This is a genomic window from Acinetobacter sp. C13 (assembly GCF_016809775.1).
Taxonomy (GTDB): Bacteria; Pseudomonadota; Gammaproteobacteria; order Pseudomonadales; family Moraxellaceae; genus Acinetobacter; species Acinetobacter pittii.
Window position 1 is genome coordinate 346,028 of sequence record NZ_JAFBJL010000001.1, and the last position, 115,343, is coordinate 461,370.

Genomic DNA, 115,343 nt, shown 5'->3' on the forward strand with positions numbered 1-115,343 from the left:
ATCGACCACAATTGAAGAAACTTTTTTGTCATTTGGTGCGTGATAACCACCATGTCCAGCGTGTGCTACACCGACTTCAATATGCACATTACTTGGAGCAAAGAAGTGACAACGTTGCCAACGGTCAACAGGTACATCATCTGCTAAATGATTACCGCGAAGGGCCATTTGCCAAAATGGAGGTGCGATCACATTTTCCATATAGCGTTCGGTAATGACATGGTCGCCGTCAACTTTAGTGACAGGCAATGACTCATCAATCTCTTTTTGCCCAATACTGCTTGAGTGAACATAGGTCTCGTGGGTTAAATCCATCAGGTTGTCGACCATCAGGCGATAGTCACACTGAATGTGAAACAGGCCTCCGCCATAGCTCCATTCAGGATGATCTGCCCATTCTAAAGTTGGCAGTTTTGCTTCTTCTGCTAAAGCTTTCTCGCCTGGCCATACCCAAATAAAGCCGAACTTTTCGACAACTGCATATGCTTTGTTGCAAGGGAAACCATTTACACGTTGAGCTGGCATTGAAACGGTCTTTCCGTCACAACCCATGACTAAACCATGATAACCACACACAAGGTTGCCATCTTCTACATAGCCAAGTGAAAGTGGGGCGCCGCGATGGGGACAAAAATCTTCAACGGCTGCAACTTGGTTTTCTTTACCGCGATAAAAAACAATTTTTTCACCACAAATAGTGCGACCTAATGGTTTGTCTTGGATTTCTTCTGGGCGGCAGGCAACATACCAAGCATTTTTAATAAACATTGTGACGACTCCTTATCACTTATTGGATCCAATTTATAATAAATAAAAATATTGGTCAATTGATAGGCAGTATATTTTTTAAAAATATTGATCTTTAGGTTTGGTTGTTTTTGTATATTTTTAATTGCTATTAAAGACTTTTGTATTTACTTTGAATTTTAGAGGCTAAATTTTTATTCATCTTAATTTGGATCCATAATGGCTATAGTTAAGCCATTATTGGAGTGTAAAGATTTAGAAATTAACCGTGTAGTGAAGCATCATGCGCTGTTCATCCAGACTTTTGCCATGTTTGGTGTCGTAGTTAATATTTAAGAAAAGAAGCTTAAGATTTTTAATCCAAGCATTTAGGTCGTACTGAATCAACACATCACTTTCTTGTTCAAAATCATTTTGGTTCATGGTTTGAAATGAATCGCCATAAATATATTTATAGGTGATTTTTAGACCCTTGATATAGTCTTTAAAGTCATACGAGGCAACGAAATGATAAGACTTTTCATCTGCTTTGGTAAACGCGCCTAAGGTCCAGTTCACCATATGCGGGATAGGCATATTGTCGAGTTTTGGAATTCCATCTTTGCCAAAGTTTTCTTGGTAGCCAATTCCAGTTGTAAAGTTGCCATGTTTGATAAAATGCATAGCGCCTAAGGATGTATTGTCATATTCTCCAAGTTTTGATTTACCGACGTCGTCGTGGCGAAACACACGTAATTTTGTGGTGTGCTGCTTTGTCCACTGATAATCAAAAGCAAAGTAACTTTGATTGATGAGATCTGTTAAGTAACCATTATAAAATTTCCAGTGGTACCGAGGTGTATTGCCGTCCCATTGAAAGAAATAGAGGCCGTCAGATTCATGTTTTGAAATGGCGAGTTTGTGGTAGTCCTCCTCATTTTTTGGTGAATAACGGTTAATCAAACCCAGCTCGAAATTTTGTTGCGGTGTCTTATATTTTAATTCCAAGCCTTTATAGTTAACTCGTAATTGATGTGTATCCACTTGTGGCGTAAGTGGTGAATCGGGAGTGATTTCACCTACATTCATGCGAAAGTTTTGATATTCAACTCCAGCACCTAAGCCATATTTAACTTGGTCTTGTGCTTGTTTCTGGGCGTTAGGGTCAAAGGGTATGATCATATCATTGGTGTGTTGGTCGCTACTTAGGCGATAAGCATATTGGATGCTTGGATTGAGGTGGAGCTGAACCTCATTAAGCTTGGTTGTCCAGTCACCACGATAAACGAAGCCTTGACTCAAGCTATGAGTATCGGGACTAGTACCATTTTCATATTGTCTGTCAAAGTTGAATGTTTTTAGTGTGAGTGTATTTTGAAAATTAACATCTACTTCACTATGAGCTAAACAACAGGCAAGGGTTGTCCCTGAGAAGAAAATCCCATAAATAAAAATATGCTTCATTTTTAAATCCGTTTAAAAGCGTTTTACTGTTCTAAATCCGACATGGCTGGTGGCAAGGTCGAGTTCCTGTGGATGCCTCGCGGCAGCACGATAACGCGCGCAATAGTTGGTTGCACATAAATAAGATCCACCTTTAATCGTGTATTGCAAAATCTGTTCGTGACTTTGCCGATATTTCGATGGATCCCCCATATGGTGATCTCGTGGACCTGTATAGGGTGTTTGCGTCCATTCCCATACATTGCCAATCAAGTCATATAGCCCAAATGGGTTTTTACTAAAACAGCCAACAGGGGCAACATCCTTAAAACCATCTTCCTGAACATTTTTGTATGGAAATTCACCTTGCCAGAAGTTGGCTACAATATGGCCTTCATGAGTAGGGCCAATATCGGAGTTTTGCTGAAAACCTTTGGCTGCATATTCCCACTCAAGCTCAGTCGGTAAGTCATGACCTAGCCAGTTTGCATAAGCGTAAGCATCATTCCATGTCACCATACGAACAGGCTCGTGAGGTGCTGGTTGTTTAGGGTTGTTTGGGCCCCATGGGTGTTTCCAATTGGCCCCTTTTTCAAATTTCCACCACTGTAATTCTTCAACTGGATGATCTGGCTGTACAAACATAGCTGCGCCGCCTTGCTTCTCTGCATCGGTGACATAACCCGTTTGTTTAACAAACTCTTGAAATTGGGCATTGGTGACTTCAGTTGCATCAATTAAAAAAGCGGGAACGGAAGTTGTCTGTAAATTTAATGGGCGTTCATCTTCATAACCTTGTGTGGTGCCTAGAACAATTTTTCCTTGCGGAAGCTTGGCCATGCCTGCTTCTTTATTGTTAGGCCATCCCGAAGGAAGGCCTGAATAAGAATTACATTTAGCTTTGCTGCCTAAGTTGGGCAAGGTGGTCTGTTCTAGTTGAGGTGTAGTTTTTTGGCATGCACAAAGTAACAGGAAAGATGAAAGCATTATGATCTGTTTCATCTGGTTTTCTCTACTTTTTGTTGTATTGCTCAAAATCCACAACACCATTTTCATCGGCATATCTTAAATATTTGTCATTTAAGACTTTGACGATCTCAGGATGTTCTGCATAAACATTATGTTGCTCATTAAAATCTGTTTTTAAATTGTAGAGCTCCCAGCCATAGCTCTTAAATTTAGAAGGTGAGTTTTCAATAAGTTTCCATTCGTCAGTTTTTGCGTAGCGGCTGCCATGCAATTCTTTAAAGTCATAATAATTAACAGGACGAATACGGTCAGTATTATCTTTAAACGCAGGAATTAGGCTAAAGCCCGACGGTTTAATTTTGGTGCTTGAAGTTGGATAAACCTGATTATTTTGAATACCCGCTAGTTCCATTACAGTTGGGAATATATCTCTGACTGTCGCAAAGTTATTGTTAATTCCACGTTGTTTGGAAATCTGCACAGGCGATTTAACAATAAATGGAACTCGTACTCCGCCTTCTGAAGCAGCTGACTTCCAGTGCGTAAATGGGGTGCTGCTCACTTCGGCCCAGCGTGGTCCCATGTAAACATATGAGCTGGCGTTACCTATATTTTCATAGCGATTGTCGGCATCACCCATTGGGAAATTATGATCGCCGCCTTCAGCGCCGTTATCTGACATAAACACAATTAAAGTGTTGTCATATAAATGATGCTTTTTAAGATATTGAATGACATCACCCACGCGGTCGTCTAACTGGGTAACCATGCCCGCATAAACTTCCATTTTACGTGCTTCGTATTTGCGCTCTTGGGGGGTGAGTTCATTCCAGCTTTTGGTGCCTAAAGCTTGGTTGCCACGCTCGACTGGGTATTCTGCGTTTGCTGGAATTAATCCTAATTGCTTTTGTCTAAGAAAGCGTTGTTTACGAATTGCATCGTAGCCTTGATCATATTTACCTTTATATAGGTCTCTATAATGAGCAGGTGCTTGTAGTGGCCAGTGTGGAGCGGTATAGGCTAGGTAGGCAAAAAATGGTTTTTGCGCTTTATTTTTGTCTAAGTACTCAAACGCTTTTTGTGTAAAAAAGTCGGTCGAGTAGTAGTTGTCAGGCAAAGTGGTCTTTTGACCATTTTCAGTGTATTGGGTGTTACGCGGATAGTTTTTAGGTTGGTCTTTAAAATGTAAATCGAAGCCATCGAGCAGAGCAAAAGATTGATCAAAACCACGGGCTTTAGGGTTTTGTTCGGGCGCATAGCCTAAGTGCCATTTACCAACCATGAAGGTGTAATAATCTTTTGTCTTTAAAATCTCTGCGAGTGTATAAGCATTTTGCGTTAAATGACCTGAATAGCCATCAATTTTGAGGAGTGCACGCGGGCTATCGGCTCCAACCAATTTTTCTTGTCGTTTTGAAGTTTCATACATCGCACCTAAACCTACCAAGTGGTTATCGGCACCTGTCATAAGCTGTGCACGAGTAGGTGAGCACATTGATGAAGCATGAAAATTAAAAAGCATTTTTCCTTGCTTTAACAGACTATCAATATGAGGAGTTTTAATTTCGCCACCATAAGCACCAATATCTGAAAATCCAAGATCATCGGCTAAAATAATCATGATATTAGGTGGTTGTTGATTTTTTGGAGGTGCTGCTTGCGTTGTGTAAAATAATTGGCTGGCAAAAAAAAGTCCCAATGTAAGCTGGCTTACTCTTTTGAGTTTCATAACAACAATCCTTTGATGTTTTAAAAATGCATCTTGCATTTCCTGGAAATAAACTGAGCTTTTTTTGGCTAAAAAATGCTCTGGAATCGATCATAATAGATTTTTTAATATGGATCCATAAAAATATTCAAGCATTCTAATTTTATGTTTTTAATAATTTTATACTTATATAATTTATGTGTTTATATACTTTTTAATAATCTGTTTATAATTTTAGTTGATTTTTTGGATCCAAATATTCAGTATAGAAAAAGAGCAGGATGCTCAAAAAAATATTCCTCTAGGTCATTATGGATACGGATGTGCATAACCACCCAATCGCTCATATCAGCAATGTCGTGTGTATGTCTTATCCAAGGGAGATACACAAATGGAAAGAGACGTTCTAAGTGAGATCAATCAAAACAATATGAGCCGCTATCAATGGTTCGTCATTTTGATCTGTATTTGTCTCAATATTATTGATGGCTTTGACGTGATGGTAATGGCATTTACTGCTCCATCCGTGTCAGCAGAATGGTCACTTTCAGGCGCACAAATTGGCTTGTTGTTAAGTGCTGGCCTTTTTGGAATGGCTGCTGGTTCAATTTTTCTCGCGCCTTTAGCCGATAAAATCGGTCGTCGTTTACTCATCTTAGTTTGTCTTGTAATTGCAGGTCTTAGCATGCTGGGCTGTGCTTTTGTACAAAGCCACGGCATGTTAGCTGCACTTCGGTTTATTACCGGAATTGGGGTGGGGGGCATCCTTGCGAGTAGTAATGTATTGGCAAGTGAATATGCCAATGCTCGCTGGCGCAGTCTTGCAGTGAGTTTAATGTCTACCGGTTATGGAATTGGCGCGACGCTTGGTGGAGTATTATCACTGGCATTGATTGAGCATTTAGGTTGGCGCTCAATCTTTTTAGCAGGAGGGGTTACTACCATTGCAATGCTGCTGATCAGCGCATGGTTATTACCTGAATCTTTAGATTACTTACTCGCGAAACGACCAAAACAGGCACTAGAACGAATTAATGCAACTGTAAATCGTATGGGGCTAAACGAATTACCAGTTATGCCGCGTTATGAAAAAATCAGCACGCAAAATGGCAGTGAGCTGGGCAAATTATTTGCTGGACAACTTGGATTTCAAACGCTTTGTTTGTGGTTTGCATTCTTTTTAGTAATGTTTGGATTTTACTTTGTCATGAGCTGGACACCAAAAATTCTAATTTCAATGGGAATGTCACCAGAGCAAGGCGTAAGTACTGGTATTTTAATTAGTATTGGTGGGATTTTCGGGGCAGCCATTATTGGTTTATTGGCATCACGTATGAAAATCTTCTATGCCTTAAGCCTGTTTTTAGGACTAACCTCGGCATGTGTTTTCCTATTTGTCGCTGTCTCATCTCAAGTGAGCATTGCACTCATGGTGGGGTTATTACTTGGCACACTCATTAATGGCTGTGTGGCAGGTTTATATTCTATTTCTCCAACAATTTATGATGCTGAAATCCGTAGTCGCGGCGTGGGCTATGCAATTGGTTTTGGACGAATTGGGGCAATTTTATCGCCAACGGTTGCAGGCATCTTCCTGGATAAAGGTATAGCACCCGCAACGCTGTATGCCTATTACGGTGTGGTGTTTATTTTGGCTATTTTCCTGATTTTAAGTTTGGGTAGTGCTTTTTACCGAAGTAAGAAAGAGCAGAACTACTCGCTTAAAACAGCACCTTAATCCATTAAAAATTAAATAGTTGAGATAAAAAATGAAAAAGACACCAGTATGGGTGGGGGTATGCTTGTGCCCATTATTTAGTCAAGTTGTGCATGCCGAATTTCTTGCAGATAGTAAAGCTGAGCTAACACTACGTAATTTTTACTTTGACCGAGACTATAAAAAAGACCCATATCCTTATACAGCAGGTAGAGATTGGGCGCAGGGTTTAATTTTTAAAGGACAGTCTGGTTATACTGAAGGTGCGGTTGGGTTTGGTGTTGATGTACTGGCAATGGCAGGTTTTAACCTGATGGGAAGCCGTGCTGATGACTATGCGCGTAGTGGCTTATTACCAGTGAATACCGATAACTCGCGTGATGATTATTATGGAAAAATCGGCATTACAGGAAAGGCTAAATTTAGGAAAAATGAGCTTTTTGTGGGGGACTTAGTTCCACAATTACCGACCATTTTTTCATCGCCAGCGCGTTTGTTCCCTCAGACTTACCGTGGTATCCGTTTTGTTTCAAATGAAATTCCAAATCTTCAACTCGAAGGCTTTTATGTCGACGAAGTACGTCAGCGCGACTCAATTCGTTATACCGATGTTGGAACAGACAATATCAACCATCGTTTTGACAAAGCGGCAACTACTGATTCTTTTTATACATTAGGTGGAAGCTATCAGTTAAAGGATTATCGTCTACGGGCTTACCATGCTGAACTCAAAGACATTTACCAGCAACAATTTTTAGGTTTTAACGGCAAACAACCTTTAAATGATCAACTTAATTTTTTAAGCGACGTGCGTTTTTTTAATAGTGAAGAAACTGGAAGTAAAAAAATAGGAGAGGTCGATAACCGACATATTAGTGGCTTATTTGGTTTGAACTATCAAAACCATACGGTTTCTTTGGGCTACATGCAGTCATTTGGCTCGACTGGTTTACCATTTTTGTCAGGAACTGAAAGTCCGGTTGTGCTTGATTTTATGAGTTCTGACTATTCAAATAAAGATGAAAAAGTCTATTCGATTCGTTATGAATATGACTTTAAAAATGCACGACTAGGTGATGTTTCGTTAAACGGTCTGCGCTTTATGACCCGCTATGCAAAAGGTGAAGACATTGATTTGTTGCAATATGGCGATCAGCGTTTTAAAGAAGAGTCGATGGAATTTGATTTAGGCTATAAAATTCCTGAAGGTAAGTTAAAAGGTTTGGGAGTGCGAGCTCGTTTTTCTCACTATCGCAACGATATGCCTACCAATATGACCTTTCATTCGACAAATGAAACGCGGTTAAATGTCGATTACACTTTTAAGTTTTAACACTCAATATTTATTAAATTAAAGACAAGTTAAAACATTGTGAGCAGCAATGTTTTAACTTTAGTTATCAACTTCACAAAATCCCTCTATAATACCGCCAATCTTATTAAAGCCAATTGAGTCGTTCATTAAACACATGGCTTTAATCTCTCATTTTTTTAAGTCAATTTCTTCGCTGTGATTCGGCTTATTTTTCAATATTTAGAATTTTATGTGTCTGTGCTGACACATAAAAATATTTAGGTGCCAGCATGGAAATCAAGGTTAATTATCTCGACAATCTTCGACAGGAAGCTAAGTTCGATGACTTTACGGTAATTGCCGATCAACCAATTCGCTACAAGGGTGACGGTTCGGCACCGGGCCCATTTGACTACTTTTTAGCATCGTCAGCATTGTGCGCAGCGTACTTTGTGAAAGTGTATTGTGCCGCTCGAGATATCCCAACCGATAATATTCGTTTATCGCAAAATAATATTGTTGATCCTGAAAACCGCTATAAGCAAACATTTAAAATTCAAATTGAATTACCAGCCGATATTTCAGAGAAAGATCGCCAAGGGATTTTACGTTCGATTGATCGTTGTACTGTTAAAAAAGTGATTCAAACGGGTCCCGAATTTATTATTGAAGAAGTTGAAAGCATCGATGCAGATGCACAAGCATTGTTATTGCCAAGCTTAACTTCAGAAAGCCATACCTATATTCAAGGTAAAGACCTGCCATTAGAAGAAACCATTGCCAATATGTCATCTATTTTGGCAAATTTGGGTATGAAGATTGAAATCGCGTCTTGGCGTAATATCGTGCCAAATGTGTGGTCATTACACATTCGTGATGCACAGTCTCCGATGTGTTTTACCAATGGTAAAGGCGCGACTAAAGAAAGTGCTTTAGCGTCTGCATTAGGCGAGTTTATTGAGCGTTTAAACTGTAACTTCTTCTATAACGACCAGTTCTGGGGTGAAGAAATTGCCAATGCCGAATTTGTGCATTATCCAGATGAAAAATGGTTTAAACCGGGTCCAAATGGTGAATTACCTAAAGAAATCTTAGATGAATATTGTCTTGAGATTTATAACCCAGATGATGAGTTACTGGGTACGCATTTATATGACACCAACTCAGGCAACGTAGAGCGTGGCATTTGCTCTCTACCTTTTGTGCGCCAGTCTGACGGTGAAGTTGTCTATTTCCCATCAAATTTAATTGAAAACTTGTACTTAAGTAATGGTATGAGTGCGGGTAATACTTTGGCAGAAGCTCAAGTTCAATGTTTGTCTGAAATTTTTGAACGTGCTGTAAAACGTGAAATTTTAGAAGGTGAAATCGCACTTCCAGATGTTCCTGAAGACGTATTAGCAAAATACCCAAGTATTGTTGCTGGTATTAAAGGTCTAGAAGAGCAAGGTTTCCCTGTATTAGTTAAAGATGCATCGTTAGGCGGCCAGTTCCCTGTAATGTGTGTGACTTTAATGAACCCGCGTACGGGTGGGGTGTTTGCATCTTTCGGTGCGCATCCAAGTTTTGAAGTTGCGTTAGAACGTAGTCTGACTGAATTACTTCAAGGCCGTAGTTTCGAAGGCTTAAATGATTTGCCTCAACCAACTTTCCAAAGTAATGCGGTCACTGAGCCGAACAACTTTGTTGAGCACTTTATTGACTCAAGCGGTTTGGTATCTTGGCGCTTCTTTAGCTCTAAATCTGACTATGACTTTGTTGAATGGGATTTTTCTGGCGAAGGCGAAGAGTCGAACGCAGAAGAAGCTGCAACATTGTTCGGCATTCTCGAAGAGATGGGCAAAGAAGTGTATATGGCAGTCTATGAGCATTTAGGTGCGACTGCTTGCCGTATTTTAGTACCAGATTATTCAGAAATTTATCTTGTTGAAGATTTGATTTGGGACAATACCAATAAAGCACTTTCATTCCGTGAAGATATTCTAAATCTGCATCGTTTGGATGATGAACAGCTTGAGGTATTGGTTGAGCGTTTAGAAGAATGTGAGTTGGACGATTACACTGAAATCACCACACTTATTGGTATTGAGTTTGATGACAATACAGTTTGGGGGCAGCTCACAATTTTAGAACTGAAATTGCTGATTTATGTTGCTTTACAACAGTTTGAAGAAGCAAAAGAGCTTGTCGAAACTTACTTGCAATATAACACCAACACCGTTGAACGTGGCTTGTTCTACCAGTGCATGAACGTAGTGCTTGAAGTGATGTTAGATGAAGAACTAGAGCTTGAAGACTACTTGACTAATTTCCGCCGTATGTTTGGTGATACACGAATGGACGCGGTATTAGGTTCTGTCGATGGTAGTGTTCGTTTCTATGGTTTAACACCAACAAGTATGAAACTAGAAGGACTTGATCGCCATTTACGTCTGATCGAGAGCTATAAAAAGTTGCATGCAGCTCGTGCTAAAGCCGTAGCGATGTAATTAAAAAAGCGAAAGAAAAAGCCTATTTAAAATAGGCTTTTTTTATAAAACAAATTTCTATTTTAAGCAGATGCTTTTGTGATCTCTATGGTTTCTGCATCTACTCTATGATCTTGCTGCTCATCCAAAGTATGTTTAGCCGGAATATAAGACATTGCGCGTTCTGCAAGAGCTGTAATGGTGAGACTTGGGTTAACGCCCAAATTTGCACCTAACATTGAGCCATCTACAACGTATAAGTTTTTATAGTTAAAGACACGGTTTTGTCCATCTACCACACCGCGCTCTGGGCTTGAAGCAATTGCACAGCCACCCATACAGTGCGCTGTAAAAGGTACATTAAACAAAATTTCGGTAATAGTCGTCATTGGATGACCATTAAACATTTTGGCAACTTTTTCGGTAAATGCATTGGCCTGTGGAATATACACAGGTAGCTTTTTACCTTCGCTCGATAATACTTTGCCAAAAGGCCAGAACCAATTACGTTTCAAGCGCATATTAATGGAGGCATCAGCTGTTTGCATCACCAAGAAAATTAAAGTTTGACGCGCGAAACTGACAGGATTACTCATGCGAAGGAAAATAAATGGATGGCAGATTAAGGCCCATAACCAAAAGAATATACGTGTCCAACCTGGTTTGCCTTTAGCCATGTAAGTACACATAAGACCCATGGCATCTGAACCAGTTTGGTAACGCGTCGCTTCAATGTGAGTGTCATGGTCGATGTAAATACTTGAACCAATGGCAACACCTTTACTCATGTCAACATCTTTACCAAAAAAGCGAACGCCTAAAATCGACTCGGCATTGGTACGAACTCGATTGCCTAAATCATCAGAAATATTTGGTAGTGAACCAGACTGTTTTAAACGGAATAACATCTCTTGCGTACCCAAAGAAGATGCTGAGAAAATCACATTACGAACACGCCATGTACGGCGTTGTTTGTTAAACCATGAGCTTGAACATTCAGTCGTAACTTCATAGCCATCGCTGCCATCGGCTTTACCATTAAGTGGTTTAACATCAACAACTTTGGTTTCTTCGTAAACCTTGGCACCATTTTTTTCGGCAAAATACAAATAGTTTTTATCTAATGTATTTTTTGCGTTGTGTTTGCAACCTGTCATACAGCCGCCACATGCCGTACAAGTTCCGCGGTCTGGACCTTCGCCGTTAAAGTACGGGTCAGGGTAGGTCTTGCCACCTTGTTCACCTTCGGGGGGAAAGAAAGTTGCAACACGAGTCGGTTTAAACGTATGTCCAACACCAACTGCGTCGCCCATTTTTTTTAGCATGTGGTCGGCAGGACCGAAAATTTTATTATCAGTCACCCCAAGCATACGTTCTGCTTCAGCATAGTGCTGTGGCATTTCATTTTTCCAGTCCGCTGCATCTGCCCACGTGCCTTCATCCCAAATATGTTCAGGTGGAACAAGTAGGGTATTGGCATAGGTGATTGAACCGCCACCTACAGCATTACCGCAAATAATGGTGACATGGCGAAAAAAACGCATATTGAAATAACCAAAAAGTTTCATGCCCGGGCGCCAAATCCAGCGACGGGTATTCCAGTTATTTTTAGCAAAATCTTTAGCTTCCCAGCGTCGCCCCATTTCCATTACAGCAACAGAGTAGCCTTTTTCGGTTAGACGGCAAGCAGAAACACTACCACCAAAGCCTGAACCAATAATGAGGTAATCATAGTCATAATTGTTTGTTGTCATGCCGAGGACTCCTCTCTGGCGATATTTTTATATTGACTGTGTATGTTTATCAATGAATTGCCCAATGCGCTCAATCGAGTCATTAGATTCGTTTAGTATACCCGCGTGGAACTGAAAAACATGTCCGACTCGGTCATAAACCCTTAAGTTCGTCGGAATACCATACTTTTCGGTTTGTTCAGCGAGACGTTTTGCATCGTCTAATAAAACTTCTTCGGTACCGACATGAATTAAAACAGGTGGTAATCCCGTTAAGTCGGCATAGAGTGGGGAACAGGTTGGATCGGTTGCCGATTTTTGGCCGCAATAGGTTTTTGCACACCAAGCTAACCAGTCTTCTGACAGCATCGCATCTTGAGCAGCATGAGTTTTAATCGTGCTTCCAGAGAGGCTTAAGTCAACCCAAGGTGAAAGTAAAACTAATGCTGTTGGTAACGGTAACCCTGCATTTCGTATCGCAATTGCAGCACTTAAACTCAGTCCACCGCCAGCAGAATCGCCAGCGATCACGAGTTTTTTCGGGTCTTGTCCTTGAGCAAGTAAAGCTTTATAAACTGCAATTACATCTTCAATAGCAGCAGGGCTTGTGTGCTCTGGGGCTAGGCGATATTCAGGTAACCAGACTTGTGCTTGAGCTGCATGTCCGATTTGAGCAGCAAGCTTAGTGTGACTTTTTGAGCTACCCACCACATAGCCTCCGCCATGTAAATACAAAATGCCGCGTCCTGATTGAGTCGTTTTGGGCTGAATATGGACTGTCGGTACTTGAGCGATGGTTTGCTTTTTTGTTTTATAGCCACGTGGCCCAAGCACAATTGCACTGGCTGCATCGCTACAAAAACGTTGTAGCTTTAGTGGTGTTTTAGGGGATAAAGCTGGACGTAGCGTGGTACGGATAGTCCATGCAAGAAGCTGCTTCATAATAAGGACTCATACTAAGCATTTAATGTCAGTCAGCATCTCTTAAAATGAAGAGTATGCTGACCAATGTTTTTATTTTGCTGATTTGTTGAGTAGGCGAGTTTGCAAGGCAGTCGCAGTTGCAAAAATCTTTTGGTAACCCTGTGGAAGAATACGTTGAATCACATCAACGGCTTTCGCATCGGCTCCAATGAGTAAGCGGCGACGGTCTTTACGCACAGCTTCTAAAATTTGTTGAGCGGCATCGTCAGCAGGGGTGCGAAGTAATTTATCGAAAGCATCCTGACTTTTTAAAGGATCCATTCCTAAAGACTGGACGCTATTATTCATGCGGGCAGCTTTGGCAATATTGGTGCGAATACCACCCGGATGGACACAGGTCGCACTCACTCCAGCATTTTGTAAATCGAGTTCTTGGCGTAGGGATTCAGTAAAGCCACGAACGGCAAATTTACTAGCGTTATAAGCACTCTGAGTTGGTTGAGCTGTTAAGCCAAACATACTGGAAATATTAATAATATGCCCGTCACCACTTTGCTTTAAGTAAGGTAAAAACTCTTTGGTCCCATAAACTACACCCCAAAAATTAATCCCAATCAGCCATTCAAGGTCTTCGTAGCTCACACCTTCAGCCGTACTGCCAATTGCGACACCAGCGTTATTAAAAATCAGGTTAACTTGACCATGCTTATCTACAACAGCTTTTGCCCAAGTTGCAACTTCATCACGCTTCGCCACATCGACTTTTTGAGTGGTGACTTTGACAGAATAAGGTGCCAAAAGCTCGACTGTTTTAGCTAATCCAGCTTCACTGATATCAGAGAGTGCCAGATGGCAACCTTGTTTGGCTAATGCAATGGCAAGTGCTTGTCCAATACCAGAGCCCGCACCTGTCACAGCTGCGACTTTATTTTTAAAAGACTTCATAAAATTCTCCGTTTATTTTTCTCATTTCCTATGGTGAAGCTTGTTTAAGAAATAGCTGAAACCTGAGTGTAGTTTTCAACATCGAAGCGACGAGTACGTTGACGATATTCAAGAGTAAAACCTGGCCAGTTATTGGTATTTTTACCCTCAGCAGTTTGATACCAACTGGTACAACCTTGCGCCCAGACAGTTTTTTTCATTTTTTCTTGAATGCTTTGATTAAACTCATGTTGAACTTCTGCACGAACATTGGTAAACAGAAGTTTGTTTTTTAGAGTTGTCTGGAGTGCATCTAAAATATAATTCACTTGGCTTTCAATCATATATACAATTGAGTTGTGTCCAAGATTGGTATTTGGACCATAGAGCATAAAGAAGTTTGGAAAGCCGCTTACAGTTAAACCGAGATAAGCTTCTGCACCATCTTTCCATGTGTCTTTTAAGGTGCGACTATCAAGACCTGTAATCTGCATTGGCGCCATAAATTCTGTTGCGGCAAAGCCTGTACCATAAATAATGGTATCGACTTCACGCAGATTTCCGTCTGTATCTAAAATACCGTTTTCAGTAATTTCTTGAATGCTCGTATTAATCACATCGACATGAGGCTGGGTCAGTGTTTCATACCAATGGTTAGAGATTAAAATACGTTTACAGCCAATTGGGTAATCCGGCATTAGGCGGTGGCGCAACTTCCCATCTTTAACAACTTTTCGAATGTGGCGCTGGAATAAATATTCCACCAAAGGCATTTCATTTAAAGAAGTTGTAAAGGCCAGCAAACGAATTTCATGGTGTCCATATTGCAAGGCGCGGTCTAGACTTTGCAAAATTGGTAGTTTGCGGAAAGCTTTTTTCTCTAAAGGTTGATAAACCCGATCCGGTTTGGGAATAACATACGGTGCCGAGCGTTGATAAACGTCTAGGTGAGCCACTTGTTTAGCAATTTCAGGTACAAACTGAATTGCGCTTGCACCTGTGCCAATGACTGCAACACGTTTGCCAGTTAAGTCATAGTCATGGTCCCAACGTGCTGAGTGAAATGCCTTACCTTTAAAGTTTTCAATACCTTTAAGTTTTGGATAGGCTGGGCGGTTAAGTTGGCCTACCGCGCCCACTAAAAATTCAGCTTCAAATTGTTCGCCAGTCGTGCTTTGAATGTGCCATACACCTTGCAAAGCATCAAATTTAGCACTGGCTATTTCAGTATTAAATTGAACATGTGGACGAATATCATATTTATCCGCACAGTGGCGTAAATATTGATAAATCTCTTGAGATGTTCCGTAGCGATTTTTCCAGCCTAGCTCTTGTTCAAAAGAAAAAGAATACAGATGAGAAGGCACATCACAGGCAGCACCCGGATAAGTGTTGTCACGCCAGACACCACCTACATCAGCAGCTTTTTCAAAGAGAGTAAATTGTTCAAAACCTGCTTGTTTGAGACGAATGGCAAGTCCTAGACCACCAAAACCAGTGCCAATAATGGCGATGCGTACATTTTTATTTGAATTAGACGACGAATTAAACATGGGCTGCTCTAAATCCTTAAAAACAGTGAGCGAAAAAATCGCAATTTCCTGTATGCAGAATAGACGTTTATTTGCTTGATTTAGAGGATGGATGAGGACAAAATATTGTGATTCGAGGACATTCTGAGCAATACAGTGAAGTATGCATGGGCTTTTGAACGCAGTGTACATAGTGTTCGGTTAATGGCTGATTTTGCGGTGGAATCGGGCATTTCTTATCAGACGATTTTGCAAGGGACAGGGCTTAGCCAACAACAATTACTCGACCCTAATATGGTGGTGACAGGCCATCAGGAATTACAGCTGATTCATAACTTGGTTGAGCAACTAGGAGGCAGACCGACATTAGGCTTAGAAGTGGGCACACGCTATCATTTCACCACATTTGGGCCATTAGGCATGGCTTTGATGAGTAGTGCGAGCATTCGTGAAGCACTAGATTTGGCTTTAACCTATTTCACTTTAACTTTTGCTTTTACTCGCTTTGATGTGTCGGATACACCGCAAGGAATCCGTATCGAAATTGATGAGCAAGATATCCCATCTTCAGTGCGTCAATTCATTATTGAACGAGATGCTGCTGCACTCATTACAGTACAGCGAGATTTGGTGCAGGACAATTTTTGCCAATATTTGGCTTTTTCTTTCCAACTCAAAGGCGATGCCGAGCCTTATCAGGACTTATTTGGCGTGATGCCTGAATTTGGTGCTGCGAAAAGCTTTGTAATTCTTGATCCGCAAAAAGTAGACCAAAAATTGCTTATGGCAAATGAATTGGTTTTACATACAGCCGAAGAACAGTGCCGTCAAATATTAGAAAAACGCCAATCACAAAATAAATTTACAACCTTAGTGCAACAGCAGCTTATGAATGTGCGAGGGGAAATGCCTTCTATGCAAATCGTGGCTGACCGACTGCATTTAAATGCACGAACTTTACGCCGTCACTTGGCATCAGAAAGGATGACTTTTATTCAGATACGTGAAGAGGTCAGACAAGTTCTAGCTGAGCAATATTTGGCATTACCAAAAGTTTCGGTTGAGCAGATTGCCGAGTGGTTAGGTTATGCAGAACCTGCCAGCTTTATTCATGCTTATAAAAGATGGCATGGGAAAACACCTCATGCCATGCGTTTAGTACAAAAATAAAAAATGAAGGGCGCTTTTGCTTTCCCTTCATTAAAGAGCGATTTATTTAATAAAGCTCAGTTGCTTGCTGATTTTTTCTAAAATTGGTGCTTTCTTAGCTTGAAATTCAACTTTGTTTTGTTGAATCAGGTTGTTGCCTTTAGTGTCGATAGAAATAATGAGCGGGCCAAATTCTCTCACACGGTTAATCCAAAGAGTTTCTGGCATACCTAGATCTTGCCATTCAGCACCTTCGATCTCTTCAACTAAAGTTGCTGCGAGTACCGCGCATCCACCTGGAAAAATGGCATGAACCGCAACATTTTCCTGACAGCCGGCAGCTGTTTCTGGCCCCATGCCGCCTTTACCCACAATAAGCTTAACTCCAGTTTGTTTGATAAATTCTCGTTCAAATTTTTCCATTCGCATACTGGTTGTTGGACCAATCGAAACCATTTCGAAGTCGTTTTCACCTTTTTTGCGCACAATAGGGCCGGCATGAAAAATCGCTCCGCCTTCAAGGTTAACTGGCAGTTCTCGACCTTGTTCGATCAGTCTGCGATGGGCAACATCGCGACAAGTCACTAAACGGCCTGTCAAATAAACGACATCACCGACTTTAAGGTCTAAAAGATCTTCATCTTTAATAGGAGTTGTCAGAATTTTTTTCATAGTACAACTCCTTCATGAGACAAGATTTCATACGACATATCTGGGTTAATCTTAATTTTGCCACGGCGATGTGCCCAGCAACCTGTATTTACGGCAACCCCAATGGTTGATGGGTGGCGCGCAGAAGATTCAATATTGACTCCCATCACACTGTTATTGCCTGTTAGTCCCTGAGGACCAATACCAATTTCATTAAGACCTTGTTCTAACAGTTGCTCCATCAAGGCAGCGCGTGGGTTATCACTTGTTGAGTCAACCGGACGCATAATCGCGAGCTTAGAAAGGCGAGCCGCTGTTTCAACTGAAGTCGATACGCCAACACCAACCAGTAAAGGTGGGCAGGCATTAACACCGCGTTCGGTAATAACATCCATCACAAATTCAGCAACGCCTTCGTAGCCTTGACCTGGCATTAAAACTTTTGCCGCACCCGGTAAGGTACAACCGCCACCAGCCATATAGACATCAATGGTACAAGTGTCGAGTTCAGGTACAATACGCCAATCTAACCATGGAATTTGAGTACCTGTATTTGTGCCCGTATTTTTTTCATCGAAGGTTTCCACAGCGTTGTGACGTAAAGGACCTATGCGAGTTGCCTCAGCAGTTGCTTCGCTCAAAATATCTTGAAGTTCACCAAGCAAAGGGAAGTTGGCACCTGCTTCAACAAAATATTGAATGACACCCGTGTCTTGGCAGCTTGGGCGGTTGAGTTTATCGGCAGCTTGCTGATTTTCTTCCATCGAGTCATAAACTGATTTAGCCAATGGATTGGTTTCTAAAGTACGCAGTTCAATTAACTTGCTTTTCACATCTTTCGGTAGGCGTTTTCCAATATAAGCCGTAAATTTGGCCATGGTGTCCGTAAGGGACTGGACTGCAATATCTTTGTCCATGTTGTGCTCCTTGAAGAAACTTGTTCAGATCTAATTGATATAAATAGGGTTATTGGGTGGTTTTGGCAGTATTTACTTTCACTTTTTGGGAGAAGCTCAGCACTAGTGTTAGTAAGGTCGAGATAATCAGTAAGCCCGCAACAAAATAGAGCCCACCTGTGAAATCTCCAGTTTGATCTTTAATCCAGCCGATCATGGCAGGGCCTGCAAACCCACCTAAATTTCCGATTGAGTTAATAGTGGCAATGCCTGCCGCTGCGGCTGATCCTGACAAGAACATGGTTGGCATGCTCCATAGCGGTGGCTTGGCACAGCTAATACCGACATTCACAATGGTAAGTGCTGCAATTAATCCAATGACGTTGTGTGTGCCTGCTGCAATTGCGAGACCAACTGCTGCGGTTAAACATGCAAGAGCAACATGCCATGTACGTTCATTGGTGCGGTCAGAGTGTCGAGACCATAAAACCATGGCAATGACAGAAACAATTGGTGGAATGGCATTTAAAAGCCCCACAGTCATAGACGTTACGCCAAGCTGTTTAATAATTTGTGGTGCCCAGATACCGAGGGTATAAAGCCCAGCCGATGTTCCGAAATAAATCAACGCAAGGGCAAGTACCCGTGGGTTAGCAAGACCGCGAAGAATGCTGTGATGCTGAGGTGCATTTTTCCCGACATCTTCTTCTTTCATCGTTTTTACAAGCCATTCGCGTTCATCCTGTTTTAACCAAGTGGCTTGTTCAGGACGGTCAGTCATATATTTAAAAACCACAACGCCTAAGATGAGTGCTGGTATAGCTTCAATAATGAACATCCACTGCCAGCCAGCGAGACCCCAAATTCCATGCATTTCAAGTAACGCGGCAGAGATTGGTGAACCAACTGCTGTGGCAATTGGGGCGGCTGCCATAAATAAAGCAATCACACCAGCGCGATGTCGTGCAGGAAACCAGTAAGTTAAGTACAGAATAATGCCGGGAAAGAAGCCAGCCTCGGCAACACCGAGTAAAAATCGCATAACGTAAAAGCTGGTTGAGCTTTCTACAAATGCCATGCCAGCTGCAATCAGACCCCAAGTCACCATGACTCGAGCAATCCAGATGCGGGCGCCGACTTTATGCAAAATAATGTTGGACGGGACTTCAAATAAGAAATAGCCCAAAAAGAAAATTCCGGCACCAAACCCGAGAACCGAGGCTGTAAAGCCTAAGTCTTCTTTCATGGTGAGTGCGGCAAAACCAATATTGACGCGGTCGATATAGGCTATAAGGTATAACAACATAATAAACGGTACGATTCTCCAAGTAATTCGACGTAACGTTCGCTTTTCAATATCCATTTCCATGTCATGACTCCATATTCATGACTACCAATCCTGATTGGTAGTTTTCGCTTTCTTTACCGCTATTGATTCGGCTAGATGGCTTTTCCCGTTCATCCACAGCATTCCTTCTGCGGACATTGTTATGCTCTTAAACAAGAGATGGCTTATGTCGGGAAACATTGAAATGGATGTTAAATCCTTTAAAAAACTGATGAATCGATATAAAGTTAAATCACTATTGCAAAAAACTTAATAATCATGAACGCAGATACGGAATTAGCTTTCTTTTGTTTACTGGTTAAACAAGGAAGTCTTGTCGCGACGGCACGAGAGTTAAACTTGACCCCACCTGCGGTTTCTAGACGTTTAACTCAACTTGAAGAGCGTTTAGGTGTAAGGCTTTTAAATAGAACAACACGCCGAATTAGTTTAACCAGTGAAGGTGAGGTCTACTTTGAAAATGCGGTTCGTATTTTAAAAGAGATTGATGAAATGGAGCGTTTGGTTTCAAGTAGTCGGGCAGCACCCAAAGGGGTATTGCGTGTGAATGCTCCTTTAGGCTTTGGTCGTTCTTATATTGCGCCAGCGATTTCTACATTTGCCAAAATCTATCCTGATGTCGATGTCCAACTACATTTAACAGACCGCCCGATTAATCTGCCAGATGAAGCCATTGATGTCTCAATCCGCTTTGGCGAAATACCTGATTCACGTCTAATTGCAAAAAAATTGGCAGCCAACCGCCGTTTATTATGTGCATCACCTGGCTATTTAAAAACAGCAGGGCAACCACTCACTCCTCATGATTTAACGCAGCATCAGTGTATTGTGATTCGGCAAAATGATTCTGCTTATGGCAATTGGCGGTTAAGTCATGGCAAACAAGTTGAAACCGTTAAAGTTCATGGGCAACTGAGTACGAATGATGGTGCAGTTGCATTAAATTGGGCCTTAGAAGGCTATGGTATTTTGATGCGGGCAGAGTGGGACGTAGCAAAATATTTAAGAAGTGGTAGATTAGTTCAAGTGCTAGCGGACTATGAAACACCACCAGCAGATGTCTATGCGGTGTATTTAGAGAGACTGAATCTGTCGCCTAAAGTCGCGCACTTTTTAGATCATTTACGCCAATTTTTAAATCAGCATGTCGATGGGCCAGAGCCTCATTCAAGTTGGTAACGATGGTATTAACCTCAATTAAAAAAGCCAACTTAAGGTCTAAGTTGGCTTTCAACATCATTTTCTATTTAAACGCAAATGCAATAACCTTGTTGCTGAGGTGTGGCGAATTTCATCGGTCCGTGCATTAAAATATCGTTCAGTAATGGCTTCACCTGAAAGATCTTCGATCACTTCAAATCCCATCTGCTCCACGGCCTGATGTAAATCTATTGGTTTAAATTGACCTAGTAAAGGCTCTTTCAGCAAATGGGTAAATTGTGCAACGCCCATACTTCCAAGTCGCTCAATACCGTTTAATTCCTGAAAATCGGTCGAATAGTCGAGTACCACTTCGCTACCGTTTGCAGCAAATTCAGCAATACTTTTTAAAGTTTGCAAGGTCGTTTGCGGGTTTAAATAGTGCGTTGTGCCTAACCACGAAAAAAATGCAGGAGCAGATGAATCATAGATACTTCTGATCAGAGCTTCCGAAATAGACTCTTTTTCAAAATTAATCGCGACAAACTCAACGGTAGTAGGAATATTTCCTAACTTTTTTAGCTTGGCTTGTTTGGCCGATTGAGTATCAGGATGATCAACTTCAAAAATTTTCAAAGTAGGATAATGGTGTGATTCACGTAGTGCAAAAGAGTCTAGGCCGGCACCCACTAATACATATTGTTGAGTATTTTGTTGAACTGCCTGAGCAAGTAAATCTTCGGCATAGCGAGAGCGTCCGACCACTTGTCCAGTAAGTAAACCTAAAGTGCGGTTTAAAACCGCAGAATTCATTACTTTAACAATCAGTGAATTAGAGAGAAGTTTTTTCCAGCCTTTACTGGTCAGCTCAAAAGCATAAGGATCTGAAAATACAGGGTTCTGTGTATTTTGAAAATGATTGGCTCGTAAGGCAGCAGCAGCTTCAGCAGTACGACTTGATTGTCCTTCTTTCATCTTTATCCTGTTTTTTTATTTCTTGAAGATATTCAACGAAGAAGGCAGTGTATTTCATGAGAACCTAAAATACACTGCCTATTTCTTACAACGGATTTGATCGAAATTATAAATTAGTGAGTTTTTGTCGTTTGATACGTCACTTCATAATCTTTCAAATCTACTTTTTTCAAACGTTGTTTAAGTTTTTTCAATGACCAAGGCCATGCAGCAAAGTTACGACCGTTGGCATCAAGGTAATAACTCTTACACCCGCCGCTATTAAATACCGTTGTTTGTAAGTGCTTTTGTACTAAATCATTATGCTTTTTAATCACATCAGATTTAACATTTAACTTGCTAATTCCTTTGTTTTTAATTTTCAATAAGCCATCTACGATATAGTCGAGCTGTGCCTCTGCTAAACCAATGAAAGAATCATAAACCAGTACGTTAGGTCCTAAAATTAAAAATGCATTTGGTACATTTTCAATGTTGGTTCCTAAATAAGCCTCTGGTGAACTATCTTTCCATATATCTTGTAAACATTGACCGTTTTCATTGTGGACACGTTTACCAATTGGTGGATGAGATACTTCAAAGCCTGTACCCCAAATAATCACATCAACTTCGTGGCGTTCACCATTGGCAGCAACCACTGTGTTGCCTTCAACTTTCACTAAACCATGAGGAATGAGTGTGGTGTTCGGTGCTTGTAGTGCAGGGTAGTAGTTGTTAGCGAATAAAATACGTTTACAACCAATGTCAAAGTTCGGCGTTACGTTTTTACGTAGCACTGGGTCATTAATTTGCAATTTAAGTAATTGCTTACCCAATACATTTACTGGTTTTAGGGCAAGTGGATTACGTAAACCAAAGTTAATTGCATTCAGTGTTAACGCTACACTTTTACGCCAGCTCGCCTGAATAGCTGGATATTTGGCAATCACTGATTTACTAAATTCGCCCAAGTCTGTATCTGGTTTTGGTAATACCCAAGGTGCTGTACGTTGGAACACAAACAGTTCTTTTGCTTTTGGTTGAATTTGTGGCACAAATTGAATAGCAGATGCACCAGTACCAATCACGGCAATGCGTTTACCAGTTAAATCATAATCATGGTTCCATTTTGCTGAATGGAACATTTCGCCTTTAAATGTTTCTAAGCCTTCAAGACGTGGAATTTGAGCTTCGGTAATTGGACCTGTGGCAAAAATAACGGTTTTAGACAAATATTGACCAGTAGTGGTATCAAGCACCCACACATGACGTGAGTCATCCCACGCTGCGTTAATCAACTCGTTGTTAAACTCGATTTTAGATGTAACATTAAACTCGTTACTTACATCTTCCAGATAACTTAAGATTTCTGGTTGGCGTGCAAATAAATGGCTCCATTTTGCACTTGGTGCAAATGAGTAAGAATAAAGAGCAGAAGGTACATCACACCCACAACCTGGGTAGGTGTTCTCACGCCATGTTCCACCCACGCGGCCAGCTTTTTCAATAATCTTATAGTTGGTATAACCAACTTGATCTAGGCGAATGGCAGCAGCAATCCCTGAAATGCCCGCACCCACAATAAAAGTATCGAAAATATGGCTTGGTGATTTGACAGCTTTTTTTGCTGATGCATTTGTTTTCATTTGCGCAGTCATATGTGTACTACCTATAAATTTTTTATTTAAATAATTTGTACGATGTACCAAGGAACTTGGTATACAAGCTTGGGGATGCACGTTTCATAAGCCAAAATAACTTCGCATCAATTTGAGGAATGGTATACATCTCATCCTGATCAAGGCGATTAAGGGTTAATCTTGCAACATCATCACTTGTGGTGAGCGCATAGTTCATCAGTGCATGGTCCGCCAGCTTTGAATAGCGTCCGGGAATTCGACCATTTTTAATGATATTGGTAGGTACCAGCGTCGGGCAGAGCACGTTCACCTTAATGTTAAACTTACGCAGTTCGGCAGAAAGCGTTTCTGAAAGCGCACGCACACCCGCTTTAGTCACGTTATAAGCAGTCATTTCTGGTGCAGCCGTGTAAGATGCCGCAGATGCCACATTAATAATCGCGCCGTAACCTAACTTTTTAAACTTGGGAACAAATGCATGACAGCCATGAATAACTCCCCATAGGTTAATATTCATGACCCAGTTCCAGTCTTCTAGGCTGAGTTCGTCAAACTTGCCACCTAAACCTACTCCAGCATTATTAATGACAAGAGTCACAGGGTGCCCAAGTAAGATTTCAGCAGTTTCAGCGAGATGGTTAACTTGTTCAGCATTACCCACATCACAGCGCATAGCAAAAGCTTTTGCACCTTCTTGTTCAAGAAGTTTTACTGTTTCTTCAGCAGCTTCGAGATTAATATCTGCACACACTACGCTGCCACCACGTTTCGCAAGTTCAATTGCAAAACTTCGACCAATCCCACTGCCTGCACCCGTCACTACGGCATAAGCTTTTTGGCTTGGTTTAACTTTCTTTTTGCCAAATAAAATCATGATTCATCCATAAATAGCTTGAAGAGATACCAGCTAGCTCTTTGATAGCTGGAAATGCAGGACGATTAAGACATGCGTACTGGTGGGGTAAATTCTTTAACAAAGTAAGGAGCAATTGCGCCGCCTTCGGTCAGCAATTTCTTTTTGTAATACTCAAGATATTCAGTTGTATCATGATCATTTGGATGAAAATCTGGGCGTAAGTAGTCAAGAATTTGACCAATCGTACTGCCGAAAACTCCGTCTTTTGGACCAAAGATTAATCCTACACCACGACGAGCATCTTTCCAGAATTTCAAAGTCAGCATCTCTTGTGGCTTTCTTAACACAGGCACAAATAATGTAGTCGCAGGGATTAAACCTAAAATGGTAAATAGCGCGAGGAAGAAACCAGACGCGCGTAGTGCATAGCTACCATTTAAAAGTTGATATACATCGTAGGCAATATCTTTATGCTCAGATTCTTCAAGCATATGCCACATCCACAATGCACGGCTTTTTTCGTCATCTGAATAATAGAAATTCTTTTCATGCTTCATCATGTATTCGGCAAGTACCGCAGTAAAATGCTCAATACCCGCCATCATTGATAATTTGAGTGGCTGTGGAAACTTTAAGAAAACATACTTAAAGAAGTTTGAGCCAAGAAAACGATACAGCGCGACAGGATATTCAGCATCTTGAAGGGCATCGTTATATTCATTGTGCAATTTAGAATGAATTGCTTCTTGGCCAATCAACGACGTTACTCGCTGCTTTAATATTGGATCTTTGATAAATTCACGGTGATGGCGAGCGGTTTCAATAACTAGATCTTCACCGTAAGTTAAAAAAACCGAAAGTGTGGCAAAAAACAAAGTAGCAAATTGATTGTCCATATAGAATCTGACATCAATTTCTTTACCATCAAAACCAATATTTAAATGTCTGATTGGAATTGAACTTTTGCTAGCAAAATCTGGTAGCTCAATTTCACGCTGAAATTTAAGCTTGTTGAATGATTTTTTAACTGCGGTCGAGATCATGGCGACACCCTGAGGCAAAGTAGTGGTGCATTTTGATGAAAATCAATAAACTCAATGATCAACAAAGCACTGTAAAATTCCATTTTCAAAAACAGATGATTCTCTGCATTGACTACGGTGTTGTTGCTCCGTTATTTGTTTGATTATTTGGCTGAATAACGGAAGAAGAACCGAGGCAGACAAGAGCTGCTGAATGACTCTTCTTTAATTTTTTCATATTAATCTGACATTATGTTCGGATTCAATTCGGGTAAATTCTTAAATATATAAAAGTATTTTATAGACATTTCTTGTAATAATTTTTCTAAATAAATTGATTTTATCTTTTTGAAAAATAATAAATTAAATTTATTTCTAATCTCTTGAAATAATGAATTAAAACATCAATTGATTGATAAATTGAGATCTATTTTTCTCAGTTTTTTCACTTAAGTTTGACAACTATTCGGATTTTGTTTTTTTATTTCTACCGAGTTAGATTACATGCTAATCTGACTTTATGTTCGGATTATTAATTAGATCGTATGACTACGCGTAAACCACGTCAAACTCGAGCTAAAGTCACTGTCGACACGATTATTGAAGCAGGTTTTATAGCCGTGGCACTTCATGGACCGAGTGGAACCACGACACGTCATATTGCAGAAATTGCAGGAGTGAGTGTCGGGTCTTTATACGAATATTTTAAAAATAAAGAAGAAATTTATGATGCGATGAATCACTTTTTTGTTCGGGAAATTCTGGACATGATTACAGAGCTTACACCGACAATTTTACAGTTGGAGTTAGAGCCTGTCATTGAAATGATTTTTTATACTTTTAGTGATTTATTAAAGAAAAATAATGACCGCTATTTGACTGTTTTGCGCTATGCAGGGGAATTGCAGTACGACAAATACATTCCCAAAATTGAACAGGCTTTAATGGAAGTCATCATGAAATATATGATGCATAATCCCAAATACCTAAAAATTAATAATTTACCCGTAATTACCTATATCTGTATCAATAGTGGAATTTTTAATGTCGCACGGCATCTTATTTTGCCAAACCCTTATATTAGTTTTGATGAAATGGTGCAGGGGCTAACTACTATGATCATGAGCTATATCAATACAGAGATGGCTCGTTCAGAAGAGCACTGAGCAGAGTTAGAATTTTTATAAGTCCAAGTAACGATAAAAAGCCCTCACATAAAGTTTATGCGAGGGCTTAATTGATCTTATGGCATGGTTGGAACTTCTTCAGGACGCATATCGAAAATCAAAATTTCGGCGTTATCACCCTTGGTAAACGATAAGCTTCCACCTTCACGAATACGTGCAGCATCGCCGGTGTTAAAGGTTTTACCATTTACATCAACACGACCTTTAGCAACGTGTAGGTACACATATCGACCATCAGGAATCACAAAGTCAGCAGTTTCTTCACCATCAAAAAGACCTGAGTAAATATTAATGTCTTGTTTGATCGATAAAGTTTTCTCGCCACCTTTTGGTGAGATGATCAAATGCAATTTACCGCGTTTGTCTGCTTCATCAATATGAACTTGTTGATAGCCTGGCTCTGTATTCACTTCATTTGGAACAACCCAAATTTGCAAGAAATGAACGCCTTCTTGAGCTGAATGGTTAAATTCACTATGAGCAACGCCACGACCTGCACTCATCAGCTGAATGTCACCCGGTACAATCACAGAGCCTGTACCCATCGAGTCTTTATGCTCTAATGCACCTTCAAGTACATAGGAAATAATTTCCATATTACGGTGAGGGTGAGTACCAAAGCCTTTAGATGGAGCAACGTTATCATCGTTAATTACAAGCAGATCCGAAAAACCAACTTGTTTAGGATCCCAATAGTTAGCAAATGAAAAGCTATGTTTTGATTGTAACCAACCATGATGTGCTGCACCACGCTCGTGAGATAAACGCATATCAAACATGATGTATTCTCCTGATTTAATTTTTTATCTGAGTACAGTTTATCGTAGCGTTTATTGGAATGAAGCTATGAAAATGGAAAGCTTGGTGTGATTTATGGAACGATGAAACTTGAACGTAATTTTGCTAGTCCACCAATAGGGTCAAAGGAGAAAAAATATTTTTTAAATAAGATGAAGATTTCTTTGAGATGAATTTTTACTTTCCATGCTAAACATGCAATATAGAAATTAGTCGCTAAAGAAACAATTTTAAAGAAAAGTACATTAACGAAAATAGCTCCTTTTTATCTCATTTAAAGCTTAGCAAATAAAAACAAATTTCAAGCCATATACACATTTGTCTATGCTCTATCTTTAAAATAACTTAAGAGTTAAAACCGATAAAAAGATAATATTAAAAATAACTAAAATAAGCTCTTATTAAATAAAGTTACTTTTCAATGGAAAAGTTTAGTATTTATTAGGTTTTTTCAGGATATTTTTAAAATAACTTTTATTTTCAATAATTTGAATAAGAGTGGGTTATTGTAAATAAATGTGAAAATATTCACAAAGCTATAATTTTTTGTTAAGATCATTAACATTAAAAACATAGAGATAATAATAATGATCAATAAAGTATTAATAGTGTTGTGTGTGGGTATCGTCTTTGTATTAGGGTATTGGGCTTATTTAGATACTCAAAATAAAAGACATCAAGAGCTAATGCAGATCATACAAGAAGCTGAAAAAAACCTGCAAAGTATCGAACGAAATCCGAATCATGCTCATCACAGCAATTTAGCTTCTTTTCATATGCAACAATATATAGGCGAGAAAAAAATTATTTTCTAGCAATAACGAGCTATAAATTTCTAACTTTTTACAGTGTCATTGGTCATATCTTTTCATAAATTTTGATCATGTTTCTGTTGAATCTGTTAAACTTATTGAACGTATAGTAAAAAAGCTGCATAGGGGTTATGCAGCTTTTTTGTGTTTCAAGAGGGGCTGTGGTTATTTGCTATGTATAAAGCTAGAAATCAAATGAGTGGCATATTTGTTGCTTCTTAAATTTGAGATTCTTGTTTATAGGACTGAACAGAAAAACAATATTGTTCAGCGACCTACATAGACGTAAATATTCCACAGTTCAGATTTTGCATAGAGGCTACTTATGGCGGCGCCCAATTCTTCGGCAGGCTGGTTAGAGCGTTTATTTAAGCTAAGCGACAATAAAACCACTTTCCGAACTGAAGTTCTTGCTGGTGTAACTACATTCTTAACGATGTGTTACATCATTATTGTCAATCCACTCATTTTATCTGAAACCGGCATGGATCATGGTGCCGTATTCGTTGCAACCTGTTTGGCAGCAGCAATCGGATGTTTAGTAATGGGGATCATTGCTAATTATCCGATCGCACTGGCCCCTGGTATGGGTTTAAACGCTTACTTTACCTACTCGGTTTGTATGGGGATGGGCGTGCCATGGCAAACAGCTTTAGCCGCTGTTTTTGTTTCAGGCCTTGTCTTTCTTGCAATTAGCTTCTTTAAAATTCGTGAAGCGATTGTTAATGCGATTCCAATGTCACTTAAGTTTGCAATCGGTGGTGGTATTGGTTTGTTCCTAGCACTGATTGCACTAAAAAATGCTGGAATCATTGTTGATAACCAAGCGACCTTAGTCGGTTTGGGTGATATCAAACAGCCTACAGTATTATTAGCGCTATTCGGATTTTTAATGATTGTGGTTTTACACCAATTAAAAGTTCGTGGCGCAATCATTATTAGTATTTTAGTGGTTACGGCCATCGCTACTGCTTTAGGTTTAAATGAATTTAAGGGTGTAGTGGGTCAAATTCCTTCAATTGCACCAACATTCATGCAAATGGACTTTGAAGGTCTATTTACAGCAAGTATGGTCGGCGTCATTTTCGTATTCTTTATTGTCGACTTGTTTGACAGTACAGGTACTTTGGTTGGTGTTTCACACCGTGCAGGTCTTTTACAAGACGGTAAATTACCTCGTTTGAAGAAAGCATTATTTGCAGACTCTACTGCAATCGTTGCAGGTGCCGCATTAGGTACATCTTCAACTACACCATATATCGAATCAGCTTCAGGTGTAGCAGCAGGCGGACGTACTGGTTTAACTGCTGTTGTGGTTGCAGTCTTATTTATCTGCTGTTTATTTTTAGCACCTCTTGCTCAATCTGTACCAGGTTTTGCAACGGCGCCAGCTTTATTGTTCATTGGTGTGTTGATGATCCAAGGAATCACTCACATTGATTGGGATGATATTACTGAAGCTGTTCCAGCATTTTTAACCATTGTATTTATGCCATTCACCTATTCAATTGCTGATGGTATTGCAATGGGCTTTATTAGCTATGCATTAGTTAAATTATTCACGGGTAAGGCAAAAACTGTACCGTACATGGTATGGATTATTGCTGCGCTTTGGGTATTTAAATTTATCGCGTTTGGCGGTTAATATGATTTTTTATAATTTTCTTCTGAGCTATCTTAGACATAGTTTTCAATAAGAAGAAAATTATAAAAGGGTGTGATTTTGACCACACCCTTTTTCTTTAGACGTGGAGTTAATATGAATCAAGTCGAGCTGATTCGCGCCTTACCAAAAGCCGAATTGCATGTACATATTGAAGGGACTTTCGAACCTGAATTAATGTTTGCAATTGCCCAGCGCAATCAGATTCAGATTCCTTACAAATCTGTTGAAGAAGTAAAGCAAGCTTATAACTTTCATAATCTTCAATCATTCTTAGATATTTACTATGCTGGCGCGAATGTTCTTGTACATGAACAAGACTTCTATGATTTAGCATGGGCTTATTTTGAGAAATGTGCCGAAGATCATGTTGTTCACACAGAAATGTTCTTTGACCCGCAAACCCACACAGACCGTGGTGTTGCGTTCTCAACTGTGATTAATGGTTTAAAGCGTGCGTGTGCAGATGCCAAAGCTAAGTTTGGTATCAGCTCTCAACTGATTATGTGTTTCTTACGTCATTTAAGTGAAGAAGCTGCATTTGAAACACTTGAACAAGCGCTGCCGTTTAAGCAAGATATTATTGCAGTCGGCCTTGATTCAAGTGAAGTAGGGCATCCGCCAGCTAAATTTGAACGTGTTTTTGCTAAGGCACGTGAAGAAGGTTTCTTAATCGTGGCTCATGCTGGCGAAGAAGGTCCGCCTGAATATGTATGGGAAGCTTTAGATCTACTTAAAGTGAATCGTATTGATCATGGTGTGCGTTCTGAAGAAGACGAACAATTAATGGCACGTTTAATTAATGAAAAAATGCCATTAACAGTTTGTCCTTTAAGTAACTTAAAGCTATGTGTTGTTAAGGATATGAAAGATCATAATATCCGCCGTCTTTTACAAAAAGGCGTACATGTGACGGTTAACTCAGATGATCCTTCATATTTTGGTGGATATATGAATGATAATTTCTTTGCCATCCAGCAAGCATTAGACTTAAACAATGATGAGTTGAAACAACTCGCAATTAATTCTTTTGAGGCTTCTTTCATTTCAGATGAAGAGAAACAAAAGTGGATTGCAGAAATCCAAAAAATCTAAATAAAAAACCGCCTGTGATAGGCGGTTTTTTTATACATCAGGTTTATTTAGGCTGTTTAGTCATACTATTTAAAATATTGTCTTTATCAATAAAGTGATGTTTCAAAGCTGCAAGTACATGCCCAACAATGAGGAAACCGGCAAACCAAGAAATATAAATATGTAATGGTTTAACAACAGCTAAAAGCTCTGGGTTATCTTGCACTAAACGCGGAATTTCAAATAAATATAAAACAGGGGCAGGGTGACCAGCACTCCAACTAAACAAGCAACCAGTGACAGGTAAAGCCACTAAAATTACATAAAGGAACAGATGACCCACGTGTGCCAGAGTTTTCATCATCGGTGACATGGTGTCAGGTAGTTTTGGAGCTGGATGTGTATAGCGCCATAAAATCCGGATAATGACTAAAAAGATAATGGTGGTTGCAATATTCTTGTGCAACGTAATCACATCACCTTTAAAGCTGCCATCAACGTCATAGCTTAAAAAATTTCCACTATAAAAGCCAATAATCCATGCGACGATGAAAATAATTGCCATCACCCAATGCAGAATTTGTGCGGTACGGGTGTAATACTGAGAGGAAGCAGCAGGCATAAAAGACCCTTTTTTTGTCGTTTTGATTTGTGATTTTAGGGGAAAGCGCAGATTTTGAGAAATGTTTTAAATGTGACAGAGCGTGCTAAAAACAGAACGTTTTACCCCAAAAAAAGTATTTGATGGGCTGAATTTCACTCGGCAAAATAGTTTGCATAAATGCATCAAATTATTTGTTTCTTCTAAAGTTGAGTTTAGGCACAATACGCGCTGCCAACGTTCAATCAAAGGAAAAAATGATGAAAAAATTGATGCTCGCTCTAGCACCAGTTGTTTTAGCTTTAACAGCATGCGCAACAACTACAGGCACTGGTACAGGTGCTTCTTCTGCACAAACCACAACTCAACAATTAGGCGTTGCTGCGTTAAAGGTTGCTGTAAATGCGAAATGTATTACAGAGATTAATAATGTTGCAGCTTGGAAAACAGCAACAAAATATATGACTGCTGAGCAACGTGATAGCATCCAAACGAATGTGTGTGGTTGTGTGAGCGAAAAGGCTCCAAACAGTGTGACAGCAGTAGAATTAGCTGCAGCTGCACTTGATGTAAATACACGTGCTACAATCGTAAACCAAGTGGTTTCTAAAACTGTAAACGCTTGTGTGGCAGAAGCTTTACAAAAGTAATTAATAAATTATGTGTTAAAGCAGGCTGATTACTATTGATCAGCCTCTTTTATTTAAAGGTAGTGAGTCGATGTTTATTGCTGGTGTAGATGAGGCAGGACGGGGGCCTTTAGTAGGTTCGGTTGTGGCAGCAGCTGTGATTTTAGATCCGAATAATCCAATTTTAGGATTAAATGATTCTAAAAAATTAACTGAAAAGAAACGTGAAAAGTTGTTTATTGAAATACAAGAAAAAGCCTTAGCTTGGTCAATTGCTGAAGCAACTCATGCTGAAATTGATGAGCTAAATATTTTACAGGCGACTTTTTTGGCTATGCAACGCGCTGTTGATGGCTTGAAAACTCAACCTCAAAAAGTGATTGTCGATGGTAATCAAATTCCGAAAGGAATTATTATTCCTTGTGAAGCCATTGTGGGTGGAGATGCGAGTCATCCTGAGATCAGTGCAGCGAGTATTCTGGCAAAGGTTACCCGTGACCGACAAATGGCAGAATTAGATCAGCAATATCCATTATTTGGTTTTGCCAAACATAAAGGATATCCAACTAAAGCGCATTTTGAAGCGATTGCAACACATGGGGTAATTGATCAGCACCGCCGCAGCTATGCTCCTGTTAAACGTGCTCTAGGCTTATAAATACAAAGTCCTAAAAAATTTAAAGCGACTAGAAAGTCGCTTTAATTAGGGAGAGAATAACTTCATATTAACGATTGAAGTTTTTCTGTGCATAATTATCATCTTCAAAAGAAACTTGATAATCTTGGTCAAGATGTTGAAGGTGTTCATGCATTGCACGTTCATGTTGAATACGTTGATAAATTTCTTCGCGATGAACAGAAACCTCTTTTGGTGCATTCACACCAATACGAACCTGGTTTCCTTTGACGCCAAGCACAGTAACACTGACTTGATCCCCAATCATTAATGTTTCCCCGACACGGCGGGTCAGAATCAGCATGTTTATCTCCTTGCTAAACGCTTAAAACTGCAATATTGGTACCCAAATAAAAGCTCAACCTCAGTTTTCAGTCAGATTCTAACAGAAATATGAGAACAAAGTCATATTTTGATAATCACTGCCAAAAAACTTTCCGTTTAATATAACAGAGCCGCTATAAAAAAAACTATAGCGGCTCTGTGTTTTCTTTGATTATTGTCGGACAAGTAAACATTTTTTAATGAATTCTTGACCGGTTGGTAAAATTAAGCGCGAGCGCTGCTTTCACCATGTTCACGATCCAAACCAAAAGCGGTATGTAAGCAGCGAACAGCAAGTTCAAGGTATTTCTCGTCGATAATCACAGAAACTTTAATTTCAGAAGTTGAAATCATAAGAATGTTGATACCTTCATCAGCAAGGGCAGTGAACATTTTGCTCGCTACACCTGCGTGTGAACGCATACCTACACCAACGATAGACACTTTAACGATGTCATCACGTGTTGAAACTTCACGTGCGCCAATATTTTTAGCAGTTTCGTTTAAGATTTTTTCAGCTTTCGCTAAATCAACACGGTTTACAGTGAAAGTGAAATCTGTTGTGCCATCTTCTTCAACATTTTGCACTATCATATCGACTTCGATATTGGCATCACTTACTGGTGATAAGATTTTAGAAGCAATGCCTGGTTCATCAGGTACACCTAAAATCGTTAATTTTGCTTCGTCACGGTTAAAAGCAATACCTGCAATAATTGGCTGTTCCATAGTATCTTCTGCCTCAGTAGTAATGAGTGTACCAACATTTTCTTTAAATTCGTCGTCAAAAACGCCGTCGTCGTCATTATCAAAGCTTGATAATACACGTAAAGGAACTTGATATTTCCCGGCAAACTCTACTGAGCGAATTTGTAAAACTTTAGAACCTAATGATGCCATTTCTAGCATTTCTTCAAAAGAAATACGGTCGATTTTTTTGGCTTTAGGAGCAACGCGAGGGTCAGTAGTGTAAACACCATCTACATCAGTGTAAATCTGGCATTCGTCAGCTTTTAAAGCAGCAGCAAGAGCAACACCAGAAGTATCTGAGCCACCTCGACCTAGTGTTGTGGTATTTCCATTAGCATCAAAGCCTTGGAAACCAGCAACCACAATAACACGGCCTGCATCTAGGTCATTGGTCATGACATCTGTATCAATAGACTCGATACGCGCCTTGGTAAATGCACTGTCAGTTTTAATACCGACTTGACGTCCGGTATAGGATTTAGCTTCCACACCAATCGAATTAAGTGCCATAGCTAACATGGAAATCGTCACCTGTTCACCGGTTGAAACCATTTGGTCTAACTCACGTGGGTCAGGTGTTTCGGTAATGGCTTTAGCGAGAGCAAGTAAGCGGTTTGTTTCACCACTCATTGCAGATACGACCACAACAACCTTGTGACCGTGATCATGCCAACGCTTCACACGACGAGCAACATTTAAAATGCGCTCGGGGGTACCCATAGAAGTACCGCCATATTTTTGAACGATTAATGCCATAGTTGTTCCATATAAGCCATGACCCTGAGAGGCTTTTCAGGGTCAGTTACACAAAAAGTGAAGTCTTATTTTTGTTCAAGCCATGCAGGCAATGCTGCGATAACTTGTCCAAACTTCTCGTTAAGTGGCGCGCCACCTTGTGCTAAGTCAGGTTTACCACCACCTTTACCACCTAACTCGGTTGCTAGATGTTTGATGATGTCACCTGCTTTTAGAGTTGCAGTGTATTGTGATGCAACTGAAGCAAGTAGGCTAACTTTGTCACCCTCTACACCAGCTAAAACAATAACTGCATTCTCTAATTTCGATTTAACACTGTCATGTAAGTTGCGAAGTGATTTTGCATCTACACCTTGAACAGTGGTAATAAGCGTTTGACGACCAGCAATGGTTTGTACCTGATCAATCAATTCTGACGCTTGGAAGTTTGCCAATTTCTGATTGAGCTGTTCAATCTGCTTTTGTAATGCAGAAACCAATTCAACATTGGCTTGCACACGCTCAACAGTTTGGTCTTTCTGTGCTTTTAATAAGCCATTAATGTGCTGGATATCAGCATCAGTTTTTTGTACTACATCTAACGCTTTAGTACCTGTAACAGCTTCAATACGACGTACACCAGCAGCTACACCACCTTCAGAAGTGATTTTGAATAAACCAATATCACCTGTACGTTTAACGTGGATACCACCACAAAGTTCAATTGAGAAGTTTTTCTCATCAATAATTGAACCCATAGAAAGTACACGTACTTCATCACCATATTTTTCACCGAACAACATCATGGCACCTTTAGCTTTTGCAGCCTCGATATCAAGAAGTTCGGTTGTTACAGCACTATTTGCAATAATTTCTGCATTCACTAAACGCTCAACTTGTTGTAACTGTTCAAAAGTTACAGGTTGGTCATTAGCAAAGTCGAAACGTAAGATATCGCTTGCAACTAAAGAACCTTTTTGTTGTACATGTGAGCCTAAGATTTGACGAAGGGCAGCATGTAATAAGTGAGTTGCAGAGTGGTTACGTGCAGTTGCTTCACGAATGTCCGCTTTAACAATCGCTTCAACATTTTGATCTGCTTTAAGGCTACCAACGGTCACAATACCTTGATGAACAAAGGCACCGCCTGACTTTTTAGTATCTTGAACTTCAAAAATACCAGTTTCATTTTTGAAGATACCAGTATCACCAATCTGACCACCACTTTCAGCATAGAAAGGAGTTTGGTTTAAAACGATAAGCGCTTCATCACCTTCTGAAACTTCTTCAACTTGTACGCCATCTTTATAGATCGCTACAATTTGACCTTGACCAGTGGTGTTGATGTAACCATCAAACTGAGTTTCGCCTTCAACTTTTACAATGTTGTTGTAATCAACTGCAAACTTACCGGCATCACGAGCACGTTGACGCTGTGCTGCCATTTCTACTTCAAAACCAGCTTCATCAATAATAAAGTCACGTTCACGTGCAATATCAGCAGTTAAGTCTGTCGGGAAGCCGTAAGTGTCGTAAAGTTTAAATACAGTCGCACCAGGAATAGTTTTATCTTTTAATTGAGCAAGTTCGCCTTCAAGTAGTTTCAAACCTTGCTCAAGTGTTTTAGCAAACTGTTCTTCTTCACGAATTAAAGTTGCTTCAATCACGTCTTTACGCGCTGCAAGCTCTGGATATGCATCACCCATAACTTCAATTAAAGGTTGCAACATTTTGTAGAAGAACGTACCAGTTGCACCAAGTTTATTTCCGTGACGAACAGCACGGCGGATAATACGGCGAAGTACATAACCACGACCTTCATTGCTTGGGTTTACACCATCAGCAATGAGGAAACAGCATGAACGCGCATGGTCTGCAACAACACGTAAAGAAGGCTGACCTTGGTCTTCAATACCGATAATGTTGGCAGCAGCTTTTAATAGGTGTTGGAACAGGTCAATGTCGTAGTTTGAATTAACATGTTGCAATACAGCAGAGATACGCTCTAAGCCCATACCTGTATCAACAGATGGAGCAGGAAGAGGATGAAGCACGCCATCAGCAGTACGGTTAAACTGCATGAAAACGTTGTTCCAGATTTCAATGAAACGGTCACCGTCTTCTTCAGGTGAGCCCGGTAAACCACCCCAAATGTGATCACCATGATCAAAGAAAATTTCAGAACATGGACCACATGGGCCAGTATCACCCATTGCCCAGAAGTTGTCAGATGCGTATTTTTCGCCCTTATTATCACCAATACGGATAATACGTTCTGGCGCTAAACCGATTTCTTTGTTCCAGATGTCGTAAGCTTCGTCATCGGTGTGGTAAACCGTGGCATAAAGTTTATCTTTTGGTAAAGCAAGCCATTGTTCGCTGGTTAAAAATTCCCATGCGAATTTAAGCGCATCACGTTTGAAATAATCACCGAATGAGAAATTACCTAACATTTCAAAGAATGTATGGTGACGTGCAGTGTAGCCAACGTTGTCTAAGTCATTGTGTTTACCGCCAGCGCGTACACATTTTTGAGATGTAGTTGCACGCACATAGTCACGTTTCTCAAGACCTAAAAAGCAGTCTTTAAACTGGTTCATCCCAGCATTTGTAAATAATAAAGTTGGGTCGTTGGCAGGAACAAGAGAACTCGACGCGACACGTGTATGCCCTTGCGTTTCAAAGTAGCGCAAAAATGCTTCACGAATTTCAGCAGATGTCATTAAACGAGTACTCACAACCAAGTCACTCCATATTTTCGAATTTGGCTAAATGTATCAATGCCTGTTTGTTTTATGCCAAACCTTGCATGTGATACGGGGCTTATTTTTTAAAAACGCTAAATTGTAGCGGAAAAACCCCACCGAACCAACGATTTTAAAAGGAATATCTTACAAAACTGTGATTTGGCTAAAAATCTATATTCAATTGGCCTTGACGTGCTTTACTATATGCCTTCTTTAGTTTGTAGTTTTGTTGATAAGGATAGGTCATGCAACGTATCGCCATTAATGGGTTTGGTCGGATTGGACGTAATGTTTTACGCGCCTGGTTCGAAAGCCCAAAACAATTTCATTTTGAAATCGTGGCGATTAACGATATAGCAGATGTCCAGACATTAGTGCATTTATTTAAATATGATTCTACGCACGGCCGCTTCAATGGAAATGTAGATATATTGATTGAAAATGAAAAAGTTTTTTTGAATATTCAGTCAAATCAACGAACGCTAAAAGTTGAGGTTTTAAAGCAGAAACAACCTGAACTTTTACCATGGTCTAGTTTAGATATTGATGTGGTACTTGAGTGTACAGGACTGTTCCGTTCTCATGCGGATGCAACACGTCATCTACAAGCAGGGGCGAAGCGGGTTATTATTGGGGCAGCACCTTTTGATCATGTTGACGCAGCCATTGTTTATGGTGTGAACCATAATGAAGTCAAAGTGACTGATCAGATCATATCAAGTGTTTCATGTACTACGCAGGCTTTGGTTCCATTAGTAAAAATTATTGATGATGCTTTCGGTATTGAAACTGCGCTTATGACAGAAATTCATGCAGTGACAGCAGATCAATCTGTTCTTGACCACGCACATCGTGATTTACGTCGTGCTAGAGCTTCAGGGCAAAATATTATCCCGACCACATCTAGTGCACTCGGTGCATTAAAACGTGTTATGCCTAAAATGGAAGACCGTATTGATGGTTATTCAATTCGGGTACCAACTATTAATGTGGCGGCAATTGACTTAACTTTTATCGCGCAATCTCCAATTACTGTGCATCGCATTAATGAATTGCTGATTAAAGCTTCTCAAACAGATTATGCGGAAATTATGGCGGTAACAGATGAGCCATTAGTTTCGAGTGATTTCAATCATTCACCTTATTCACTCATTGTTGATTTAACTCAAACTATGGTTGTAGGGCATCAAGCTAAAGTATTCGCTTGGTACGATAATGAATGGGGCTATGCAAATCGTTTATTGGATCTGTGTGATTCTTTCTAAATTTAAAATACCTTAAGAAAGCTATTCAAAGATTAAATCTGGTTAACTGGCAACAAGGAGATAGCTCAGATATTGGCCCATTCTTTGGTCGAAGAACTTTTGTCTATGATATGAGTGAATGAGAATAAGATATTGAATATTATTATTAATTCATTAAATCTTCTTTTTGACTTTAGAGTTTATTAAGAAAGATTTATGCAAATTGTCAGGTGCATGGCACAAAGTATCATGCTACACTAAGAGAAATCGGGTGTGTTCCCGATTTTTTTATGTGGGGTCGTTCCACGTTGATCAGATTTTAGGCTTGAAATATGACCATTTCAGAGACATGGTTGCTGCCTGACGGGGTAGCAGATGTATTGCCGGAACAGGCGCAAGTCATTGAAAAACTTCGCCGTGAAGCTTTAGATTTCCTCGCGGTACGAGGTTATCAATTGGTATATACACCATTTATCGAATACATCGAATCGTTGTCTTCATTATCAGAATCAAATCAAGACTTAGATTTAGTAACTTTTAAGGTCATTGATCAGCTCTCAGGCCGTTTACTCGGTGTTCGTGCTGATATGACGCCACAAGTTGCACGTATCGATGCACATGTAAGACCAGTTGAAGGCGTTGCACGTTACTGTTATTCAGGGACTGTATTACATACTAAACCACAAAATTTCAATGCCACACGTGCACCTCTACAATTAGGTGCAGAGTTATACGGGCATGACAGTATCGAAGCTGATGTCGAAATGGTCGATGTTATGCTGGGGTTGATCGAGAACATCTATACTTTACAAGACGCGCATTTAGATTTGGGTCATGTAGGGTTGTTCCGCAGTTTAGTAAAATGTGCTGGACTGTCAAAAAATGAAGAGCATGAGCTTTCAGATCTTTATCAAAGAAAAGCGTTACCAGAGTTAGCTGAATTTACTCAAAATCTCAATATGGGTTCTGATTTCTATGCGCTTGGCCGTTATTCTAGTGATTTAGAAGCATTGCAGGCGAATTTAAGTGCAAACATCTTACAAGATGCTGAGTTTAAGTCAGCATTAGATGCACTTAAAACAACACTTGCGCAAATTAAAGGCCGTTGGCCAAATCTCAATATCGGTATTGATGTTGTAGAGCTACGCAGTTATCACTATCACACTGGCTTAATGTATGCGGTCTATGCACCGAATCGCGCTGCGCCCTTAGCACAGGGTGGTCGTTATGATGGCATTGGCGAGCACTTTGGCCGCGCACGTCCTGCTACTGGCTTTAGTTGTGATTTATATGCCCTAGGTGCAAATCAGTTCGCCGAAATCGAAACTGTTGTTGCTCCAAAAGGCTCAGAACAGGATTTACTCTCAGCAATTTCGAATGCACGTGCTCAAGGTTTACGTGTAGTTCAATTGTTAGGTAATGATGATTTAAGTTCTATTCCATATGCGACCCATCAACTTGTGTCGCAAAATGGACAATGGAATATTGAAAAGATTTAATCGCCAACGGTAAATTTTTACTGGTGGTTTCCAATTTTAACAGCATGATGTAATGAGGCTATTATGGGCAAAAATGTTGTGGTACTTGGTACCCAATGGGGCGACGAAGGTAAAGGTAAAATCGTCGACCTGCTCACAGATCAGGCGGCTGCGGTAGTACGTTATCAAGGCGGACATAACGCAGGTCATACTCTTGTCGTAGGTGGTAAAAAGACTGTATTGCACCTCATTCCATCAGGCATTTTACGTGAAAACGTATTGTGCTTAATTGGTAATGGTGTAGTACTGTCACCAGCCGCGTTAATTGAAGAAATGGGAATTTTGGAAGCAGAAGGTGTTCCTGTTAAAGAACGTCTACGTATTTCTCCAAACTGTCCACTCATTTTGCCTAACCACATTGCACTTGATCAGGCACGTGAGAAGAAACGTGGTAATGCTAAAATCGGTACTACAGGTCGTGGTATTGGTCCTGCATACGAAGATAAAGTGGCTCGCCGTGCAGTGCGTGTTGCTGACCTTGTTCGTGGTGGTGCAGCGTTAGAAGAAAAACTTCAAGAAATGCTTGAGTTACATAACTTCCAATTAACTCAGTTCTACGGTGTAGAAGCTGTTAAATTTGAAGATGTATTGGCTCTTTGCAACCAATGGCGTGAAGTGCTTGCTCCATTAGTGATTGACGTTACTAAAGTGTTGCATGACTATCGCAAAGAAGGTAAGGCTGTAATGTTTGAAGGAGCTCAAGGCTCACTTCTAGACATCGACCACGGTACTTATCCGTATGTTACAAGTTCAAATACAACTGCTGGTGGCGTAAGCTCTGGTTCAGGTATGGGGCCTTTACATCTTGATTATGTATTAGGTATTACTAAAGCTTATACAACACGTGTAGGTGCTGGTCCATTCCCAACTGAATTAGTTTACGATGCAGCTGCTGATTCTGGTGACCCAATTGGTAAACACCTAGGTACAGTTGGTCATGAATTTGGTGCTTCTACTGGCCGTCAACGTCGTTGTGGTTGGTTTGATGCTGAAATTCTTCGCCGTTCTGTAGATGTAAACTCACTTTCAGGTATTTGCTTAACTAAACTTGACGTTTTAGATGGTTTGGAAGAAGTAAAAATCTGTGTAGGTTATGAAAATACAGATTCAGGTTGTGTCGGTTCTTCAGATGCGGTTTCTTTTGAATGCTTGAAGCCAATCTATGAAACTATGCCTGGTTGGAGCGAGTCGACTGTTGGTTTAACTAGTATCGATCAATTACCAGCAAATGCTTTGGCTTATGTTAAGCGTATTGAACAATTAATCGAATGTCCGATTGATATCGTTTCAACTGGTCCAGATCGTGCAGAAACAATTGTTTTACGTCATCCATTCTCTGCTTAATTAGCAAAGATTAAAAAGGCCTCCTGAAAGGGGGCTTTTTTATACCCGACTAAAGTGCAGTTTTCGTTTTATTAGATTCAGATTAAAACGTTATATATAGATAAGGAAGGATGGGCTCAGGATGAAGCTGCAACCAACTATTTCAAAAACAATTTTTTATTCTTTTTTATTTGCTATTGGTGGTTCACCCACGCTGGCGATGTTGGTTATTTATGGACAGGAATATCATGAAGATTTCTTTATGACCGCTTTTATGAGTTTGTCGGTTTTGTTCGCATGTGTGTTAATTCCTGTTGTACTCATACAAAATAGTTATTTACTCTGGAAACGGGAAAGTCCTAATCTTGAAGAGAAAGTTAAAACCTTAAGTCATGTTTATCTTGGTTTAAATGTAATCTGTTTAATTTTCTGGATTTATTTGATGACTTTATCTACTTGATCGTTACATAAATACTATGATCATGAAGAAATGAGACATTCAAAGCATGAGTGGTATTTCTTATAATAAGTGCAAAAGAATAAACAGCTTTTTATCGATTTAGGTGATCCGTGTTATGAATAAAAAACTCTTTTTAAGCTTGTGTGCAGCAAGTGTGATGACCATTTCTGGCTGTGCAACAGTAGCGGACATGGCTGGTGCAGATACTGCAACCTTAAATGCTCAATCTGCTCAAGGTTTTAATAAGATGGTGCAGGAAGCACGTGGTAAGGGTGCTCTCGATACAAGCTCTAGTACATATAACCGTATTAATGCTGTATTCAACCGTTTAAAACCATATGCTAACCAGATGAATCAGACTGGTCAACCATTTAGCTGGCAGTTAGCGGTGTTGAAATCAGATACGATTAATGCTTACGTTGCACCTGGTGGCAAGGTAGTGTTCTATACAGGTATTGTGAATAAATTGAACCTGACAGATGCTGAAATTGCAGCTGTTATGGGACATGAAATGACACATGCTTTAGAAGAGCATGCAAAAAGTAAAATCGGTGCACAAGCTTTAACTGATTTAGCTCTTGGTATCGGTTTAAGCTATGCGGGTAATAATGTAGGCCAGCTTGGTACTGCTGCCGCTCAGTTAGGTACACAAGTGGGTGTAGGCTTACCATATTCTCGTAGCTTGGAAAGTCGTGCTGACCAAGGTGGTTTAATGTTGATGGCGCGTGCAGGCTATAATCCAAATGCAGCGATTACGCTTTGGGAAAAAATGAATAAGCTTGAAGGTGGCGGTGGTTCATCATTCTTGTCTACTCACCCATCTAACTCACAACGTATTGGTGATATGCGTAAAAACTTACCTGCGGCAATGGCAGTTTATAATAGCCGTAAATAAGATATAAATTTTATATAGATAAAGAAAACGGATGCTTAAGCATCCGTTTTTTATTTAAGGAGCAGGGTTGGGCTGTTGGGTATGGATGGCCTCAATACCTTTTAGAACTTCACTTGGTAGTTCAATCTCAAATGCCTGAATATTTTCTTTGAGTTGATCTAAATTAGTGGCACCAATAATTGTGCTTGTCACAAAGAATTGTTGCTTAATAAAAGCTAAGGCCATTTGAGTTAAGCTTAGCCCATGCTTTTCTGCTAGCTGTGCGTATTGTTCAGTCGCCCATTCGCTTTGAGGGTTGCTGTAGCGGCTAAAGCGAGGGAATAGTGTTACACGAGCATTGGCGGGACGCGCACCATTTCTAAACTTACCCGTTAAGTAACCAAAAGCCAGAGGAGAGTAGGCGAGCAAGCCGACATCTTCATATTTAGCAATTTCTGACATACCTATTTCATAAGTGCGGTTAAGCAGGCTATATGGGTTTTGAACACTTACGAATTTACTGACACCTAGCTTTTCGGCCAAATGTAAAAATTTCATGGTGCCCCACGGGGTTTCATTTGATAAACCAATATAGCGAATGCGCCCGCGATTAATCTCTTCTTGTAGAGCAAGTAATGTTTCTTCTAGAGGTGTTGTGTCGTAATCATTTTCAGCTTGCTGATTGCCATAAGCGAGCGTACCAAAAAAGTTGGTATGACGTTCAGGCCAATGCAGTTGATAAAGGTCGATATAGTCCGTTTGGAGGCGTTTAAGTGATCCATCTAGAGCTTTGGCAATATGGTCACTGTTAAAGCGTGTATTGCCTTCTCGGATGTGTGTTCCTCCCAAGCCCGGACCTGCAATTTTAGATGCGAGAAAGACTTTGTCACGTTGTCCATGCTGGGCAAACCAATTACCAATAATCGTTTCAGTTGCACCATAAGTTTCAGATTTTGGCGGAACGGAATACATCTCTGCCGTATCCCAAAAATATAAACCATGGGCCAAGGCGTAATTGAGTTGTTCAAAAGCTTCTTGTTGGGAGTTTTGCTCACCAAATGTCATGGTGCCTAAACAAATTTCTGGAAGTTTAAGGCCTGTGCGACTAAGTGGGTTAAATTGCATACAGCGGAATCCTTGGAAATTTTGAGTTAGCCTAACGGAGAATATGTATTCAACTTAAATCATAAAATTAGAATAGTTTGTAAGTTTTGTGTATTAACTCATTGTTGCATATAAAAAAAGCAAACCGAAGTTTGCTTTTTATTAAAAATTTAATGAATATTATTCTTCATCGTCGTAGTCATCATCAGAAACAGTGTTTTCTTCTAATGATGCATCAAAAATAAGAATGGCTTTACCATCAGTTTGGATCATACCTTGATCTTCTAAGGTTTTGAGTACACGGCCAACCATCTCACGTGAACATCCAACAATACGGCCAATTTCTTGACGAGTAATACGAATTTGACGACCATTCGGCAAAATCATTGCTTCTGGTTGAGAAGATAGATCGATTAAGCAACGTGCAATACGACCAGACACATCAATGAACGCAAGATCTGTCATTTTACGGGTCGTATTTTTTAGACGGCGAACTAATTGTGCAAAAACAGCATAGCTTAAGTCTGGGTATTGTTTGCTAAGTTCGTGGAAGTTGTCATAAGAGATCTCTGCAATTTCACAGACATCACGAGTTCGAACTTCGGCTGTACGTTGAGGGTTCGGTTCGAAAAGCCCCATTTCCCCAAAGAAATCGCCCGGATTTAAATACGCAACAACAATTTCACGTTCATCATCTTCACGCAAAATAATTGAAACTGAGCCTTTTAAAATTAAATATAAAGATTTTGACTCTGTTCCGGCATCAACAATTGTGGTTCGTTTTGGATATCTGTTGATGTGAGCACGTTTTAACAATGCTTTAACGGATTCAGGTAGTTGCCCCGGAGATAAAGCATCTGTGCTGAGTTGTGAAAAATTTGAAGTCATGCTTAATATGTTCCGAATAGGGTAAACAATTCACACAAGCTCGAGATGAGCTATTACACAGAAGAGATGAAATTCCTTATCAACTCATTTTATGTTAGTGTACAAAACAAGGGCCTGTTGACATTTCACAGATGGTTGCAACATAAGACAATTCTTTTAGACGTACCAAATAAGAACTATGAAATTTAGCCATTCTAAATAAATAGATCTTAACAATGGAACGTACAAAATAACTTGGTCTTGCGCTATGCCTGCGCTGCTTTAATTGCAACTCAGATTATGGCTGAAATTTCACAAACTTTATTACAAAACTGGACAAAGGATTGCCATTGTCTGGGTTTTGCGTCTTATTTGGATTAATTTTTAGCTATAACGCAATCCATAGATGAAATGTCAACAGACCCTGCTTAAATTTATAATTTTTTTTGGGTAGTTGCAATGCAAACAAGTGTACATTGGCTAGAGAATGTTGCTTTTGAAGCGAAATCGGATAGTGGGCATAGTGTCATCATGGACGGCTCACCTGAGTATGGTGGTGAAAACCGTGGTCCACGTCCTATGGAACTAATATTAATGGGACTTGGTGGGTGTGCTTCGTTTGATATTGTGACTATTTTAAAGAAATCTCGCCAAGATGTGATGAATGTTGTATGTAATTTAAAAGCTGAGCGCGCTGACGCAATTCCGGCTGTGTTTACTAAAATCCACTTACATTTTGTGGTAACTGGTAAAGCTGTGAAAGAAAAGCAGGTTGCAAAAGCAGTTGAATTGTCTGCCGAGAAATATTGTTCAGCGAGTAAAATGCTTTCTGACGGTGGTGTAGAAATTACACATGACTTCGAAATTATTGAAGTGGAATAAGGCATTTTTTGATAGCTAGAAATTAAAAAAAGCTGACATGAGAGTTGGCTTTTTTATTATCAAAAATAACTAAAAAATAAAAGGAAGAATGAAAGTGAATATTCGTTCTGCTAAATCAGAAGATACGCAAGCCATATGTGATCTACTTAAACAGATGGGATACCCACAACCTCTTGCTCTTATTCAAGAAAAATTTGAAATACTCCATAATGACGCCAACTCACAAATTTTGATTGCTGAAGAGAGGGGTAAAATTTATGGTTTTTTATCTCTCTACTTTATTCCGCAAATTGCCTTACAAGGTGACTTTGCCAAAATATGCTATCTGTGTGTTGATGAGAATATGCGTAGCAAAGGTGTAGGGCATTTACTCGTAAAGGAGGCTGAGCAACAAGCCAGACGCCGAGGGTGTGATCGAATGGAACTGCATTCAGGAATGCAAAGGCCTTTGGCGCATCAATTTTACCTAAGAGAAGGCTATATCGAAGCGCCAAAGTATTTTCGTAAAGCTTTAAATTAACGAGCTGTATTTAGAAAAAGCTGAGGATCTACCCGAGCATTATTAAGGCTCATGCCCCAATGCAGGTGAGGGCCTGTCACACGTCCTGTTTTACCTACTAAACCTAGCGTTTCTCCTTGGCGGATAGGTTGGCCTTTCTCTACTTTAATTGCGCTTAAATGGCAGAACATGCTGACTAAGCCTTGGCCATGATCAATCAATACAGTTTGTCCATTAAAAAAATAAGATCCAGTTTGGATAACCACACCATCTGCTGGCGCAACAACTTTTTGCCCTACTGGCGCAGGAATATCTAAACCTGAGTGGGGCGCGCGTTCCTCGCCATTGAAAAAGCGTTTTCTTCCAAAAGAGTTGCTAAATTTCCCTGAAGTCGGGCGTATAAATGTGGGTAGGGTTTGCCATGAGCTCTGTGTAAATGAGGTATACACATCATTTTGTTCTTTTGCTTCTTGGGCGTAGCGGTCTAATTGACTTTGGTTAGGGTTCACATAATCTTGGTTCGTGACTTTAATCCGTTGTTCTGCGTAAGGATAAGACTTAACTTCTATTTGAATCGGGGCTTTATTTGTGTCGAGTTGAATACTGCCGATTGGAGTAGATAATGGAATGCCAAGCACGGCATAACGCTGCTGACCTTCTTGGCTAATTAAAACAGGCTTTTGTTGAAAAGTGACCTGAGTAATATCAGTACTTAGAGGAACAACTGCAATTCCACCAGGTCGTCTGGAGTCTTGTGGGAGCTGAGCGATTGCCAGTGCCGAAGTAAAAAGACAAGTTGTTGTTAATATAATATGTTTAAAGTGCATTTTTCATTTCAAAACGAGTAGGAAACTAGCAAGATAAACTAAAGCTTAATTACTAAATTCTCAATGAAGACTTTGTGAAAAGCGTAGTAAGAATAAGCATGAATCTAAATATTCAAGCATTTTAATAAAATGTAGCTGAACTGTACTTGAAATATATACAAAACAATCCCATATTATAATGGAGTTTTACTCATTGTTGTTTTTATAACATTATGAAAAATATATAAAAATTTATTTGAAATTCGAAGAAGTGTTCCCATCTATTAGACAAGTACAAATTTGTTGTGAGGAATAACAAGAATGCGTTTTGAGAAATTTACAAACCGCTTGCAGCAAGCCCTCTCAGATGCTCAATCTTTAGCGATGGGTAAAGACCATACCGCTATCGCAGGTATTCATATTTTGTCTACCTTGTTAGAAGAGCCATCAAATATTAGTTTGTTGCAACAAGCAGGTGCACGGTTACCTGAACTTAAACAAAAACTTGAACAGGCTATAAAAGATGCGCCGACAATTGCCAACCCAACGGGTGATGTCAACTTAAACCCAGAAGCCGTTAAAGCGCTTAATTTGGCAGACAGATATGCGCAAAAGGCAGGTGATGAATTTTTATCAACTGACTGGGTTTTATTAGGTTTGGCAGAGACAGGCGAAACTAAAAATATTTTAAGTGCGGTAGGTGTAACTCCCGACAGCTTACGCAAAGTAATTGAACATATTCGAGGTAATGACAAAGTCATGAGTAATAATCACGAAGACCAACGTGACTCACTTAATAAATATACGATTGATTTAACAGAGCGTGCTTTATCTGGAAAACTTGATCCTGTCATTGGGCGTGACGATGAAATTCGCCGTACCATTCAGGTTTTATCGCGTCGCACCAAAAACAACCCTGTTCTTATTGGTGAGCCGGGTGTAGGTAAAACCGCTATTGTTGAAGGTTTGGCACAGCGTATTGTGAATGGTGAAGTGCCAGAGGGATTAAAAAATAAACGTGTTTTATCCCTCGACTTAGGTTCATTACTGGCTGGTGCTAAATATCGTGGTGAGTTTGAAGAACGTTTAAAAGCTGTTTTAAAAGACTTGGCAAAACACGAAGGCGAAATCATCCTGTTTATTGATGAGTTACATACACTCGTAGGTGCAGGTAAAGGCGATGGCGCAATGGATGCAGGGAATATGTTAAAACCTGCGTTGGCTCGTGGTGAATTGCGCTGTGTGGGTGCGACGACCTTAGATGAATATCGTCAATATATTGAAAAAGATGCAGCTTTAGAGCGTCGTTTCCAAAAAGTATTGGTTGATGAACCAAGTGTTGAAGATACGATTGCGATTTTACGTGGACTCAAAGAGAAATATGCCACTCACCATGGTGTGCAAATTTTAGACTCTGCGATTATTGCTGCGGCGAAAATGTCTCATCGTTACATCACTGATCGTCAATTACCAGACAAGGCAATTGATTTGATTGATGAGGCAGCTTCTCGTATTAAAATGGAGATTGACTCTAAACCTGAAGCACTTGATAAGCTCGATCGCCGTTTAATCCAGTTGAAAATGCAATTGGAAGCTGTGAAAAAAGATGAAGATGTCGGCAGTAAAGCTGAAGTCACTCATCTTGAAAAACAGATTGCTGAAGTCGAGAAAGAATACAATGATCTTGAAGAAATCTGGAAGTCTGAAAAAACTTTGGTAGAAGGTACTAAACAGGCTCAGGTGGAACTTGATAAAGCGCGTATTGCTTTTGAGAAAGCTCAGCGTGAAGGTGATTTGGCTGAGGCAGCACGTTTACAGTATGGCGTAATTCCAGAGTTGCAAAAACAACTGGAGCAAGATGAAGTTGCAGAAGAGAACGAAGAGCCAAAACTCATTCGTACTAAAGTGACAGAAAATGAAATTGCCGAAGTTGTAAGTGCTGCAACAGGTATCCCGGTTGCTAAAATGATGCAAGGCGAGCGTGAAAAACTCCTTAATATGGAAGAGTTTTTACATGACCGTGTTGTAGGGCAAGATGAAGCAGTTGTTGCAGTGTCTAATGCAGTACGCCGTTCACGTGCCGGTTTGTCTGACCCGAATCGTCCTAGTGGATCATTCTTGTTCTTGGGTCCAACAGGTGTTGGTAAAACTGAGTTGACTAAAGCACTTGCTAACTTCTTGTTTGACAGTGATGATGCGATGATTCGTATCGACATGAGTGAATTCATGGAGAAACATTCTGTTAGCCGTTTGGTTGGTGCGCCTCCAGGATATGTTGGTTATGAAGAAGGCGGTGTTTTAACTGAAGCTGTTCGCCGTAAGCCATATAGCGTGGTGTTGTTTGATGAAGTCGAAAAAGCGCATCCTGATGTATTCAATATCTTGCTCCAAGTATTGGACGATGGTCGCCTAACCGACTCACAAGGTCGAGTAGTAGACTTTAAAAATACAGTTATTGTGATGACTTCAAACTTAGGTTCACAAGATGTACGTGAGCTAGGTGAAGGTGCAACAGACGATGAAGTGCGTACTATTGTGATGAATGCGGTAAGTCAGCATTTCCGTCCGGAATTTATTAACCGGATTGATGAGCTTGTAATTTTCCATTCACTCAAAAAAGCACAGATTCGAGGCATTGCCGATATTCAGTTGGATCGCTTACGTTCACGTCTGGTTGATCGTGATATGAGTTTAACTGTAGATGACACTGCTTTTGATTTATTGATTGATGCTGGTTTCGATCCTGTGTATGGCGCGCGTCCATTGAAACGTGCGATTCAACAACAGATTGAAAACACATTAGCACAAAAAATCTTGTCGGGTGATTTTGTCGCAGGTGATACTATTCTAGTTAAAGGCGAAAATGGGCATTTAGTCTTCGATAAAATGAAACTCAGCTAAGCTTTGTCTGCTAAAACCGAAAAGAGAATATGGAAACATATTCTCTTTTTTTTTATGGTGAATCAGTTTTTATGGTTGATGTGAGTAAAGCAATTATGGCATCTGAAACTTTCTGAGTTAATGTCTTTAACTTTTGTTCTGAGTGACCAGATAAAAAATAACGATAATGATAAATATGCTGTTGGTAAGAAATGCAAATAAAAAAGGTGCCCACAGGTTTTTCTGGGGTTTCACTTCCGCCAGATTTTAATAGCCCAGTACAACTGACAATAATATCAGCTTGTTGAAATAAGCTTTGACCCAGCCTACACATTTCCTCGGTGACTTGCGGTGACTCTGCTGTGTAAGTCTCTATTAACTTTGGATCGATATTTAAAATACTAATTTTAATACTTGGGTCGTAGCTAACTAAGCCACCTAGTAAAATATCTGCGCCACTGTTTTTGTGAATAGAAAACTGACTTGTTAAATAACCCGAACTTGCACTCTCAATAAAAGCAATTTTGAGCTGGCGATCTTCTAATAGTTGGCAGCACTGCTGAAGCATTATTTCACCTCGAATGGTGTTTATTTATAAATAAAATCAATTTACAGATAAATTATAAAATTACAGTAAGTGATTTAGCAGTGTCGTACAAGTCTGAGATAAAAATCTATAAAACAACTTGAATATTCACTAAATGCTTGTGAAATATTTCAGGTTTTAAAATGATCAATGTTAATTGTCGGGAAGTCTATTTATAACATTGCGACATGTTTAAAAAATTGTTAATTTTGTTCGATATAACGAACAATAACAATTTAGGATAAATGCAATGAACAATAAACAAGGATCTGCGCTGTGTATTTTAGGTTGTATTACACTGATCCCAATTAACGTATGGGCTGCGCAGCCTCTAAGTGAAGGGGCCTTAGCAACGCAAACAGGGGCAGTAAATGCAGCTTTACCTGTGATTATTGCGAAAGCTCAAGACGATGCTAAGAAACCAATGGTAGAACAACAACAAGCACGTCAGGTGTTAGGGGATAATTATTTACAACAAGTTCGATGGGATGCACTTAGAACAAGTGTACTTTCACCTTATCAAGAACAAAAACAAAACCATGTTATCGATAGTAAGGAAAAGAAGAAACTAGAAATGATGGCATTACCGGAAAGAGCAGACCGATTTACCAAATATGATTTTGAATCAAAAAATGTTCATGGCGAGGTTATTATTACCGTGAAGTAATAATAACCTCTAATCTTATTAATATTGATCATTAATATTGATCATTAATATTGATCTAGACCAGGATGCTGGATTTTCCATGCACGGTGGATTTTTTGATTACGTTTAAAATCAGGGCCAATAGTTTCAGAAGTGATTTCTTCAACCTGAAAAATAGCTTCGATCTCTTCGTCCATCTCAAAACCACGATAGTTGTTTGAGAAATAAAGCGTTCCTTCACTGTTTAAACGGTTCATTGCACGTTTAATGAGTGAAACATGGTCACGTTGGACGTCGAAAGTACCATAGAACTTTTTAGAGTTTGAGAATGTCGGTGGATCGATAAAAATAAGGTCATATTGTTCGTGACCTTCTTTTAACCACTCAAAACAGTCACTCGCAAAGAACATGTGCTGTTCATCTGCGTGATCTACAGTCAGGCCATTTAAAACGAAGTTTTCTTTTGACCAACTTAAGTAGGTATTAGATAAGTCTACACTTGTCGTGCTTGCAGCACCGCCTAAAGCAGCATGTAAGCTGGCTGTAGAGGTGTAGCTATATAAGTTCAAGAAGTGCTTACCACGAGCTTCTTGAGCAATACGTAAACGCATTTGACGGTGGTCGAGGAATAAACCTGTATCTAGGTAATCTGTCAGGTTAACTAAGATTTTAGCTTTACCTTCCTGAACGATAAAGCGTTTTGAAGCTGTGCTTTGTTTTGTATATTGATTAGTACCTGTTTGACGCGCACGTGTCTTAATAAAGATGGCATCGCGGTTTAAACCAGTAACAGCACGAATTGCAGCGAGTGCTAAATTAAAACGTTTTTTTGCTTTTTCAGGATCGATTGTTTTTGGTGGTGCATATTCCTGCACATGTAAGCGATCGCCATATAAATCTACAGCGACATTAAAGTCAGGTAAGTCTGCATCATACAAACGTAAGCAATAAACATTTTCTTTCGTTGCCCATTTTTTCAAGGCAGTCATATTTTTTTGTAAACGGTTAGCAAAATCTTGAGCTTCTTCCATTTCAATAGGTTGAGCTTGCCAAGTTGCTAAGAATGGCTGAGTTACTTTTTCAGGCTTAATTGAACCAAAGCGAATGTAAATCGGTAACTTACCATTCATTAAACGTAAGGTTTCAGGCGCTTCAAATGCTAAAACATCGGCTTGTTCAATTTGAGCTGCAATAATAGCTGCATATTGATTTGGGAAATGTTTTTGTAGAAGTGCAGATAGACCTAAGTAAAGAGAGCGGTTAGATGCTTTATCACCTAAACGTTCACCATATGGAGGGTTAGTCACAATAAATGCAGTTTTGCCTTCAGCTGAAAAATCAGGCCAGTCCGCTAAAGTACGTTCTTCAATCTGAATTTGGCCTAATACTTTTTCAAAGCCTGCCGCAATAATATTTTCACGAGTGGCTTTTACAGCTTCCCAGTCTGCATCGTAGGCATAAAACTTAGGTAAAGGTAATTCAAGCGCCTTTTCATGACGTTCTGCTGCTTCAGCTTTAAGTGAAAGCCAAAGTTCGCGGTCATGACCATGCCAGCCATTAAAGCCAAAACGGCGAACAAGGCCTGGTGCACGGTCAGTTAAAATCATTAATGCTTCAATAATAAATGTACCTGAACCACACATCGGGTCGAGCACAATCTCTGGCTTACGTTGTTGAAGCTGAGCTTTTTGTAAAATTGCCGCAGCAAGGTTTTCTTTAATTGGTGCATCCGTCATATAACGACGGTAACCACGTTTATGTAATGAATCACCTGATAAATCTAGGCAATATGTATGCTCAGTTTTACCTGCTAAAACATACAACGTAATTTCTGGTTGTTTAGTATCAATGCTCGGACGACGACCTACAGCTTCCATAAAGGAATCTACAACACCATCTTTTGCTCTAAGCGTTGCAAATTGAGTGTTAACCTTAATTTCACGTTCTGCATGTAAGCGAATAGCGAAGGTACTTTGTGGTGCAAAAATAAGTGACCAGTCAAAACTAATCGCACCTTCATAAAGCTCTTCTGCTACATCACGTGCATCGTGTGTATGTTCAAGTTCATAAGTATGAATCGGAAGTAAAACACGAGAAGCAAGACGCGACCACATACAGATGCGGTAAGCATGTTCAAGCGTTCCTTCAATGATTAAACGTCCTGCTTTACGTTCTGTCACTTTGGTGCCAAGCTGTTCTATTTCTTCTTGTAAGAGGGCTTCTAAACCATCAGCACAAGTAATCCAATAGTGGTTTAAACGTAAAGAGGTATTCATAAACTCGATTGACCAAAACATATAAATATTAACGATGCAAAGTTTAACTTATTTTGATGTGTAAAGGTTTTTAAATTATTGCAACCTATCATAATCCAACCAATAAACTGATTTTTAAAGATTAAAACAATTAAAGTGGTATGTATTTTGCTAACTCAATCCTATCAATGGTTATTTAATTAACAAACATAGCCAGTTTTTAACCATTTTATTATTTTAAATTGATGGGGTAATTATAAATGAAAGACATGATGGGGAATGGTTTTATTGCTAATGCGGATGCTTTCTCAGTAGCGACACAAATATATGTACGCATGCGTAGGGTGACGGGGCGAGTAATTGATGCAATGTACGTTGTCCAAAATAAAGATTATGCAAAATATGTCATTGCGCTGGCACTAGAAACAGAGGATGACGAATTAAAACGATGTGTTGAGCGATTGAAATCGTTGGTTGAGACAATACCTGAGCTTTCTCAAAAAGAAAAAATTGCTGTTGTTAAAGTCGATGAAGAGTCGGAAATTACCGCTGAGGATATTTATCGGGCACAAGTTCCGCACCATTACATTGGTGCATTAAGGTAATTGCCAATAAGGTTCTAAATTTTCTGGTCAATTTAGGGCCTTATTCTGTAAAGTTCTTCTGCGAAAAGAGCGGAATTCAGCTACACTATGCACGTTTTCGCGATTCGACCCATAGGAATCCATTATGCATATTGCAGCGTTGCATCAACCGAGCCAGGTTCAGCTCAATCAAGACGGAAATTTAAAACATTTTTTAACGATTGAGGGACTTTCAAAAGAAAACCTCACCAAGATTTTAGATACCGCACAAAGCTTTTTAGATGATAATAATAATTTAATTAACCGTCCGCTCTTAGAAGGATTGACGGTTATGAATCTCTTCTTTGAAAACTCCACACGTACTCGTACTACTTTTGAAGCAGCAGCAAAACGTTTGTCTGCCAATGTACTGAACATTGATATTGCACGTTCAAGTACTTCAAAAGGTGAAACTCTGCGCGATACGCTCTGGAACCTTGAAGCAATGGCAGCGGATATCTTTGTTGTTCGCCATTCATCTTCGGGTGCTGCACATTTCATTGCTAAAGATGTATGTCCAAAGGTTGCGATTATTAATGCAGGGGATGGACGTCATGCGCATCCAACGCAAGCGATGCTTGATATGCTCACCATTCGCCGTGAAACTAAAAAACCATTTGAAGATTTAAGCGTTGCTATTATCGGGGACATTAAACACTCTCGTGTAGCACGTTCGGATGTAGCTGCATTACAAACTCTAGGTTGTAAAGACATTCGTGTGATTGCACCGAATACATTATTGCCAGTGGGCTTTTCGGAATATGGCGAGCACGTTCGCTTGTTTAACAAGATGGATGAAGGCATTACTGATTGTGATGTGATTATTGCCTTACGTATTCAAAACGAACGTATTGACTCTCCAGCGTTATCTTCACAGTCTGAATTCTACAGAATGTATGGTTTAAACAAAGAACGTCTTGGTTTAGCTAAACCAGATTGCATTGTGATGCATCCGGGACCAATGAACCGTGGTGTAGAAATTGATTCAAGTGTTGCTGATGGAGACCAGTCGGTTATTTTGAAACAAGTAACCAATGGTATTGCAGTTCGTATGGCCGTATTGGCGTTATCGATGCAAGGCCAACTCCAAGAGCAAGGTTTAATTGAAGCGATTACGTTGTAAGGAATGGATCACATGAGTATTGTAAAAATTGAAAATGTACGTGTGTTAGACCCAATCCAAAAAACAGACAGCGTACAAACTGTATATATTGAAAATGGCAAGTTAGTTGCTCCAGTTGAGCAAGTTGAGCAAACCATTGATGGCCAAGGTAAATGGTTAATGCCAACCATGGTTGATTTGTGCGCGCGTTTGCGTGAACCGGGTCAACAGCAACATGGGACATTGAAATCGGAAGGTAAGGCAGCACGTGCCAATGGTATTTTGCATGTGATTACACCACCTGATTCAAAGCCGATTGTACAAGACAACGGTGCTCTCATTCATGGCTTGATTGAAAAGGCATGGCATGATGGGGGCATTCACATGCATATCATTGGTGCTCAAACCCAAGGTTTAAATGGTAAGCAACCAGCAAACATGGCGGGCTTGAAAAAAGGTGGTTGTACTGCTGTTTCTAATGCAAATGCTGCTTTTGAAAATGACGATGTAGTTATTCGTACCTTGGAATATGCAGCAGGTCTCGGTTTAACAGTCGTGTTTTATGCTGAAGAGCCACAGATTGCTAAAGATGGATGTGCACACGAAGGCTTTATTGCTTCTCGCCAAGGTTTGCCGATGATTCCTGCAATTGCTGAAACTGTAGCGATTGCAAAATATCTGCTTATGATTGAAGCAACTGGCGTAAAAGCTCACTTTGGTTTGTTATCTTGTGGTGCATCGGTTGAATTAATTCGCGCAGCAAAAGCAAAAGGTTTACCTGTGACTGCCGATGTAGCAATGCATCAATTGCATTTAACTGAACACTTAACTGATGGTTTCAATTCACTTGCGCATGTTCGTCCACCATTGCGTTCTGAGCAAGATAAAGAACTTTTACGTCAAGGCTTAAAAGAAGGCGTGATTGATGCAATTTGTACGCATCATGAGCCTTTAAGCAGTTCAGCAAAAATGGCACCATTTGCTGAAACTCAACCGGGCATTACTGCTTTTGATACTTATGTATCTTTAGGCATTCAGCTCATTAATGAAGGTTTATTTGAACCTTTAGAGTGGGTTGAAAAAGTGACTAGCGTACCTGCGCAGGTTGCCAATATGACTACGCGTTGGGAAGATGAAGCAGGATGGGTATTAGTAGATCCTGAATTAAACTGGACAGTAAGCAAAGACACAATTTTATCACAAGGGAAAAATACTCCATTGTTGGGTCAAAACCTTAGCGGTAAAGTACTTCAAACTTTTGCTAACTGATAAAACTGTTATTTAAAGTAAATTTAAAATATAAACAGGTAGATCAATAAGATCTGCCTGTTTTGTAAATACTAGATGGAAATTTGTATATAAATTATTTAAAAAACAACAAAAGATTGAGCGCACATTAGAATAAAAAACTATCAGCAAAGAGAAGTATTTGAATAATCAAAAGTTGCTGGTTACGACGTATAAAATTCGGGAGAATAACCAATGTCGATAAACCCTATAGAACTGCTTAAAGAAAAAGTATCATCAACAATATTAGATAATCAGGATGGATACCTAGGCGAAAAATCGAATGCTTTATCTAAGTTTTATCCAATTTTACTTTCATTATTAGCTGCTAAACCTGATCTTATTGGACAATTAAAAAACAGTTTGGCTCCTTCGTTATCAGACCTTTTTTCTCATAATGACCAAATCAAGAATACTGTACTGACTCATTTAAGTGGTACAGCACCAAATAATGAAATCGAAAGCACACTCAACAGCGCAATTAAACCTAGCCTTAATGCAATTTCGGACGTTGCCGGAAATGATCAACAGAGTATTGTAAATTATTTACGTCAGCATGCAGATACTATTCGTTCGCATTTGCCGGGATGGGCAGTGGGTCTATTAGCTCCTTTAGGACTTGGTGCAGGTTTATCTTCAGTTCCACATGCAACTTCAGCAGCCCCACCATTAGCTGCAGCCAGTGAAAAAACAGGCAAATCTCGTGGGTTCCTCCCTATTATTGCCTTAATTATTTTGGGTCTTATCATTGCTTGGTTATGGCGTTCTTGCCAGCATAAAGAAGCTGTACCAGCACCTGAACCAACGGCTGCCAGTGGTGTTGAGGCTACTACCGCAGCTGCACCTGCGAGTTTAACCTTAAGCACAGATGATAAAGGTGCTGTTAGCCAGTGTCAGGCAGGTATTGGCGATCAAGGATTCTTAGCAACCCTACAAACTCAAGTTAAGCAGGTTTTCTCATCAACTCAGGATTGTAACGTTGATACTAGTCAAACATATGCAGCTGGATTTACAGATAAAGATGCACTTGCTGGCGTGCTTGGTGCCTTAAAAGGTGTGCCAAATGCATCTTTAGAATGGATAGGTGACAAAATTACTTTGAAAGCAGCTGATGCAGCAGCGTTAGCAGCATTAACCGCAAAAGTAAAAGCTCTTGTTCCTCACACTGAAGTTGTTTCTACTGCACCAGAAACAGCTGAGCAATCTGTAAGCAATAGCTTAACTGCTTCGCAAACTGCTTTAGGCTCAATTGACCCGAACAACGTCGATGTAAATGCATTAGTGAAAGCGCTTAACTTGCAAATCATTAACTTTGCGAGTGGTTCAAGTGACATACCTGCCGATAACAAAGCCATTCTTGACCAAGCTGCAACACTTTTAAATAAAGTCAATGGAGTGAAATTAAATGTGGGTGGTCATACTGACTCGACAGGTAATGCAGCAGCAAATAAAGCCTTATCACAACGCCGTGCTCAAGCAGTAGTCGACTATTTAACATCTAAAGGTGTAGACGGGTCTAAATTAGTTGCACAAGGCCATGGCTCTGATCAGCCTGTTGCAGAGAATACAACAGAAGAAGGACGCTTTAAAAACCGTCGTATCGAGTTTTCAGTAGCTCAATAATATTCTGATGTATGAAAAATTAGATATTTTAATTTGAAAAAAGCTTCTCATTTTGAGAAGCTTTTTTGTTGAAACAAATAGTATTGGATTGATATGAAAATCAGTTTGGTGGGAAGTGGGCGAGTTGCCTTTCATTTGGCAAAGGCTTTATTGGGCCAAGGTCATCAAATCGTACAAGTGTATGCGCGTGATTTTGAGAAAACCCAAAAGTTTGCAGAGCAGTTTCAGGCAAAAGCATGTCAGTCTCTTCGAGAATTTCAACCGGCCGATCTTATCATTTTAGCGGTTTCAGATAGTGCTATTGCAGTGCTTGTAAAACAGATTCATGAATTGTTTCCTGAAACACTTATGGTTCATACCTCTGGTAGTACTGATATTGAAGTCATCAGTCAGGTACATGAAAAAGCAGGGGTGTTTTATCCATTACAAACATTTAGCCTTGAAAGAGACGTTGACTGGTCAGCAACACCATTATTTGTGGAAGCGGTAACAGATACTGATCAAGAACTACTTTCAGATTTAGCAAATAGCCTAAGCGGTCGAGTGTATCAATACACTTCGAAGCAGCGTTTAACTTTGCATTTAGCAGCAGTATTTGCCTGTAATTTTAGTAACTATTGTTTTGATATGGCAAAGCAGGTTGTAGATAAAGAGCAGGTCGACTTTAGTTTGCTCTATCCTTTAATTTTGGAAACAGCTAAAAAAGCGACTGAAAATGATCCAAAGCAAATGCAAACTGGGCCTGCTGTAAGAGGAGATCAGAATATCTTGGCAATGCATCAAGACTTATTGGCTCAAGCAGAACGGGATGATTTAAAACAGGTGTATCAACTTTTAAGTGATGGCATCGTAAAGCGCCATCACTCGGACTAACGCTTGCTCAAAATTAAGGTTCGCCGTTATTGCCCCATTTTAAGAAACCCGCACGTTGATTTAAACGTTCAAAATATTGGTCGACATGCTTAAGCGTAGGATGGTCAAAAGGAGTGGCCTTCCAGCGCTGTACAGATAGACCAATTGGAATATCGGCCAAGCTAAATTGTGAACCAGCAACATAGGCCTGAGTTTTTGCTAGTTGTTGATCGAGAATTTGCATATGATGATTCCAGTCATCAATACCTTGTTGTAATAAGTTTGGATCTTGATGATCTGGTGAGTGTCTCAAGAGAGACATAATTGTATAAGTCCAGCTGTTATTCAGCTCAATCGCCTGCCAATCAATCCACTGGTCAACAAAGAATCTTTCTTTCGCTTGAATAGGGTAAAGCTGATGTTCTTTATCGTAAGCATTGGCGAGATAACGGATAATGCTGTTGGACTGCCAAAGGACTAAATCGCCATCTAAAACAACAGGAATTTGACCATTTGGGTTTAATTGTAAATATTCAGGTGATTGAGCGGAGCGAAAGCCTCGTCCCCAATCTTCTCTTTCATATTCAAGATTTAGTTCTTCACAGAGCCATAAGACTTTGCGAACATTGATGGAGTTATCGCGCCCTAAAATTTTTAACATGTGTTGTTGTCCTTAGCTATTTTTAGTATGGCAAGTACCAGTTTCTATAAATAGCTAGATTTGGCTCGATTGGCAATCAATAGTTAAAAAAATACATCTATTAGGACGTATATCCTAAATAAAATTCTAAAAATTTGATTAATAAGAATATATTTGAACTTTTAAGTAGAGTTGTTTGATAATATAGGAGTAATACTTTTTAACTAGAATCGAAAAGATAAACTATTCAAAATAAGTGTGGAAATGAGTTGGTCTATATTTTTTAATATAAAACTTAATTAATAAAAGGTTATTAATGGAAGAGAAAGTTATTGAACTAAATGAGAAGAATATTCTAATGAGATATTCCTCTCGATTAAGTGAGCAAGCAAAATGGTTGGTAGAACTGATTGTAGATATGAGCCGGAAGGGCGTATCTATTGAAGATGGTGTAAAAATACAGTTTAGTTGGTCTTTTTTGATATTTCGAAGTTTTGATGATAATCAGTTAATATTGTGTGAACCAGATTTTTCACGTAATCCATTTAGTGAAGAAAAAAATAGTATTGATTTTACACTTGAAGTTCAGGCACTACAAAATAGTTTTGCAAAGCGTTGCGGGGTAGATCCTATAGCTACGTTATTTCAGGATAAAATTATTTTAGTAAAAGGATGTTTGGATAAAGAAAAACTATTTATGGAGCGTATAGAACCAGACTTAGAGAAAGGTGATTCTGGATGGTTCATTAATACACTTGAAGATGATAGCGAAGACATTGAATATGAAGCAATATATGCTTTTCAACTACTTTACTTAAGACCTGAAATTATGTCTGTACTGATACTACCACCAGAATTTATAGTTCTAGTAGATAAGAATACTATTGAAAAAGTAATAAATGAAAAAAATGAAGTTGTTTTATGAATTATTAGCGAATATTTACAGTGAAAAAATTTATATAAGTAAACTGACGGTTGGGTAGAAAAGAAAATATAGAGAACGAAAAGTGAATGATTTGAAATCTATTGCTAGGGAAATACATTGTGCTATTAAAGGTAATGATATTGATTTCGCTATAAAGCTATTAAACGTTAATGAAAAACTAGGCATTCTTAGCTACAAGACCCCTTTTGGAACATGGTTGCATGATGCTTCTGCTCATGGTCGTCAAATTTTAGTAGAGTATTTTGTTATAAAGGAATTGATATAAATGAAAGAGGAGGGATTTTAGGAGGAAATGCTTTAAATGAAGCAGTAAAAAATCAGCATATAGATCTTATTAATTATTTATTAGACTTAAATGTTGAAATGATAATCGATGAGTCCGAATATAATTCGCTCTTTACGGCAATTTATGTGGGAAATTTAACTATAGTTAAGATTTTAATATTTCGGGGTATAGATTATAAAATTTCTTATACGAGTGATTATATGAATAATATGGATGCTGAAGCATTCGCCTTGGAACGTGGAGAAAAAGAAATAGCTAGTTATTTGAATTCTTTGAAGCAGTAAGATTAGATGTAATAAATTAAAAAGTATCTCATATTCAATAGTAATATATTTAAAGTATATATATATCTTCAACTGAGCTTAAAGTGATAGAATTAGACGTGTTTATTATTTTTTGAAATAGATATCAGTAAAATTCATTAAAACTCAGTTAATACTTTAGATTCAGTGTTTGCAAGTGGAAGAACTTAAGTAGGAAATTTTCTTTAAAATAAACCCGGTGGTTAAGATAGTAAGTAGTAATTATGAAGCAGTTACCAAATGAAATTCACGAAGAAATCACCTTTTTATGCAAACGAGGCGATGAGCTTGTTAAGCACGGAAATGTTGAGGAAGCAAAGAAAAATTATATTGATTCTTTAAAATTACTTCCAAGCGACCATAGAGAGTGGGAAGCAGCAACGTGGATATATGTTGCAATGGGAGATATGTATTTTCACCTTAAAAATTATGAACAAGCATTTAAGTGCTTTTACAATGCAGTTCAGTGCCCACAAGGGCTGGGAAATCCTTATATTCATCTTCGTCTTGGACAGCTTTATTTTGAAGAAGGTAGCTTTGATGAATCAGCTGATGAATTAACACGAGCTTATATGGGAGGAGGGTTAGGTATACTTTTGGAAGATGATCCTAAGTATTTAGACTTTTTAGAAACAAAAATTGTTATATAATATAACTTTAAGGTCAAAAAATGTATAGCGTTTGGAAAGCAGATTTTGATAATGAAATTTATTATACGCGTGGAACCATTAGAGATATTAGTGTATTAAAGGAAATTAAACTTACAAAGGGTGAACCAATCTCTGATAAAAATATCAAGATAGACATTGATTTAATCGAAGAATATGAACCAGCAGATTATTTTCATGTAGGTTCACTTTTTATAGTTTCTAGTAAGCTAAAAGATATTTTAGAAACAAAACAGGTAAGTGCAGAATACTTTCCAATAAAGCTATATAAACCAAATGGTATTCCTATACAAACTAAATACTTTTTTGTAAACTTGTTGGAAAAAATTGATTGTATTAATAAAGAATATTCACGATATATAGAAGAAGAAGGTTATATTGATGAAATTTATAAACTTGTTATTGATGTAGATAAGGCTAAAAATGAAGTCTTATTTAGAGTTGGTAAAACATTTAATAACATAATCTTAGTACATGATTCATTAAGTGACTTAATAAAAAGTTTAGGTTGTACAGGGGTGAGATTTATTAAGATTGATGATTGGAAATGGTAGGATTGAAAAGTCTCTCAGTGTGAAATTGTGCAGTACTTATTATGCATATTTATAAAAAGTATTGAGTAGTTAGCTTAGAATTAAGAGATAATTTAAATATCTTCTTATTAAGAAGAATTGATGTGATATTCGAGAATAATAGGCTAAATATGAATTTTTTAAAAAAATCTGAATTGCTCAATATTGTTGTGAATGAAATTATTTATTCAGCTCCAGCTAATTGGTCAAAGATTGTATATTATACAGAGCGATTACGTGATATGGAAATTGGTTTGCGTGATGCTTCGATTAGTAGATGTTGGGTAGGACAGGATGAAAAGCTTTATGATGCTTCTAATGGTCCAGCTTTAAGTATATCTGTTGAGTTAGATGATGTAGTAGATGAATTATTTATTGACTCCGAAAAAAATAAAGAAATATGGAGTGGTTTTGGCGTAGTTATTAATCATAATGGTAAATATATTACTCATTTTTATTATCAAGATACACCACTTTTAGATAATAAAGACGAAGAATATAGAGCAAGATTGGATGCTTTAGCTGAGATGATTTAAATATGACAATAGAATTTTACTATAGGTGTAAAGGTCGTATAATTTTTTAAGGTTGATTAAATTAATTGGTTGAATTTTTCTGATACTTTAGAGAATAGGATTAATTTAGGAATTCTATTTTGTTAATTATTTTTAACTAAGTTCTTAAAGAAATTATTTATACAACTTTTTATAAATACGTCTTAAATAAAGATCGATGTCTTAAAAAATATTTTCAGATTAATGCATAAGATAGGTTATTATAAGTGAAAGTATTTCTATCTAAGAAATTATTTGAATCGTTCTATCATGACAACGAGTTCAGAACAGAACTTTTAGAAGTCTGGGTACTTAAAGAAAGTGCAATACATGAACTAGTATCTATAGTTTTTGACAATTTAATCAAAGACCATTTTCACTTAAAGAGACTTAATCCTTATGTTGATTGAAATTGCTATCGCGGATGCTTACGGTGCTGGTTTTGAATTTTGCAGCCAAGATAAGATTATTTCACAGAATAATTTAGAATTATACAGCAAACATGAGTTATACGATATTTTAGGCAAGTATACAGATGATACACAGATGTCGATTGCGATAGTGGAGTTTATATTATCAGGTCAAGAATGGACCAAAGAAAATATAGCTTCAAAATTTTTAGAATGCTTTAATAGAGATGTGAGATTAGGATATTCAGAAGGTTTCTTTAATTTATTAAGTAAAGTTGAGTCTAGCAAAGAGTTACTTAAACTAATAATTCCAACAAGTGAAAGAAATGGGGCGGCAATGCGTTCAGTTCCAATTGGTTTTCTAAAAAATAAAGAAGATGTAATTGCTTTAGCAAAGTTACAAGCACAAATTACACATGATTCACCCATAGGAATTCAATCCAGCTGTGCTGTCGCTTTAGCTGCCCATTTTGGAACTCACCAAAAAGGTTCTATTAAGAATTTAGAGAGGTTTCTAAAATCAGAGCAATATGGAAACTGGGATTATAATTGGAAAGATCGAGTATCTTTAAATGCATATGATACGGTCAGTGCCGCATTAACATGTTTATTGCAACATAGTTCTTTAAGTGAGCTCCTAAAGTCATGTATTAATTTAGGAGGAGATACGGATAGCGTTGCAGCTATAGCTGTTGGTTTAGCTACATGTTTTATAGAATACAAAAAAGATTTACCTGTTCAACTTTATAATAATTTAAATGAAGATAAATACGGAATATCTTTTTTACAAAATTTAGAGAAAAAGTTTTTTGAAGAAAATTTAATATAATCAAAAAATTATGGTGTTATTTTTTGAAATTTAAAGTTCTCACTTTAATCGAAAAATGCATTTTTTATTTAATTTTTTGAAGATGAGATCGTTAATTTTATAATCTGATCCAAATACGGTGTTCAAACTTAGTCGCGGGCACCCGTATGGACTTTTATTTAAAAAATGAAAAAGGTTAATGAAGTGACAATTGATAAAACAGAATTATATTGGTCTTCGCTATGCAGACTAAGAGCAGAATTGGATTGTTGGGTCCATATAGTTCGAAAGCAAGATTCTTCGGTTGAGAAAGGTAGATGGGGGCAAATGTTAACAATCTCTATCGAAAATTATTTAGAAGGGCCTGATGGTTTTGTTTCTTTTAAAGATATAGAGGCAGTAGAGATTTCAATTTATTGTCTTATGGGAGGGATGGCAAATCGACCATTACACATGATTAATATAAAGAATGAAATCTTAGAAGCTTTACAAAAGACTCAGCTGCGTTGGGAAATACGTGAGAGTGCTTGGTCTGTTGGTAGAATTTTCGAAGAGGAGCCTGTAACAGTGATCGCTATCCTAAATCCTTTAAATTATGGTTGAGTTATTGTCTAATTTAATATGTAGTTTTCTTCTGTAAAATTTCATTTGAAAGGTATTACTGAGTTAAAGTAATTATTTTAAAGATAAGGTCTTTAATTTTATAATCTGATTTAAATCACGATGTTTAAACTCATTTATTGGAGCACAAGGCTAGAATTTTTAAAATATTAAATATTTATTTACTGGCTAAGTCAGATATAAATCATGATTCTAGCTGGAATTTAATTGATGCTCTTTTCTAGAGTAAAATATACTTGAAAAGTGGTATTATTAATATTCTTTATAACAATCGAATTCTAACTTTTATATATTGGAGAATATATTGGATAAAAAAATTGTTATAGAAAAAATTAAAGAAGCAGCAATAGAGGCTTTTAACTCTGTAAGACAAGAGCAGCTTGATATAAATTTTTGTGCTTATGGCTTATATTCTGATACAGATGCAATCACAATCTGTCCAGCACAAAATAGCTGTATTCATTTAAATAAAATGATAGAAAATGATCCTGATGATAAAGAATACTATAGATGGAGTCCAAGTGAGTGGAGCCATGAATCTAAGGGGGGTGAGAGTTTTAACGAGATTTCTACATATTTAAGAGCTAAATCTAAATTAATTAAGTCTTCAGATGAATATGATCAGTTTAAGTTCGATGTATATCAATCCTGCATATTGGCACTTAAGAGTTTGAAAGACGAGGGATTTTTTTGTGATATGGATAGGAATGGTGTCATAGTCTTTACTATTTCTGATGCGATAAATAGTAACGAGCATGAATGGATAGAATTGTTAAATAGTAATGATGCTTCACAGCAATTTAATGAGTGGATAAAGACGCTACAATAACTATATCCCTTTCTTCAGTTCTACTGCCCAATAATAGTGTATGTCTATCAAAACAATAGGTTAGTTTTACAATTGCTGAGAAGAATACTTTTTACTGCTTAGTGTAGGGGGGGATCCCGATTCACTAAAACGATCACAGGTTAAATTGAAAAATATTAGGAATTCAACGGTAGAGTCTATCACTCCTTTTTTGGAATTAACTGAGTTACTCTTATGAGGAACTCTGACTTTTTTAGATTCTATATTGTCAAGTTTGAAATGATAACAGATTTGATTTTAGGAAATTTTATTATAAATGCAATTATGATAGATATTTTTCAGCTTTTTTGAGTCTTTCTTTCATATTATTATTTAGGGGGAGTACTAGTGAGTTTAAATGATTATTCTGATGACAATGATTACTATAGTCAGGGATTTGAAAAAGAGGGAACTGTATCAATTTGGGCAGGAATATTTGGTGAAGGTGTAGATACAGATTTAGATATCTTGCAAGATTTATGCGGGGTCGGGTATTATCGTCTTGACGATCAGGAAACTAATAATTTTAATTTTGAGATGGTGAGTTTAAATAAATTACTTGAAGATTTATCTTATTCAAAATCTTTTATTAATGAGGTAGTCAGTGCTGCTTTTGAAAAAGGGATAGTAGATTGTAGGTGGGTTATTGCACAATATGATTTTTCTTATAAACCTTCTAAAGTTAGGAGAAGTATTGCAAAAGATCCTATTTTTATAGGTAGCTTTAAATATTCAGTAGAGAGTTGATTGGTTAATTTTACTATCAGATATACACAAGGTGTGGTGATTCATTTAGCCGGCTCTTTAATAATGCTCCTCAGCAAATTTATATTAGAAGAATGAAATTATGATTAATGATGATGCCAGTTCACTAGTTGTTGAGATTGCAAAAAAATTTATAACGCTCATGATGGGTGTTGAACCACAGTGGGAAAAAGCATACTTAAGATTTTCCTGTAATAATTCAGTCGCAGAACTTAAAGCATCATTCGTGTCTGAAACTGGCGTAGAAATAATAGATGTCTTGAAGTATAAAGATTTCTTTCATCCTATGAATATGCAAGGTCAAGAATTACTAGCAGCCTTAGGTAAAATTAAAGGAGTATTTCTACTGGTGATAGATGCAAACTTTGACTATGAAATTAATTTTGAATACCAAGATATGAATCGTTGGAAAATTAGTAAATTAGCAGGTGGGACTGGAGTACCTGAAGGCATTATATAGTTGTGCAAAAATATTACCTTTAGCATCAACTAGAAGAAATTGGTTAGGGTGGTGCTTTGGACGATGTTGGTTTCCATTTTATTGTGTGAAGTTTGAGAAAAACTAATCAGCAAGCTCTTTAATAAATTGATTTAGAACATTAGCTAATATCAATTTTTCCGAAAGGTGAATAATTGTTTATATTTTTAAAATCCCTTTTACATGGCACTAGGTTCATACTTAACGTGCAATGAGTCTGATAGAAGCGAATGGAAGTTTTAGAGCTGGTATCACATCTATGGAGGCGAGACTAGTAAACTATCAGACAAATTTTTAAACTAAATCATAAAGCTATGACTTTGTATCAAGTTTATTCAGAGTATAACAGTGAAGAAAATAGTAGCAGAATTAATTTTATTAAGTAATAAATCTATATATCCAAGAGTCTATTGTATTGATGAAACGGGAGGTGAAAATGAGGCCATAACCGTGACACTTTGTGATGCTATATGGGAATTGCGTGGTAGACCTCTTTTGGAGTTAAAAGAGTTAATAAGTAGTTTTATTTTGGAAAAGTATTACCCAATTGATCAAGAGTTACCGGATATGTCAATTAATGATAAATTTATTTGGGTGAGACCACCATTGGCAAATAAAAGTGAGATTTGTATATCAAATGAGAATATTCAAGAGTATTCCATTGATGATGGATTACCCCAATATTTTAATTTCGAGCAGTTTAATACAGTATGTAATGTTGTAGAAGAGTTTGAAAATATAATAATTAAACATGGAAAAGAAAATTTACTTGGTATTAAAATTGAGATTGATTTTCCTTAATCTTGAATCAGGTCTAGTTACTAAAATTATTTGCCGATATTATGATTAAAAAACTGAAATAATTGCGGGTGTAGAAAATGGGTTTACAAAGTATAGAACCATTTGGTTTTATGGATTCTAATCTGAATTTAATCGAGCATAAAAAATATATAATTTTTGGAGAGTCAAAAGAAATTAGTTTTACTCTTGCTGGTTACGAAGCTAATGATATTACAAATGCTCAAGAGCGAGCTTACAATGAATTTATTGATAATTCTTTAGTCTATATCACGTTAATAGAGGAAGCTCTATTTAATTATTATAAATTAAATAGAGCTAAAATATATCAAGATTTACCTGATGATGGAATGGTGCCTTATATCCAAATGGTTTCTGATTTGAGGAAAGTCTTTGATTGGGATCAATTATACTTTTTACCTAATGGTGAAATAGTTTTTATGTTTGAAGCAACTTTCGAACCAGAGCTGGGGATAGGCGTCTTGATAGTTGATAAATGTGTTAAAACTATTAATGTACAAGAATATTTTATTTGAATGATGAGGTTCTGGCGTTTTATCTGTAATGCAAAAGCACTGGCTGAGATGAGTCAGTTTTTCTCAATTACATAACACTTTTTCAATGATTCGTAAGTGGAGTTATATGCATAAGTCCAATATCATTCGACAAAATCAAGAGAATAATATTTTAATTAGAAATGCTATTAAAAATCATAATTTGATTAATTTAAAAAAGATATTTAACGAATTTCCTAGTTTAATATTTATAGATACACCATTTGGTAGCTGGCTTCATGTAGCTTCTAGTAGTGGAGCATTAGAAATAGTTAAATATCTAATTTCTGAAGGGGTGGATCCTAATAAAAAAGGGGGAACTTTTGGGGGCAATAGTTTAAATACAGCAGCATCAAGTGGACATATTGATATAGTAGAATACTTATTGTCATTAAATGTTGAAATGGATACCACAGAACCAGAAAAAAATCCTTTATTTGGTGCCATAATGAAAGGAAGTTTACCGATCGCTGAAAAATTAATTTGTCACGGTATTGACTATAAAATGTCTTATACTGGCAATTATATGAATAAAATGGATGCTGAGGCATTTGCTTTAGAGCGTGGAGAAATAGAAATAGCAAACTATTTAAATTCCTTGAAATGAAAGTCTGATAACTTTAATAAGTATGATATTCGATAGCTTATGTGTAACTTTGGGAGTTAAATAACTTATATGAATTTGAAGCATCTAGATTCAGATATAGATTTCGTAGTAACACCTGCAGCATTTTTAGGTGTTTTTGATATATATGATCGTGAGGAAACATGGGGGGCCTATTTAGACCAATTTGATCCGAATAATCCAAAAGAACTAGATGATTTGCTAGAGAAATACTTTTTTAATAACGGTAGAGTTTTGAGGTTTACAGTTGATCATAAAATTGAAATGATAAAAGTTCTTATTAATGCTTTAAATGATAAAAAATTTAACTTTGATGCATTATTAGTAAATGATGAAGATCCATATGATACATTTTCTCTTCCATATACTTGGGAATTCAAGCGACCTAGATTCTATTTTGAAGAAGTTTATAAGTTAGCGTATAAATATTGGGGAAATGACCTTAAAGAAGCTGGTTTAAATATGCCTTGTTTAAATGATTTTTAACTTTTCAATATGTTTTAAAATAGACAGGATTGCTTAAATGCACCAAGATAATTTTATATCTATTTGGGTGGGGAATTTAGATTCTTCTTGTGACTTAGATAACTATGTATTAAATCGATATTCATTAGAGGGTGATTTTGAAGGATCTTTATTTACAGATGAATTCCAGATTGATTGTATTGATGAGGATTTTGTTGAGAAAAGTTTCTTTGATTTTACCAATAATTTAGAATTAGCTTTCAATGGGTTTTCCTACGATGAACAAATTTTGGAAGAACTAAAATTAAAAGATATAAAATTATTGTTTCCTATTAATTGTATAATTCTAATTTATAATTTTGCATATAAATTAAATCACAAAAGTGTAGGGAAGGTTCAATTTTTAGGTGCATTGCCTTATAAAAAACCATAATTTTTTATTTAATATAGATGCTATATTTTGAAGTTTTATTAATTCAAAATAAAAATAGATATAGCGTGGTAATTAAAAGTTACTTTTGTATTTGCGCTGAGATATTAATTAATGGATATAAATGGAGTTTTAAAGTGGGAAATTTAAATGATAAAGTTTTTGGAGAGTTGTATAATAAGGAGCTACTTTGGTTGCGTCCATATGAAATAGAAATATTTCATACATTATATCCAATTGAATTAAATGTATATACATATGAAGATGATGGTAGTGATATCACTCAAAATCAAAGAGATACTTTTATTCATTTTGAGTTAAACAAAAAAAATATTTTGGATAATGTTGAAAAAGAGATCAAAAAGTATTGTTATGAAAACTTTCAGATTGCTGAATTGGAAAGTATAAAAAAAATGGTTATTTTAAAATGTTTGAAAATCATGCATACTGAAATTGGGGAGGATAGGCAATTAGGATTTATTTTTGATTCTATATTTGATCCAGAGCTTGGTATAGGTGTCTTAGTTATAAATGAGCAAGTTGTTGAGGTAGGAGTGCAAGATATAGTACTTTAATATAATTTGGGAAGTAATAGAGTTAAAATGTAAAATAGTAGATGTGACAGATAATAAAAGAGTCAATAAATGGATGAATTAAAGATAATTGCTAAGGATATCCATAGTGCCATTAGAGATGGTAATAATGAGTTAGCTATAAAGTTATTAAAAGATTATAGGCATTTAGGAATTTTAAATTTTAAAACTCCTTTCGGTACTTGGTTGCATGATGCTGCTTTACATAATCGTAAAGATATTATTGTATACTTGGTCTCAGCAGGAGTTGATATTAATGAACAAGGTGGCTCCCTCCGTGGTAATGCTCTAAGTCAAGCAGTTAATAAGGAAAATATTGAAATTATTGAATATTTTTTGAAGTTAAATATGGAGATAATAACATCAGATTCTATAAAAAATCCTTTGTTTACTGCAATTTATCGTGGAAATTTTGATATTGTTAAAATTTTGATTAAGCATGGTGTAAATTATAGAGTGGCATATACTGGAGATTATGCAGAGAATCTTGATGCTGAGGCGTTCGCTTTAGAGCGAGGTGAAAGAGAAATAGCTAACTATTTGCACTCTTTGAAGAAACAAGATCATTTATTATAATGTAGTGTAAATTTCTATATTTTTTTAAATTTACTTGTTTTGAATAAAAAATAAAATATCTAATTGTATCTTAGTTTATAATAATATTTAATATACCTGGTTTTTATATTTTTAGATAAAATTTTATTATGAAAAAATTTGATTACTATGGTGTGAGTTATGATAATGAAAAAGATATGCTTTCAAAATTAAGTAAAATTTTGGGAATTGTATTTATACCTCATGATAGTTCCTTTTGGGGAGATTATTTTTTAGCAAAAATTGGTGGTAATGGTAAGTGTAGGATTTTTCAAAATTTTAATCCATGTGAAGATGATTGGAACTACCCGGATCATAAGCATGTTGAGTGGATTATGGAAATAAATGGAACACCTGAAATGGATAATATATTTAATAAATTGTTAAATGAAGCTGGATCTAATATTTTTTTATTATATCGATCAGAGGTAGAAGCTTTAAATTATATAAAAGAGTATGAATTTAAAGATGGTGATTTTAAATTGGTCAATGAGGTTTTTTATAAGAAAAAATAATTTTATGATTTCTTCTATTATTCATATTTTATAATTTTTTGCAAGCTTGCCATTAATATTTTAAATGAAATTATTTTATATTTTAATTGATAGGAAAATGTAATGGATTGGACTCAGAAAATAGCGAGATTGGCTCTTGTGAAAAATTCTTTGTATGAGGCAGATACTAAGAAAATCTGGCCTTATTATTTACCTGAATTAGCTGCAACTATAGATGATATTATAAAAACTGAAATTATATTGGGTGAGGAAATTGATAAATTTTACAAGAGCTTTCTTTTATATGCAAATGGATGGAAAGGCTTTTATCAATATGTAGATTTATTTGGTCTGACAGATTTGATCGAAGGAGGAAAAAAGAAATATGCATTGGATTTATTAAATATAATCGATATTACATATCTTTCTAAAAAAGGCATTTGTAGAACTGATTTGATGCTAATAGCAGCTACTTTAATTGATAAAGATATTTTTTTAATAGGTAAACCTAATTCATCAATAGCTGGGGAAGTAATTTGGTATGCTGGGGAAGAAATTGAAATTTTTAAAAATTTTAATGAATTTTTTTTAGCAATGATTGATTATAATATTGAAGAGGTTAATGACCTTAAAAGTGGGTCGGTTGATATTTAACCTAAATAATAAGACGATATATTGATGGAGAATAAACTATGAGTTTATCTAAAAGTTGGTCTGATTTTGGTTTAAGTGGACCTAAAAATTTAAATTTAGATGAAATTTTAAAGATTGAATTTCCCTTCTTGTATAAAAGTTTAGTTGAATATGCAAACCCTGCATATATCGAGGTTGGTTCTTTTTATTACGGTGATGATGAAACATGTATAAGTGATTTTTTTCCGCTAACTCAATCACATGAGTATGGTTGAGTCTTGTGGTATGCAATTGATAATTCTATAATTCCTAAAGGTATTTTACCATTTGCAAGAGATGCAGGGGATTTCTTGATTTGTTTTGATTATCGAGAAACAAAAACATCGCCTAAAATAATTTTACTTGATAGCTTCTTGTCGGAAATATAACCAATTTCAAATAATTTTAAAGATTTTTTAGAGCTTTTACATGAGTGATTAACATATTAATAAATGTTTTATTCACCTTTGTTATTGACTTTTGATATGCTGAAAATCTTAAAATAAATATAAAATTTGAAATTATTGTAGATGTAATTAAAACTTTAATTTAGAGAAAATAGAGAAATATTTAGTATGTCATTAAAGTATCCGAATAGCACTGTTAATTTTTCAGCAAGTCCAGCACATGCTTTGACTCCCTTTCAGGTGTATGATCGGGATGAATGGGAAAATTACTTATCTAAATATGATCCCAATAATTTTGTAGAAATAGAACCTTTATTTAATGAATATTTTTTTAAAGTAAAAAATAAAAAGTATAATATTTATCATAAAGCAGTAGTTATGTTCTCTTTAGAGAAAGCTTTGCTGACTAAGAATTATAACTTCGCTGAATTGTTAGAGTCTGATGATGAAACATGCTTTTATTTTCCTTATAATTGGAAAATTGAAAAACCTAGAGATTTTTTTAAGAGTATTTATGGTTTGATGTTTGAGAACTGGGGTAGTGAAGTAATTAATTCGGGATATAAAATTTTACTACCAAACGAAATATTATAAGCTTGGGGTAATTATAATATATTTCATTTGTACTGGGCTCTTTTGATTTTTTAGCTATTTTTTTACATATTGTTAGGTGTGGGAAAGTATTACCATGAATGAATATTTTAAGATGTACACAGAATCGCATGATGGAATAGAAGGAACGTTCTATTGTGAGGTGGAAAATGGTATGATAATCCGTCATATTAGTGTTTTTGAAGGAATTTTTTATTGGGCAACTCCTAAAGAATATTTTCATGAACAATATGATTTTACAGATCAGCCAGAGTTTGGAGAGCCTGATGAGAGTACAATTTCTATATCAAAAGCTGAGTTTGATGAGATATGGAATCATGCATTAAGCCAGAATTTAATTTGAATATCATCAATGGTGATCTTATTAATTTAGCAAAAAGTAATTAAACAAGATTTCTATTCTTGTAAAATAGCTTATCCTATGCTCGGAACTAGTCTTGCTGGAGGAGACTGTAATAAAGTATTGTAAGTTTTAGGTAATTACAATATATTTTATTTGTAAGTTTAATGAACTTTAAACATTTCTTAACTTTAATGGTTTTAAATTAATAAGGTTATATGATGATAAAAAGAATTGTTAATCCTTTTTATATCTGCTTTTTTTTATCAAATATATTATTTTATCGAGATTTTGATGAAGTTCAAACTCAGGGGGTCATATTTAACAGTATAGATTTTACTAGTTTTAAACATATTGATATTTTATTAGAAGAATTAGTAAAGCCTGAGTTTGTTAGGTTAGATAATCCGACGAAAGAAAGGGTTATGCATTCGTTGTATTATATGAATATATCAAATAATAAAAAATACATTTCATTTGTGTTAGATTATTTTGAAATTTTAGATTTTTCTGAAATTGCAGTTGATTATTTTTTGAAAAAAATATGGGAAATATTTTTTGATAGTATTCAGTTGAATTTATTAAAAGAAGATTTTAATGTTTCTTATAGAATTTTAAATGATAATAATATAAATTACATTCTTCAAAGTGAAAGTAAAGATATGAGTGGAGTATTGGATGAAGTATATGGAAAAATATTAAATATCTAAAATTAATATAATATTTTATGGTGTATTTAAAAAAGTATTGTTTTTTTGTGGAAATCAAAAATACTAAGACTAATTTTCTACAAGTTTTTAAAAGGAACAAAAATGAGTAAGTTGTTAATCTATTTAGGAGAAAATAAAACTTTTGATATTAATCAGGTAGTAGATCAAATTTCAAGTATTTTAGGGGTTTCAAATTTAAAAATTGGAGATTTCATTGGTGCTATTTTGGAATGTGAGTATTCATTAAATGGAAGTTCAACTATAGTTAGAATGAGTAAAGATGCTGAAACTTTAACAATAGAAGGCGTTGGAGATGAAGCTATTGATTTTGCTTTGAAAATTCAAAAATTATTGCCTTATCCTTTATTCATGATGGATATGGAATATAACTTTAATATTAGATTGTTGGATTATAATTCTCTTGATGAAATTAGAAAAATGACCTTAATTTAATTTATTTTTAAAATTATACTTATAGTCTTGTTTTTTATTAAATGTCTTGATTTAATGAATAATCTTTAAGATATAAAAATAAAAATTTGAATGCTTAATATGGTAAATTTAATCAAAAATTATACGTTCGTCACTTAAAATTCTTAAAGTTAAAGTCATTAATATTATAATCTGATTTAATGCTAAGGTGTTCAAACTTAGTCATCGGATGCTAGTTTTTAAGTATGTTTTTTTTGCCGTTAAGCCCACATAAATTATAGTTCAAGTGTTAAATACTTAACTCATCTAAATGAATATTATTGAAAAATGAAAAATAGGTTAATGACATGACAATTGATAAAACAGAATTATATTGGTCTTCGCTATGTAGTTTAACAGCAGAGTTGCGTTGTTGGGTCCATATAGTTCGTAAGCACGATTCTTCGGTTGAGAAAGGTAGGTGGGGGCAAATGTTAACAATCTCTATCGAAAATTATTTAGAAGGGCCTGATGGTTTTGTTTCTTTTAAAGATATAGACGTCGTAGAGATTTCAATAAATCGTCTTAAAGGAGGAATGGCAAATCGACCATTGCAGATGATTGATATAAAAACTGATATCTTAGAGGCTTTACACAAGACTCAGCTGCGTTGGGAAGTACGAGAGAGTGTTTGGTCTGTTGATAGGATTTTTGAAGAAGAGTCTGTATCAGTGATTGCTATCTTAAACCCTTTCGATTATGACTGACTTGCTATCTCATGTAGTAGGTGGTTTTCTTCTGAATTATAACCTGTATTTGTAAAATAATATTATTACTCATATCTAAGATCGAGTAATAATAACGAAAATTGATAATAGTACTAGGAAAAGGGAGTATAGTAATTCACACTTCATTATTGATGATACTGACTCATCCTATTTATCAAAGAGATGCATTATTTTCATCGTTAGTATTTAAATAATCTTCTAGCGTACCTATTAATATTTTACACTATACTAATCTCATGATTGTAAATTCAATTTATAAATTAAGTAAATATTCCTAGGGGATTACAAAAATGACATTAAGAGAAAAATTAAGTGAATTTGATGACACGATAGTAGCAGTTGCACTACATGCTCCGGATGACTATGCTGAGTGGCAACTTGAGTACTTTCCTACTCAAGCTGCAATTCATGAAGATACTATAAGTGATTTAAAAGAGCTATGGAGTGAGATTAGATCACAAATTAAAAGAGATTTAGCCAAAGCTGACTATGTTGGAGTTAAACTTCAAGAAATGTTTGATGCTTATGATAAAGGAGATAAAGTGGAAGGCAAAAAAATAGCTTGGGAGCTTGCAGATTTATACGATATTAATAAATTGAGATAATATTATAGATGTTCGATGTATTTAATAAAGATAACATTTTAAAAGCACAAAAATAGCTTGGGAAATAGCTCATATGTATACCATTACTGAATTAAGGTAATTAATAAGATGTCTTTAAAAGAAAAATTAGGTGAATTAGAGGATGCCCTCCTGACACTAGTGCATTGTGCTCCAGATGATTATGATGAGTGGCGACTTGAGTACTTTCCTACTCAAGAAGCCATTCATGAAGAAGAAATAAAGGACCTAAGAGCATTGTGGTCTGAAATTAGACCAAAAATTAAAAAAGATCTGGTGAAAGCCGATTATGTTGAAATTAAAATTCAAGAAATGATTGATGCTTTTGATAACGGGGAGAAGATTGAAGGGCGAAAAATTGCTAGAGAGCTTGGTGATTTGTACGATATTACCAAGCTAAAATAATTTTTTAGATATTTGATGTATTCCATCGGGATGACATTTTAAAAAAGAAAAAACTCATATGTATACCATTACTGAATTAAGGTAATTAATAAGATGTCTTTAAGAGAAAAATTAGGTGAATTAGAAGATTCATTAGTCACAGTAGAGTACTGTGCCCCAGATGACTATGACGAATGGCTTCTTAAGTACTTTCCAACCCAAGAAGCTATTCACGAAGAACGAATTAAAGATTTAAAAGAATTGTGGTCTGAAATTAGAGCACAAATTAAAAAAGACCTAGTGAAAGCCGATTATGTTGGGGTTAAACTTCAAGAAATGATGGATGCTTTTAATAGAGGAGATAAGGATGAAGGAAAAAAAATTGCTGGAGAGCTTGCCGATTTATACGATATTACTAAATTGAAATAAGTTTTAGAATTACTAAGTAAATTCACTTAATGAGAGATATATGTAAATGTTATTAAAAGATAAATTAAATTGGATAGAAAATAAATTATCCTTAATCTCAAACAATACTCAAGATAATCAGTTATCTGAAAGTGAAAAGAATGAGTGGGAAGGTATTCTTGTTGAAATAAAAAGATTGTGGGAAGAAATAGTTTTTGAAGTTCAAAAAGACACTGTAAAGGCGTTACAAATTGAAAGAAAAACTATTGAAATGATTGATGCATTTCATCAAGATGATATTTTAAAAGCAAAAAAAATAGCTTGGGAAATAGCTCATATGTATACAATTACTGAATTGAAATAATTAATTCTTATAAGAGGGTATTTAATATTCATGGTTGTACAGAAAATTTATATTTTGGGATAAGATTTCATTATGGAAAAATATGATTATTATGGCGTGAGTTATGATAACGAAGAAAATATGATTTTAAAGTTGAGTGAAATTTTAGGAGTTGTATTTATACCTCATGATAGTTCTTTCTGGGGGGATTATTTTTTAGCAAAAATTGATGGTAAGGCAGAATGTAGGCTTTTTCAAAATTTTAATCCGTGTGAAGATGAGTGGAACTATCCAGATCATAAGCATGTTGAATGGATTTTGGAGGTAGATGGAATATGTGAAATAGATAATATATTTAATAAATTGTTAAATGAAGCTAATTCTAATGTTTTTTTATTATATCGATCAGAGGTTGAAGCTTTAAATTATTCAAGAAGGTATAAATTTAAAGATGGTAATTTTAAGTTGATTAGAGAATTCTTTTTTAAGAAAAATTAATTTTTGTCTAATTGATTTTAAGTTATATATTTATTTAAGTAATAATTTTTATATTAAATTTAATGAGGATGTGATTGAAATGTATATTGAAGGAGATATATTGGTAAATCACCAAATTTTAGATGAAATTAATATATAGCTTTGATGGTAAGTTGGTAGTTTTTCTGAAGTTGAATACCAAAAAGATGGCCATTGGTTAATAACTTCATATGAAAATAAAGCCAAGGGGGTAGAATGAATTTTATTGAAAAGTCTCAACTTATTAATGTAATAGTTCAAGAAATAGTTGAGGCTATAATTCCTGTTAATTGGAATTATATTTATTTTTATACTGAAAGTTTAAGAGATAAAGAAATTGGTTTAAGAAAAAAAACAACTGTTGAATGTTGGATCGGAGAAAAACCAGTTTTATATACTAAAGATTATGCATTAGATACAAGTGGAGAGTTATTAATGGCAATTAATAAACTTTATTTGGCGTGCGAAAAAGATAATGATATTTGGACTGGATTTTTACTAAAAATAAATAATACAGGGAAATATTCCTCTAAGTTTTATTATGAAGGTACACCTCTTCTTGATGGTAATGAAGAGGAATTAGATAAAAGAATAAATGATTTAAGATCTTAATTAATTAAATTTAGCCTAAATATCTTTTTAAAATTTTGGCTACTTTATATTCCACAATTTAATTATTTTATGAAAATAAATAATATTTTGCTGCTCAAACCTACAGGAAGTCATATTCTGTATAGGTTTGGTTCAGGAATTGCCAAATAAATATGGCTTTTCTTATTTTGGGTGAGTAATGAAAGTAAAACAGGAAATATTCGATTTACTTAGTGTGCTTAAAGTGTTTGATGTCAACTATGTAAGCCATGAGGATTGTTTGAAACTGCATGGTTTGAATGTGAATCAGCCTGAAGATGTAGTTAAAGCTGTCAGAACTTTGCTTTTGCCAGAGTTTAATACATATCCTCAGGGCTCACGACAACGACTAATAGCTTTACTCAGCGCGACAATTTTGGATTCCAGTGAGGATTTTAGTATGCTTTTTGATCGAATAGAGCTGGCATTTGACAATGAGATTATTGATAAGCGTGTTTTTATGTCTGCTTTGTTGGTTGGGATTGAATCAGCCTCTTAACCTGCCATTTGGAATATCATGTCTACCGAGGTAGTGGACTTGATCTCAAAAATATCAAAATATTGAGATTAATCGAGTGGTCGATGTAATTCTAAATTCAAGAAAGAAGTAAAATGACTTCTTTCTTGAATTATTCGTCATAATTAATGAAGTTCATTATCTTCATCAATAGTATCTAAGTAAGCGCCCAAAAATCCTGTTAAGATTGAAGTAATTTATGATAATAATCCAATTCGTCCAGAAGGTTTTGTAACTAAATATCAGAAAGCAGATGGTACGTGGCTTAGAGTTCAATTTGAAAATAGAGCAGGGGGATAAAATGGATTTTTTTAAAAAAGGTGAGTTGGTTAATATCATTGTGAATGAAGTTATTTATGTAGCTCCAGCCAATTGGTCAAAGATTGTATATTATACAGAGCGATTACGTGATATAGAAATTGGCTTGCGTGATGCTTCAATTAGTAAATGTTGGGTAGGACAGGATGAAAAACTTTATGATGCTTCTAATGGTCCAGCTTTAAGTATATCTGTTGAGTTAGATGATGCGATAGATGAATTATTTATTGACTCCGAAAAAAATAAAGAAATATGGAGTGGTTTTGGCGTAGTTATTAATCAAAATGGTAAATATATAACTCATTTTTATTATGAAGATACACCACTTTTAGATAATAAAGATGAGGAATATAGAGCAAGATTGGATACTTTAGCTGAAATGATTTAATTTTCTATTTTACTGTAAAAGTATACCTCTTTTTATTAATGATTGTGCAGAGGTGCTAGATAAAAGAAAGAGCGATTTAAATCTTAGTTAATTAAATTTAGTTTAAATATCTTTTTTAAAGATTTTAGGCTTTTTTATATGCAAAAAATAAGTATTTTTAAATAAATAATATTTTAATGTTCTATAAAATTTTACTTCTCATTAACTCAATTCATTAACTATTTCTATTTAAAAAAAACATGGCACTAAGTCATTAAAACTTAATGCCATATTTTTAAATAAAAACAATAAAAGTTTTACTTAATCTTTTTAAAGATAAAGTCATTAATCTTATGACCTGACTCAATACCACGGCGTTCAAACTTAGTCACTGGGCGCCATTCTGGACGAGGGTAGCTGTTGCCTTTACCCGCCAAGTTTTCAAGGTCTGGACGGTTGTCTAAAATATCAAGCATCCATTCAGCATACGGTTCCCAGTCTGTTGCTGCGTGGAATGTACCACCAAGCTCAAGTTTTTGTTCAACCAATTGCATACGCTCATGAATAACAAAACGACGTTTGAAATGACGTTTCTTTTGCCAAGGGTCTGGGAAGTAAAGTTGTACGCAGTTAATGCTGTTGTCTGGCATTTCACGTAAAACCTGAATCGCGTCTGCATCAAGTACACGTAAGTTTTTAACTTCTGCTATACCTGCTTCATATAGGCATTGAGCAATGCCAGGTACGTGGACTTCAATACCCACATAGTTACGGTCAGGGTTTGCTTTTGCCATAAGCACTAACGAACGACCCATACCAAAACCGATTTCAACAGTTAAAGGACGTTCTGGATGTTCGAAGTGTTGGCGTAAGTCGCCAACAGGATATTCCAAAATTAAATCGCGATGTTGTTCTAATGCCGTGCGTTGAGACGTATTAAGTGGTGCTGAACGACGCATAAACGTCACAATTTCACGGTGTTCAGGCAAATTGTCTAAGTCTGCAATTTGCGTTTCTAACTGATCGATCGACATAACCTTGGCAATATTGAAATTCAAATGCGGTATTTTAAGTCTTCATGTGGTCAAGTCAAATGTTTCGGTGTTTTTCTTCATGTAGATGTCATGTTCAATATTTAATCTAAGAATCTATATAAATTTCAAATGAACATATTTACTCATGAAAACTTTTCAATTACGCACACTTTCTGTGCTATTAGGGGCACTTGGTGCTTTTACATATAGTCCTTGGGCACAAGCACAGCTCATGTTTAGTCAATATGTTGACGGCAGTAGTAACCGCAAAGGTTTGGAAATTTATAATCCAGATGGGACTACAGTTAATTTAGCCGACTATGAAATTCAACAATTTAATAATGGCGGTACAGCAAAAACAGCGACTTTCCGTTTACAAGGATCGTTAACCAGTAAGCAGAAGTTTTTAGTAGGTCGTTCTGAGTTGCAGGCTGAACTTGGCAGTAAAGTAAATCAGATCGCTGCATTATCTTTTAATGGAGATGATGCGGTTGTACTTGTTTATAAAGGTACGCCTGTAGACCGTTTTGGGCGTATTGGTGAGCGACCAGAAACAGGATGGGGAACAGCCGTTTCGAGCTTAGGAAATAGTTTTAAGCGTATTGAAACTGAGAACCCAGCTTTAAGTATTGATGCAACTGCAGCATTTGATTTGGACCGTTCATGGTCAGCTTGGACAAACCGAAATGACTTTTCAAATTTATCTGGCTCAATAACACAGCCACCTGTTGAAACGGTGAGTTGTTCAAGCTCCGATACACCAATTGCTGATTTATCAACCGCAGCACAAAACCAGAGCTATACTGTACGTGGGGTAATTACTGCCGACTATCGCTATGCCAATGGTTTCTCTGGTTTTTATGTTCAGACACCAGATACGAAAGCACGTGCGAATGTTAGCAATGCTATTTTTGTTTATATTCCAAATAGCAGCGTTGTAAAAGGTGGACAAGTTGGCGATGAAGTTATTTTGCGTGGTCGTTTAACAACTTATCAAAACCAATTGCAATTAGATCAATTACAACAAGATATTCAAACTTGTAATAGCAATATGGCAAATCAGGTGCAGCCAATTAGCCTTGAACTTCCATTTGCTAGCTTAGCGGTTGGTTCAACCCATTCTCCACAGCGTTATCAAGGTATGTTGGTCAAATTACCTCAGACTTTAACCGTGAGCGAGAACTACAATTATGGCCGCTATGGTGAACTATCTCTAAGCCTAGGTCGTTTATATATTCCGACTAATTTATATCCTGCACTATCTCCAGAAGCCAAAGCTCTTGCTCAGAAAAATTTATTGTCGAAAATTATTTTTGATGATGGCTATAACAATCAAAACCGTACTCCATGGTTACCGACAAATTTTAGCGCTGCCAATACGCTACGTTCGGGTTATCAACTTAAGAATGCTGAAGGTATTTTGGAATACCGTTTTAATGGTTGGCGTGTGCAACCAGTGCTTGGACGTAATCAACCTGAAGTAATTACTCAAACAAACCCGCGTCAAAGTGTCATTACCAAAAATGCTAATCACATTCGCGTAGCTTCATTTAACGTTTTGAACTATGACAATGGCGCAACGGGTTTCCCAACGGAGCGCGGTGCAACGACACAAGCTGAGTTTGATAAACAGCATCGTAAAATTGTGAGTGCATTAAAAGCAATTGATGCTGATGTGTATGGTTTAATGGAAATTGCGAACAATGGTTATGGTCCGAACAGTGCAATTGCTCATTTAACCAGTGCTTTAGGTAGTGATTGGAAATACGTTGTTCCTGAAAACTTAGACCGTTTAGGTGGTGATGCGATTGCGGTTGCTATTATTTATAACAGCAAGCGTGTTAGACCTTTGAATAAACCTGTTGTGCTTGATTTGGGCGACAAGAACCGAACAACATTGGCGCAAAGTTTCCAAGCAGTTCGTGGTAATAAAACGTTTACCGTTATTCCAAATCACTTGAAATCGAAAAGCTGTAGCGGGGTGGATGCTAGCTCTATTGATGCAGACCAAAAAGATGGTCAAGGCTGCTGGAACCCGACTCGTGTGAAAGCAGTTGATCAAATTGTGCAGTGGTTAGCGAAAAATCCAACTCAAGTGCCTAAGCAAAATGCTTTACTTGTAGGAGACATGAATAGCTATGCAAAAGAAGAACCTATTTTGTCATTTGAAAAAGCGAACTACAAAGTTTTACTCAATGACGCTAAGGTAGGACAAGGTACTCAGGCATATAGCTATGTGTTTGGTGTTGCGAGTGATGCCAACGGTAATGGTGGAGCAGGTAATTTAGACCATGCAATTGCTGACGCAGCTCTATATCCAAAAGTAGTGAGAACCTTTGCATGGCATATCAATGCAGATGAGCCAACCGTTTTAGACTACAACGAAGAATATAAAACGGATGAGCAAAAGGCATTGTTCTATGGTGAAGATGCTTATCGTTCTTCGGATCATGATCCAGTAATTGTTGATCTAGATTTAAATGGTAAAGATTCAAGCCAGCCTGATGATGATAAGAAAAATGGTGTTTTTGATTTCTTAACTGAATTAATGAATTGGATTAGCCAGCTTTTTAAACGTAATTAATGGAAAAATTGCGTGACGTAAATGTGTTTTATCATATTTTAAACAATCGTCACGCAAGACAACTTGCAAGGAATAAATTTTTCAAGAATATTAGATGGTGTAAGTATTTTATAAGTTTACGCTTTTTTACAATTAAAGAATTGTGCAAACCTTGCAGGTTTTCTAGAAGCAATTTAAAACGTTAATATGAGATAACAAGGATCAGATATGAAATTATATTATTCGCCAGGCGCATGTTCTTTAGCTGCACATATTATTTTAAATGAAATTAATGTTGATTTTGACTTAGAACGAGTAAATTTAAAAACACATAAAACAGAAAAAGGTGCAGATTATTACGAGATTAATCCAAAAGGATATGTACCAGCTTTAGAAATTAACCCTGGTTTAATGTTAACTGAGAACGTTGCGATTTTACCTTTCCTTGCTCAGCACGATCCTAAGCAGGATTTAATTCCGCCATCGGGTATGGGCCGTGCGAAAGTATTGGAATGGTTGGGTTATTTGAACTCTGAATTGCATGATGCTTATGCAGTTTTCTTTGGGGCACCTCTAACAAATGATGAAAAAACCAAAGCTTATGCTGAAATCGACCGTCTTTTAAAATATATCGATAACTATTTGTCTGAATCTGATTACGATTATTTGGTAAATGATAATTTTGGTCCAGCAGATGCTTATCTATTTGTTTTAACAAATTGGTCAAACTCAATTGAGCACGACTTAACACCGTATAAGCACATTATTGCATTACGTAATAAAGTTGCAGAGCGTCAATCTGTACAAATTGCGATGCGTGACGAAGGCTTAATTTCATAAAAGATTTTAAGAGCCAAAAAAAGCCCCTAATCAATAGGGGCTTTTTTATACTAAAGACGATTAGTGTTGAGCGTCTTTTTTCACTTCAGCAGCGGTGTTTTCAACAGCTTGAGCTGTATCAGCAGTCGCTTTACGTGCAGTAGCTTCTGTTTCAGCTGCAGCTTTAGCAGTCGCATCAGCAGCGTGATCGGTTGCAGCATCGATCTTCTCAGCAGCATTATCAGTTGCAGTTGCAATATCATCAGCAGCTTTATCACCAGCAGATTTGATATCAGCACTTGCTTGTTGAGCAGCATTTTCTAAGTGTTCACCTGTAGTCGCGCCAGTTTCTGGAGCTTTATCTTTATTACAACCAACAAGGGCAACAGTCGCAGCAAGACCTAAAGCAACAAGTAATTTATTCATTGTGTTTTTCCTTCTAATTCATGGCATCCAAATATGGATGTCTAAAATATAAACATAAAGTAAATGATTAATAAAGATCGAAAATTGTTAAAAAGTTGTAACTCTAGTATTAAAAAAGCCTAGCATTTTGTAATGCTAGGCTTGAAATAAGTAATAATGATTTTGACCGATTTTACTGCCCAGAACGGATGATGTAATCAAACGCTGAGAGTGATGCTTTAGCGCCTTCACCTGTAGCAATAATGATTTGCTTGTAAGGTACAGTCGTACAGTCACCCGCAGCAAACACACCTTGCACATTGGTTTCGTTGCGATCATTCACAATGATCTCGCCACGATTGGTTAATTCAACTTCACTGTCTTTCAAGAAGTCAGTGTTTGGCAGTAAACCAATCTGTACAAAGATCCCTGCAAGCTCGACCACATGCTCTTCATCAGTCGCACGATCTTTATATTTAAGACCAGTCACTTGTGCACCATCACCTAACACTTCTGTACTTAAGGCATTCATAATCACCGTTGTGTTTGGCAAGCTATACAATTTGTTTTGCAACACTTGGTCAGCACGAAGTTTAGTATCAAACTCAACTAAAGTGACATGCTCAACAATCCCTGCAAGGTCAATCGCAGCTTCAACACCTGAGTTACCGCCACCAATCACAGCAACACGTTTGCCTTTGAATAATGGGCCATCACAGTGTGGGCAGTACGCGACACCACGGGTACGGTATTCTTGCTCACCCGGTACATTCATCTCTCTCCAACGTGCACCTGTAGAAAGGATCACAGTTTTCGATTCAAGTTTTGCACCGTTTTCAAGTTCAACTTCAACCAAGCCATTTGCAGTCTGGTTGGCACCCGTGATTTTGCTGACACTTTGCAAGTTCATGATATCGACATCATATTCACGAACATGGGCTTCCATCTCGGCAGCAAACTTAGGACCTTGAGTCTTTTGCACAGAAGTGAAGTTTTCAATGTCCATGGTGTCCATGACCTGACCACCGAAGCGTTCAGCCACGATACCCGTGTTAATACCTTTACGTGCCGCATAGATTGCAGCTGTTGCACCCGCAGGACCACCACCAATCACCAATACATCAAAAGCATCTTTGGCATTCAGTGCTGCCGCATCTTTTTCAGCAGAGTTGGTGTCGAGTTTTGCCACAATCTCTTCAAGGGTCATACGACCTTGACCAATGTGCTCGTTGTCTTGGAATACCATTGGTACAGCCATGATTTTGCGTTGTTCCACTTCGTCTTGGAAGAATGAACCATCAATCATGGTTGCTGTTGTATTCGGGTTGTAAATCGCAATCAGGTTCAGCGCCTGTACCACGTCCGGACAGTTATGACAGCTTAATGATACAAACACATCAAAGTTTGCTTTGAGGTTTAAGCCTTTAATCTGGTTAAGCACTTCATCTGACACTTTAGGTGCATAACCAGACACCTGCAACAGTGCCAAGATCAAAGACGTAAACTCATGACCCATTGGTAAGCCTGCGAAGAACACACGAGGCTGTTCACTTGCTTTAGCCACACCAAAGCTTGGACGACGTGTATTGTTACCGTCAAAACGGGCAGTCACTTGGTCAGAAAGCTCAGCGATTTCTGTCACTAACTCTTTAATTTGAGCTGCTTTATCTGATTCATCTAAAGCAGCAACTAATTCGATTGGACTTTCTAGACGTTCTAAGTAAGCTTTTAATTGAGTTTTAATGTTTTGATCTAACATCTGTTTTTACTCCAATGCATCCAAATTCTTTCAATAGATGCATAGTACGTGAAAACACAAAATAGGTGAAACAGTATGTTTTTATAGATTTAATCGGTTTTTTGAATTATCAAAAACATTCATAAATAAGATCAATAATCTATCTCTCAAATATGCTTTTTTATGTTTTGTAGTGTTTTAAAGTGAAAGTATTTAAAAATTTATATATGTTATATGGCTGTAAAGATTTTATGTCATAACATTAAAAGGTACTTTCATGTCATTGCAACGCGGCATTTATCAGCATTATAAAGGTAATCTCTATCAAGTTTTTTCTGTGGCAAAACACAGTGAGACTGAAGAAGAGTTAGTCGTTTATCAGTGTCTTTATGGTGACTATTCAACTTGGGTACGTCCGCTAGAGATGTTTACTGAAACGGTGCAAATGGCTGACGGAAGTATCGTGCCGCGCTTTAAGTTAATTCAAAGCACTTAACTCAAACGACTTTTATATAAAATAACGATTTTAAAGGGTGAATATATGCCAAATACTTTTTTCTTACAAAGAGTTGCCGATTTATATGACACCTTTAAACGACATGATGCACAGCAGACAGACCGTTTGCTGAGGTATCGCAATATTGAGGCGGAGTCTGCAAAATTACTATCGCAATTTATTCGGATGCAGCAAGCTAAATCAATTTTAGAAATTGGGACTTCAACAGGTTACTCTACTTTATGGCTTGCTGAGGCTGCTCAAGCTACTCATGGAAAAGTAACCACGCTTGAAATTGATGCCAATCGTAGTAATGAAGCTAAACGCCATGCGACTGAACTGGCATTAGAGGAATTGGTAGATTTTTGGGTGGGAGATGCAGCCGACTATTTAAAAGAAACTCAGGAAACTTTCGATTTTATTTTGTTAGATGCTGAGCGACCTGCTTACGAGAATTATTGGCCAGATTTAAAACGGCTGATGAAGCCAAAAGGTGGCGTACTCATTATTGATAATGTTATTTCACATGCGGCTGAAGTCAGCTCATTCTTAGCTTTAATTAAAAAAGATGAAAATTTTATGAGCAGTATTTTGCCTGTAGGCGCTGGTTTATGCATTGTAGTGGCAAGGTAAGCCATTTAAAAATCTGATTTATTCATTCATAAAGGCCTGTTCAAAGCAGGCCTTATTTCATTATGTTATGAAGCATTCACTAAAGATAGGCGAGTAAAGTGTAAGTCGAATTCTAAATATTTATGTACAAAAGCAGCTTTGTCTGTTGATCGTAATAAGTTGTCATAAATAAATTCTGGTACAGGATGATAAAGTTCGCCTGAACCATCGCTATAAAATATTTTTAGATGACGTGAAGTCGCATTGTATTTCCATGAAGTGACTGCCACAGTATTCGCCATAAATTTTTCCCCTTTTATTTCATATTACTTAAGCTCAAAAAACATCGGTTATTTATTCGACATTACTCAAACTTCATGTAATGGGGAAGGGCATAATTGTAAAAGTATCAGTAGAAAATGTGATGTGCTTATTCAAAACAAAAGAACCATCCGATGAGGGATGGTTCTTTGAGTTTTTAAAATCTAATAAGAGATTAGATTTTACCAACTAGGTCGATAGATGGAGCAAGAGTAGCTTCGCCTTCTTTCCATTTAGCTGGGCAAACTTCACCTGGGTGAGCGTGTACGTATTGAGCAGCTTTTACTTTACGAAGAAGTTCAGATGCGTCACGGCCGATACCACCAGCGTTGAGTTCAACGATTTGGATTTTACCTTCTGGATCGATAACGAAAGTACCACGGTCAGCTAAACCTTCAGATTCGATAAGAACGTCGAAGTTTTTAGAAAGAGTCCAAGTTGGGTCACCAACTAATGGATATTGGATTTTTTTGATTTCTTCAGAAGTGTCGTGCCAAGCTTTGTGAGTGAAGTGTGTATCAGTAGATACAGCATAAATTTCAACACCAAGTTTTTGGAATTCAGCGTAGTTGTCAGCTAAGTCACCAAGTTCAGTTGGGCAAACGAAAGTGAAGTCAGCTGGATAGAAGAATACAACAGACCATTTACCTTTAAGGTTAGTTTCGTTAACTTCAACAAATTGGCCGTTGTGGTAAGCAGTTGCTTGGAATGGTTTAACTTCAGTATTAATCAAGCTCATCATTGTCTCCATGATTGAGGTTTATATTTAAACTTGTTTACGAGATGTAGAATAAATAAAAATTCTTTATTGGGGAAATAGTATTTTTACATGACTAAAATCGGAAAATCGAATAAATGATAAATTTACGATTTTTAAGTCCCCAAACACTGTATTCGATTTGACTGCAAAAACATGTAAATCAAATGACAGTTATCGTAAAAGAAACTTGCCTAACAACATGAAGTCTAGTGAGACAAAATTCAAGGGTAAAATTTTAAAAAATTAAAAATATATAAAAACCCAATTGTTTTACCTTATGGTCATTAGAGCGTAAAATAGAGGATTGTTGTATTTTCAGGAAAATTTGTCTGTGCAGAATGATTTAAATATTGATCAGTGGGTGATGGCAAGAGATCGTTACCGTTTAAATCGTTTGCGTAAAGATAAAAAAGCCAATACAGCAGAGATTGAAAAATTATTTGAACAATCTAATGCCAAAGTAAGGCAGCGATTTGAACGTCTCCCTAAAATTAAACTGAATCAGGATTTACCTGTTTCTCAATATGCAGACCGATTAATTGATGCGATTCAAAAGCATCAGGTGATTATTGTGGCAGGTGAGACGGGTTCAGGTAAAACCACTCAGCTTCCTCAAATTGCAATGCTAGCGGGCCGTGGTTTAACGGGGATGATTGGTCATACCCAACCACGTCGTTTAGCTGCGCGTAGTGTTTCTCAGCGTATTGCAGAAGAAGTCGGCGAAAAGCTTGGCGAATCTATCAGTTTTAAAATCCGTTTTAATGAACAAGGTTCGCAGGACTCTATCGTACGGTTAATGACCGACGGTATTTTGCTTGCCGAGTTAGGCAATGACCGTTATTTGTCTAAATATGACACGATCATTATTGATGAAGCGCATGAACGCTCACTCAATATCGATTTTATTATGGGCTATTTAAAGCAGTTACTGCCAAAACGCCCAGATCTAAAAGTTATCGTGACTTCGGCAACTTTAGATGTAAATCGCTTTAGTAATTACTTTAATGACGCACCTATTTTTGAAGTAGAAGGGCGTAGTTATCCTGTCGAAGTACTTTATCGCCCAATTTCAGAAATGAATATTGGCGGCAGTGATGACGATGAGTTTGATGATTTCGAAGAAAACCTTCCTCGTGCAGTTGTACAAGCCGTAGAAGAATGTTTTGCTGATGCGGAAGCAAAAGGTCACCCAGAACATGCCGATATTCTAATTTTCTCAAGCACAGAGCAAGAAATTCGAGAATTGCAGGAAACCTTGCAAAAGTACGGACCAAGACACACCGAAATTTTACCTTTGTATGCGCGCTTAGCTGTTTCTGAACAACAAAAGATTTTTAGTCCGGCTGGAAAAGGCCGTCGTATTATTATTGCGACCAACGTAGCCGAAACTGCACTTACGGTTCCGAATATTCGCTATGTGATTGATAGCGGTTTTGCTCGTATATCGCGTTATAACTACCGTTCACGGGTACAACGCTTACCAATTGAAGCAATTTCTCAAGCCGCAGCCAATCAGCGTAAAGGGCGTTGTGGCCGTATTGCTCCGGGTGTGTGTATCCGTTTATATAGCGAAGAAGACTTTTTAAGTCGTCCTGAATTTACCGAACCTGAAATTAAAAGAACCAACTTAGCATCTGTTATTTTGCAAATGCAGAGTTTAGGGTTAGGTGAGTTAGAAAACTTCGATTTTATTGAGCCGCCAGATTTCCGCCTTGTAAATGATGGTCGTAAGTTGCTGATTGAGTTAGGCGCACTTAACGAGAAGAAAAATGAGCTGACTAAAGTCGGGCAAATGATGGCACGTATGCCAATTGACCCACGACTCGCTCGTATGATCGTGGGTGGTGCTCATTTTGGCGTACTCAAAGAAATCTTAATTGTGGTAAGTGCTTTAGCTGTTCAGGACCCGCGTGAGCGTCCGGCAGATAAACAAATGCAAGCTGACCAAAAGCATGCTTTGTTTAAAGAAGCAGATTCAGATTTTCTGTTTTATTTGAAGCTTTGGGAGACTTTAAATCCTAAAGGCGAAGCAGGAATGTCTGAAAATAAACGGCGTCAATTTGCCAAGCAGCATTTCTTAAGCTGGTTGCGTTTACGTGAATGGAAACAGACACACCAGCAATTGATTGAGTTAGCCGAAGGCTTAAAACTCAGTTTTAATGAAAAACCTGCGAATTATGAAAACTTGCATCGTGCATTGCTGACAGGTTTATTATCGTTCATTGCCAATAAAACTGATGAACGAAATACCTTTATGGCAGTGCGTCAGCAAAAGGCTAAAGTTTTCCCTGCGAGTACTTTGCATAAAACCAATACCTCTTGGGTGATGGCTTTTGAGATGGTCGAAACCTCTCAAGTGTACTTACGTACTTTAGCCAAAATTGATCCTGAATGGATTTTACTTGCTGCACGCGACTTGTTGAAATATCACTATTTCGAGCCGCATTGGTCTAAGAAAGCGGGAATCGTCAATGCGTATGCGCAAATTTCTTTATTTGGTTTAATTATTGAGCCAAAACGGTTAATTAATTTTGAAAAAGTTGATCAGCCTGCTGCTCATGAGATTTTCTTACGCGATGCATTAACTACTGGTAACTTGGGTACAGTTCCACCATTTTTAAAACACAACTTACTTAAGCTTGAAGAAGTAGAGCGAGTTGAAGATAAATTGCGTCGTCGTGATTTGGTGGTGGATGAAGAAACAATTTATCAGTTTTATGCGTCGAAAATTCCTGAGGAAATCGCGAGTCGCCGTAGTTTTGAAGACTGGCGTGCAACGGTAGAAGCAAGTAATCCTCGTTATTTATTTATTGACGATGCTGCGCTCTGGCTCAATGATCGGCCAACAACGCAGCAATTCCCAGATCATTTACATAATGGGCAGCTGCGTTTAGCAACCACATATCATTTTGACCCGAGCCATGACGAAGATGGTGCCACTGTTCAAATTCCTGTACAGGCGCTGCCTCAAGTCGATGAAAATATCTGGTCATGGGGAATTCCGGGTTGGCGTCAAGATTTAATTGAGGCTTTACTTAAAGCTTTACCAAAAGACAAACGTCGTAATGTAGTGCCAATTCCTGATACAGCTCGTAAGCTCATGCAAGGGGTTGATGCGGTACATTTACGTGAACATATTTTTAGTTATTTAGCTTTTGCCTTGCGTGGTGAGCAAATTACTGAAAAAGATTTCTCGTTTGAACGTATTGATCCATATTTGGTGCCTTTCATTAAGGTTATTGATGAAAAAGGTAAGCTGATTGCGAAAGGGCGTGATTTACCTGAGTTAAAAGCACGTTGCCGAGTGGAAACACATCGTCCAGTTAAACAGCAAAAAGGCGAGTTTAAAGACTTTCCTGAAAACTTTACTTTTGAGGCTTCTCATAAAGTCACGGGCGTTGTAGTTAAACAATATCAGGCTTTAGTTCCGACCAAGGCTTTTGCTGACCTCGAAGCTAAAGATGAGTCAGGCATTGTTATTCAAACGTTTAATGATCAAGCTGAGGCGATTAAACAGCATCGCGAAGGGATTATTCGTCTGGTTCATATGCAACTTGGTGATTTGGTTCGCCAGTTGAAAAAGCAGATTTCAAAACCGCTCGCGTTGGCTTATTCTCCTTTGGGCGATAAAGCTAAGCTTGAGCAGATGTTAGTCTATGCAACCTTGCAAATGGCAATCACGACTTTGCCAATTAACGCTGATGAATTTAATAAGCTGCTAGATCAGGTCAAAAAACAATTTTTGAGTTATGGTCAGCAAGCACTTGAGCAATTAAGTGATATTTATATTCAGTGGCAACAAATCCGTCGTCAGCTTTTAGTACTTGATCCAGACGTATTTGGACGCAGTATTGATGATATTGAAGATCAGTTAGATTTAATGTCACTTGGCAATTTTGTTTACCGCCAACCAGTCGATCTTTGGCAGGAATACCCGCGTTATTTAAAAGCACTGCTATTGCGTTTAGATCGATTGCCAAATAATCTACAGCGAGATCATGCTGCAATTGACGATGTCGATCCATGGATGGACAAGGTATTTAAATTCAAAAACGATCCAAAAATCAAAGAATTGTATTTGATGTTGGAAGAATTCCGCATTTCTTTATTTTCTCAACCGATGAAAACCAAGATGCCTATTTCGCCAACTCGACTGCAAAAGTTATGGGATCGTTTGGGAATCAGTTAAGATAGATCGGGGTCTGTTTATGTTGTTGTTTAGCCTACAACGCAATTTATAAATGAAAGATTAACAGACCCTATTCATTTTTTTAGGAGTTTTACATGGGCATTCGTATCACAGGTACTGGGTTATTTCACCCAACAGAAATCATTTCTAATGAAGAACTGGCCGACAGTTTAAATGCTTATGTGGAACAATATAACCAAGAGAATGCAGAGAAAATTGCAGCAGGTGAACTCGAAGAATTACGTGGTTCTAGTGCTGAATTTATTGAAAAAGCGTCTGGTATTAAGCGCCGTTACGTGATTGAAAAGTCGGGTATTCTCGATCCAACACGTTTACGTCCTCGTTTGTCTGAACGTTCAAATGACGAACTTTCACTTCAAGCAGAGTGGGGCGTTATTGCTGCGAAACAAGCAATGGAAAATGCAGGCGTAACTGCTGAAGATATCGATGTTGTAATTTTGGCATGTTCAAACATGCAGCGTGCTTATCCAGCAGTTGCGATTGAAATTCAGTCGGCACTTGGCATTCAAGGTTATGCCTACGATATGAACGTTGCATGTTCAGCTGCCACTTTTGGTTTGAAACAAGCGGCAGATGCAATTCGTTCAGGCGCTCGTCGTGTTTTATTGGTGAACGTTGAGATTACATCGGGTCACTTAGATTACCGTAATCGTGATTGTCACTTCATTTTTGGTGATGTTGCAACGGCTTCTATTATTGAAGAAACCACTACTAAAACTGGTTTTGAAATTTTAGATATTCATTTATTTACTCAATTTTCAAACAACATTCGCAATAACTTTGGTTTCTTAAACCGTAGTGAAGATGCAGTTGTTGACGACAAGCTATTCCGTCAAGATGGCCGCAAGGTATTTAAAGATGTTTGTCCGCTTGTAGCAAAAATTATTAATGCGCAGTTGGAAAAAATGCAGTTAACTGCAAACGATATTAAGCGTTTCTGGTTACACCAAGCCAATGCCAACATGAATGAATTAATCTTGAAATATGTGGCTGGTAAAGAGGCAGATCTAAGCCGTGCCCCAATTATTCTAGATGAGTTTGCCAATACCTCTTCAGCAGGTGTCATTATTGCTTTACACCGTACAGGCCATGAAGTAGATAATGGCGAATATGGCGTGATTTCATCTTTTGGTGCTGGTTATTCAGTAGGTTCGATTGTTGTACAAAAGCACGTTGCTTAAATTATTGGTTTGATTAAAAACGCTCGTAAGAGCGTTTTTTTAAGAGAGAAATAATATAAAAAAGCGGGCCAAAATTAGCCCGCTTAGATTGAATCAAAAGTTATTAAAACTTTTTTGTGTAGTTTACAAACAGGCGATCTTCACCAAAGTCATTGCCATGTTTAACGTTGTAATCAATACGAATGTATTGCAGGGCCAGGCCTTTTAAGAACGGCTGTTGAAATGCATAGTTTAAAATCACATTCGATTCGGTTTCATGGTTTTTTTCACCATTGGCTGCTTTAAAGTCATGGCCATAGACATATTTCACCATCGCATTTAGGCCCGGTACATAGTCTTTAAAGTCGTAGCCATACATGACATGGTAAGACTTTTCATCTTCTTTAAAGAAACCTGTAGCATTCCAGTTAATGAAATAGGTTTCTGGTAAGAAACCATCCGGTAATGGATAAGCCGACTCACCCATAATTTGCTGGTATCCCAACCCAAAGGTATGGTTTTTTACTTTGAGCGTTTCTAGCATCCCGATGTTTTGCGCATCAATATCAAAAGTATTGCCATCATCTTTTGCATTGAAGTATTTAAACTTAGACGTAAGCGCAAAATTAGGTTGTTTCCAATTATGCTCAAGCCCTACATAGTGTTTGTTGTACAGGTCTTCTAAATTACCAAAGTAATATTCACCCTTAAGTGACGGCGTGAATTGATAGCGCAAGTCAATATAATTTAAGCCATCAGATTCTTTAGTAATTCCATTTGATGTGAAAGAAAACTTTTTAAAGTCCTCTTCATTGCGTGGAGAGACTTTTTCCACTCGGCCAATTTCGGCATAGAGCTGATCTGAAAGTTGCGACTTAAGGTTAGTTCCCCAATATGAAGCAAGCAACTGACGGCTGGCATCCACAGCCGTTACAGGCAGGTCTAACCAGAGTTCACCGACACTTAAAAGAGTTTTGTCATATCCTAGCTTTAAAGTGGCGCCGTATTTTAAGAAGTCAGAGGCTTGAGATTGTGTTTCTTTATTAAAAGGCAAAACTGTGTCAGCGACATGTTTGTCTGAACTCAAGCGAACGGCGTATTGTACAGAAGCATCTGCACCAATCGTAATTGGCTTGTCTGCAATAACTAGTGGGGTGTCATGCATTTTCGATTTATAAAATAATGATGCTGCCTGAGACCAACTGCCAGTATCTTTTAAGGCATCATTATCAAAATCACGGTTAATGTAGGCATTTTTTAGCGTGAATTTCCATTCATCTTCAGTTTGCTGATTTGGATTTGCGGCCCATGAGTTACTGCACATCAGTAATAAAGTGGCAACGGCTAAAGTGTGTGGTTTAAAACGGTGAAATAATTCCATAATCCATTTCCAAAAAGATGCGCCAGTCCTCGGCGCATGTATTTTTACTGCTGGGTAAGCGTGTTTTGAGGGTTAAAAGTTGATGGCGTTTGTGCGGCAACAGAGGCTTTGAGATTGACCATAAATATTGCAAGTGCAGCAATCACACCTGGAATTGCAATCGCTAAGAAATTCATTTGGTGAGGAAGCTCAAGTGTGAGTAAGGCGCCAGTTAAAACTGGTCCAATAATCGCGCCAATACGACCAATTCCAGATGCCCAGCCCATGCCAGTTGAACGAAGTGCGGTCGGATAGAACTGCGCAACAAAAGTGTAGAGTAAGATTTGCGAACCAATTGTGGCAGCGCCAGCAATTGCAATCAGGCTATATAAAATAAATTGCGGACTATTAATGCCAAGCAGAATTAAAGCTGCTGATCCCACAATAAACATGATCGTAATAACCGGTTTTAAATGGAATCTGTCTGCTAAAGCACCGCCACCAATTGCACCGACCATGCCGCCAATATTAAGTGCAAACAGGAATAACATGCTTGCACCTAATGAATAGCCAGCTTGAAGCATGAGTTTAGGTAACCAGCTTCCTAAGGCATACACCATGAGTAAGCACATAAAGAAAGCAATCCAGAACATAAATGTGCTGAAGGTACGGCCTTGTTGGAAAAGCGCACGGACAGGTGCATCTGTGGTTGTGCTTTCGTTTAACACCAGTTGTGTACTGGCGTTTACCTGAGTTTGAGGCGCAATTTTACAAACAATACTTTTCGCCTGTTCGCTATGGTTGGATTTCACTAAAAAGGTGAGAGACTCTGGCAAAAATTTCCAAATGAATGGGAGTAGTAAAAGAGGAATACCCGCAATTAAAAACATGATTTGCCAGCCCATGTCTTTCACGAGCCATGCACCGAGTAGAGCAGATGTCATGCCGCCAATTGCATAGCCACTAAACATGATTGCGACTAATGTACTGCGGATTTTTTTTGGTGCATATTCGGTCATAAGCGCAACGACGTTTGGCATAACGCCACCAATACCAAGGCCTGCAATAAAGCGTAAAATAGCAAACTCAGTTGGTCCTTTGGCAAAGGCTCCTATAAAGGTAAATCCGCTAAATAAGGTGACACAAATCAGGATGGTTTTTTTACGTCCCAGTTTGTCTGAAAGTGTGCCGAAAATCATGGCGCCGAACATCATCCCGAATAGAGCAGCACTGGCGAGTAAACCTGCTTCTACCGCAGTTAATGACCATTGTTGCATTAACAGAGGAAGAGCAACCCCATAAATAACTAAATCATATCCATCAAAAATAATAATAAGTAAGCACCAGATTAAAACTTTCCAATGAAAAGATGTAAAACTGGCTTTATCAATTAACTCATTAATATTAACCTTGCTCGTATCCATTTTCTTCACCTCCAATTTGTGAAGCATCGCGTTATTTTTTAATAAACTATTTTGTTATTGGGTTAGAGTCAAAAACCTAATTGATATATCTTTATGTCTTTAAGGTATTGTATTTTTATTGATTCAAGCTATTGAAAAATATAATTTATTTTTATTGTTTTAGCTGTATCTTTAAAATAGGGTTAAATATTGTATTATGAGAATTTTAAGTAGTTTATGGATGTTTTTTTATAGATTTTATTGATGATAATCATAGCTAAAAATATCGTTAAATTTATATTATGAATTGAAGTGAAAATATAAAAACAAAATACTAAAGTCTATTATTTAATTATTTTAGAGATTAATCTTGGAAATTAAATTTAATCTATATTTAATAAAAATCACCAAGTCAGAATTAGCAAATTATTTGCATCCTGATTTGGCGATTGAGGCTTTATTTTAGTGGCGGGCGCTTAGATAAAAAATTAATTTGTGGCTGGAGTTGAGCGTGGTGTGAGAATGAAATGTGCGATTACACCAATACAAATTCCCCAAAAAACTGAGCTTAATCCAAGAAAATGCATGCCTGATGCTGTGGCTAAAAAGGTAATAAGTGCAGCATCACGTTGACTGTCATTTTTCATGGCAACAGAAATATTGGTGGCAATAGCACCTAGCAAAGCTAAACCTGCCAGTGCTGCCACCAACTCTTTAGGAAGTAAGCTAAATAGCATGACAATACTGCCAGCAAATAAGCCTCCTAAAATATAAAAAATTCCGTTGGCGATTCCTGCGATATAGCGTTTTTCTTTAAGTTCATGTGCATCTTTGCCCATACATAAAGCTGCGGTAATTGAGGCAAGCACAATGGTAATACCGCCGACACAGGCAACAGCTAAAGAAGCAATACTGGTGACAGTAATAATGGGTTTGGCTGGTGTGTCGTAACCGCTAAGTTTCATAATCGCCATACCCGGTAAAAATTGGCCAGTTAGACTAACTAAAATAAGAGGAACAGCGAGATTCAGTGTTGAGTTCCAAGTCCATTCCGGGCTAATCCACTGGGGGATTGCTAAATTAAAACTCACATCAACCGGATTCATTTTGCCTAAAATGAGGCTTAATAAAACTCCAGCAGCTAATACCCAAATCATGGTGTAGCGCGGCATTAAACGTTTGGCAATTAAGAAGACAATGAGCATGCTAAAAACAATAAAAGGCATGCTATCGGACGCGGTAAATAGACCAATACCAAATTGAAAAAGAATACCAGCCATCATGCCTGCAGCGACATCTTGCGGAATCCACTTTAGTAATTTGTCGAAGTAACCTGTAACACCAATTAAAAAAATAACGATAGCAGAAGTAATATAAGCAGCTACCGCTTCATTCAGTGAGACGTTTGGAAATAGGGTAACTAATAGGGCAGTGCCCGGTGCAGACCATGCGGTTATGACAGGCGTTTTATATTTAATCGAAAGATAAATACCTGAAACGGCGGCACCAATTGAGATTCCCCAAATCCATGACACCATCATGTCGGTGGACACATGAGCACGCTGAGCAGCTTGGAAAAAAATAATCAGTGGGCCTGAATAAGAAATTAAAACCGCAAGAAAGCCAGCAACTGTTGCTGATATGGACCAGTCATTTTTTAATGTCTTTAACAGGGTTGCCATGTGTGATTGCCTCCATGCAAATCATATTATTTACCCAATCATGCAAAAAGATCAGGGTTAACCCTGATCTCCACCTCCGACCGAAATAACCGAGCCAGTCATATATGATGCTTCGTCTGATGCAAGAAATAAAATTGCATTCACTTGTTCTTGAATTGTGCCATAACGCCCCATAAATGTTCGATCTATTGTTTGATCAACTACTTGCTGCATCCAGTCTTTTTCATTTTGACTTAATGGGTTGGCGTTTCGCGGTACTTTGCGAGGTGGTGCTTCGGTTCCACCAGTCGCAACAGCATTGACACGAATTCCGTCTTTGGCATGTTCAAAAGCAAGTGATGCCGTTAAAGCATTTACACCACCTTTCGATGCAGAGTAGGGAATACGGTTAATGCCACGGGTTGCAATTGAAGATACATTTACTATTACACCCGATTGTTGCTTAATCATGGCAGGTAACACGGCGCGGCAGCACCATAATGTTGGAAACAATGAGCGATTTACTTCCTTAATGATCTCTTCTTCGGAAAACTCTTCAAAAGGTTTCATCCAGATCGCGCCACCCACATTATTAATCAGGATATCTACCCGACCATAATGTTCAATGGCTTTTGCAACAACCGCTTGTGCACCTGCATAGGTTTCAAGGTCAGCATTAATCGTGACAGCATCGCCACCTGCACTCCGAATTTCTTTAAGAACGTCTTCAACATATTCGGAGCGGTCAGCCATGACGACTTGTCCACCCTCAGCTGCAACTTGTAGTGCCACGCCACGACCAATGCCTTGAGCACTACCCGTAACAATCACGACTTTATTAGTAAATCTTTGACGGTTTGACATAGATAACTTCTCCACCTATTAATTCGCAGAGAACTTTTCAAACAAGAAATTAGCAGGTTTGATATTTTCAGTTTCTAACCAACCACGTACCGCTTCTACCATTGGCACTGGGCCACATAGATAAACATCGACATCGCCACCGTTTAACCATTCACTTTCAATATGACCAGTGACATAGCCTTTGCGTTCATGGTTACTCTCAGAGCTTGCGACCACAGTTCGATATTCAAACCATGGGAATTTCGCCTGCAACTCATTGAGTTTTTCTAGAGCAACCAAATCAAAGTCATTGGTGACACCAAAGACTAAACGAACTGGTTGTTCTGAACCTTTTTCTTCAAGCACTTGTAACATCGACATAAATGGGGCAATACCAGTACCGCCTGCAAGCATTAGCACTGGACGCGCTACATTACGTAAGTAGAAGCTACCGAATGGACCTGTAAATGTCATTTTGTCGCCAGCTTTAGCATTCTTGCTTAAGAATTCACTCATCTTGCCATTTGGTACATTACGTACCACAAAGCCTGTTAAGCGATTGCCCGGTTTTGAGCTAAATGAATATGAACGTGTTTCGCCAGTTTCTGGAATTGCAACATTTACATACTGACCTGCAAGGAAATGAATATCCGGTTGACCTTCATCAAGTTGAATATCAAATGTGATGGTTGAATCTGATAAGTTTTCAACGCGGGCTAAAGTACCTTGGAAACTATGAATTTCTGTTTTGCAAACATCTGATGAGGCTTGAATCTGGAATACTGCATCGGACGTTGGTCGACATTGGCAAGCAAGAATATAACCTTGCTCAGCTTCTTCAGGGGTTAATGCATCTTCAATATAGGTTTCTTCTGGCATGTCATAACTACCGGACTCGCAAAATGCGCGGCAAGTTCCACATGCACCATCACGGCAATCCAAAGGAATATTAATTTTTTGGCGATAGGCTGCGTCAGATAGGGTTTCGCCTTGAGCTACGTTAATGAAACGTGTAACACCATCTTCAAATTGAAGTGCGATATTGTGGTTTGACATGGCATGTATCCTACAAAATATTTGAAACTTTTACCCTCAGCCAACAGTCCGTTTAACTGAGGGGGTATGTCTTAAAGGTGGTAGATATCAATGACTTGATTGATGTAGTCATTTTTCAAAACGACATACTTGCTCAAGATTTTTGGTTGATCACCTGAAAAATCGATCACATAACGTGACATACCGAAATAGCTGTAATTTGTCTTGTAACGGAAACTCAAGGTATTCCAGTTAAAGCGAACAGTAACTTTGTCGCCATCGCGCTCAACGACTTCAACATTGGCAATATTGTGGCTTGTGCGAGTATCTGGCATGGTTGCAGATGAGCGCTCGGTTTTAATACGGAACACACGATCTTCTAAACCTTGACGATCTGGATAATAAATAAGTGAAATTTCAGATTGTGGATCTTCGGTTAATCTATCGTCGTCGTCCCAAGCTGGCATCCAAAAAGAAGCTTCTGGTGCATAGCATTCAAGCCAATCATCCCATTGTTCATCATCTAAAAAGCGAGCTTCACGATAGAGAAACTGAGCAATATTTTCTAAAGTTGCTTTGTCTTGAGTGCTCATGCTGTTTCTCCCTGATCAGCAATTTCTTTCTCTGATGCAATCGCGTGTTTCATGGTGTGTAACCAATATTGATGTTGGGCAAGATAAAGTCCCTCATCTTCAGTTTTAATCCCACTTAACATTGGTTTTAAACCGATTTCGTTCGCTGCATCGTCTGGTCCATAAATCCAGTGTTTTGAACCACGGCACATGTCATTCCATTCAAGTGCAATCCCTGCGTAGCCTGCCTGACAAGCACGGAATTCTTCTAAATCGTCTGGTGTTGCCATGCCTGAAGCATTAAAGAAATCTTCATATTGACGGATACGACGTGCACGAGCTTCAGGTGCTTCACCTTTAGGCGCGATACAGTAAATGGTGACTTCAGTTCGATTAACCGAAAGTGGGCGAAGTACACGAATTTGCGAACCAAACTGATCCATCAAATAAACATTTGGATAGAGACAAAGATTACGTGAGCGCTCAATCATCCATTTCGACATCGCTTCACCGTATTTTTCGGTGTATTCGTCTGCTTTCGGGAAGTTTGGACGGTCTTCTGGGTTTGCCCATTGTGTCCAAAGCAACATGTGGCCATTTTCAAAGCCATACGAGCCACCGCCTTGTTTACCCCAAGAACCTGCACTCATGGCACGAATGTTATCGGCAGCTTGAGTTTCTTTACGGTGTTGAGTTGTTGCTGCATAGTTCCAGTGAACAGCAGAAACATGATAACCATCGGCACCATTTTCAGCGGTGAGTTTCCAGTTGCCTTCATAGGTATAGGTAGATGAACCACGTAAAACTTCTAAACCATGTTCAGACTGGTCAACAATCATGTCGATGATTTTGGTGGTTTCTCCCAAGAATTCTTCAAGTGAAGGAACATCGGGATTTAAGCTACCAAATAAGAAACCTTTGTAACTCTCAAAACGAGCCACTTTTTTAAGGTCGTGTGAGCCATCTTGGTTAAAACAGTCAGAATAGCCTGCTTCACTTGGATCTTTAACCTTAAGCAATTTACCTGAGTTGTTAAAAGTCCAGCCGTGGAAAGGGCAAGTATACGTTGCTTTATTACCACGTTTGTAACGGCAAAGTTGTGCTCCGCGGTGTGAACACGCATTGATCATGGCATTCAATTCACCGTTACGGTTGCGGGCAATAATGACCGGCTGACGACCAATGTGAGTGGTGTAGTAGTCATTATTGTTTGGAATTTGGCTTTCGTGTGCTAAGTAAACCCAATTACCTTCGAAGATATATTTCATTTCGAGGTCAAATAGGGCTTCGTCAGTAAACACTGAGCGATGAAGTTTAAATTCACCTGTATCGATGTTATCGACAAGTAATTCATCAATACGGTCAAGATGGCTAGTATTGATTACAGGAATACGTGGCATGTCCGTTCTCCGACTTTCCAAAAGTGTGGAAGTCACCAAGGCCTTAGCTACGGTCTAAAAGGTCTTGATATCCTAATATTGTCAATGAAGCGCATGAGTGCGCTGGATGTTTAACCGTGAATTGATGAAGATGAATAACTGGAAGATTGGCAAGAAGGCTTGTTCACAAAGCAATTCATCACTTCATCGGTTTGTTGCTTGTATATACCTTAAAAGAATGGTTAAACTGTGTCTAAGACTGAATTTGCATTTTTTTATATCTTAAAGGTATGGAAACCTTATGGAACTAAGACATTTACGGTATTTTGTGGCTGTTGTTGAAGAACAGAGCTTTACAAAGGCAGCCGAAAAACTATTTATTGCTCAACCACCTTTGAGTAGACAGATTCAAAATCTGGAAAGCGAGCTTGGCATTCAACTGTTTGAGCGAGGAAGCCGTCCTTTACAAACTACACAAGCAGGGCATTTCTTTTATCAGCACGCCGTTAAACTTTTGTCGAATGCTGAAGAAATAAAAAGTATGACCAAGCGTATTGGTCTCATCGAAAGAAGTATGACCATTGGTTTTGTTGGGTCTTTACTCTATGGTTTGCTGCCTCGAATCATTTATTTATTTCGCCAACAGCAACCCCATCTGAATATTCAGCTCATGGAGTTAAGCACAACCGAACAGCTACAGGCATTAAAGGAAGGACGTATTGATGTTGGATTTGGACGTTTAAGAATTAGTGATCCAGCGGTGAGACGTATTTTGCTACGTAAAGAGCGTTTGGTGGTTGCTGCGCATACGAGTCATCCAATTGCACAGCGCACGGAAGGGGTATATCTAGCTGACTTGATTGATGAAAAGATGTTTATGTATCCCACTTCACCGAAACCCAATTTTTCGACCCAGCTTTTGAATATTTTTGCCGAACATAGTTTGGTTCCAAAAAATATGCATGAAATACGAGAGATTCAGTTGGCTTTGGGCTTAGTGGCAGCGGGAGAAGGGATTTGCATTATTCCAGCAAGTGCCGATACCATTCGATTTCCACACCTAAACTATATTCCAATTTTAGATAACGGCGCGGTCAGCCCAATTTTTATTACTGCACGGGCAATGGACCGAAGTGAAGATTTACAGTCACTGTTTGATTGTATTTATCAGGTTTATGACTTAGAAGGGATACCTTATCAACGGACGGTTTTTACACTCGATCAGAACCCGATAGATGATTCAAATGGTGTCGATTTTTAAATAATGGAAGTGCATAGCCTCAAAGGATGAAGCTATGCAGTTTTATATCTTATTGCACTTTCGCTGGGAAACCATCTTCTTCAAGTGCTTCGGTAATTTTATCGACGCTTTCACTGCTTTCAACAGTCACGATTTTGGTTGCTAAATCTACATCTACTTTTGCATTTGGGTCGATATCTTGAATCGTCGCAGTCACTCCACGGGCGCAGCCACCACAAGTCATATTTTCAATAAGTAGTTTCATGTTCATACTCCATCAAGAATGAGATGTTTGTTTGGATAACACTGAGTCTAAACCTTGTCATGATTGTAAGGTCAAGACCAATTTTTTAAAAAAATATGCTTGACCTTCCCATGATGGGAATCTGTATGCTCAATACAGAATATTAAATTTTGCAGATTTGCAGAGGTGTTTGATGGACTCAAAAAACACAAAATTGCCAGCATATAGTGAGACACTCTCAATTGAGGGCATGACTTGTGCCTCCTGTGTAGGACGTGTCGAAAAAGCACTTAAGAAAGTTGAAAATGTAGAAATTGCCAACGTTAATTTGGCAACAGAGAAAGCAGTTGTTTATTCAAATCAACCGATTCGGCGCGAAGCACTGGTTAAAGCAGTTGAACGAGCAGGTTATGATGTTCCAAAAGCCGCGCCAGTGGAGTTATCTATTGAGGGCATGACTTGTGCATCTTGTGTTGCACGTGTTGAAAAAGCCCTTAAAAAAGTAGACGGTGTTCAAGAAGCGACTGTCAACTTAGCAACAGAGCAGGCTTGGGTGCAGACAGATTCCTCAGTCAATGTTGAAGACTTAATTCGCGTTGTTAAAAAAGCAGGTTACGACGCTAAAGCATCTGAAAAAAATCAAGATGAGCAACTCGATAAAAAAGCGTCAGAGTTAGATCAGCTTAAAAAAGATTTGATCATTTCGATTATGTTGGCCTTACCTGTGTTTATTTTGGAAATGGGTTCACATCTCATTCCAGCTTTTCACATGTGGGTCATGCACACAATTGGTCAATACAATAGCTGGCTTTTACAGTTTGCTTTGACCACATTAGTGCTCGTTTTTCCTGGTCGCCGTTTTTATCAAAAAGGAATTCCGGCCTTATGGCGTTTGGCACCAGATATGAACTCGCTGGTGGCTGTTGGAACTTTGGCAGCCTACAGTTTCTCGGTCGTAGCAACCTTTATGCCGCATGTGTTACCACAAGGTACGGTCAATGTTTACTTTGAAGCGGCTGCCGTTATTGTCAGTTTAATTTTACTCGGGCGATATTTTGAAGCCAAAGCTAAAGGACGAACCTCGCAAGCGATTCAACATTTAGTTGGAATGCAGCCTAAAACAGCCCGTATTCAACATGACGGTCAAGTGGTTGAAGTTGCTGTTGCTGAAGTAGTCAGTGGAACTATCGTAGAAATTCGTCCGGGTGAACGTGTGCCAGTCGATGGTGAAGTGGTTGAAGGGCACAGCTACATTGATGAATCTATGATTACGGGTGAACCTGTCCCAGTCGAAAAAGTAGTGGGACAACAGGTGGTCGGTGGTACGGTCAATCAAAACGGAACACTGAACATTCGGGCAACCGCAGTGGGTAGCTCATCTGTACTTTCACAAATTATTCGTATGGTTGAACAAGCCCAAGGTTCTAAACTTCCGATTCAGGGCTTAGTCGATAAAGTCACCATGTGGTTTGTACCTGTAGTGATGTTAATTGCTGCAATTACTTTCTTGGTTTGGTTTATTTTTGGGCCAGAACCTGCGCTCACTTTTGGATTGGTGAATGCTGTTGCGGTACTGATTATTGCGTGTCCTTGTGCAATGGGACTTGCAACACCAACTTCTATTATGGTTGGTACTGGACGTGGTGCTGAGTTAGGTATCTTGTTCCGTAAAGGTGAAGCTTTGCAGCTTTTACAAGAAGCGCAGGTCGTTGCAGTTGATAAAACGGGCACGCTCACCGAAGGCAAACCAACACTGACTGATTTTAATGTGCAATCAGGTTTTGAGCGTGAACAAGTGCTGACTTTAGTTGCTTCGGTCGAAGCCAAGTCTGAACACCCAATTGCTCTCGCAATTGTTCAAGCAGCAGAAAGCGAAGGCCTAAACTTATTACCAGTAACAGCATTTAATTCGATTACAGGCTCAGGTATTGAAGCGGAAGTTTTAGGTCAAAAAGTACAAATTGGCGCAGACCGTTATATGCATCAACTTGGTTTAGACACCAACTCATTCCAAGCGATTGCTGCTCAATTGGGTGAAGAAGGCAAAACACCGCTATACGTTGCTATTGATCAGAAACTTGCTGCAATTATTGCCGTGGCAGACCCAATTAAAGAAACAACCTATGCTGCGATTAAGGCCTTGCATCAATTAGGTCTCAAAGTTGCTATGATTACAGGAGACAACCGTCATACGGCGCAAGCAATTGCCAAAAAGCTGAACATTGATGAAGTTGTGGCAGAGGTTTTACCCGAAGGCAAAGTGGACACAGTTCGCCAACTGCAAAAACAATATGGTCGTTTGGCCTTTGTAGGTGATGGCATTAACGATGCACCAGCCTTGGCGCAAGCAGATGTCGGTTTAGCCATTGGTACAGGCACAGATGTTGCCATTGAAGCTGCAGATGTGGTGCTGATGTCAGGTAGTTTAAAAGGCGTGCCGAATGCAATTGCATTAAGTAAAGCCACCATGCGGAACATACGTCAAAACCTGTTCTGGGCATTTGTATATAACGTAGCCCTAATTCCAATTGCAGCAGGGGCATTATATCCAGCATTTGGTGTGTTACTTTCACCGATGTTTGCAGCAGGCGCGATGGCACTTTCTTCGGTCTTTGTTTTAGGCAATGCATTACGCTTAAAACGCTTTCATGCGCCAGTAGAGTAAGCGTGCTGAAAATCAACTTTTGGTTTAAGATCATGACAGCAGGCCTTAAACCAAATTTAATATTTGAGGTGTGAGATGAATATCGGTCAGGCATCCAAACATTCGGGCATTTCGGCGAAAATGATTCGCTACTATGAAGAAATCGGTTTACTTGAAGCAGCTCAGCGTTCTGCTTCTGGCTATCGCATCTATTCAGAAACAGACCTTAAAACTTTAAACTTTTTAAAGCATGCCAGAGAGTTAGGTTTTTCATCTGAACAGATGAAAGAACTTATTTCACTTTGGAAAAATACCGATCGGCATAGTGCAGAGGTGAAAGCCTTAACCGTCAAACACATTGCCGAGTTAAAACAAAAAATTGCCCACCTACAAGAAATGGTTAATATTTTGCAGGCTTCTGCCGATGATTGCTGTGGCGATCAACAGGCTTCTTGTGCCATTTTAGATCATATTGAAAAAGGGGTGGGTGTAAGCTAAATCCCATAAAAATAAAAAGGTAGAATCATGATTTATACAGCTTCTTGTCTTTGCAATGGCGTTCAACTCAACATTAATGCTGAATTAAATCCCATTATGGTTTGTCACTGTAAGCAATGCCAAAAAGCACAAGGAGCTGCTTTTGCAGCTATTACACAGATACAAAAAAGTGATTTAAACATTGTGCAGGGTGAAAATCTTTTACAGGCCTACTTTGCTTCTCCAAACAAGAAGAGAGTGTTCTGTAAAACTTGCGGTTCACCGATCTGGAGTGAACGTCTAGATAAGCCAGAAGTGGTACGCCTGAGGGTCGGACTTATTAATGAAGAAATATCGACACCAGTCATCTCTCATGCTTTTGTCAATTCACAAGTGAAGTGGTATCCAATTTGTGATGACGCTCGCCAATATCTAAATGGGGTAGAAAACCCTTAAATATTAAGGATAGATCGTATTTTGTTCATTTGTAAAAAAACGTGAACAACACTAGTCATGAATAAATAATGTGCTATAAATGTACTTAAGGTAATCGTAATATCTCCTCGCTCCACAGGGAAACTTGGGACAGGGCAAAAGATACGATAAAACCTTACATATAGCTAGCAAAGAGCAAACAAGAGTTGGATAGACACAAATCTTAACTTGCTCACCGTTGCAGAAAAGCCCGTGAAACGGGCTTTTTTAATGTCTTTTAAAAAGCTATTTCTCATTTAAAAATATCTTATATTTTTAAACTATTTATGAAAAAGTAATGTAAAAATCATAAAAAAATTGAAATATACAGACTATTCTGTATTGATTTTTATTTTAATTAACGGTACATTTAGTTAACGGTTTAAAGTTCAAGTTTAATAATGAACTCATGGTCGTTGTGGGAGATCTAAGAGCCTGCATTTTCCCCAAGATGCGGGTTTTTTTTATGCCTATAAAAAAGTATTCCTTAAATAATAAATATATAATTCGTTGTTATTTAAAATATTTTAATCAGCCTACGATCTAAAGACGCGTAGGCTTTACATCTGGAAAATTATTTAAGCACGATAGGCAAGACAAGCTTGAGCACAGGCTAAACATGCTTTCGCACAGATCTGACAATGTTCATGCTCATGTTTGCTACATTCCGCTGCACAAAGTTGACATGCATTTGCGCAAAGTTGCATGGCTGATTCTGCTAGTTCAGAGTTTCTTAGTTCTAAAGACGTACAAAGTTGGCAGGTTTCTACACATGTCATGCAATGCTTAATACATTCACGCATCATATGAACATGTTCTTCTTGTAAACATGCAGATGCACAAGTTTTACAAGCAATCATACATTCAATACAAGCTTGAATTGAGGTAGAGGCATTACAAAATAAAGAAGAGTTTGTTTCTTGTTGAGTTTCCATAAAAGTTCTCCTGTCGAAGACTATTATTAAAAAATGGAATATCGTTATATTTTCTATTTTAGAAGATCATTTTTAAGGCATGGCTGTTTGAGATGAAAGGTCTACAAATCGCTAATACATAATTAACCTCGTAGTAGAATGTTACATCCAGTTTTTAGCTAAAACGCTCATAATTGTTCATGTTAAGAGGGGATTTAAATTTAAGGATTGTGTTAAATTTAATTGCATATAATACTTTTGGCTAATTTCTTATTGTGTGAAAATTGGGCAGATTATCAGTGTGAACTTTAAGGGCACACGAAATGGAAAACGTTAATCAATATGCTCACGGAGCTGAGCATGAAGTCCACATACATTGCAAACGATCATTAAGTACTTTAATACTGAGTATGCTTGTATTAATTACAACAGGTCGTTAAAAGAAAAAGCACCTAAGGGTGCTTTTTCTATATGAGTTTAAAGTAAATACCTTCACTTAAGAGTTAATAAAGCCACGCCGTTTTTTGTAGGCTTTACGGTCATAAGAAGGGATGTTTGATTGCTGGAGATCAATCGCGAGTTGTTTCTTGCGTTGAAACTGAACTTCACTTAGAAGAGCAGCATAAATTTTGGGACGATCAGTTTTAAACTTTTCTACATCCAACGGAATCGTATCTTCATTTTTGACAATGTATAGCACAGAACCATTGCCATTCATTTCATAAACCGTCCAACCAACTCGTACAATGTAGAGTCCAGTTTTCTGATTCTTGCCTAAAAAAGATTTAAAACCATCTGGATGAGGGCGAACATAAGCATTCATCATGCATCCTCCATCATCTGATTTATTTGATGAAAGCGACAATCAAAGAATTGATGGGGAATGGGACATCATATTCAGTAAAATCACGACTTCTAGTTGTTTATATATTGATCAATTTTTAAATTTCAAGTCAGAAAAAAGCGTTTATTAAATAAGCTGAATAAGAACTAAATATTAAAAATAACGGCTTATTTTTCTGTGAAAAAAAGCTTGATTTAATTGTTTAGCAAGAAGAAAAAAATTGTACTTATTCTATATTTGTGTGATCGATTTTGCATATTTAAAATTATTGAAATAGTAAGTGAATTTGTAGTCATGTGTAGTTAATTAATTGTTTTAAAATTAAAAAAATAAAATTCAATATTTCTTGTTACAACCATTATGTCGACAATAGATATTCCTTTTTGACATATTTCGCCTAGCATAACTAAAGAGTTCATTGCCTATGGTGTCATTTATGTTTATTGGACTTGTGGTCACCATTTTGTTGACTCCAGGCCCAACAAATACATTGTTAGCCTCGGCTGGAATACAAGCAGGGGTGAAGCAGTCTCTTAAACTTATTCCTGCTGAAGTGATGGGTTATCTTATTGCAATTACTTCATGGGGTGTTTTGCTTGAGTCAGTTTCACATTTTATTCCTTGGCTTCCTGCCTTATTAAAGTTAATAAGTGCAACTTTTATTCTCTACCTTGCATTTAAACTTTGGATAACATCAACAAATGACATCAAATTAGACACCCCACTGATTACACCTAAGGCTTTATTTGTTGCAACACTTTTAAATCCTAAAGCTTTACTCTTTGCTTCTGCTATTTTTCCACATGCAGCATGGGAAGTGCTTCACGTTTATTTTGTGCATATTGCTATTTTTTTATCATTAATTACACCCATTGCATTTTTATGGATTGCTTTTGGAACCGTATTAATTTCAAACAAAGTAACTTGGTTAAACCAACGTAATTTACAACGTACGGCTGCATTTATTTTAACTTTTTTTGCGATGCCAATCGGCTATTCTGCGATTAGCTCATTTTAAACTTAACCCATTATTTATATTAAAAAATTTATTTTTCAGGAGATTTTTATGAAAAGATTAAAAGTAATTATCAAGGACCAGTTTGATAAAGAATCAATTGCTTTGGCAAAAGTTAGACCCATGAATGACCATGCGCTTGAGCTTCATAAAAGCGTTGAACATATTGAAATTAATGACGATATTATTTTACCCAATATGGATTTGCTCTATGAAAACCCTAAAGACGGCAAAATTTATCAGTTAATTGGTCCATTCAGTGAGGAATAACTCTTAAATTAAATTTAACAATAACCATGAGTAGAGTTTGTGTTTGGTAGGGTCTTAATAGAACTCGTTTTATTTAAGAGGTGGTGAAAATTAAGCCAAACTAACGTATAGACACAATTAAAATATTGAACATCTAAAATGGTTATGGGACTATGCTTGTGTAAAAATGTGACCTAATCCACATTTTTGCATTTCAGGATTAAGTGGATTTCACTAAGCCCATTCCTTCAATGAGAAGTAGGAGTGGGCTTTTTTTATTCTTTGAATGTCTCATCTAGAGCTTGTTGAACGGCTTCAATACGTGACTTACATGCTTTATAAGCAGTAATAGATTCTTCAACAATCTTCATTAAATTATCAATATCTGGGCTTTCTTGAGATTCTAATAATTCGGCATTTTTCTTCAAAATGTCATGACCATCTTTAAACGTTAACTCTTCATTCTTCATTTGGAATTACCTGTGTAATGTTGGCTTCAACCACACCATCTTGCATCTCAATAGCAATGGCGGGGCTTGAAATTTGATGTATAGAGCGAATCGCTTTACCTTCTGATCTAACAATTGCATAGCCCTTGGCTTGAACCTGTTTCGGGTTTTGCAAAAGGATTTCTTTCATCAACGATTCGATTTGGGCTAATGAAAATTTAACCTGTTGTTGTGAGCTAAACTGAATACGTTCTTTCATCTGGTCAAGCAAACGATGGGCCGAGCTAAGTTGACTCTGTGCCGAAGATTTTATGTGATGAAGCAGTTGATCATTCTTGCTTTGATAGGTCGTGATTTGATGCTGAGAAAGTAGCTTAATCGTTTGTAGACTATCTACAGCTTCTTGTACGCGTTCAACAATGTGGTTTCGAATACCAGCAATCACTTTACTTGGCGTATCAAATGAGCGATGAGCAATTTCATCAAGAATTGTACGGTCTTTTTCATGCCCTATGCCTACCCAAATGGGTACACTACGTTTGCAAAGTAGGGCGGCAAGTTCATAATCATTTAAATAAGCTAAATCATTCACCGATCCACCACCGCGAATAATCACAATTAAATCAGGCGGAAAGTTAAACGTGCTGGCCCATTGTCTTAAACCTGAACCTAAGGATTCAATCAAACTGGTTGCAGCCGTGTTTCCTTGAAAAGTAGCGGTGTGATACACAAAATGGCAAACCCTATTTCGCTCAAGAGCATCTGCATCTTTTTTAAAGTCACCGAGGCCCGCAGCATTTTGAGGGGCAATGACTAAAACATTTTGAATATCAAAAGGAGTGGGAAGAAGTTTATTTTTATGGATTAAACCTTCTTGAGTAAGTCGTTCAATAATTTGCTGATAACGTTTAGCAATTTCACCCAATGTAAAGCTTGAGTCAATCTCTTCAATATTGACAGAAAATCCATATTGAGGATCAAAACGTGCTCTAATTTTGATGAGTACATTTAAATCAATTGAAATCTCAATCCCAGTTTCACGTTCGAACTTTAAAACAATTTTACTCGCTGAAAATTTCCAGATCGTGGCTTTACAGCTGGCAATAACTTTATCAGTCTCTGCATCTTTTTCTGCGAGTTCTAAATAGTAATGACCGCCCTTAATATTTAAATTTCGAATTTCTGCTTTTACCCAAACTGGCTCATCAAAAGCCACACGTATGACTTCCTGAACTGTGCCGAGATATTCACTAAGGGAAAACTGAGGTTCAGACATACGAACTAAAAATTAAAGGACCAATCTAGATAGTATAAAAGCCATCCAACCAAGGCAATTGTTGTCTATGAATATCGGGTTCTATTTAAAATAAATACAACAATTTAAAGAATTAAAAATTGAAACTGATATGTGAATTTAGACTGAATGGTTAAAATGAAAAAATAATAAAAAGAGAATTGTTAATAATTACAAACGATTAAAAAATAAAGTTTGCTTTATAAAATATATGAGCGTATAAAGCTTACTTCCAATTGCGGGGTGGAGCAGTCTGGTAGCTCGTCGGGCTCATAACCCGAAGGTCGTTGGTTCAAATCCGACTCCCGCATCCAAAATATTATGCTCTGTGATGTACCACTTTTCATAATACGAAAATTATGAAAAGCAATTAGCTTATAAATAACCCTATATAAAGCTAAATATTAAATTCTAGACGAACTGTCCATACCCTAAATCTAGCGTTCTAATTACATACCGTAAAATCACATGAGCTCAGTGATGAGTGAATGATTGTGAATATAGTAAATGAGTGGCACATTGCCACAGCCGTAAATGGCAACGAAATTAATGTGAGGATTGTTCCTCATGTGCGTAAACAAAACTCTCTCGATGGATATCGTTGGGTCGAAGTTGGTAAAAAAATTCAACTTCAGTCTGGTGAAGAAATTGAGTTAAACCAAGATGGTAAAAGCTTCTATGCCGGGTTTAATCAACTTTATCGTTTAAATACATATTGTTGATAAAACCATGGTAATAAAGCGAGAAAACCTATCTCTTTTAAAGGAGATAGGTTTTTTTATGTCTACAGGTTATATAAATAATTAAAGTTATAAAAAGGCTGAAGTGATTAAAAATAAGTGCATTATTATTTTAATTATATTTAATAACTAAATTAGCCTGCTCGCCAGAACTGCCGACCCATAACCTTAAAGTTTTTACCGTTCTCTTCTGTTACACGTCGGTCTCTAAATTTTTCATTTAAGCTATGCAAAATTAAAGAGCCATCTGCCTCTTTAAAAATCTGTTTAATCATTCCTTCGCCAGCAAAGTAAACCGCATAAATCTCGCCATCAATGACTTCTGTTTGAGAGATATCAATACCCACCAAATCACCGTCTTTAATGTAGTCGGTCATGCTATCGCCTTTAGCTTTAATAATACGCATGCATTCTTGAGCAACGCGTTTTTCTTTAAAGAATGAAGCAGGGAATGGAATTTTTCCATTAATAGCATCAAAGTGAAATTCAATAGATTCACCTGTCCCGCAAGAAAAGTTAGCTTCTACAACTTCAATCCAGACATATTGATCGGTAGATTCTGCACTTACTACAGTCGGGCTAAATACATCACTTTCTCTAAAAGAGTCTTCAGTATTCCCTGTCGTTAACCAATAACCATCCACTCCTAAAAATTGAGCAATTAAAGGAAGAAATGCAGATTTTAAATTTTTCCCTGACTCTAAAGCCTGATAGGCAGGTTGTGACATCTTTACAGCTTCTGCCACTTCAGCCTGAGTTTTTTTGGCTTTAATTCTAGAGTCTTTTAAACGGTCTTTAAGAGCCATAATGGTTACACCAGTAAACTTATAACGAATATATAACTTAAGTTATATCTAGTAAAACAACTATAGTTATTGACTAATAATAACTATAGTTATAATATCAGTTATATCTCAAGATGAATAGAGAAATTTTAAGTGGTGCCTAAGTCACTATTTATTGCTTTATCAAAGCTTTGAGATGCAAGATAAATTTATTTTGTTTCTAGAGGTAGCAGAATAAAAGGGAGATAGCTCAATTATTATTTGCAAACAGGCTATCAAAACAAAAATTGGAATAAAAAAAGCCCGATTCCGTGGATCAGGCTTAATGTTCGTCGATAAAGGGTATCAAGAACATGAAGAATTTAACAAAGATTGTGAGACCTAACAAAAGTTTCCGATATACGGCAAAGCCTTATATGAACTTTTTGGTCAAAAAATTAAGGCGTGTAAAAAGCTTAAATCTACAAAATTTAATACTTTTTTACATTTTTAGAAAAGGAAATATTTGTTTATAAATTAGTGGCTTAATTGCATATAGTTTGGTTCTTTATGATTGTTGTACCAGATGAAACGTTTCGAACACACATTTGTAGCCATAGCTTAGCTATATTGCTCAAAGATGTATCAAAACCTCAAGAATAACAAACGATAAAGACGCCTTACTAACGAGTACATTGAGTTGGAGATAGTGAATGACTACAGCAATGCAGAACAGAGCTAAACAACTTAAAAATGCAAAACGTGGAGGGTATATCCCGACAATTGCCAAAGACGTAAACAAATATAAGGTACAAAAAATAAAAAGGGCACTTGAGGAGGCCAAGCAGATTGTAAATGAGCTTGAAGATGACGCATTCGAATTCGATGATCAAGTCTCTATGCAAAAAGCGATTGGTGCAATCACAGTGATTGAGTTGATTGAACAAGCCTTAAACGGTGCACACTAACAGGCTTTAGCATACAAACATTCTTTCTCGGACCCCTGAAATAAATGGGGTCAAGGATAAGTTCGTCTTGCAATTTAGCGCTGCTTTAAAGCGTTAGTGTTTTTTATTGACTGTAATAAAGAAAACGAAGGGTATTAATAAGCATTGAAAACCACAAACTAGTCAACGTAATGAGTTTTCAAGTTTTACCCTTTAGCGCAGGACAAAGTCATGGAAACAGTTTCTAGCAGTGGGTTAGCCACATTTTTAAATTTTTATAGTATTGCAATTATGGTGGCTTTGGCAGTCAGCTTAGTTGTCGCAGTTGTATTGATGATGCGTTTTCCTCGTTCTCCACAAGAATGGATTGTTGCTCTCATCTGTACAGTAGTTTCAAGCCTGACAGGCGGCTCATTCATTATTATGAAATGGAACCTGCATGAATGGGTATCCGATATTTGGGGAATGATCACCCTATCTGGATTTTTCTTCATCTGTGGTTTACCGGGCTGGGCTATTGTGAGATGGATATTTAACTTCATCAATAAACAAGAAGGTAAAACGATTGTAGAGGTCATCAAAGATCTAAAAAAAGCAAAAGATGATCTCCAAAATAGCTAAAGACAGCTTTAAATATAAAGGTAGAATAAAATGAATATTGATCAATACTTAGAAAAAGTTATCAGCCGAGAAGGCGGGTATGTTAACCATCCATCAGATCATGGCCATGCGACTAAATTTGGCATTACAGAAGCAGTCGCTCGATCGAACGGATATCAAGGCAACATGCAAGACTTGCCCTTAAGTGTCGCCAAATCTATTTATAAGCAAAAATACTGGCTTGAACCACAGTTTGACCAGATTAATGCGATTAGCCCAGCTATTGCAGAAGAGCTACTGGATACAGCTATAAATTGTGGCGTCAATTTTACTAAGCCTTTATTACAACGTGCTTTAAATCTGCTGAATAAGCAGGGGAAGGAAGGTTGGTCAAATCTTGTGGTAGATGGCCAGTACGGACCTCTTACTTTGCAAGCACTGGCTACGTACTTAAATAGACGTAATAAAGAGGGTGAAAAAGTACTCGTGCGCATTTTAAATATTATGCAAGGGCAGCATTATATTGAAATTACCGAGAACAACCCTAACTACGAAGATTTCTTTTATGGTTGGATATTAAACAGAGTAACACTCTAAAAATGTATTAGAAAAGAATATGTTTAAAGATCTAATGAGTTAAAAAGCCTAACCATGAGTTAAGGCTTTTTAACAAATAATAGGTCGAGCAATGCTTTATTGTGCGATAAGTAAAATGGCAAGTAGAAAGAAAATAGCACCACTAATTTTATTGAGTATCGTGAAATTATTTCCAGCTAACATTTTCTCTTTAAAAATTGAAGAGAAGTTTGCGTAAACTAAATGAATTAAAAAACCAATAAAACAAAAGGTTAAAGAAAGAATTAAAAATTGATTTAAAATCTCTTTCTTGATATCAATAAATTGAGGGAAGAGTGCGATAAAAAATACGATTGTTTTAGGATTAAGCAAAGATGCGAATAGGCCCTGATAAAACAATTTAGATTTACTTACAGCTTTATCTTTTTGTTGATCGGTCATTAACTCTTGGGTTGCAAGTTTTT

At 37.5% G+C, this 115,343-nt stretch carries 121 protein-coding genes, 1 tRNA gene and 2 pseudogenes (2 of these 124 running past the window's edge); 79 read left to right on the forward strand and 45 right to left on the reverse strand.

Annotated elements, in window-relative coordinates; genetic code table 11:
- From JGE69_RS01665 to JGE69_RS01680, 4 genes are all read right to left on the reverse strand, one after another.
- On the reverse strand, positions 1-768 hold the 5' portion of the coding sequence (locus tag JGE69_RS01665) for an aromatic ring-hydroxylating oxygenase subunit alpha (protein WP_199112035.1). Its footprint begins 309 nt before the window's first position; only the first 768 of its 1,077 coding nucleotides appear in the window; its start codon is at positions 766-768; the stop codon falls past the left edge of the window.
- Positions 769-1,002: 234 nt separating this feature from the next.
- Positions 1,003-2,190, reverse strand: coding sequence for an OprD family outer membrane porin (locus tag JGE69_RS01670; protein WP_199112037.1), 1,188 nt, complete (start codon positions 2,188-2,190; stop codon positions 1,003-1,005).
- 12 nt (positions 2,191-2,202) lie between these two features.
- A complete protein-coding gene (locus tag JGE69_RS01675; protein WP_080631214.1) occupies positions 2,203-3,156 on the reverse strand; it encodes a formylglycine-generating enzyme family protein in 954 nt (317 codons plus the stop codon).
- A gap of 25 nt (positions 3,157-3,181) precedes the next feature.
- Complete coding sequence (locus JGE69_RS01680) at positions 3,182-4,867, reverse strand: arylsulfatase (protein ID WP_199112039.1); 1,686 nt, start codon at positions 4,865-4,867, stop codon at positions 3,182-3,184.
- Between the two features lie 370 nt (positions 4,868-5,237).
- Between JGE69_RS01680 and JGE69_RS01685 the strand changes: the two genes are divergently transcribed.
- The 3 genes from JGE69_RS01685 (at position 5,238) to JGE69_RS01695 (ending at position 10,346) form a co-directional block, all read left to right on the forward strand.
- A complete protein-coding gene (locus tag JGE69_RS01685) occupies positions 5,238-6,584 on the forward strand; it encodes an MFS transporter (RefSeq protein WP_199112041.1) in 1,347 nt (448 codons plus the stop codon).
- A 31-nt stretch (positions 6,585-6,615) separates the two neighbouring features.
- Positions 6,616-7,896, forward strand: coding sequence for an OprD family outer membrane porin (locus JGE69_RS01690; RefSeq protein ID WP_199112043.1), 1,281 nt, complete (start codon positions 6,616-6,618; stop codon positions 7,894-7,896).
- Between the two features lie 251 nt (positions 7,897-8,147).
- Positions 8,148-10,346: an OsmC domain/YcaO domain-containing protein gene (locus tag JGE69_RS01695; RefSeq protein ID WP_199112044.1), complete on the forward strand. Its 2,199-nt coding sequence runs from the start codon at positions 8,148-8,150 to the stop codon at positions 10,344-10,346.
- Between the two features lie 62 nt (positions 10,347-10,408).
- Here the strand turns inward: JGE69_RS01695 and JGE69_RS01700 are convergent, their stop codons facing one another.
- The 4 genes from JGE69_RS01700 to JGE69_RS01715 form a co-directional block, all read right to left on the reverse strand.
- On the reverse strand, positions 10,409-12,079 hold the full coding sequence (locus JGE69_RS01700; RefSeq protein ID WP_199112046.1) for a GMC family oxidoreductase: 1,671 nt from the start codon (positions 12,077-12,079) through the stop codon (positions 10,409-10,411).
- 27 nt (positions 12,080-12,106) lie between these two features.
- Complete coding sequence (locus JGE69_RS01705; RefSeq protein ID WP_199112048.1) at positions 12,107-13,000, reverse strand: alpha/beta hydrolase; 894 nt, start codon at positions 12,998-13,000, stop codon at positions 12,107-12,109.
- A gap of 72 nt (positions 13,001-13,072) precedes the next feature.
- Positions 13,073-13,927 carry an SDR family NAD(P)-dependent oxidoreductase gene (locus tag JGE69_RS01710; RefSeq protein WP_014206171.1) on the reverse strand — a complete coding sequence of 285 codons (855 nt, stop codon included), beginning with the start codon at positions 13,925-13,927 and terminating at the stop codon, positions 13,073-13,075.
- A 44-nt stretch (positions 13,928-13,971) separates the two neighbouring features.
- Complete coding sequence (locus JGE69_RS01715; protein WP_199112050.1) at positions 13,972-15,459, reverse strand: flavin-containing monooxygenase; 1,488 nt, start codon at positions 15,457-15,459, stop codon at positions 13,972-13,974.
- A 135-nt stretch (positions 15,460-15,594) separates the two neighbouring features.
- On the opposite strand from JGE69_RS01715, the gene JGE69_RS01720 reads away from it, so the two are divergent.
- Positions 15,595-16,608 carry an AraC family transcriptional regulator gene (locus tag JGE69_RS01720; RefSeq protein WP_199112052.1) on the forward strand — a complete coding sequence of 338 codons (1,014 nt, stop codon included), beginning with the start codon at positions 15,595-15,597 and terminating at the stop codon, positions 16,606-16,608.
- 42 nt (positions 16,609-16,650) lie between these two features.
- On the opposite strand, the gene ttdB is transcribed toward JGE69_RS01720, so the two are convergent.
- The 3 genes from ttdB to JGE69_RS01735 are packed head-to-tail and all read right to left on the reverse strand — an operon-like array spanning position 16,651 to position 19,503.
- Positions 16,651-17,259 (reverse strand): L(+)-tartrate dehydratase subunit beta, encoded by a 609-nt coding sequence (ttdB, locus tag JGE69_RS01725; protein WP_005077020.1) that lies wholly within the window; start codon positions 17,257-17,259, stop codon positions 16,651-16,653.
- Positions 17,256-18,155, reverse strand: a complete 900-nt coding sequence (gene ttdA / locus JGE69_RS01730; RefSeq protein WP_002163154.1) for a L(+)-tartrate dehydratase subunit alpha — start codon at positions 18,153-18,155, stop codon at positions 17,256-17,258. The genes ttdB and ttdA overlap by 4 nt, the downstream gene beginning before the upstream one ends.
- 49 nt (positions 18,156-18,204) lie before the next feature.
- Positions 18,205-19,503: an MFS transporter gene (locus tag JGE69_RS01735; protein WP_199112054.1), complete on the reverse strand. Its 1,299-nt coding sequence runs from the start codon at positions 19,501-19,503 to the stop codon at positions 18,205-18,207.
- A gap of 237 nt (positions 19,504-19,740) precedes the next feature.
- Between JGE69_RS01735 and JGE69_RS01740 the strand changes: the two genes are divergently transcribed.
- Positions 19,741-20,661: a LysR family transcriptional regulator gene (locus tag JGE69_RS01740; RefSeq protein WP_016802988.1), complete on the forward strand. Its 921-nt coding sequence runs from the start codon at positions 19,741-19,743 to the stop codon at positions 20,659-20,661.
- Between the two features lie 57 nt (positions 20,662-20,718).
- Here the strand turns inward: JGE69_RS01740 and JGE69_RS01745 are convergent, their stop codons facing one another.
- The 4 genes from JGE69_RS01745 to JGE69_RS01760 all read right to left on the reverse strand — a co-directional run bounded on the left by JGE69_RS01745 (position 20,719) and on the right by JGE69_RS01760 (position 25,115).
- Positions 20,719-21,597 carry a class I SAM-dependent methyltransferase gene (locus JGE69_RS01745; RefSeq protein WP_199112056.1) on the reverse strand — a complete coding sequence of 293 codons (879 nt, stop codon included), beginning with the start codon at positions 21,595-21,597 and terminating at the stop codon, positions 20,719-20,721.
- A gap of 113 nt (positions 21,598-21,710) precedes the next feature.
- Positions 21,711-23,234: a flavin-containing monooxygenase gene (locus JGE69_RS01750; protein WP_199112058.1), complete on the reverse strand. Its 1,524-nt coding sequence runs from the start codon at positions 23,232-23,234 to the stop codon at positions 21,711-21,713.
- A gap of 22 nt (positions 23,235-23,256) precedes the next feature.
- Positions 23,257-24,090 (reverse strand): SDR family NAD(P)-dependent oxidoreductase, encoded by an 834-nt coding sequence (locus JGE69_RS01755; RefSeq protein WP_017386375.1) that lies wholly within the window; start codon positions 24,088-24,090, stop codon positions 23,257-23,259.
- Positions 24,091-24,155: 65 nt separating this feature from the next.
- The gene (locus tag JGE69_RS01760; protein ID WP_005070390.1) at positions 24,156-25,115 is read right to left on the reverse strand and encodes a metal-dependent hydrolase; all 960 of its coding nucleotides are present in this window, start codon (positions 25,113-25,115) and stop codon (positions 24,156-24,158) included.
- Positions 25,116-25,639: 524 nt separating this feature from the next.
- On the opposite strand from JGE69_RS01760, the gene JGE69_RS01765 reads away from it, so the two are divergent.
- Positions 25,640-26,260, forward strand: a complete 621-nt coding sequence (locus tag JGE69_RS01765; RefSeq protein ID WP_002163161.1) for a TetR/AcrR family transcriptional regulator — start codon at positions 25,640-25,642, stop codon at positions 26,258-26,260.
- A gap of 77 nt (positions 26,261-26,337) precedes the next feature.
- Here the strand turns inward: JGE69_RS01765 and JGE69_RS01770 are convergent, their stop codons facing one another.
- Entirely contained in the window at positions 26,338-27,060 is a 723-nt protein-coding gene (locus JGE69_RS01770; protein ID WP_199112060.1) for a pirin family protein, read from the reverse strand.
- A gap of 606 nt (positions 27,061-27,666) precedes the next feature.
- On the opposite strand from JGE69_RS01770, the gene JGE69_RS01775 reads away from it, so the two are divergent.
- The 3 genes from JGE69_RS01775 (at position 27,667) to JGE69_RS01785 (ending at position 30,649) form a co-directional block, all read left to right on the forward strand.
- Positions 27,667-27,894 (forward strand): hypothetical protein, encoded by a 228-nt coding sequence (locus JGE69_RS01775; protein ID WP_002163179.1) that lies wholly within the window; start codon positions 27,667-27,669, stop codon positions 27,892-27,894.
- Positions 27,895-28,216: 322 nt separating this feature from the next.
- On the forward strand, positions 28,217-29,536 hold the full coding sequence (locus JGE69_RS01780; protein ID WP_005070381.1) for an NCS2 family permease: 1,320 nt from the start codon (positions 28,217-28,219) through the stop codon (positions 29,534-29,536).
- Between the two features lie 114 nt (positions 29,537-29,650).
- On the forward strand, positions 29,651-30,649 hold the full coding sequence (locus JGE69_RS01785) for an adenosine deaminase (protein WP_002163181.1): 999 nt from the start codon (positions 29,651-29,653) through the stop codon (positions 30,647-30,649).
- Positions 30,650-30,692: 43 nt separating this feature from the next.
- Here the strand turns inward: JGE69_RS01785 and JGE69_RS01790 are convergent, their stop codons facing one another.
- Positions 30,693-31,250 (reverse strand): cytochrome b, encoded by a 558-nt coding sequence (locus JGE69_RS01790; RefSeq protein ID WP_199112062.1) that lies wholly within the window; start codon positions 31,248-31,250, stop codon positions 30,693-30,695.
- Between the two features lie 239 nt (positions 31,251-31,489).
- Here JGE69_RS01790 and JGE69_RS01795 point away from each other — a divergent pair, with 239 nt between their 5' ends.
- Positions 31,490-31,879: a hypothetical protein gene (locus JGE69_RS01795; protein WP_199112064.1), complete on the forward strand. Its 390-nt coding sequence runs from the start codon at positions 31,490-31,492 to the stop codon at positions 31,877-31,879.
- 70 nt (positions 31,880-31,949) lie between these two features.
- A complete protein-coding gene (gene rnhB / locus JGE69_RS01800; RefSeq protein ID WP_069119558.1) occupies positions 31,950-32,516 on the forward strand; it encodes a ribonuclease HII in 567 nt (188 codons plus the stop codon).
- 67 nt (positions 32,517-32,583) lie between these two features.
- Here the strand turns inward: rnhB and csrA are convergent, their stop codons facing one another.
- The 3 genes from csrA to alaS form a co-directional block, all read right to left on the reverse strand.
- On the reverse strand, positions 32,584-32,838 hold the full coding sequence (gene csrA, locus JGE69_RS01805; RefSeq protein WP_004793773.1) for a carbon storage regulator CsrA: 255 nt from the start codon (positions 32,836-32,838) through the stop codon (positions 32,584-32,586).
- 245 nt (positions 32,839-33,083) lie between these two features.
- A complete protein-coding gene (locus tag JGE69_RS01810; protein WP_002115333.1) occupies positions 33,084-34,364 on the reverse strand; it encodes an aspartate kinase in 1,281 nt (426 codons plus the stop codon).
- Between the two features lie 65 nt (positions 34,365-34,429).
- On the reverse strand, positions 34,430-37,066 hold the full coding sequence (gene alaS, locus JGE69_RS01815) for an alanine--tRNA ligase (protein ID WP_199113204.1): 2,637 nt from the start codon (positions 37,064-37,066) through the stop codon (positions 34,430-34,432).
- Positions 37,067-37,335: 269 nt separating this feature from the next.
- On the opposite strand from alaS, the gene JGE69_RS01820 reads away from it, so the two are divergent.
- The 5 genes from JGE69_RS01820 to JGE69_RS01840 all read left to right on the forward strand — a co-directional run bounded on the left by JGE69_RS01820 (position 37,336) and on the right by JGE69_RS01840 (position 42,550).
- Positions 37,336-38,355 carry a type I glyceraldehyde-3-phosphate dehydrogenase gene (locus JGE69_RS01820; protein ID WP_199112066.1) on the forward strand — a complete coding sequence of 340 codons (1,020 nt, stop codon included), beginning with the start codon at positions 37,336-37,338 and terminating at the stop codon, positions 38,353-38,355.
- 311 nt (positions 38,356-38,666) lie between these two features.
- Complete coding sequence (locus JGE69_RS01825; RefSeq protein WP_199112068.1) at positions 38,667-39,833, forward strand: ATP phosphoribosyltransferase regulatory subunit; 1,167 nt, start codon at positions 38,667-38,669, stop codon at positions 39,831-39,833.
- A 63-nt stretch (positions 39,834-39,896) separates the two neighbouring features.
- Positions 39,897-41,216 (forward strand): adenylosuccinate synthase, encoded by a 1,320-nt coding sequence (locus JGE69_RS01830; protein ID WP_002121613.1) that lies wholly within the window; start codon positions 39,897-39,899, stop codon positions 41,214-41,216.
- Between the two features lie 121 nt (positions 41,217-41,337).
- The gene (locus JGE69_RS01835; protein WP_002121533.1) at positions 41,338-41,655 is read left to right on the forward strand and encodes a hypothetical protein; all 318 of its coding nucleotides are present in this window, start codon (positions 41,338-41,340) and stop codon (positions 41,653-41,655) included.
- A 115-nt stretch (positions 41,656-41,770) separates the two neighbouring features.
- A complete protein-coding gene (locus JGE69_RS01840; protein ID WP_002121572.1) occupies positions 41,771-42,550 on the forward strand; it encodes a M48 family metallopeptidase in 780 nt (259 codons plus the stop codon).
- Between the two features lie 54 nt (positions 42,551-42,604).
- Here JGE69_RS01840 and JGE69_RS01845 read toward each other — a convergent pair whose 3' ends face one another.
- Together JGE69_RS01845 and crp are read right to left on the reverse strand one after the other, a co-directional pair.
- Positions 42,605-43,654 (reverse strand): NADP(H)-dependent aldo-keto reductase, encoded by a 1,050-nt coding sequence (locus JGE69_RS01845; protein ID WP_199112070.1) that lies wholly within the window; start codon positions 43,652-43,654, stop codon positions 42,605-42,607.
- 159 nt (positions 43,655-43,813) lie between these two features.
- A complete protein-coding gene (gene crp, locus JGE69_RS01850) occupies positions 43,814-44,521 on the reverse strand; it encodes a cAMP-activated global transcriptional regulator CRP (protein ID WP_005070320.1) in 708 nt (235 codons plus the stop codon).
- Between the two features lie 240 nt (positions 44,522-44,761).
- On the opposite strand from crp, the gene JGE69_RS01855 reads away from it, so the two are divergent.
- The 3 genes from JGE69_RS01855 (at position 44,762) to JGE69_RS01865 (ending at position 45,902) form a co-directional block, all read left to right on the forward strand.
- Complete coding sequence (locus JGE69_RS01855) at positions 44,762-44,881, forward strand: hypothetical protein (protein ID WP_002121587.1); 120 nt, start codon at positions 44,762-44,764, stop codon at positions 44,879-44,881.
- A 78-nt stretch (positions 44,882-44,959) separates the two neighbouring features.
- On the forward strand, positions 44,960-45,382 hold the full coding sequence (locus JGE69_RS01860) for an OsmC family protein (protein ID WP_199112072.1): 423 nt from the start codon (positions 44,960-44,962) through the stop codon (positions 45,380-45,382).
- A 94-nt stretch (positions 45,383-45,476) separates the two neighbouring features.
- Positions 45,477-45,902, forward strand: coding sequence for a GNAT family N-acetyltransferase (locus JGE69_RS01865; protein WP_199112074.1), 426 nt, complete (start codon positions 45,477-45,479; stop codon positions 45,900-45,902).
- Here JGE69_RS01865 and JGE69_RS01870 read toward each other — a convergent pair.
- A complete protein-coding gene (locus tag JGE69_RS01870) occupies positions 45,899-46,708 on the reverse strand; it encodes a M23 family metallopeptidase (protein WP_199112076.1) in 810 nt (269 codons plus the stop codon). The genes JGE69_RS01865 and JGE69_RS01870 overlap by 4 nt on opposite strands.
- 300 nt (positions 46,709-47,008) lie before the next feature.
- Between JGE69_RS01870 and clpB the strand changes: the two genes are divergently transcribed.
- A complete protein-coding gene (gene clpB / locus JGE69_RS01875) occupies positions 47,009-49,588 on the forward strand; it encodes an ATP-dependent chaperone ClpB (RefSeq protein WP_005070314.1) in 2,580 nt (859 codons plus the stop codon).
- Positions 49,589-49,640: 52 nt separating this feature from the next.
- Here the strand turns inward: clpB and JGE69_RS01880 are convergent, their stop codons facing one another.
- On the reverse strand, positions 49,641-50,135 hold the full coding sequence (locus tag JGE69_RS01880) for a CinA family protein (RefSeq protein ID WP_002121541.1): 495 nt from the start codon (positions 50,133-50,135) through the stop codon (positions 49,641-49,643).
- Between the two features lie 268 nt (positions 50,136-50,403).
- Between JGE69_RS01880 and JGE69_RS01885 the strand changes: the two genes are divergently transcribed.
- A complete protein-coding gene (locus JGE69_RS01885; protein WP_174723156.1) occupies positions 50,404-50,820 on the forward strand; it encodes a hypothetical protein in 417 nt (138 codons plus the stop codon).
- 44 nt (positions 50,821-50,864) lie between these two features.
- Here JGE69_RS01885 and rlmKL read toward each other — a convergent pair whose 3' ends face one another.
- On the reverse strand, positions 50,865-53,075 hold the full coding sequence (rlmKL, locus tag JGE69_RS01890) for a bifunctional 23S rRNA (guanine(2069)-N(7))-methyltransferase RlmK/23S rRNA (guanine(2445)-N(2))-methyltransferase RlmL (protein WP_017399354.1): 2,211 nt from the start codon (positions 53,073-53,075) through the stop codon (positions 50,865-50,867).
- A 239-nt stretch (positions 53,076-53,314) separates the two neighbouring features.
- Here rlmKL and JGE69_RS01895 point away from each other — a divergent pair, with 239 nt between their 5' ends.
- The 5 genes from JGE69_RS01895 to JGE69_RS01915 all read left to right on the forward strand — a co-directional run bounded on the left by JGE69_RS01895 (position 53,315) and on the right by JGE69_RS01915 (position 58,562).
- Entirely contained in the window at positions 53,315-53,659 is a 345-nt protein-coding gene (locus JGE69_RS01895) for a hypothetical protein (RefSeq protein WP_016802795.1), read from the forward strand.
- A 124-nt stretch (positions 53,660-53,783) separates the two neighbouring features.
- Positions 53,784-54,800 carry an aspartate carbamoyltransferase catalytic subunit gene (locus tag JGE69_RS01900; protein ID WP_002121555.1) on the forward strand — a complete coding sequence of 339 codons (1,017 nt, stop codon included), beginning with the start codon at positions 53,784-53,786 and terminating at the stop codon, positions 54,798-54,800.
- Between the two features lie 12 nt (positions 54,801-54,812).
- Positions 54,813-56,048, forward strand: coding sequence for a dihydroorotase (locus tag JGE69_RS01905; RefSeq protein ID WP_032056739.1), 1,236 nt, complete (start codon positions 54,813-54,815; stop codon positions 56,046-56,048).
- A 213-nt stretch (positions 56,049-56,261) separates the two neighbouring features.
- Entirely contained in the window at positions 56,262-57,689 is a 1,428-nt protein-coding gene (locus JGE69_RS01910) for an OmpA family protein (protein WP_174723158.1), read from the forward strand.
- Positions 57,690-57,782: 93 nt separating this feature from the next.
- Positions 57,783-58,562 (forward strand): Rossmann-like and DUF2520 domain-containing protein, encoded by a 780-nt coding sequence (locus JGE69_RS01915; protein ID WP_199112078.1) that lies wholly within the window; start codon positions 57,783-57,785, stop codon positions 58,560-58,562.
- A gap of 13 nt (positions 58,563-58,575) precedes the next feature.
- On the opposite strand, the gene JGE69_RS01920 is transcribed toward JGE69_RS01915, so the two are convergent.
- Positions 58,576-59,202 (reverse strand): glutathione S-transferase family protein, encoded by a 627-nt coding sequence (locus JGE69_RS01920; protein WP_199112080.1) that lies wholly within the window; start codon positions 59,200-59,202, stop codon positions 58,576-58,578.
- 295 nt (positions 59,203-59,497) lie between these two features.
- Here JGE69_RS01920 and JGE69_RS01925 point away from each other — a divergent pair, with 295 nt between their 5' ends.
- The 35 genes from JGE69_RS01925 to JGE69_RS02090 all read left to right on the forward strand — a co-directional run bounded on the left by JGE69_RS01925 (position 59,498) and on the right by JGE69_RS02090 (position 79,058).
- Entirely contained in the window at positions 59,498-60,106 is a 609-nt protein-coding gene (locus JGE69_RS01925) for a hypothetical protein (protein ID WP_199112082.1), read from the forward strand.
- A gap of 82 nt (positions 60,107-60,188) precedes the next feature.
- Entirely contained in the window at positions 60,189-60,392 is a 204-nt protein-coding gene (locus JGE69_RS01930) for a hypothetical protein (protein ID WP_199112084.1), read from the forward strand.
- Between the two features lie 14 nt (positions 60,393-60,406).
- Positions 60,407-60,697, forward strand: coding sequence for an ankyrin repeat domain-containing protein (locus JGE69_RS18170; RefSeq protein ID WP_413784469.1), 291 nt, complete (start codon positions 60,407-60,409; stop codon positions 60,695-60,697).
- Positions 60,698-60,939: 242 nt separating this feature from the next.
- Positions 60,940-61,365 carry a tetratricopeptide repeat protein gene (locus JGE69_RS01940; RefSeq protein WP_227602354.1) on the forward strand — a complete coding sequence of 142 codons (426 nt, stop codon included), beginning with the start codon at positions 60,940-60,942 and terminating at the stop codon, positions 61,363-61,365.
- A gap of 20 nt (positions 61,366-61,385) precedes the next feature.
- Positions 61,386-61,937 carry an imm11 family protein gene (locus JGE69_RS01945; protein ID WP_227602355.1) on the forward strand — a complete coding sequence of 184 codons (552 nt, stop codon included), beginning with the start codon at positions 61,386-61,388 and terminating at the stop codon, positions 61,935-61,937.
- Between the two features lie 149 nt (positions 61,938-62,086).
- The gene (locus tag JGE69_RS01950) at positions 62,087-62,491 is read left to right on the forward strand and encodes a hypothetical protein (RefSeq protein WP_199112086.1); all 405 of its coding nucleotides are present in this window, start codon (positions 62,087-62,089) and stop codon (positions 62,489-62,491) included.
- A 417-nt stretch (positions 62,492-62,908) separates the two neighbouring features.
- A complete protein-coding gene (locus tag JGE69_RS01955) occupies positions 62,909-63,748 on the forward strand; it encodes an ADP-ribosylglycohydrolase family protein (RefSeq protein WP_199112088.1) in 840 nt (279 codons plus the stop codon).
- A gap of 165 nt (positions 63,749-63,913) precedes the next feature.
- Positions 63,914-64,330 carry a hypothetical protein gene (locus tag JGE69_RS01960; RefSeq protein ID WP_227602356.1) on the forward strand — a complete coding sequence of 139 codons (417 nt, stop codon included), beginning with the start codon at positions 63,914-63,916 and terminating at the stop codon, positions 64,328-64,330.
- Between the two features lie 322 nt (positions 64,331-64,652).
- Complete coding sequence (locus JGE69_RS01965; RefSeq protein WP_199112090.1) at positions 64,653-65,177, forward strand: DUF4303 domain-containing protein; 525 nt, start codon at positions 64,653-64,655, stop codon at positions 65,175-65,177.
- A gap of 366 nt (positions 65,178-65,543) precedes the next feature.
- Entirely contained in the window at positions 65,544-65,942 is a 399-nt protein-coding gene (locus tag JGE69_RS01970; protein WP_199112092.1) for an immunity 22 family protein, read from the forward strand.
- Between the two features lie 100 nt (positions 65,943-66,042).
- Positions 66,043-66,420 (forward strand): hypothetical protein, encoded by a 378-nt coding sequence (locus tag JGE69_RS01975; RefSeq protein ID WP_227602357.1) that lies wholly within the window; start codon positions 66,043-66,045, stop codon positions 66,418-66,420.
- A gap of 366 nt (positions 66,421-66,786) precedes the next feature.
- Positions 66,787-67,239, forward strand: coding sequence for a hypothetical protein (locus JGE69_RS01980; protein WP_068611484.1), 453 nt, complete (start codon positions 66,787-66,789; stop codon positions 67,237-67,239).
- 77 nt (positions 67,240-67,316) lie between these two features.
- Positions 67,317-67,772 (forward strand): DUF6985 domain-containing protein, encoded by a 456-nt coding sequence (locus tag JGE69_RS01985; RefSeq protein WP_068611483.1) that lies wholly within the window; start codon positions 67,317-67,319, stop codon positions 67,770-67,772.
- Between the two features lie 106 nt (positions 67,773-67,878).
- A complete protein-coding gene (locus JGE69_RS01990; RefSeq protein WP_068611482.1) occupies positions 67,879-68,397 on the forward strand; it encodes an ankyrin repeat domain-containing protein in 519 nt (172 codons plus the stop codon).
- A 69-nt stretch (positions 68,398-68,466) separates the two neighbouring features.
- Positions 68,467-68,901 (forward strand): hypothetical protein, encoded by a 435-nt coding sequence (locus tag JGE69_RS01995; protein WP_199112094.1) that lies wholly within the window; start codon positions 68,467-68,469, stop codon positions 68,899-68,901.
- 37 nt (positions 68,902-68,938) lie between these two features.
- A complete protein-coding gene (locus JGE69_RS02000) occupies positions 68,939-69,313 on the forward strand; it encodes an immunity 22 family protein (RefSeq protein WP_199112096.1) in 375 nt (124 codons plus the stop codon).
- Between the two features lie 134 nt (positions 69,314-69,447).
- Complete coding sequence (locus tag JGE69_RS02005; RefSeq protein ID WP_199112097.1) at positions 69,448-69,885, forward strand: DUF6985 domain-containing protein; 438 nt, start codon at positions 69,448-69,450, stop codon at positions 69,883-69,885.
- A 69-nt stretch (positions 69,886-69,954) separates the two neighbouring features.
- The gene (locus JGE69_RS02010; RefSeq protein WP_199112099.1) at positions 69,955-70,479 is read left to right on the forward strand and encodes an ankyrin repeat domain-containing protein; all 525 of its coding nucleotides are present in this window, start codon (positions 69,955-69,957) and stop codon (positions 70,477-70,479) included.
- A gap of 128 nt (positions 70,480-70,607) precedes the next feature.
- Positions 70,608-71,012 carry a hypothetical protein gene (locus JGE69_RS02015; protein ID WP_199112100.1) on the forward strand — a complete coding sequence of 135 codons (405 nt, stop codon included), beginning with the start codon at positions 70,608-70,610 and terminating at the stop codon, positions 71,010-71,012.
- A gap of 102 nt (positions 71,013-71,114) precedes the next feature.
- Positions 71,115-71,645 (forward strand): SMI1/KNR4 family protein, encoded by a 531-nt coding sequence (locus JGE69_RS02020; protein WP_199112101.1) that lies wholly within the window; start codon positions 71,115-71,117, stop codon positions 71,643-71,645.
- Positions 71,646-71,683: 38 nt separating this feature from the next.
- Entirely contained in the window at positions 71,684-71,899 is a 216-nt protein-coding gene (locus JGE69_RS02025) for a hypothetical protein (protein WP_199112102.1), read from the forward strand.
- Between the two features lie 3 nt (positions 71,900-71,902).
- Positions 71,903-72,052, forward strand: a complete 150-nt coding sequence (locus tag JGE69_RS18175; protein ID WP_413784465.1) for an SMI1/KNR4 family protein — start codon at positions 71,903-71,905, stop codon at positions 72,050-72,052.
- 186 nt (positions 72,053-72,238) lie between these two features.
- Complete coding sequence (locus tag JGE69_RS17990; protein WP_227602358.1) at positions 72,239-72,664, forward strand: hypothetical protein; 426 nt, start codon at positions 72,239-72,241, stop codon at positions 72,662-72,664.
- Positions 72,665-72,758: 94 nt separating this feature from the next.
- The gene (locus JGE69_RS02035; protein ID WP_064785027.1) at positions 72,759-73,025 is read left to right on the forward strand and encodes a hypothetical protein; all 267 of its coding nucleotides are present in this window, start codon (positions 72,759-72,761) and stop codon (positions 73,023-73,025) included.
- 218 nt (positions 73,026-73,243) lie between these two features.
- Positions 73,244-73,732, forward strand: a complete 489-nt coding sequence (locus JGE69_RS02040) for a hypothetical protein (RefSeq protein WP_199112103.1) — start codon at positions 73,244-73,246, stop codon at positions 73,730-73,732.
- 102 nt (positions 73,733-73,834) lie between these two features.
- On the forward strand, positions 73,835-74,185 hold the full coding sequence (locus tag JGE69_RS02045; protein ID WP_199112104.1) for a hypothetical protein: 351 nt from the start codon (positions 73,835-73,837) through the stop codon (positions 74,183-74,185).
- A 326-nt stretch (positions 74,186-74,511) separates the two neighbouring features.
- Positions 74,512-74,910 carry a hypothetical protein gene (locus tag JGE69_RS02050; RefSeq protein ID WP_199112105.1) on the forward strand — a complete coding sequence of 133 codons (399 nt, stop codon included), beginning with the start codon at positions 74,512-74,514 and terminating at the stop codon, positions 74,908-74,910.
- Positions 74,911-75,221: 311 nt separating this feature from the next.
- On the forward strand, positions 75,222-75,536 hold the full coding sequence (locus JGE69_RS02055; RefSeq protein ID WP_199112106.1) for a hypothetical protein: 315 nt from the start codon (positions 75,222-75,224) through the stop codon (positions 75,534-75,536).
- 108 nt (positions 75,537-75,644) lie between these two features.
- On the forward strand, positions 75,645-75,959 hold the full coding sequence (locus JGE69_RS02060; protein WP_199112107.1) for a hypothetical protein: 315 nt from the start codon (positions 75,645-75,647) through the stop codon (positions 75,957-75,959).
- Positions 75,960-76,052: 93 nt separating this feature from the next.
- Positions 76,053-76,367 carry a hypothetical protein gene (locus JGE69_RS02065; RefSeq protein ID WP_068613190.1) on the forward strand — a complete coding sequence of 105 codons (315 nt, stop codon included), beginning with the start codon at positions 76,053-76,055 and terminating at the stop codon, positions 76,365-76,367.
- 46 nt (positions 76,368-76,413) lie between these two features.
- Positions 76,414-76,710, forward strand: a complete 297-nt coding sequence (locus JGE69_RS02070) for a hypothetical protein (protein ID WP_199112108.1) — start codon at positions 76,414-76,416, stop codon at positions 76,708-76,710.
- A 72-nt stretch (positions 76,711-76,782) separates the two neighbouring features.
- Positions 76,783-77,187: a hypothetical protein gene (locus tag JGE69_RS02075; RefSeq protein WP_199112110.1), complete on the forward strand. Its 405-nt coding sequence runs from the start codon at positions 76,783-76,785 to the stop codon at positions 77,185-77,187.
- A 234-nt stretch (positions 77,188-77,421) separates the two neighbouring features.
- Positions 77,422-77,817 (forward strand): immunity protein YezG family protein, encoded by a 396-nt coding sequence (locus tag JGE69_RS02080; RefSeq protein WP_199112112.1) that lies wholly within the window; start codon positions 77,422-77,424, stop codon positions 77,815-77,817.
- A gap of 178 nt (positions 77,818-77,995) precedes the next feature.
- Positions 77,996-78,334, forward strand: a complete 339-nt coding sequence (locus JGE69_RS02085; protein ID WP_199112114.1) for a hypothetical protein — start codon at positions 77,996-77,998, stop codon at positions 78,332-78,334.
- A gap of 271 nt (positions 78,335-78,605) precedes the next feature.
- Positions 78,606-79,058, forward strand: coding sequence for a hypothetical protein (locus tag JGE69_RS02090; protein WP_203250349.1), 453 nt, complete (start codon positions 78,606-78,608; stop codon positions 79,056-79,058).
- 296 nt (positions 79,059-79,354) lie between these two features.
- Here the strand turns inward: JGE69_RS02090 and trmB are convergent, their stop codons facing one another.
- Positions 79,355-80,071: a tRNA (guanosine(46)-N7)-methyltransferase TrmB gene (trmB, locus tag JGE69_RS02095; RefSeq protein ID WP_199112119.1), complete on the reverse strand. Its 717-nt coding sequence runs from the start codon at positions 80,069-80,071 to the stop codon at positions 79,355-79,357.
- A gap of 145 nt (positions 80,072-80,216) precedes the next feature.
- Between trmB and JGE69_RS02100 the strand changes: the two genes are divergently transcribed.
- Positions 80,217-82,655 (forward strand): ExeM/NucH family extracellular endonuclease, encoded by a 2,439-nt coding sequence (locus tag JGE69_RS02100; RefSeq protein ID WP_199112121.1) that lies wholly within the window; start codon positions 80,217-80,219, stop codon positions 82,653-82,655.
- A gap of 207 nt (positions 82,656-82,862) precedes the next feature.
- Positions 82,863-83,474, forward strand: a complete 612-nt coding sequence (locus JGE69_RS02105) for a glutathione binding-like protein (RefSeq protein WP_039757466.1) — start codon at positions 82,863-82,865, stop codon at positions 83,472-83,474.
- A 60-nt stretch (positions 83,475-83,534) separates the two neighbouring features.
- Here the strand turns inward: JGE69_RS02105 and JGE69_RS02110 are convergent, their stop codons facing one another.
- Both JGE69_RS02110 and ahpF read right to left on the reverse strand, forming a co-directional pair.
- On the reverse strand, positions 83,535-83,879 hold the full coding sequence (locus JGE69_RS02110) for a hypothetical protein (protein WP_002121546.1): 345 nt from the start codon (positions 83,877-83,879) through the stop codon (positions 83,535-83,537).
- 172 nt (positions 83,880-84,051) lie between these two features.
- On the reverse strand, positions 84,052-85,617 hold the full coding sequence (gene ahpF / locus JGE69_RS02115; RefSeq protein ID WP_199112123.1) for an alkyl hydroperoxide reductase subunit F: 1,566 nt from the start codon (positions 85,615-85,617) through the stop codon (positions 84,052-84,054).
- A gap of 256 nt (positions 85,618-85,873) precedes the next feature.
- Between ahpF and JGE69_RS02120 the strand changes: the two genes are divergently transcribed.
- A complete protein-coding gene (locus JGE69_RS02120) occupies positions 85,874-86,092 on the forward strand; it encodes a DUF1653 domain-containing protein (RefSeq protein ID WP_002119929.1) in 219 nt (72 codons plus the stop codon).
- 45 nt (positions 86,093-86,137) lie between these two features.
- Positions 86,138-86,725: an O-methyltransferase gene (locus JGE69_RS02125; protein ID WP_014206205.1), complete on the forward strand. Its 588-nt coding sequence runs from the start codon at positions 86,138-86,140 to the stop codon at positions 86,723-86,725.
- A 65-nt stretch (positions 86,726-86,790) separates the two neighbouring features.
- Here JGE69_RS02125 and JGE69_RS02130 read toward each other — a convergent pair whose 3' ends face one another.
- Entirely contained in the window at positions 86,791-87,006 is a 216-nt protein-coding gene (locus JGE69_RS02130) for a KTSC domain-containing protein (RefSeq protein WP_005070287.1), read from the reverse strand.
- Positions 87,007-87,200: 194 nt separating this feature from the next.
- On the reverse strand, positions 87,201-87,764 hold the full coding sequence (gene ahpC / locus JGE69_RS02135) for an alkyl hydroperoxide reductase subunit C (RefSeq protein WP_003652649.1): 564 nt from the start codon (positions 87,762-87,764) through the stop codon (positions 87,201-87,203).
- A 352-nt stretch (positions 87,765-88,116) separates the two neighbouring features.
- Between ahpC and hrpA the strand changes: the two genes are divergently transcribed.
- The gene (gene hrpA / locus JGE69_RS02140) at positions 88,117-91,974 is read left to right on the forward strand and encodes an ATP-dependent RNA helicase HrpA (protein WP_199112124.1); all 3,858 of its coding nucleotides are present in this window, start codon (positions 88,117-88,119) and stop codon (positions 91,972-91,974) included.
- A gap of 95 nt (positions 91,975-92,069) precedes the next feature.
- Positions 92,070-93,176 carry a beta-ketoacyl-ACP synthase III gene (locus JGE69_RS02145; protein WP_005802658.1) on the forward strand — a complete coding sequence of 369 codons (1,107 nt, stop codon included), beginning with the start codon at positions 92,070-92,072 and terminating at the stop codon, positions 93,174-93,176.
- A 103-nt stretch (positions 93,177-93,279) separates the two neighbouring features.
- On the opposite strand, the gene JGE69_RS02150 is transcribed toward JGE69_RS02145, so the two are convergent.
- The 7 genes and pseudogenes from JGE69_RS02150 to benA all read right to left on the reverse strand — a co-directional run bounded on the left by JGE69_RS02150 (position 93,280) and on the right by benA (position 101,429).
- Positions 93,280-94,536: an OprD family outer membrane porin gene (locus tag JGE69_RS02150; protein ID WP_199112126.1), complete on the reverse strand. Its 1,257-nt coding sequence runs from the start codon at positions 94,534-94,536 to the stop codon at positions 93,280-93,282.
- Between the two features lie 44 nt (positions 94,537-94,580).
- Entirely contained in the window at positions 94,581-95,939 is a 1,359-nt protein-coding gene (locus JGE69_RS02155) for an aromatic acid/H+ symport family MFS transporter (protein ID WP_069036790.1), read from the reverse strand.
- Positions 95,940-96,406: 467 nt separating this feature from the next.
- On the reverse strand, positions 96,407-97,600 hold the full coding sequence (gene benE / locus JGE69_RS02160; protein WP_064785362.1) for a benzoate/H(+) symporter BenE: 1,194 nt from the start codon (positions 97,598-97,600) through the stop codon (positions 96,407-96,409).
- A 57-nt stretch (positions 97,601-97,657) separates the two neighbouring features.
- A complete protein-coding gene (locus tag JGE69_RS02165; protein ID WP_078220431.1) occupies positions 97,658-98,443 on the reverse strand; it encodes a 1,6-dihydroxycyclohexa-2,4-diene-1-carboxylate dehydrogenase in 786 nt (261 codons plus the stop codon).
- Between the two features lie 18 nt (positions 98,444-98,461).
- Positions 98,462-99,478: a benzoate 1,2-dioxygenase electron transfer component BenC gene (gene benC, locus JGE69_RS02170; protein WP_032052684.1), complete on the reverse strand. Its 1,017-nt coding sequence runs from the start codon at positions 99,476-99,478 to the stop codon at positions 98,462-98,464.
- Between the two features lie 52 nt (positions 99,479-99,530).
- Positions 99,531-100,050: pseudogene (gene benB / locus JGE69_RS02175) on the reverse strand (benzoate 1,2-dioxygenase small subunit).
- Entirely contained in the window at positions 100,047-101,429 is a 1,383-nt protein-coding gene (gene benA, locus JGE69_RS02180) for a benzoate 1,2-dioxygenase large subunit (RefSeq protein WP_032056610.1), read from the reverse strand. Before benA ends, benB begins: the two are co-directional and overlap by 4 nt.
- Positions 101,430-101,535: 106 nt before the next feature.
- On the opposite strand from benA, the pseudogene JGE69_RS02185 reads away from it, so the two are divergent.
- Both JGE69_RS02185 and JGE69_RS02190 read left to right on the forward strand, forming a co-directional pair.
- A pseudogene (locus tag JGE69_RS02185) lies at positions 101,536-101,665 on the forward strand (hypothetical protein).
- 44 nt (positions 101,666-101,709) lie between these two features.
- On the forward strand, positions 101,710-102,669 hold the full coding sequence (locus JGE69_RS02190) for a LysR family transcriptional regulator (RefSeq protein ID WP_039757490.1): 960 nt from the start codon (positions 101,710-101,712) through the stop codon (positions 102,667-102,669).
- Between the two features lie 49 nt (positions 102,670-102,718).
- Here the strand turns inward: JGE69_RS02190 and JGE69_RS02195 are convergent, their stop codons facing one another.
- Positions 102,719-102,919 (reverse strand): heavy-metal-associated domain-containing protein, encoded by a 201-nt coding sequence (locus tag JGE69_RS02195; RefSeq protein ID WP_077164555.1) that lies wholly within the window; start codon positions 102,917-102,919, stop codon positions 102,719-102,721.
- Between the two features lie 166 nt (positions 102,920-103,085).
- Between JGE69_RS02195 and JGE69_RS02200 the strand changes: the two genes are divergently transcribed.
- The 3 genes from JGE69_RS02200 (at position 103,086) to JGE69_RS02210 (ending at position 106,469) form a co-directional block, all read left to right on the forward strand.
- Positions 103,086-105,557, forward strand: a complete 2,472-nt coding sequence (locus JGE69_RS02200; protein WP_199112128.1) for a heavy metal translocating P-type ATPase — start codon at positions 103,086-103,088, stop codon at positions 105,555-105,557.
- Positions 105,558-105,632: 75 nt separating this feature from the next.
- Entirely contained in the window at positions 105,633-106,034 is a 402-nt protein-coding gene (cueR, locus tag JGE69_RS02205; RefSeq protein WP_001020650.1) for a Cu(I)-responsive transcriptional regulator, read from the forward strand.
- Between the two features lie 27 nt (positions 106,035-106,061).
- Positions 106,062-106,469 carry a GFA family protein gene (locus JGE69_RS02210; protein WP_068563704.1) on the forward strand — a complete coding sequence of 136 codons (408 nt, stop codon included), beginning with the start codon at positions 106,062-106,064 and terminating at the stop codon, positions 106,467-106,469.
- 596 nt (positions 106,470-107,065) lie between these two features.
- Here JGE69_RS02210 and JGE69_RS02215 read toward each other — a convergent pair.
- Together JGE69_RS02215 and JGE69_RS02220 are read right to left on the reverse strand one after the other, a co-directional pair.
- Positions 107,066-107,422: a four-helix bundle copper-binding protein gene (locus tag JGE69_RS02215; protein WP_046812966.1), complete on the reverse strand. Its 357-nt coding sequence runs from the start codon at positions 107,420-107,422 to the stop codon at positions 107,066-107,068.
- Between the two features lie 475 nt (positions 107,423-107,897).
- The gene (locus JGE69_RS02220) at positions 107,898-108,227 is read right to left on the reverse strand and encodes a hypothetical protein (RefSeq protein WP_086266310.1); all 330 of its coding nucleotides are present in this window, start codon (positions 108,225-108,227) and stop codon (positions 107,898-107,900) included.
- A gap of 442 nt (positions 108,228-108,669) precedes the next feature.
- Between JGE69_RS02220 and JGE69_RS02225 the strand changes: the two genes are divergently transcribed.
- Positions 108,670-109,263, forward strand: coding sequence for a LysE family translocator (locus JGE69_RS02225; protein WP_032006561.1), 594 nt, complete (start codon positions 108,670-108,672; stop codon positions 109,261-109,263).
- Between the two features lie 48 nt (positions 109,264-109,311).
- Entirely contained in the window at positions 109,312-109,530 is a 219-nt protein-coding gene (locus JGE69_RS02230) for a hypothetical protein (RefSeq protein WP_004709788.1), read from the forward strand.
- A gap of 254 nt (positions 109,531-109,784) precedes the next feature.
- Here the strand turns inward: JGE69_RS02230 and xseB are convergent, their stop codons facing one another.
- Entirely contained in the window at positions 109,785-109,979 is a 195-nt protein-coding gene (gene xseB, locus JGE69_RS02235; protein WP_002119890.1) for an exodeoxyribonuclease VII small subunit, read from the reverse strand.
- Positions 109,969-111,234 carry an exodeoxyribonuclease VII large subunit gene (gene xseA, locus JGE69_RS02240; RefSeq protein ID WP_199112130.1) on the reverse strand — a complete coding sequence of 422 codons (1,266 nt, stop codon included), beginning with the start codon at positions 111,232-111,234 and terminating at the stop codon, positions 109,969-109,971. Before xseA ends, xseB begins: the two co-directional genes overlap by 11 nt.
- A gap of 255 nt (positions 111,235-111,489) precedes the next feature.
- On the opposite strand from xseA, the gene JGE69_RS02245 reads away from it, so the two are divergent.
- Positions 111,490-111,566 (forward strand) — tRNA-Met (locus JGE69_RS02245).
- Between the two features lie 174 nt (positions 111,567-111,740).
- Positions 111,741-111,974, forward strand: coding sequence for a hypothetical protein (locus JGE69_RS02250; RefSeq protein ID WP_002119938.1), 234 nt, complete (start codon positions 111,741-111,743; stop codon positions 111,972-111,974).
- A gap of 152 nt (positions 111,975-112,126) precedes the next feature.
- Here JGE69_RS02250 and JGE69_RS02255 read toward each other — a convergent pair whose 3' ends face one another.
- Positions 112,127-112,798, reverse strand: coding sequence for an XRE family transcriptional regulator (locus tag JGE69_RS02255; protein WP_002119885.1), 672 nt, complete (start codon positions 112,796-112,798; stop codon positions 112,127-112,129).
- A gap of 671 nt (positions 112,799-113,469) precedes the next feature.
- On the opposite strand from JGE69_RS02255, the gene JGE69_RS02260 reads away from it, so the two are divergent.
- The 3 genes from JGE69_RS02260 (at position 113,470) to JGE69_RS02270 (ending at position 114,900) form a co-directional block, all read left to right on the forward strand.
- Positions 113,470-113,724, forward strand: coding sequence for a hypothetical protein (locus JGE69_RS02260; RefSeq protein WP_002119927.1), 255 nt, complete (start codon positions 113,470-113,472; stop codon positions 113,722-113,724).
- Between the two features lie 210 nt (positions 113,725-113,934).
- Positions 113,935-114,324: a hypothetical protein gene (locus tag JGE69_RS02265; RefSeq protein ID WP_002119864.1), complete on the forward strand. Its 390-nt coding sequence runs from the start codon at positions 113,935-113,937 to the stop codon at positions 114,322-114,324.
- Positions 114,325-114,354: 30 nt separating this feature from the next.
- Positions 114,355-114,900 carry a glycoside hydrolase family 108 protein gene (locus tag JGE69_RS02270; protein ID WP_068614146.1) on the forward strand — a complete coding sequence of 182 codons (546 nt, stop codon included), beginning with the start codon at positions 114,355-114,357 and terminating at the stop codon, positions 114,898-114,900.
- 96 nt (positions 114,901-114,996) lie between these two features.
- Here JGE69_RS02270 and JGE69_RS02275 read toward each other — a convergent pair whose 3' ends face one another.
- Positions 114,997-115,343 carry the 3' portion of a LysE family translocator gene (locus tag JGE69_RS02275; RefSeq protein WP_017399418.1) on the reverse strand. It continues 271 nt past the right edge of the window, so the window shows 347 of its 618 coding nt (coding positions 272-618); its start codon lies beyond the right edge, outside the window; its stop codon occupies positions 114,997-114,999.

What these genes read in the sequence shown, in the direction of transcription:
- JGE69_RS01670 (WP_199112037.1), bottom strand. Translation starts at nt 2,190, where the DNA reads ATGAAGCATATTTTTATTTATGGGATTTTCTTCTCAGGGACAACCCTT.
- JGE69_RS01675 (WP_080631214.1), bottom strand. Translation starts at nt 3,156, where the DNA reads ATGCTTTCATCTTTCCTGTTACTTTGTGCATGCCAAAAAACTACACCT.
- JGE69_RS01680 (WP_199112039.1), bottom strand. Translation starts at nt 4,867, where the DNA reads ATGAAACTCAAAAGAGTAAGCCAGCTTACATTGGGACTTTTTTTTGCC.
- JGE69_RS01685 (WP_199112041.1), top strand. Translation starts at nt 5,238, where the DNA reads ATGGAAAGAGACGTTCTAAGTGAGATCAATCAAAACAATATGAGCCGC.
- JGE69_RS01690 (WP_199112043.1), top strand. Translation starts at nt 6,616, where the DNA reads ATGAAAAAGACACCAGTATGGGTGGGGGTATGCTTGTGCCCATTATTT.
- JGE69_RS01695 (WP_199112044.1), top strand. Translation starts at nt 8,148, where the DNA reads ATGGAAATCAAGGTTAATTATCTCGACAATCTTCGACAGGAAGCTAAG.
- JGE69_RS01700 (WP_199112046.1), bottom strand. Translation starts at nt 12,079, where the DNA reads ATGACAACAAACAATTATGACTATGATTACCTCATTATTGGTTCAGGC.
- JGE69_RS01705 (WP_199112048.1), bottom strand. Translation starts at nt 13,000, where the DNA reads ATGAAGCAGCTTCTTGCATGGACTATCCGTACCACGCTACGTCCAGCT.
- JGE69_RS01710 (WP_014206171.1), bottom strand. Translation starts at nt 13,927, where the DNA reads ATGAAGTCTTTTAAAAATAAAGTCGCAGCTGTGACAGGTGCGGGCTCT.
- JGE69_RS01715 (WP_199112050.1), bottom strand. Translation starts at nt 15,459, where the DNA reads ATGTTTAATTCGTCGTCTAATTCAAATAAAAATGTACGCATCGCCATT.
- ttdB (WP_005077020.1), bottom strand. Translation starts at nt 17,259, where the DNA reads ATGAAAAAAATTCTGACAACTCCTATTAAAGATGAAGATCTTTTAGAC.
- ttdA (WP_002163154.1), bottom strand. Translation starts at nt 18,155, where the DNA reads ATGGACAAAGATATTGCAGTCCAGTCCCTTACGGACACCATGGCCAAA.
- JGE69_RS01735 (WP_199112054.1), bottom strand. Translation starts at nt 19,503, where the DNA reads ATGGAAATGGATATTGAAAAGCGAACGTTACGTCGAATTACTTGGAGA.
- JGE69_RS01740 (WP_016802988.1), top strand. Translation starts at nt 19,741, where the DNA reads ATGAACGCAGATACGGAATTAGCTTTCTTTTGTTTACTGGTTAAACAA.
- JGE69_RS01745 (WP_199112056.1), bottom strand. Translation starts at nt 21,597, where the DNA reads ATGAAAGAAGGACAATCAAGTCGTACTGCTGAAGCTGCTGCTGCCTTA.
- JGE69_RS01750 (WP_199112058.1), bottom strand. Translation starts at nt 23,234, where the DNA reads ATGACTGCGCAAATGAAAACAAATGCATCAGCAAAAAAAGCTGTCAAA.
- JGE69_RS01755 (WP_017386375.1), bottom strand. Translation starts at nt 24,090, where the DNA reads ATGATTTTATTTGGCAAAAAGAAAGTTAAACCAAGCCAAAAAGCTTAT.
- JGE69_RS01760 (WP_005070390.1), bottom strand. Translation starts at nt 25,115, where the DNA reads ATGATCTCGACCGCAGTTAAAAAATCATTCAACAAGCTTAAATTTCAG.
- JGE69_RS01765 (WP_002163161.1), top strand. Translation starts at nt 25,640, where the DNA reads ATGACTACGCGTAAACCACGTCAAACTCGAGCTAAAGTCACTGTCGAC.
- JGE69_RS01770 (WP_199112060.1), bottom strand. Translation starts at nt 27,060, where the DNA reads ATGTTTGATATGCGTTTATCTCACGAGCGTGGTGCAGCACATCATGGT.
- JGE69_RS01775 (WP_002163179.1), top strand. Translation starts at nt 27,667, where the DNA reads ATGATCAATAAAGTATTAATAGTGTTGTGTGTGGGTATCGTCTTTGTA.
- JGE69_RS01780 (WP_005070381.1), top strand. Translation starts at nt 28,217, where the DNA reads ATGGCGGCGCCCAATTCTTCGGCAGGCTGGTTAGAGCGTTTATTTAAG.
- JGE69_RS01785 (WP_002163181.1), top strand. Translation starts at nt 29,651, where the DNA reads ATGAATCAAGTCGAGCTGATTCGCGCCTTACCAAAAGCCGAATTGCAT.
- JGE69_RS01790 (WP_199112062.1), bottom strand. Translation starts at nt 31,250, where the DNA reads ATGCCTGCTGCTTCCTCTCAGTATTACACCCGTACCGCACAAATTCTG.
- JGE69_RS01795 (WP_199112064.1), top strand. Translation starts at nt 31,490, where the DNA reads ATGAAAAAATTGATGCTCGCTCTAGCACCAGTTGTTTTAGCTTTAACA.
- rnhB (WP_069119558.1), top strand. Translation starts at nt 31,950, where the DNA reads ATGTTTATTGCTGGTGTAGATGAGGCAGGACGGGGGCCTTTAGTAGGT.
- csrA (WP_004793773.1), bottom strand. Translation starts at nt 32,838, where the DNA reads ATGCTGATTCTGACCCGCCGTGTCGGGGAAACATTAATGATTGGGGAT.
- JGE69_RS01810 (WP_002115333.1), bottom strand. Translation starts at nt 34,364, where the DNA reads ATGGCATTAATCGTTCAAAAATATGGCGGTACTTCTATGGGTACCCCC.
- alaS (WP_199113204.1), bottom strand. Translation starts at nt 37,066, where the DNA reads ATGACATCTGCTGAAATTCGTGAAGCATTTTTGCGCTACTTTGAAACG.
- JGE69_RS01820 (WP_199112066.1), top strand. Translation starts at nt 37,336, where the DNA reads ATGCAACGTATCGCCATTAATGGGTTTGGTCGGATTGGACGTAATGTT.
- JGE69_RS01825 (WP_199112068.1), top strand. Translation starts at nt 38,667, where the DNA reads ATGACCATTTCAGAGACATGGTTGCTGCCTGACGGGGTAGCAGATGTA.
- JGE69_RS01830 (WP_002121613.1), top strand. Translation starts at nt 39,897, where the DNA reads ATGGGCAAAAATGTTGTGGTACTTGGTACCCAATGGGGCGACGAAGGT.
- JGE69_RS01835 (WP_002121533.1), top strand. Translation starts at nt 41,338, where the DNA reads ATGAAGCTGCAACCAACTATTTCAAAAACAATTTTTTATTCTTTTTTA.
- JGE69_RS01840 (WP_002121572.1), top strand. Translation starts at nt 41,771, where the DNA reads ATGAATAAAAAACTCTTTTTAAGCTTGTGTGCAGCAAGTGTGATGACC.
- JGE69_RS01845 (WP_199112070.1), bottom strand. Translation starts at nt 43,654, where the DNA reads ATGCAATTTAACCCACTTAGTCGCACAGGCCTTAAACTTCCAGAAATT.
- crp (WP_005070320.1), bottom strand. Translation starts at nt 44,521, where the DNA reads ATGACTTCAAATTTTTCACAACTCAGCACAGATGCTTTATCTCCGGGG.
- JGE69_RS01860 (WP_199112072.1), top strand. Translation starts at nt 44,960, where the DNA reads ATGCAAACAAGTGTACATTGGCTAGAGAATGTTGCTTTTGAAGCGAAA.
- JGE69_RS01870 (WP_199112076.1), bottom strand. Translation starts at nt 46,708, where the DNA reads ATGCACTTTAAACATATTATATTAACAACAACTTGTCTTTTTACTTCG.
- clpB (WP_005070314.1), top strand. Translation starts at nt 47,009, where the DNA reads ATGCGTTTTGAGAAATTTACAAACCGCTTGCAGCAAGCCCTCTCAGAT.
- JGE69_RS01880 (WP_002121541.1), bottom strand. Translation starts at nt 50,135, where the DNA reads ATGCTTCAGCAGTGCTGCCAACTATTAGAAGATCGCCAGCTCAAAATT.
- JGE69_RS01885 (WP_174723156.1), top strand. Translation starts at nt 50,404, where the DNA reads ATGAACAATAAACAAGGATCTGCGCTGTGTATTTTAGGTTGTATTACA.
- rlmKL (WP_017399354.1), bottom strand. Translation starts at nt 53,075, where the DNA reads ATGAATACCTCTTTACGTTTAAACCACTATTGGATTACTTGTGCTGAT.
- JGE69_RS01895 (WP_016802795.1), top strand. Translation starts at nt 53,315, where the DNA reads ATGAAAGACATGATGGGGAATGGTTTTATTGCTAATGCGGATGCTTTC.
- JGE69_RS01900 (WP_002121555.1), top strand. Translation starts at nt 53,784, where the DNA reads ATGCATATTGCAGCGTTGCATCAACCGAGCCAGGTTCAGCTCAATCAA.
- JGE69_RS01905 (WP_032056739.1), top strand. Translation starts at nt 54,813, where the DNA reads ATGAGTATTGTAAAAATTGAAAATGTACGTGTGTTAGACCCAATCCAA.
- JGE69_RS01910 (WP_174723158.1), top strand. Translation starts at nt 56,262, where the DNA reads ATGTCGATAAACCCTATAGAACTGCTTAAAGAAAAAGTATCATCAACA.
- JGE69_RS01915 (WP_199112078.1), top strand. Translation starts at nt 57,783, where the DNA reads ATGAAAATCAGTTTGGTGGGAAGTGGGCGAGTTGCCTTTCATTTGGCA.
- JGE69_RS01920 (WP_199112080.1), bottom strand. Translation starts at nt 59,202, where the DNA reads ATGTTAAAAATTTTAGGGCGCGATAACTCCATCAATGTTCGCAAAGTC.
- JGE69_RS01925 (WP_199112082.1), top strand. Translation starts at nt 59,498, where the DNA reads ATGGAAGAGAAAGTTATTGAACTAAATGAGAAGAATATTCTAATGAGA.
- JGE69_RS01940 (WP_227602354.1), top strand. Translation starts at nt 60,940, where the DNA reads ATGAAGCAGTTACCAAATGAAATTCACGAAGAAATCACCTTTTTATGC.
- JGE69_RS01945 (WP_227602355.1), top strand. Translation starts at nt 61,386, where the DNA reads ATGTATAGCGTTTGGAAAGCAGATTTTGATAATGAAATTTATTATACG.
- JGE69_RS01950 (WP_199112086.1), top strand. Translation starts at nt 62,087, where the DNA reads ATGAATTTTTTAAAAAAATCTGAATTGCTCAATATTGTTGTGAATGAA.
- JGE69_RS01955 (WP_199112088.1), top strand. Translation starts at nt 62,909, where the DNA reads ATGTTGATTGAAATTGCTATCGCGGATGCTTACGGTGCTGGTTTTGAA.
- JGE69_RS01960 (WP_227602356.1), top strand. Translation starts at nt 63,914, where the DNA reads ATGAAAAAGGTTAATGAAGTGACAATTGATAAAACAGAATTATATTGG.
- JGE69_RS01975 (WP_227602357.1), top strand. Translation starts at nt 66,043, where the DNA reads ATGATTAATGATGATGCCAGTTCACTAGTTGTTGAGATTGCAAAAAAA.
- JGE69_RS01985 (WP_068611483.1), top strand. Translation starts at nt 67,317, where the DNA reads ATGGGTTTACAAAGTATAGAACCATTTGGTTTTATGGATTCTAATCTG.
- JGE69_RS01990 (WP_068611482.1), top strand. Translation starts at nt 67,879, where the DNA reads ATGCATAAGTCCAATATCATTCGACAAAATCAAGAGAATAATATTTTA.
- JGE69_RS01995 (WP_199112094.1), top strand. Translation starts at nt 68,467, where the DNA reads ATGAATTTGAAGCATCTAGATTCAGATATAGATTTCGTAGTAACACCT.
- JGE69_RS02000 (WP_199112096.1), top strand. Translation starts at nt 68,939, where the DNA reads ATGCACCAAGATAATTTTATATCTATTTGGGTGGGGAATTTAGATTCT.
- JGE69_RS02010 (WP_199112099.1), top strand. Translation starts at nt 69,955, where the DNA reads ATGGATGAATTAAAGATAATTGCTAAGGATATCCATAGTGCCATTAGA.
- JGE69_RS02015 (WP_199112100.1), top strand. Translation starts at nt 70,608, where the DNA reads ATGAAAAAATTTGATTACTATGGTGTGAGTTATGATAATGAAAAAGAT.
- JGE69_RS02020 (WP_199112101.1), top strand. Translation starts at nt 71,115, where the DNA reads ATGGATTGGACTCAGAAAATAGCGAGATTGGCTCTTGTGAAAAATTCT.
- JGE69_RS02025 (WP_199112102.1), top strand. Translation starts at nt 71,684, where the DNA reads ATGAGTTTATCTAAAAGTTGGTCTGATTTTGGTTTAAGTGGACCTAAA.
- JGE69_RS17990 (WP_227602358.1), top strand. Translation starts at nt 72,239, where the DNA reads ATGTCATTAAAGTATCCGAATAGCACTGTTAATTTTTCAGCAAGTCCA.
- JGE69_RS02035 (WP_064785027.1), top strand. Translation starts at nt 72,759, where the DNA reads ATGAATGAATATTTTAAGATGTACACAGAATCGCATGATGGAATAGAA.
- JGE69_RS02040 (WP_199112103.1), top strand. Translation starts at nt 73,244, where the DNA reads ATGATAAAAAGAATTGTTAATCCTTTTTATATCTGCTTTTTTTTATCA.
- JGE69_RS02045 (WP_199112104.1), top strand. Translation starts at nt 73,835, where the DNA reads ATGAGTAAGTTGTTAATCTATTTAGGAGAAAATAAAACTTTTGATATT.
- JGE69_RS02050 (WP_199112105.1), top strand. Translation starts at nt 74,512, where the DNA reads ATGACAATTGATAAAACAGAATTATATTGGTCTTCGCTATGTAGTTTA.
- JGE69_RS02055 (WP_199112106.1), top strand. Translation starts at nt 75,222, where the DNA reads ATGACATTAAGAGAAAAATTAAGTGAATTTGATGACACGATAGTAGCA.
- JGE69_RS02060 (WP_199112107.1), top strand. Translation starts at nt 75,645, where the DNA reads ATGTCTTTAAAAGAAAAATTAGGTGAATTAGAGGATGCCCTCCTGACA.
- JGE69_RS02065 (WP_068613190.1), top strand. Translation starts at nt 76,053, where the DNA reads ATGTCTTTAAGAGAAAAATTAGGTGAATTAGAAGATTCATTAGTCACA.
- JGE69_RS02070 (WP_199112108.1), top strand. Translation starts at nt 76,414, where the DNA reads ATGTTATTAAAAGATAAATTAAATTGGATAGAAAATAAATTATCCTTA.
- JGE69_RS02075 (WP_199112110.1), top strand. Translation starts at nt 76,783, where the DNA reads ATGGAAAAATATGATTATTATGGCGTGAGTTATGATAACGAAGAAAAT.
- JGE69_RS02080 (WP_199112112.1), top strand. Translation starts at nt 77,422, where the DNA reads ATGAATTTTATTGAAAAGTCTCAACTTATTAATGTAATAGTTCAAGAA.
- JGE69_RS02085 (WP_199112114.1), top strand. Translation starts at nt 77,996, where the DNA reads ATGAAAGTAAAACAGGAAATATTCGATTTACTTAGTGTGCTTAAAGTG.
- JGE69_RS02090 (WP_203250349.1), top strand. Translation starts at nt 78,606, where the DNA reads ATGGTACGTGGCTTAGAGTTCAATTTGAAAATAGAGCAGGGGGATAAA.
- trmB (WP_199112119.1), bottom strand. Translation starts at nt 80,071, where the DNA reads ATGTCGATCGATCAGTTAGAAACGCAAATTGCAGACTTAGACAATTTG.
- JGE69_RS02100 (WP_199112121.1), top strand. Translation starts at nt 80,217, where the DNA reads ATGAAAACTTTTCAATTACGCACACTTTCTGTGCTATTAGGGGCACTT.
- JGE69_RS02105 (WP_039757466.1), top strand. Translation starts at nt 82,863, where the DNA reads ATGAAATTATATTATTCGCCAGGCGCATGTTCTTTAGCTGCACATATT.
- JGE69_RS02110 (WP_002121546.1), bottom strand. Translation starts at nt 83,879, where the DNA reads ATGAATAAATTACTTGTTGCTTTAGGTCTTGCTGCGACTGTTGCCCTT.
- ahpF (WP_199112123.1), bottom strand. Translation starts at nt 85,617, where the DNA reads ATGTTAGATCAAAACATTAAAACTCAATTAAAAGCTTACTTAGAACGT.
- JGE69_RS02120 (WP_002119929.1), top strand. Translation starts at nt 85,874, where the DNA reads ATGTCATTGCAACGCGGCATTTATCAGCATTATAAAGGTAATCTCTAT.
- JGE69_RS02125 (WP_014206205.1), top strand. Translation starts at nt 86,138, where the DNA reads ATGCCAAATACTTTTTTCTTACAAAGAGTTGCCGATTTATATGACACC.
- JGE69_RS02130 (WP_005070287.1), bottom strand. Translation starts at nt 87,006, where the DNA reads ATGGCGAATACTGTGGCAGTCACTTCATGGAAATACAATGCGACTTCA.
- ahpC (WP_003652649.1), bottom strand. Translation starts at nt 87,764, where the DNA reads ATGAGCTTGATTAATACTGAAGTTAAACCATTCCAAGCAACTGCTTAC.
- JGE69_RS02145 (WP_005802658.1), top strand. Translation starts at nt 92,070, where the DNA reads ATGGGCATTCGTATCACAGGTACTGGGTTATTTCACCCAACAGAAATC.
- JGE69_RS02150 (WP_199112126.1), bottom strand. Translation starts at nt 94,536, where the DNA reads ATGGAATTATTTCACCGTTTTAAACCACACACTTTAGCCGTTGCCACT.
- JGE69_RS02155 (WP_069036790.1), bottom strand. Translation starts at nt 95,939, where the DNA reads ATGGATACGAGCAAGGTTAATATTAATGAGTTAATTGATAAAGCCAGT.
- benE (WP_064785362.1), bottom strand. Translation starts at nt 97,600, where the DNA reads ATGGCAACCCTGTTAAAGACATTAAAAAATGACTGGTCCATATCAGCA.
- JGE69_RS02165 (WP_078220431.1), bottom strand. Translation starts at nt 98,443, where the DNA reads ATGTCAAACCGTCAAAGATTTACTAATAAAGTCGTGATTGTTACGGGT.
- benC (WP_032052684.1), bottom strand. Translation starts at nt 99,478, where the DNA reads ATGTCAAACCACAATATCGCACTTCAATTTGAAGATGGTGTTACACGT.
- benA (WP_032056610.1), bottom strand. Translation starts at nt 101,429, where the DNA reads ATGCCACGTATTCCTGTAATCAATACTAGCCATCTTGACCGTATTGAT.
- JGE69_RS02190 (WP_039757490.1), top strand. Translation starts at nt 101,710, where the DNA reads ATGGAACTAAGACATTTACGGTATTTTGTGGCTGTTGTTGAAGAACAG.
- JGE69_RS02195 (WP_077164555.1), bottom strand. Translation starts at nt 102,919, where the DNA reads ATGAACATGAAACTACTTATTGAAAATATGACTTGTGGTGGCTGCGCC.
- JGE69_RS02200 (WP_199112128.1), top strand. Translation starts at nt 103,086, where the DNA reads ATGGACTCAAAAAACACAAAATTGCCAGCATATAGTGAGACACTCTCA.
- cueR (WP_001020650.1), top strand. Translation starts at nt 105,633, where the DNA reads ATGAATATCGGTCAGGCATCCAAACATTCGGGCATTTCGGCGAAAATG.
- JGE69_RS02210 (WP_068563704.1), top strand. Translation starts at nt 106,062, where the DNA reads ATGATTTATACAGCTTCTTGTCTTTGCAATGGCGTTCAACTCAACATT.
- JGE69_RS02215 (WP_046812966.1), bottom strand. Translation starts at nt 107,422, where the DNA reads ATGGAAACTCAACAAGAAACAAACTCTTCTTTATTTTGTAATGCCTCT.
- JGE69_RS02220 (WP_086266310.1), bottom strand. Translation starts at nt 108,227, where the DNA reads ATGATGAATGCTTATGTTCGCCCTCATCCAGATGGTTTTAAATCTTTT.
- JGE69_RS02225 (WP_032006561.1), top strand. Translation starts at nt 108,670, where the DNA reads ATGGTGTCATTTATGTTTATTGGACTTGTGGTCACCATTTTGTTGACT.
- JGE69_RS02230 (WP_004709788.1), top strand. Translation starts at nt 109,312, where the DNA reads ATGAAAAGATTAAAAGTAATTATCAAGGACCAGTTTGATAAAGAATCA.
- xseB (WP_002119890.1), bottom strand. Translation starts at nt 109,979, where the DNA reads ATGAAGAATGAAGAGTTAACGTTTAAAGATGGTCATGACATTTTGAAG.
- xseA (WP_199112130.1), bottom strand. Translation starts at nt 111,234, where the DNA reads ATGTCTGAACCTCAGTTTTCCCTTAGTGAATATCTCGGCACAGTTCAG.
- JGE69_RS02250 (WP_002119938.1), top strand. Translation starts at nt 111,741, where the DNA reads ATGATTGTGAATATAGTAAATGAGTGGCACATTGCCACAGCCGTAAAT.
- JGE69_RS02255 (WP_002119885.1), bottom strand. Translation starts at nt 112,798, where the DNA reads ATGGCTCTTAAAGACCGTTTAAAAGACTCTAGAATTAAAGCCAAAAAA.
- JGE69_RS02260 (WP_002119927.1), top strand. Translation starts at nt 113,470, where the DNA reads ATGACTACAGCAATGCAGAACAGAGCTAAACAACTTAAAAATGCAAAA.
- JGE69_RS02265 (WP_002119864.1), top strand. Translation starts at nt 113,935, where the DNA reads ATGGAAACAGTTTCTAGCAGTGGGTTAGCCACATTTTTAAATTTTTAT.
- JGE69_RS02270 (WP_068614146.1), top strand. Translation starts at nt 114,355, where the DNA reads ATGAATATTGATCAATACTTAGAAAAAGTTATCAGCCGAGAAGGCGGG.